The sequence below is a fragment of the Sphingomonas echinoides genome (assembly GCF_029623395.1).
Classification (GTDB): Bacteria; Pseudomonadota; Alphaproteobacteria; order Sphingomonadales; family Sphingomonadaceae; genus Sphingomonas; species Sphingomonas echinoides_A.
The window spans coordinates 1-112,108 of the sequence record NZ_JAPYKK010000008.1; the positions used below are offsets into that span (position 1 = coordinate 1).

104 protein-coding genes, 1 tRNA gene, 1 pseudogene and 1 riboswitch (1 of these 107 cut by a window edge) are annotated in these 112,108 nt (G+C 66.3%); of the genes and pseudogenes, 52 read left to right on the forward strand and 54 right to left on the reverse strand.

Features of this window, described 5'->3' with window-relative positions; genetic code table 11:
• The first annotated feature begins 73 nt into the window (after nucleotides 1–73).
• On the forward strand, nucleotides 74–1,378 hold the full coding sequence (gene pncB, locus QBJ92_RS06665) for a nicotinate phosphoribosyltransferase (RefSeq protein ID WP_277968911.1): 1,305 nt from the start codon (nucleotides 74–76) through the stop codon (nucleotides 1,376–1,378).
• A 28-nt stretch (nucleotides 1,379–1,406) separates the two neighbouring features.
• On the opposite strand, the gene hisC is transcribed toward pncB, so the two are convergent.
• From hisC to QBJ92_RS06685, 4 genes are all read right to left on the reverse strand, one after another.
• Complete coding sequence (gene hisC, locus QBJ92_RS06670; protein WP_277968912.1) at nucleotides 1,407–2,501, reverse strand: histidinol-phosphate transaminase; 1,095 nt, start codon at nucleotides 2,499–2,501, stop codon at nucleotides 1,407–1,409.
• Nucleotides 2,502–2,528: 27 nt separating this feature from the next.
• Nucleotides 2,529–3,311, reverse strand: a complete 783-nt coding sequence (gene map, locus QBJ92_RS06675; protein ID WP_277968913.1) for a type I methionyl aminopeptidase — start codon at nucleotides 3,309–3,311, stop codon at nucleotides 2,529–2,531.
• A gap of 1 nt (nucleotide 3,312) precedes the next feature.
• Complete coding sequence (locus QBJ92_RS06680; RefSeq protein WP_277968914.1) at nucleotides 3,313–3,519, reverse strand: ParD-like family protein; 207 nt, start codon at nucleotides 3,517–3,519, stop codon at nucleotides 3,313–3,315.
• A 66-nt stretch (nucleotides 3,520–3,585) separates the two neighbouring features.
• Nucleotides 3,586–3,996: a flagellar assembly protein FliX gene (locus tag QBJ92_RS06685; protein WP_277968915.1), complete on the reverse strand. Its 411-nt coding sequence runs from the start codon at nucleotides 3,994–3,996 to the stop codon at nucleotides 3,586–3,588.
• A gap of 91 nt (nucleotides 3,997–4,087) precedes the next feature.
• Between QBJ92_RS06685 and QBJ92_RS06690 the strand changes: the two genes are divergently transcribed.
• Genes QBJ92_RS06690 through QBJ92_RS06700 form a run of 3 tightly spaced genes read left to right on the forward strand, consistent with a single transcriptional unit; the run spans nucleotide 4,088 to nucleotide 5,905 of the window.
• Nucleotides 4,088–5,206 (forward strand): flagellar basal body P-ring protein FlgI, encoded by a 1,119-nt coding sequence (locus tag QBJ92_RS06690; RefSeq protein ID WP_277968916.1) that lies wholly within the window; start codon nucleotides 4,088–4,090, stop codon nucleotides 5,204–5,206.
• Nucleotides 5,203–5,493 (forward strand): rod-binding protein, encoded by a 291-nt coding sequence (locus QBJ92_RS06695; RefSeq protein WP_277968917.1) that lies wholly within the window; start codon nucleotides 5,203–5,205, stop codon nucleotides 5,491–5,493. The genes QBJ92_RS06690 and QBJ92_RS06695 overlap by 4 nt, the downstream gene beginning before the upstream one ends.
• Nucleotides 5,483–5,905: a hypothetical protein gene (locus QBJ92_RS06700; protein ID WP_277968918.1), complete on the forward strand. Its 423-nt coding sequence runs from the start codon at nucleotides 5,483–5,485 to the stop codon at nucleotides 5,903–5,905. The genes QBJ92_RS06695 and QBJ92_RS06700 overlap by 11 nt, the downstream gene beginning before the upstream one ends.
• A 100-nt stretch (nucleotides 5,906–6,005) precedes the next feature.
• On the opposite strand, the gene QBJ92_RS06705 is transcribed toward QBJ92_RS06700, so the two are convergent.
• Nucleotides 6,006–6,416 (reverse strand): flagellar basal body protein, encoded by a 411-nt coding sequence (locus QBJ92_RS06705; protein WP_277968919.1) that lies wholly within the window; start codon nucleotides 6,414–6,416, stop codon nucleotides 6,006–6,008.
• Between the two features lie 126 nt (nucleotides 6,417–6,542).
• Here QBJ92_RS06705 and QBJ92_RS06710 point away from each other — a divergent pair, with 126 nt between their 5' ends.
• The 10 genes from QBJ92_RS06710 (at nucleotide 6,543) to QBJ92_RS06755 (ending at nucleotide 19,161) form a co-directional block, all read left to right on the forward strand.
• Entirely contained in the window at nucleotides 6,543–7,574 is a 1,032-nt protein-coding gene (locus QBJ92_RS06710; protein WP_277968920.1) for a flagellar motor switch protein FliG, read from the forward strand.
• A 15-nt stretch (nucleotides 7,575–7,589) separates the two neighbouring features.
• Entirely contained in the window at nucleotides 7,590–8,273 is a 684-nt protein-coding gene (locus tag QBJ92_RS06715; protein ID WP_277968921.1) for a FliH/SctL family protein, read from the forward strand.
• A gap of 14 nt (nucleotides 8,274–8,287) precedes the next feature.
• Nucleotides 8,288–8,827, forward strand: a complete 540-nt coding sequence (locus tag QBJ92_RS06720) for a heme NO-binding domain-containing protein (protein WP_277968922.1) — start codon at nucleotides 8,288–8,290, stop codon at nucleotides 8,825–8,827.
• Nucleotides 8,824–10,827: a putative bifunctional diguanylate cyclase/phosphodiesterase gene (locus tag QBJ92_RS06725; RefSeq protein WP_277969033.1), complete on the forward strand. Its 2,004-nt coding sequence runs from the start codon at nucleotides 8,824–8,826 to the stop codon at nucleotides 10,825–10,827. Before QBJ92_RS06720 ends, QBJ92_RS06725 begins: the two co-directional genes overlap by 4 nt.
• Nucleotides 10,828–10,972: 145 nt before the next feature.
• Complete coding sequence (gene fliF / locus QBJ92_RS06730; protein ID WP_277968923.1) at nucleotides 10,973–12,571, forward strand: flagellar basal-body MS-ring/collar protein FliF; 1,599 nt, start codon at nucleotides 10,973–10,975, stop codon at nucleotides 12,569–12,571.
• Complete coding sequence (gene fliN, locus QBJ92_RS06735; protein ID WP_277969034.1) at nucleotides 12,571–12,960, forward strand: flagellar motor switch protein FliN; 390 nt, start codon at nucleotides 12,571–12,573, stop codon at nucleotides 12,958–12,960. Before fliF ends, fliN begins: the two co-directional genes overlap by 1 nt.
• Before the next feature lie 4 nt (nucleotides 12,961–12,964).
• Nucleotides 12,965–14,266, forward strand: a complete 1,302-nt coding sequence (locus QBJ92_RS06740) for a sigma-54-dependent transcriptional regulator (protein WP_277968924.1) — start codon at nucleotides 12,965–12,967, stop codon at nucleotides 14,264–14,266.
• Between the two features lie 4 nt (nucleotides 14,267–14,270).
• Nucleotides 14,271–16,352, forward strand: coding sequence for a flagellar biosynthesis protein FlhA (flhA, locus tag QBJ92_RS06745; RefSeq protein WP_277968925.1), 2,082 nt, complete (start codon nucleotides 14,271–14,273; stop codon nucleotides 16,350–16,352).
• 80 nt (nucleotides 16,353–16,432) lie between these two features.
• Complete coding sequence (locus QBJ92_RS06750; RefSeq protein ID WP_277968926.1) at nucleotides 16,433–17,761, forward strand: MFS family transporter; 1,329 nt, start codon at nucleotides 16,433–16,435, stop codon at nucleotides 17,759–17,761.
• Nucleotides 17,762–18,351: 590 nt separating this feature from the next.
• Nucleotides 18,352–19,161, forward strand: a complete 810-nt coding sequence (locus QBJ92_RS06755; protein WP_277968927.1) for an N-acyl amino acid synthase FeeM domain-containing protein — start codon at nucleotides 18,352–18,354, stop codon at nucleotides 19,159–19,161.
• A 54-nt stretch (nucleotides 19,162–19,215) separates the two neighbouring features.
• On the opposite strand, the gene QBJ92_RS06760 is transcribed toward QBJ92_RS06755, so the two are convergent.
• Together QBJ92_RS06760 and QBJ92_RS06765 are read right to left on the reverse strand one after the other, a co-directional pair.
• The gene (locus QBJ92_RS06760) at nucleotides 19,216–19,800 is read right to left on the reverse strand and encodes an FxDxF family PEP-CTERM protein (protein ID WP_277968928.1); all 585 of its coding nucleotides are present in this window, start codon (nucleotides 19,798–19,800) and stop codon (nucleotides 19,216–19,218) included.
• 187 nt (nucleotides 19,801–19,987) lie between these two features.
• On the reverse strand, nucleotides 19,988–22,312 hold the full coding sequence (locus QBJ92_RS06765) for a GH92 family glycosyl hydrolase (RefSeq protein WP_277968929.1): 2,325 nt from the start codon (nucleotides 22,310–22,312) through the stop codon (nucleotides 19,988–19,990).
• Nucleotides 22,313–22,397: 85 nt separating this feature from the next.
• Here QBJ92_RS06765 and QBJ92_RS06770 point away from each other — a divergent pair, with 85 nt between their 5' ends.
• The gene (locus tag QBJ92_RS06770) at nucleotides 22,398–22,982 is read left to right on the forward strand and encodes a hemerythrin domain-containing protein (protein WP_277968930.1); all 585 of its coding nucleotides are present in this window, start codon (nucleotides 22,398–22,400) and stop codon (nucleotides 22,980–22,982) included.
• A gap of 28 nt (nucleotides 22,983–23,010) precedes the next feature.
• On the opposite strand, the gene QBJ92_RS06775 is transcribed toward QBJ92_RS06770, so the two are convergent.
• On the reverse strand, nucleotides 23,011–24,327 hold the full coding sequence (locus QBJ92_RS06775) for a sigma-54-dependent transcriptional regulator (protein ID WP_277968931.1): 1,317 nt from the start codon (nucleotides 24,325–24,327) through the stop codon (nucleotides 23,011–23,013).
• Complete coding sequence (locus QBJ92_RS06780) at nucleotides 24,324–26,039, reverse strand: sensor histidine kinase (protein WP_431358377.1); 1,716 nt, start codon at nucleotides 26,037–26,039, stop codon at nucleotides 24,324–24,326. Before QBJ92_RS06780 ends, QBJ92_RS06775 begins: the two co-directional genes overlap by 4 nt.
• Nucleotides 26,040–26,272: 233 nt before the next feature.
• Here QBJ92_RS06780 and QBJ92_RS06785 point away from each other — a divergent pair, with 233 nt between their 5' ends.
• The 8 genes from QBJ92_RS06785 to QBJ92_RS06820 all read left to right on the forward strand — a co-directional run bounded on the left by QBJ92_RS06785 (nucleotide 26,273) and on the right by QBJ92_RS06820 (nucleotide 36,422).
• Complete coding sequence (locus QBJ92_RS06785) at nucleotides 26,273–27,628, forward strand: dicarboxylate/amino acid:cation symporter (protein WP_277968933.1); 1,356 nt, start codon at nucleotides 26,273–26,275, stop codon at nucleotides 27,626–27,628.
• Between the two features lie 19 nt (nucleotides 27,629–27,647).
• Nucleotides 27,648–29,135 (forward strand): alginate export family protein, encoded by a 1,488-nt coding sequence (locus QBJ92_RS06790; RefSeq protein ID WP_277968934.1) that lies wholly within the window; start codon nucleotides 27,648–27,650, stop codon nucleotides 29,133–29,135.
• Nucleotides 29,110–30,762 carry an NAD-dependent malic enzyme gene (locus QBJ92_RS06795; protein ID WP_277969035.1) on the forward strand — a complete coding sequence of 551 codons (1,653 nt, stop codon included), beginning with the start codon at nucleotides 29,110–29,112 and terminating at the stop codon, nucleotides 30,760–30,762. The genes QBJ92_RS06790 and QBJ92_RS06795 overlap by 26 nt, the downstream gene beginning before the upstream one ends.
• 50 nt (nucleotides 30,763–30,812) lie before the next feature.
• Nucleotides 30,813–31,541 carry an extensin family protein gene (locus QBJ92_RS06800; RefSeq protein ID WP_277968935.1) on the forward strand — a complete coding sequence of 243 codons (729 nt, stop codon included), beginning with the start codon at nucleotides 30,813–30,815 and terminating at the stop codon, nucleotides 31,539–31,541.
• Nucleotides 31,542–31,679: 138 nt separating this feature from the next.
• Nucleotides 31,680–34,112, forward strand: a complete 2,433-nt coding sequence (locus QBJ92_RS06805) for a hypothetical protein (RefSeq protein ID WP_277968936.1) — start codon at nucleotides 31,680–31,682, stop codon at nucleotides 34,110–34,112.
• Nucleotides 34,113–34,178: 66 nt separating this feature from the next.
• Nucleotides 34,179–34,379, forward strand: coding sequence for a hypothetical protein (locus QBJ92_RS06810; RefSeq protein WP_010214848.1), 201 nt, complete (start codon nucleotides 34,179–34,181; stop codon nucleotides 34,377–34,379).
• A gap of 69 nt (nucleotides 34,380–34,448) precedes the next feature.
• Entirely contained in the window at nucleotides 34,449–36,089 is a 1,641-nt protein-coding gene (locus QBJ92_RS06815; protein ID WP_277968937.1) for an NAD(P)/FAD-dependent oxidoreductase, read from the forward strand.
• 51 nt (nucleotides 36,090–36,140) lie between these two features.
• On the forward strand, nucleotides 36,141–36,422 hold the full coding sequence (locus QBJ92_RS06820; protein ID WP_347342785.1) for a SemiSWEET family transporter: 282 nt from the start codon (nucleotides 36,141–36,143) through the stop codon (nucleotides 36,420–36,422).
• Between the two features lie 122 nt (nucleotides 36,423–36,544).
• Here the strand turns inward: QBJ92_RS06820 and putA are convergent, their stop codons facing one another.
• Nucleotides 36,545–40,201: a trifunctional transcriptional regulator/proline dehydrogenase/L-glutamate gamma-semialdehyde dehydrogenase gene (putA, locus tag QBJ92_RS06825; protein ID WP_431358375.1), complete on the reverse strand. Its 3,657-nt coding sequence runs from the start codon at nucleotides 40,199–40,201 to the stop codon at nucleotides 36,545–36,547.
• 101 nt (nucleotides 40,202–40,302) lie between these two features.
• Here putA and QBJ92_RS06830 point away from each other — a divergent pair, with 101 nt between their 5' ends.
• A complete protein-coding gene (locus tag QBJ92_RS06830; protein WP_277968939.1) occupies nucleotides 40,303–40,788 on the forward strand; it encodes an Lrp/AsnC family transcriptional regulator in 486 nt (161 codons plus the stop codon).
• A gap of 21 nt (nucleotides 40,789–40,809) precedes the next feature.
• Here QBJ92_RS06830 and QBJ92_RS06835 read toward each other — a convergent pair whose 3' ends face one another.
• The 8 genes from QBJ92_RS06835 to QBJ92_RS06870 all read right to left on the reverse strand — a co-directional run bounded on the left by QBJ92_RS06835 (nucleotide 40,810) and on the right by QBJ92_RS06870 (nucleotide 47,083).
• Nucleotides 40,810–41,811 carry a glycoside hydrolase family 43 protein gene (locus QBJ92_RS06835; protein ID WP_277968940.1) on the reverse strand — a complete coding sequence of 334 codons (1,002 nt, stop codon included), beginning with the start codon at nucleotides 41,809–41,811 and terminating at the stop codon, nucleotides 40,810–40,812.
• Between the two features lie 127 nt (nucleotides 41,812–41,938).
• Nucleotides 41,939–42,014 (reverse strand) — tRNA-Val (locus QBJ92_RS06840).
• A 509-nt stretch (nucleotides 42,015–42,523) separates the two neighbouring features.
• Nucleotides 42,524–43,480, reverse strand: coding sequence for a hypothetical protein (locus QBJ92_RS06845; protein ID WP_277968941.1), 957 nt, complete (start codon nucleotides 43,478–43,480; stop codon nucleotides 42,524–42,526).
• A 232-nt stretch (nucleotides 43,481–43,712) separates the two neighbouring features.
• Nucleotides 43,713–45,125, reverse strand: coding sequence for an NAD(P)(+) transhydrogenase (Re/Si-specific) subunit beta (locus tag QBJ92_RS06850; protein ID WP_277968942.1), 1,413 nt, complete (start codon nucleotides 45,123–45,125; stop codon nucleotides 43,713–43,715).
• Nucleotides 45,126–45,166: 41 nt separating this feature from the next.
• A complete protein-coding gene (locus tag QBJ92_RS06855) occupies nucleotides 45,167–45,460 on the reverse strand; it encodes an NAD(P) transhydrogenase subunit alpha (RefSeq protein WP_010218984.1) in 294 nt (97 codons plus the stop codon).
• An 11-nt stretch (nucleotides 45,461–45,471) separates the two neighbouring features.
• Nucleotides 45,472–45,831, reverse strand: a complete 360-nt coding sequence (locus QBJ92_RS06860) for a PH domain-containing protein (RefSeq protein WP_277969037.1) — start codon at nucleotides 45,829–45,831, stop codon at nucleotides 45,472–45,474.
• A complete protein-coding gene (locus tag QBJ92_RS06865) occupies nucleotides 45,831–46,952 on the reverse strand; it encodes an NAD(P) transhydrogenase subunit alpha (RefSeq protein ID WP_277968943.1) in 1,122 nt (373 codons plus the stop codon). The genes QBJ92_RS06860 and QBJ92_RS06865 overlap by 1 nt, the downstream gene beginning before the upstream one ends.
• A 2-nt stretch (nucleotides 46,953–46,954) precedes the next feature.
• The gene (locus tag QBJ92_RS06870; protein ID WP_277968944.1) at nucleotides 46,955–47,083 is read right to left on the reverse strand and encodes an aa3-type cytochrome c oxidase subunit IV; all 129 of its coding nucleotides are present in this window, start codon (nucleotides 47,081–47,083) and stop codon (nucleotides 46,955–46,957) included.
• 176 nt (nucleotides 47,084–47,259) lie between these two features.
• Here QBJ92_RS06870 and QBJ92_RS06875 point away from each other — a divergent pair, with 176 nt between their 5' ends.
• Nucleotides 47,260–48,684, forward strand: a complete 1,425-nt coding sequence (locus QBJ92_RS06875) for a sigma-54-dependent transcriptional regulator (protein WP_277968945.1) — start codon at nucleotides 47,260–47,262, stop codon at nucleotides 48,682–48,684.
• 7 nt (nucleotides 48,685–48,691) lie between these two features.
• On the opposite strand, the gene QBJ92_RS06880 is transcribed toward QBJ92_RS06875, so the two are convergent.
• The 6 genes from QBJ92_RS06880 to QBJ92_RS06905 form a co-directional block, all read right to left on the reverse strand.
• Nucleotides 48,692–49,576: a bestrophin family protein gene (locus tag QBJ92_RS06880; protein ID WP_277968946.1), complete on the reverse strand. Its 885-nt coding sequence runs from the start codon at nucleotides 49,574–49,576 to the stop codon at nucleotides 48,692–48,694.
• Nucleotides 49,577–49,777: 201 nt separating this feature from the next.
• Complete coding sequence (gene folP, locus QBJ92_RS06885) at nucleotides 49,778–50,842, reverse strand: dihydropteroate synthase (RefSeq protein WP_277968947.1); 1,065 nt, start codon at nucleotides 50,840–50,842, stop codon at nucleotides 49,778–49,780.
• Nucleotides 50,843–50,902: 60 nt separating this feature from the next.
• On the reverse strand, nucleotides 50,903–54,304 hold the full coding sequence (smc, locus tag QBJ92_RS06890) for a chromosome segregation protein SMC (protein ID WP_277968948.1): 3,402 nt from the start codon (nucleotides 54,302–54,304) through the stop codon (nucleotides 50,903–50,905).
• 19 nt (nucleotides 54,305–54,323) lie between these two features.
• On the reverse strand, nucleotides 54,324–55,076 hold the full coding sequence (locus QBJ92_RS06895; protein ID WP_277968949.1) for a thioredoxin domain-containing protein: 753 nt from the start codon (nucleotides 55,074–55,076) through the stop codon (nucleotides 54,324–54,326).
• A gap of 27 nt (nucleotides 55,077–55,103) precedes the next feature.
• Nucleotides 55,104–55,832: a thioredoxin domain-containing protein gene (locus tag QBJ92_RS06900; RefSeq protein ID WP_277968950.1), complete on the reverse strand. Its 729-nt coding sequence runs from the start codon at nucleotides 55,830–55,832 to the stop codon at nucleotides 55,104–55,106.
• Nucleotides 55,829–56,392: a DUF721 domain-containing protein gene (locus QBJ92_RS06905; RefSeq protein ID WP_277968951.1), complete on the reverse strand. Its 564-nt coding sequence runs from the start codon at nucleotides 56,390–56,392 to the stop codon at nucleotides 55,829–55,831. The genes QBJ92_RS06900 and QBJ92_RS06905 overlap by 4 nt, the downstream gene beginning before the upstream one ends.
• 50 nt (nucleotides 56,393–56,442) lie before the next feature.
• On the opposite strand from QBJ92_RS06905, the gene QBJ92_RS06910 reads away from it, so the two are divergent.
• The 4 genes from QBJ92_RS06910 to QBJ92_RS06925 all read left to right on the forward strand — a co-directional run bounded on the left by QBJ92_RS06910 (nucleotide 56,443) and on the right by QBJ92_RS06925 (nucleotide 61,465).
• Entirely contained in the window at nucleotides 56,443–57,453 is a 1,011-nt protein-coding gene (locus QBJ92_RS06910; protein WP_277969038.1) for an A/G-specific adenine glycosylase, read from the forward strand.
• On the forward strand, nucleotides 57,453–58,787 hold the full coding sequence (locus QBJ92_RS06915) for a serine hydrolase domain-containing protein (RefSeq protein ID WP_277968952.1): 1,335 nt from the start codon (nucleotides 57,453–57,455) through the stop codon (nucleotides 58,785–58,787). The genes QBJ92_RS06910 and QBJ92_RS06915 overlap by 1 nt, the downstream gene beginning before the upstream one ends.
• Nucleotides 58,784–59,653, forward strand: a complete 870-nt coding sequence (nudC, locus tag QBJ92_RS06920; RefSeq protein WP_277968953.1) for an NAD(+) diphosphatase — start codon at nucleotides 58,784–58,786, stop codon at nucleotides 59,651–59,653. The genes QBJ92_RS06915 and nudC overlap by 4 nt, the downstream gene beginning before the upstream one ends.
• A gap of 273 nt (nucleotides 59,654–59,926) precedes the next feature.
• Nucleotides 59,927–61,465 (forward strand): hypothetical protein, encoded by a 1,539-nt coding sequence (locus QBJ92_RS06925; RefSeq protein ID WP_277968954.1) that lies wholly within the window; start codon nucleotides 59,927–59,929, stop codon nucleotides 61,463–61,465.
• Nucleotides 61,466–61,470: 5 nt separating this feature from the next.
• On the opposite strand, the gene QBJ92_RS06930 is transcribed toward QBJ92_RS06925, so the two are convergent.
• Nucleotides 61,471–62,361, reverse strand: a complete 891-nt coding sequence (locus QBJ92_RS06930; protein ID WP_277968955.1) for a prephenate dehydratase — start codon at nucleotides 62,359–62,361, stop codon at nucleotides 61,471–61,473.
• Between the two features lie 146 nt (nucleotides 62,362–62,507).
• On the opposite strand from QBJ92_RS06930, the gene QBJ92_RS06935 reads away from it, so the two are divergent.
• The gene (locus tag QBJ92_RS06935; RefSeq protein ID WP_277968956.1) at nucleotides 62,508–63,173 is read left to right on the forward strand and encodes a c-type cytochrome; all 666 of its coding nucleotides are present in this window, start codon (nucleotides 62,508–62,510) and stop codon (nucleotides 63,171–63,173) included.
• A gap of 60 nt (nucleotides 63,174–63,233) precedes the next feature.
• On the opposite strand, the gene QBJ92_RS06940 is transcribed toward QBJ92_RS06935, so the two are convergent.
• The 4 genes from QBJ92_RS06940 to QBJ92_RS06955 all read right to left on the reverse strand — a co-directional run bounded on the left by QBJ92_RS06940 (nucleotide 63,234) and on the right by QBJ92_RS06955 (nucleotide 67,621).
• A complete protein-coding gene (locus tag QBJ92_RS06940) occupies nucleotides 63,234–64,340 on the reverse strand; it encodes an ATP phosphoribosyltransferase regulatory subunit (protein ID WP_277968957.1) in 1,107 nt (368 codons plus the stop codon).
• Nucleotides 64,337–64,729 carry an endonuclease domain-containing protein gene (locus tag QBJ92_RS06945; RefSeq protein WP_277968958.1) on the reverse strand — a complete coding sequence of 131 codons (393 nt, stop codon included), beginning with the start codon at nucleotides 64,727–64,729 and terminating at the stop codon, nucleotides 64,337–64,339. The genes QBJ92_RS06940 and QBJ92_RS06945 overlap by 4 nt, the downstream gene beginning before the upstream one ends.
• Nucleotides 64,730–64,780: 51 nt before the next feature.
• Entirely contained in the window at nucleotides 64,781–66,358 is a 1,578-nt protein-coding gene (serA, locus tag QBJ92_RS06950; protein ID WP_277968959.1) for a phosphoglycerate dehydrogenase, read from the reverse strand.
• 132 nt (nucleotides 66,359–66,490) lie between these two features.
• A complete protein-coding gene (locus QBJ92_RS06955; RefSeq protein WP_277968960.1) occupies nucleotides 66,491–67,621 on the reverse strand; it encodes a phosphoserine transaminase in 1,131 nt (376 codons plus the stop codon).
• A gap of 147 nt (nucleotides 67,622–67,768) precedes the next feature.
• Between QBJ92_RS06955 and QBJ92_RS06960 the strand changes: the two genes are divergently transcribed.
• Nucleotides 67,769–68,401 carry a DUF4328 domain-containing protein gene (locus tag QBJ92_RS06960; RefSeq protein ID WP_277968961.1) on the forward strand — a complete coding sequence of 211 codons (633 nt, stop codon included), beginning with the start codon at nucleotides 67,769–67,771 and terminating at the stop codon, nucleotides 68,399–68,401.
• Between the two features lie 34 nt (nucleotides 68,402–68,435).
• Nucleotides 68,436–69,110: an extensin family protein gene (locus QBJ92_RS06965; RefSeq protein ID WP_277968962.1), complete on the forward strand. Its 675-nt coding sequence runs from the start codon at nucleotides 68,436–68,438 to the stop codon at nucleotides 69,108–69,110.
• Nucleotides 69,111–69,114: 4 nt separating this feature from the next.
• Here the strand turns inward: QBJ92_RS06965 and QBJ92_RS06970 are convergent, their stop codons facing one another.
• Together QBJ92_RS06970 and QBJ92_RS06975 are read right to left on the reverse strand one after the other, a co-directional pair.
• Complete coding sequence (locus tag QBJ92_RS06970; protein WP_277968963.1) at nucleotides 69,115–70,509, reverse strand: UdgX family uracil-DNA binding protein; 1,395 nt, start codon at nucleotides 70,507–70,509, stop codon at nucleotides 69,115–69,117.
• Between the two features lie 33 nt (nucleotides 70,510–70,542).
• Nucleotides 70,543–71,790, reverse strand: a complete 1,248-nt coding sequence (locus QBJ92_RS06975) for a putative DNA modification/repair radical SAM protein (protein WP_277968964.1) — start codon at nucleotides 71,788–71,790, stop codon at nucleotides 70,543–70,545.
• An 82-nt stretch (nucleotides 71,791–71,872) separates the two neighbouring features.
• Between QBJ92_RS06975 and QBJ92_RS06980 the strand changes: the two genes are divergently transcribed.
• A complete protein-coding gene (locus QBJ92_RS06980) occupies nucleotides 71,873–73,105 on the forward strand; it encodes a hypothetical protein (protein WP_277968965.1) in 1,233 nt (410 codons plus the stop codon).
• A 46-nt stretch (nucleotides 73,106–73,151) separates the two neighbouring features.
• Nucleotides 73,152–73,451: a hypothetical protein gene (locus tag QBJ92_RS06985; RefSeq protein ID WP_277968966.1), complete on the forward strand. Its 300-nt coding sequence runs from the start codon at nucleotides 73,152–73,154 to the stop codon at nucleotides 73,449–73,451.
• 67 nt (nucleotides 73,452–73,518) lie between these two features.
• On the opposite strand, the gene pheT is transcribed toward QBJ92_RS06985, so the two are convergent.
• The 4 genes from pheT to rpmI all read right to left on the reverse strand — a co-directional run bounded on the left by pheT (nucleotide 73,519) and on the right by rpmI (nucleotide 77,883).
• Nucleotides 73,519–75,882, reverse strand: a complete 2,364-nt coding sequence (pheT, locus tag QBJ92_RS06990) for a phenylalanine--tRNA ligase subunit beta (RefSeq protein ID WP_277968967.1) — start codon at nucleotides 75,880–75,882, stop codon at nucleotides 73,519–73,521.
• Nucleotides 75,879–76,964: a phenylalanine--tRNA ligase subunit alpha gene (gene pheS / locus QBJ92_RS06995; RefSeq protein WP_277968968.1), complete on the reverse strand. Its 1,086-nt coding sequence runs from the start codon at nucleotides 76,962–76,964 to the stop codon at nucleotides 75,879–75,881. The genes pheT and pheS overlap by 4 nt, the downstream gene beginning before the upstream one ends.
• A gap of 332 nt (nucleotides 76,965–77,296) precedes the next feature.
• The gene (gene rplT, locus QBJ92_RS07000) at nucleotides 77,297–77,662 is read right to left on the reverse strand and encodes a 50S ribosomal protein L20 (protein ID WP_010161044.1); all 366 of its coding nucleotides are present in this window, start codon (nucleotides 77,660–77,662) and stop codon (nucleotides 77,297–77,299) included.
• 17 nt (nucleotides 77,663–77,679) lie between these two features.
• Entirely contained in the window at nucleotides 77,680–77,883 is a 204-nt protein-coding gene (rpmI, locus tag QBJ92_RS07005; protein ID WP_010406001.1) for a 50S ribosomal protein L35, read from the reverse strand.
• Nucleotides 77,884–78,049: 166 nt separating this feature from the next.
• On the opposite strand from rpmI, the gene QBJ92_RS07010 reads away from it, so the two are divergent.
• Both QBJ92_RS07010 and QBJ92_RS07015 read left to right on the forward strand, forming a co-directional pair.
• Nucleotides 78,050–80,185 (forward strand): AsmA family protein, encoded by a 2,136-nt coding sequence (locus tag QBJ92_RS07010; RefSeq protein ID WP_277969039.1) that lies wholly within the window; start codon nucleotides 78,050–78,052, stop codon nucleotides 80,183–80,185.
• 134 nt (nucleotides 80,186–80,319) lie between these two features.
• Nucleotides 80,320–81,210: a glycosyltransferase family 32 protein gene (locus QBJ92_RS07015; protein ID WP_277968969.1), complete on the forward strand. Its 891-nt coding sequence runs from the start codon at nucleotides 80,320–80,322 to the stop codon at nucleotides 81,208–81,210.
• 19 nt (nucleotides 81,211–81,229) lie between these two features.
• On the opposite strand, the gene hisN is transcribed toward QBJ92_RS07015, so the two are convergent.
• Nucleotides 81,230–82,015 carry a histidinol-phosphatase gene (hisN, locus tag QBJ92_RS07020; protein ID WP_277968970.1) on the reverse strand — a complete coding sequence of 262 codons (786 nt, stop codon included), beginning with the start codon at nucleotides 82,013–82,015 and terminating at the stop codon, nucleotides 81,230–81,232.
• Between the two features lie 96 nt (nucleotides 82,016–82,111).
• On the opposite strand from hisN, the gene QBJ92_RS07025 reads away from it, so the two are divergent.
• The 3 genes from QBJ92_RS07025 (at nucleotide 82,112) to QBJ92_RS07035 (ending at nucleotide 86,196) form a co-directional block, all read left to right on the forward strand.
• Nucleotides 82,112–83,227: a phospholipase A gene (locus QBJ92_RS07025; protein ID WP_277968971.1), complete on the forward strand. Its 1,116-nt coding sequence runs from the start codon at nucleotides 82,112–82,114 to the stop codon at nucleotides 83,225–83,227.
• A 125-nt stretch (nucleotides 83,228–83,352) separates the two neighbouring features.
• Nucleotides 83,353–84,372: a GGDEF domain-containing protein gene (locus QBJ92_RS07030; protein ID WP_277968972.1), complete on the forward strand. Its 1,020-nt coding sequence runs from the start codon at nucleotides 83,353–83,355 to the stop codon at nucleotides 84,370–84,372.
• Between the two features lie 519 nt (nucleotides 84,373–84,891).
• Complete coding sequence (locus tag QBJ92_RS07035; RefSeq protein WP_277968973.1) at nucleotides 84,892–86,196, forward strand: S41 family peptidase; 1,305 nt, start codon at nucleotides 84,892–84,894, stop codon at nucleotides 86,194–86,196.
• Nucleotides 86,197–86,206: 10 nt separating this feature from the next.
• Here the strand turns inward: QBJ92_RS07035 and QBJ92_RS07040 are convergent, their stop codons facing one another.
• Nucleotides 86,207–86,719: a ferritin-like domain-containing protein gene (locus tag QBJ92_RS07040; RefSeq protein ID WP_277968974.1), complete on the reverse strand. Its 513-nt coding sequence runs from the start codon at nucleotides 86,717–86,719 to the stop codon at nucleotides 86,207–86,209.
• Between the two features lie 231 nt (nucleotides 86,720–86,950).
• Here QBJ92_RS07040 and QBJ92_RS07045 point away from each other — a divergent pair, with 231 nt between their 5' ends.
• Together QBJ92_RS07045 and QBJ92_RS07050 are read left to right on the forward strand one after the other, a co-directional pair.
• The gene (locus QBJ92_RS07045; protein WP_269724634.1) at nucleotides 86,951–87,079 is read left to right on the forward strand and encodes a hypothetical protein; all 129 of its coding nucleotides are present in this window, start codon (nucleotides 86,951–86,953) and stop codon (nucleotides 87,077–87,079) included.
• 2 nt (nucleotides 87,080–87,081) lie between these two features.
• Nucleotides 87,082–87,405 carry an alkylphosphonate utilization protein gene (locus QBJ92_RS07050; RefSeq protein ID WP_277968975.1) on the forward strand — a complete coding sequence of 108 codons (324 nt, stop codon included), beginning with the start codon at nucleotides 87,082–87,084 and terminating at the stop codon, nucleotides 87,403–87,405.
• Nucleotides 87,406–87,432: 27 nt separating this feature from the next.
• Here QBJ92_RS07050 and QBJ92_RS07055 read toward each other — a convergent pair whose 3' ends face one another.
• Nucleotides 87,433–88,863 carry a GH1 family beta-glucosidase gene (locus QBJ92_RS07055; protein ID WP_277968976.1) on the reverse strand — a complete coding sequence of 477 codons (1,431 nt, stop codon included), beginning with the start codon at nucleotides 88,861–88,863 and terminating at the stop codon, nucleotides 87,433–87,435.
• Between the two features lie 160 nt (nucleotides 88,864–89,023).
• A complete protein-coding gene (locus tag QBJ92_RS07060) occupies nucleotides 89,024–92,227 on the reverse strand; it encodes a TonB-dependent receptor (RefSeq protein ID WP_277968977.1) in 3,204 nt (1,067 codons plus the stop codon).
• Nucleotides 92,228–92,491: 264 nt separating this feature from the next.
• Here QBJ92_RS07060 and QBJ92_RS07065 point away from each other — a divergent pair, with 264 nt between their 5' ends.
• Complete coding sequence (locus QBJ92_RS07065) at nucleotides 92,492–93,547, forward strand: LacI family DNA-binding transcriptional regulator (RefSeq protein ID WP_277968978.1); 1,056 nt, start codon at nucleotides 92,492–92,494, stop codon at nucleotides 93,545–93,547.
• A gap of 304 nt (nucleotides 93,548–93,851) precedes the next feature.
• Nucleotides 93,852–96,491, forward strand: coding sequence for a TonB-dependent receptor (locus tag QBJ92_RS07070; protein WP_277968979.1), 2,640 nt, complete (start codon nucleotides 93,852–93,854; stop codon nucleotides 96,489–96,491).
• 60 nt (nucleotides 96,492–96,551) lie between these two features.
• Here the strand turns inward: QBJ92_RS07070 and QBJ92_RS07075 are convergent, their stop codons facing one another.
• The 8 genes and pseudogenes from QBJ92_RS07075 to QBJ92_RS07110 all read right to left on the reverse strand — a co-directional run bounded on the left by QBJ92_RS07075 (nucleotide 96,552) and on the right by QBJ92_RS07110 (nucleotide 102,516).
• Nucleotides 96,552–97,898 (reverse strand): HAMP domain-containing sensor histidine kinase, encoded by a 1,347-nt coding sequence (locus QBJ92_RS07075; RefSeq protein WP_277968980.1) that lies wholly within the window; start codon nucleotides 97,896–97,898, stop codon nucleotides 96,552–96,554.
• Nucleotides 97,895–98,572, reverse strand: a complete 678-nt coding sequence (locus tag QBJ92_RS07080; RefSeq protein WP_277968981.1) for a response regulator transcription factor — start codon at nucleotides 98,570–98,572, stop codon at nucleotides 97,895–97,897. The genes QBJ92_RS07075 and QBJ92_RS07080 overlap by 4 nt, the downstream gene beginning before the upstream one ends.
• Before the next feature lie 92 nt (nucleotides 98,573–98,664).
• The gene (locus QBJ92_RS07085) at nucleotides 98,665–99,045 is read right to left on the reverse strand and encodes a hypothetical protein (protein WP_277968982.1); all 381 of its coding nucleotides are present in this window, start codon (nucleotides 99,043–99,045) and stop codon (nucleotides 98,665–98,667) included.
• A 99-nt stretch (nucleotides 99,046–99,144) separates the two neighbouring features.
• The gene (locus QBJ92_RS07090) at nucleotides 99,145–99,564 is read right to left on the reverse strand and encodes a hypothetical protein (RefSeq protein ID WP_277968983.1); all 420 of its coding nucleotides are present in this window, start codon (nucleotides 99,562–99,564) and stop codon (nucleotides 99,145–99,147) included.
• A gap of 128 nt (nucleotides 99,565–99,692) precedes the next feature.
• Nucleotides 99,693–100,457 carry a flagellar basal body L-ring protein FlgH gene (flgH, locus tag QBJ92_RS07095; RefSeq protein WP_277968984.1) on the reverse strand — a complete coding sequence of 255 codons (765 nt, stop codon included), beginning with the start codon at nucleotides 100,455–100,457 and terminating at the stop codon, nucleotides 99,693–99,695.
• 49 nt (nucleotides 100,458–100,506) lie between these two features.
• The gene (gene flgA, locus QBJ92_RS07100; protein WP_277968985.1) at nucleotides 100,507–100,971 is read right to left on the reverse strand and encodes a flagellar basal body P-ring formation chaperone FlgA; all 465 of its coding nucleotides are present in this window, start codon (nucleotides 100,969–100,971) and stop codon (nucleotides 100,507–100,509) included.
• Nucleotides 100,968–101,751, reverse strand: a pseudogene (gene flgG, locus QBJ92_RS07105) (flagellar basal-body rod protein FlgG). The gene flgA and the pseudogene flgG overlap by 4 nt, the downstream one beginning before the upstream one ends.
• A 24-nt stretch (nucleotides 101,752–101,775) precedes the next feature.
• A complete protein-coding gene (locus tag QBJ92_RS07110; RefSeq protein WP_277968986.1) occupies nucleotides 101,776–102,516 on the reverse strand; it encodes a flagellar hook-basal body protein in 741 nt (246 codons plus the stop codon).
• A gap of 122 nt (nucleotides 102,517–102,638) precedes the next feature.
• Between QBJ92_RS07110 and QBJ92_RS07115 the strand changes: the two genes are divergently transcribed.
• The 4 genes from QBJ92_RS07115 to QBJ92_RS07130 are packed head-to-tail and all read left to right on the forward strand — an operon-like array spanning nucleotide 102,639 to nucleotide 105,107.
• Nucleotides 102,639–103,250 (forward strand): flagellar basal body-associated FliL family protein, encoded by a 612-nt coding sequence (locus tag QBJ92_RS07115; RefSeq protein WP_277968987.1) that lies wholly within the window; start codon nucleotides 102,639–102,641, stop codon nucleotides 103,248–103,250.
• Entirely contained in the window at nucleotides 103,247–104,263 is a 1,017-nt protein-coding gene (gene fliM, locus QBJ92_RS07120) for a flagellar motor switch protein FliM (RefSeq protein WP_277968988.1), read from the forward strand. Before QBJ92_RS07115 ends, fliM begins: the two co-directional genes overlap by 4 nt.
• Nucleotides 104,260–104,601, forward strand: coding sequence for a hypothetical protein (locus QBJ92_RS07125; protein ID WP_277968989.1), 342 nt, complete (start codon nucleotides 104,260–104,262; stop codon nucleotides 104,599–104,601). Before fliM ends, QBJ92_RS07125 begins: the two co-directional genes overlap by 4 nt.
• A complete protein-coding gene (locus QBJ92_RS07130) occupies nucleotides 104,598–105,107 on the forward strand; it encodes a MotE family protein (protein WP_277968990.1) in 510 nt (169 codons plus the stop codon). The genes QBJ92_RS07125 and QBJ92_RS07130 overlap by 4 nt, the downstream gene beginning before the upstream one ends.
• Here QBJ92_RS07130 and QBJ92_RS07135 read toward each other — a convergent pair.
• Entirely contained in the window at nucleotides 105,091–105,504 is a 414-nt protein-coding gene (locus QBJ92_RS07135; RefSeq protein WP_277968991.1) for a hypothetical protein, read from the reverse strand. The genes QBJ92_RS07130 and QBJ92_RS07135 overlap by 17 nt on opposite strands.
• A gap of 82 nt (nucleotides 105,505–105,586) precedes the next feature.
• On the opposite strand from QBJ92_RS07135, the gene QBJ92_RS07140 reads away from it, so the two are divergent.
• Nucleotides 105,587–105,826 carry a hypothetical protein gene (locus QBJ92_RS07140; protein ID WP_277968992.1) on the forward strand — a complete coding sequence of 80 codons (240 nt, stop codon included), beginning with the start codon at nucleotides 105,587–105,589 and terminating at the stop codon, nucleotides 105,824–105,826.
• Nucleotides 105,823–107,574 (forward strand): endoglucanase, encoded by a 1,752-nt coding sequence (locus QBJ92_RS07145; RefSeq protein ID WP_277968993.1) that lies wholly within the window; start codon nucleotides 105,823–105,825, stop codon nucleotides 107,572–107,574. The genes QBJ92_RS07140 and QBJ92_RS07145 overlap by 4 nt, the downstream gene beginning before the upstream one ends.
• Here QBJ92_RS07145 and QBJ92_RS07150 read toward each other — a convergent pair.
• From QBJ92_RS07150 to flgC, 6 genes are all read right to left on the reverse strand, one after another.
• Nucleotides 107,564–108,133 (reverse strand): manganese efflux pump MntP, encoded by a 570-nt coding sequence (locus QBJ92_RS07150; RefSeq protein ID WP_277968994.1) that lies wholly within the window; start codon nucleotides 108,131–108,133, stop codon nucleotides 107,564–107,566. The two genes, QBJ92_RS07145 and QBJ92_RS07150, sit on opposite strands and share 11 nt — an antisense overlap.
• A gap of 80 nt (nucleotides 108,134–108,213) precedes the next feature.
• A riboswitch (yybP-ykoY riboswitch) is annotated at nucleotides 108,214–108,306 on the reverse strand.
• A gap of 55 nt (nucleotides 108,307–108,361) precedes the next feature.
• The gene (flhB, locus tag QBJ92_RS07155) at nucleotides 108,362–109,426 is read right to left on the reverse strand and encodes a flagellar biosynthesis protein FlhB (protein ID WP_277968995.1); all 1,065 of its coding nucleotides are present in this window, start codon (nucleotides 109,424–109,426) and stop codon (nucleotides 108,362–108,364) included.
• A gap of 4 nt (nucleotides 109,427–109,430) precedes the next feature.
• Entirely contained in the window at nucleotides 109,431–110,189 is a 759-nt protein-coding gene (locus QBJ92_RS07160; RefSeq protein ID WP_277968996.1) for a flagellar biosynthetic protein FliR, read from the reverse strand.
• 4 nt (nucleotides 110,190–110,193) lie between these two features.
• Nucleotides 110,194–110,457, reverse strand: coding sequence for a flagellar biosynthesis protein FliQ (fliQ, locus tag QBJ92_RS07165; RefSeq protein WP_277968997.1), 264 nt, complete (start codon nucleotides 110,455–110,457; stop codon nucleotides 110,194–110,196).
• Nucleotides 110,457–110,783 carry a flagellar hook-basal body complex protein FliE gene (locus QBJ92_RS07170; RefSeq protein ID WP_277968998.1) on the reverse strand — a complete coding sequence of 109 codons (327 nt, stop codon included), beginning with the start codon at nucleotides 110,781–110,783 and terminating at the stop codon, nucleotides 110,457–110,459. Before QBJ92_RS07170 ends, fliQ begins: the two co-directional genes overlap by 1 nt.
• A 170-nt stretch (nucleotides 110,784–110,953) precedes the next feature.
• Nucleotides 110,954–111,361, reverse strand: coding sequence for a flagellar basal body rod protein FlgC (gene flgC / locus QBJ92_RS07175; RefSeq protein WP_277968999.1), 408 nt, complete (start codon nucleotides 111,359–111,361; stop codon nucleotides 110,954–110,956).
• Between the two features lie 136 nt (nucleotides 111,362–111,497).
• Between flgC and QBJ92_RS07180 the strand changes: the two genes are divergently transcribed.
• The 3 genes in view from QBJ92_RS07180 to fliP are tightly spaced (each overlapping or abutting the next) and all read left to right on the forward strand, a layout consistent with a single transcriptional unit that may run on beyond the window.
• Entirely contained in the window at nucleotides 111,498–111,737 is a 240-nt protein-coding gene (locus tag QBJ92_RS07180) for a FliM/FliN family flagellar motor switch protein (RefSeq protein WP_277969000.1), read from the forward strand.
• A complete protein-coding gene (locus tag QBJ92_RS07185) occupies nucleotides 111,734–112,042 on the forward strand; it encodes a FliO/MopB family protein (protein WP_277969001.1) in 309 nt (102 codons plus the stop codon). Before QBJ92_RS07180 ends, QBJ92_RS07185 begins: the two co-directional genes overlap by 4 nt.
• Nucleotides 112,035–112,108 carry the start of a flagellar type III secretion system pore protein FliP gene (gene fliP / locus QBJ92_RS07190; RefSeq protein ID WP_277969002.1) on the forward strand. Its footprint extends 655 nt past the window's final position, so the window shows 74 of its 729 coding nt (coding positions 1–74); it begins with the start codon at nucleotides 112,035–112,037; its stop codon lies off the right edge, out of view. Before QBJ92_RS07185 ends, fliP begins: the two co-directional genes overlap by 8 nt.

The following is a 112,108-nucleotide window of genomic DNA, read 5'->3' on the forward strand; positions in this document are numbered from 1 at the left end:
TAAAGGGGAGGGGCTTTTGTCCATCGCTTGCCCACGGTAGACATTCCCCCGCAATGCCGGAACAAGCGCGCGCATGATCCTCACCGATATCGCGACGCGTACCTACAACCACGGCTGGCGGCTCGATCCGATCGTGCGCAGCCTGCTCGATACCGATTTCTACAAACTGCTGATGCTCCAGATGATCCGCCACCTCCACCCCGAGGTGAGCGCAACTTTTTCGGTCATCAACCGCACGAAGTCGGTCCGGCTCGCCGAAGTGATAGACGAGGCCGAACTCCGCGCACAGCTCGATCACGCGTGTGCGGTGCGGTTCGGGAAGAAGGAGCTGATCTGGCTCGCGGGCAACAGCTTCTACGGCAAGGAACGGATGTTCGCGTCGGATTTCATCGGCTGGCTCGCCGATTTCCAGCTTCCGGCGTACGATCTGCGCGTGGTCGACGGGCAATATGAGCTGCATTTCGACGGTCCGTGGACGCACACCACCATGTGGGAAGTCCCCGCGCTCGCAATCCTCAACGAACTGCGCTCACGCGCGGCACTACGCGGACACGGGCGGTTCGAACTCGACATCACCTATTCGCGCGCCAAGGCGCGACTGTGGGACAAGGTTGAAAGACTCAAGCAATTGCCCGGCCTGGTCCTGTCGGATTTCGGGACGCGACGGCGGCACGGATTCCTGTGGCAACGCTGGTGCGTCGAAGCGCTCAAGGAAGGGCTCGGCGACCGGTTCATCGGCACGTCGAACGTGCTGCTCGCGATGGACACCGATCTCGAGGCGATCGGCACGAACGCGCATGAACTGCCGATGGTCGCCGCGGCGCTCGCGCGGGACGATGCCGAGCTTGCTGCTGCGCCCTATCAGGTGCTCGAGGACTGGCGCCGGCATTATGCAGGTAATCTGCTGATCGCGCTGCCCGATGCGTTCGGCACCACCGCCTTCCTGGCGAACGCGCCGCACTGGCTATCGGAATGGAGCGGCTTCCGCCCCGACAGCGCGCCACCGATTCCGGCGGGCGAGCAGATCATCGCCTGGTGGCAACAGCACGGTGTCGACCCGCGCGAGAAGCTGCTGATCTTCTCGGACGGGATGGACGTCGACTCGATCGAGCAGGTCTATCGCCATTTCCACGGGCGGGTGCGGATGAGCTTCGGCTGGGGGACCAACCTCACCAACGACTTCCGTGGCTGCGACTCGCGCGGGGGTGCGACGCTCGAACCGATCTCGCTGGTGTGCAAGGTGACGGAGGCCAACGGTCGTCCGGCGGTCAAGCTGTCGGACAACCCCGCCAAGGCGACGGGGGATCCGGCGGAAATCGACCGCTACCTCCGCGTATTCGGCGCGGAGGGGCGGATCGCGAGCAAGGTCGTCGTCTGAGCCTTTCCACCGCCGACCGGCCTTGCGCTTACCCGTTGACGATTTCGCGCAGCGCCTCCGCCAGGCCGCGTGTTTCGGCTTCGGTGCCGATCGTCATCCGCAATCCGTTCGCCAGCCCCTGCCCCGGCAACCAGCGGACGATATAGCCGCGCTCGAGCAGCGCCTTATACGCGGTCTCCGCGGTAACCGCGCCTTCGAACAGGACGAGCACGAAGTTCGCCTCGCTCGGCACGGGACGCAGGCCCGCATTGCCGAGACTGGCCATTTCGGTGGCGAACCAGGCGCGCCATACGCGATTATGCTCGCGCGACTGGGTGATGAAATCCGCCGCGCCGAGTGCCGCAACCGCCGCCTCTTGTCCGGCGGTGGTGCAGCAGAACGGCGCGCGAATGCGGTGCATCGCCGAGACCGCCTCTTCCGAGCCATAGCCCCAGCCGATCCGCTCCGCGGCAAGCCCGTGGATCTTGGAGAAAGTCCGCGTGACGATCACGTTGGGCTGGGTGCGCGCGAGTTCGAGCCCGCCGTCGTCATCCTCGGGCGCGAGATATTCGGCATAGGCCTGATCGAGCACGAGCATCACGTGCGCCGGCAGCGCCGCATGAAGCCGCGCGATCTCGTCCTTGCGCGCGAAGGTGCCGGTCGGGTTGTTGGGGTTGGCGACGAACACGATCCGGGTGCGATTGGTGACGCAGGCGAGGATCGCGTCGACGTCGGTCGCATAGTCGGTGTCCGGTGCGGTCACCAGCGTCGCGCCGACGCGGCGGGTGGCGATTTCATAGACCGCGAAACCGTAGCGGACCTGGATCACCTCGTCGCCGGGCCCGGCATAGGCGCCCGCGATCAGGTGGAGCACTTCGTCCGACCCGGTGCCGTAGATGACGCGTGCAGGGTCGAGATCGTGATGCGCGGCGATCGCCTCGCGCAGCGCGATCGCGCCCGCATCGGGGTAGCGTGCGAGGTCACCCGCATGGCGCGAGAAAGCGGAGACCGCCTGCGCGCTGGTGCCGAGCGGATTCTCGTTCGACGACAGCTTGATCACGGGGGCATCGCCATCCGTGGTCGAGCGACCCGGAACATAAGGAGCGATGGCCATGACCCAGGCCTTGGGAAGCGGTGCGTTCATGCCGAGCCCGTTAGCGCTTGCCGCACGTTATGGGAAGCGTTTGGGCCCGCCCGCGGTCTCGTCGCGCCGCAGCGTGAGAACCTCGACCCCGGTGGCGGTCACCGCGACGGTATGTTCGAACTGCGCGGACAATTTGCCGTCGTCGGTCACCACTGTCCAGCCGTCTTCCTCGGTCGAGACCTTGCGCGTGCCCTGGTTGAGCATCGGCTCGATCGTGAAGGTCATCCCCTCGCGCAACACCATGCCGGTGCCCGCGCGCCCGAAGTGGAGGACGGTCGGCGCCTCATGCATCTCGCGGCCGATCCCGTGGCCCGCATAATCGCGCACCACCGCATAGCCGTTCTTCTTGGCATGCCGTTCGATCGCAAAGCCGATGTCGCCGAGCCGCGCGCCGGGGCGGACCGCGCCGATCCCCTTCCACATCGCTTCCTGCGTCACGCGCACCAGCCGCCGGGCGGCGGGGGATGCGGTGCCGACGATGTAGGTCTTGCTCGAATCCGCGATGAACCCGTTCTTCTCGAGCGTGATGTCGAGATTGATGATGTCGCCGTCCGCGATGATGTCGTCTTCGCTCGGCACGCCGTGGCAGACGACCTGATTGATCGAACAGTTGAGCACATACTTGAAGCCGTATTGCCCTTTGCTGGCGGGGCGCGCGGCGAGGTCCACGGTGATGAACCGCTCGACCAGATCGTTGATCTGCAACGTCGACCGGCCCGCGAGCTCCTGCGTGTCGAGCATCTCGAACACCGCCGCGAGCAATGTGCCCGACTGGCGCATCAAAGCGAGCTCGTCGGTGGTCTTGACCATCTCAGGCGGACGCGTCGGCGGGAAGATGCACCTTGGCGGACGCGAGCTGCGCGGCGACGATGTCGTTGAACGACAGCGTCGGATGCGCCTCGGCGAGCATGCCGACCTTCATCCAGAATTCGGCCTGTGCGTTGATCGAGCGGCACATCACCGTGCTGGCGCGGCGCGCTTCCTCGTGCAGCACGTCGTCGATCTTCACGATACCCATCGGTGCGCTTCCGTACCTATTACCATATGGTTCGTATATGTTTCGTATCGTGGATCGTCAATGCGATCACGCCAGCCGCTCGTGCCGCGCGAGTTCGACGCGGACGCGCAGTTCGACATCGTGCGCGATTTCAGCGGCTTGTGGATCGTCGGGCGGCACGAACTGCTCCACCCAGTCGCTGAGCTCGGCGAGCATCGCAGGGGCCACCGGCCCGGTCGCGGACACCGCGTGCAGTCGCTCAAGCAAGCCCAGCCCGCGATCGACCGCCGCCACCATCCGGCGACGTCGCTCGCGCGGGGGTTCGGTCGCGGCGAGCGCGACGAGCATCTGGACCGACGTCGCCGCCTGCAACGGACGCGGCGTCGGGGGCAGCTCGGTCGCGGGCGCGGCGACGTCGCTCGCACGGAACGCCCCGGTCGCGCGCGGCAGCGCCGCGAGCAACGCCTGTACCGGCAGGGATACGCCTTCGACCCGCAAAACCTAGCCTCCGCGGCGAACCGACCTCGCCTTCCCTTTCTATAAGAGAGGCGAACGGCCTTCGGTGGCCGGGGGGAAGGGAAATATGCGCATGGCCGCGATACTCCGCACCGCGCTGGTGCTGCCGCTTGGCGGCGCGCTCGCGCTCCTGCTGGCGAGCCCGGCGATGGCGAGCGGGCGAATCAAGGACGTGGTCGACGTCGAGAACGTCCGGTCGAACCAGCTCGTCGGCTACGGCATCGTCGTCGGGCTCGCCGGCACCGGCGACCGCACCCGCAACGCGCCGTTCACCGAGGAATCGCTCCAGGCGATGCTCGAGCGGATGGGGGTCAACGTCCGCGGCTCGCCGCTCAAGACGCAGAACGTCGCCGCGGTCTCGATCACCGCGACGATGCCGCCGTTCGCGCGCGCTGGCTCGCGGATCGACGTTACCGTCTCGGCGATCGGCGACGCGACCAGCCTGCAGGGGGGCACGCTGATCGTCTCCTCGCTGCGCGCACTCGACGGCGAGATCTACGCGGTCGCGCAAGGCCCGCTCGCGGTCTCCGGCTTCAAGGCGCAGGGGGCCGGCGCGAGCGTCAGCCGCGGCGTCGCCACCTCCGCGCGGATCGCCGACGGCGCGATCATCGAGCGCGAAGTGCCCTATGCGCTGCGCTCCGCGACGACGCTCAAGCTCGCACTCAAGAACCCCGATTTCACCACCGCCAACACGATCGCGGCGGCGGTCAACGGCCGGTTCGCGGGGACCGCCACGGTGCTCGACCCCGCCACGGTCGAGCTCCATTCGGGGAGCGGTTTCGGCGGATCGATGGTCGATCTGGTCGGCGCAATCGAGAATCTACCGGTCAAGGTCGACCAGCCCGCCCGCGTCGTCATCAACGAGGCCTCGGGCACGGTGGTGATGGGCGCGGACGTGCGGATCAGCCCGGTCGCGATCGCGCAAGGCGGACTGACGATCAGCGTCACCGAGAGCCCGGTGGTGTCGCAACCCGCGCCGCTGTCCAACGGCCAGACGACGACCGTCCCGCGCACCGCGATCACGGTCAACGACGGCAACAACGCCTCGCTCGGGCTGGTCGGCGGCGAGCCGACGCTCGCCGCATTGGTCAGCGGGCTCAACACGCTCGGGGTCAGCCCGCGCGACCTGATCACGATCCTCCAGGCGGTGAAGAGCGCAGGCGCGCTTCAGGCCGATATCCAGGTGCAATGATGGACCCGATCACGCCCGCCCGCGCTACGCCCCTGCTGACGATCACCCCGAAGGACCGCGCCACCGCGCAGTCGTTCGAGGCGGTGTTCCTCGGCCAGATGACGCAGTTGATGATGGAAAGCGTCGACACCGGCACCTTTTCCGGCGGCCACGGCGAGGAAGTCTTCCGCGGCGTGCTCGCGGAAAAGCTCGGCACCGCGATGGCGGCACGCGGCGGACTGGGCCTCGCGCCCGCGGTGCTCGATCAGATCCTCCGGCTCAAGCAAGGAACCTCCGATGCGCAATGACCTGCTCGACCTCGTCCAGTCGCTGCTGTCCCTGATCGAGGAGGAAAGCGCGCTGCTCGGCCAGCCCGGCGGCTATCGTCGGATCGGCGAACTGGCGACCGCCAAGGCGCGCGTCGTTGCGCAATTGGAGACGCGGCTGGCGCAATCCGAGCGCGAGACGCCGGGCTGGCAGGACCGGCTCGAGCCCGAAGACCGCGTCGCCTTGGCGACGGCCTCCGAAACGTTGATGGACGCGGCGCGCGCGAATGCCGCGGTGCTCGCGCGGCAGATTTCGCTGTCGGACGAACTGCTCGCGGTGATCGCACAGGAAGCACAACGCAAGACCGGCGCGACCGCCACCGCTTATGGCGCGGGGGGTGTATTGTGGAGCACCGAACAGGCTGCCCCGATTGCGATCAACGCGAGTTTGTAGGGGCACTTGCCGTGCTCCTGCGAAGGCAGGAGCCCAGAATTACGAACGCTTCGCCCGTTACCCTGGACTCCCGCCTTCGCGGGAGAACAACCTCAAGTCTTCACCCGCCGTGCTTGCCCAGCGCCGTCTGGAGCAACGCCTGCTGCTTGCGGTAGATGTTGGTGACCGCGGCGAAATCGGCCTGGATCTGGCCCATCTTGAGCAACTGGTCCTCCAGCGTGACATTGTTGCCGTCGGCCTTGGTCTCGAACGTGTCCGGATCCGCGACGACGCCGCCCCCGACCCCGGTGCGCGCGCCGAGCGCAACCATCGCCGCCGTCGCCGCCACGCGCGGCGCGGCAACCCGCGTACTGCTCCCCCCCGCACCGACCAGATCCGAAAAGTCGGGCGCGGTCACGTCCTGCGCCTTGAAGCCCGGCGTTTCGCTGTTGGCGATGTTCTGCGCCACAACACGCTGACGTGCCGCGAGAAAGTGCATCTGTTGCGCGGCGCCCGCCATCAGGTCTGTCATCGTCGTTGCGTCCCTCCGTTGACCGTATTGCGCGATGCCGAGCCCGAATACCCGTGGCGCGCCTCTATAATAGACGCGCCGCGCAGCGTTTGGCCGCGGTAACGATGTCGCTGGAGCAGTCCTGCCATGCTGATGGCCCCCGTCGCCGAACCCGTCGAACTGAAGCGTTTCACCCAGCGCGAGCGTGCCGCCGCGCTGATGCTCGCGCTTGGGCAGGATTATGGCGCACCGATCTGGGAACAGCTGTCGGTTGAGGAAATGAAGGAGCTTTCCGCGGCGATGTCCCAGCTCGGGCGCGTTCCCGCGGCGGTGGTCGAGCATCTGCTGCTGCAATTCACCACCGAAATCTCGACGCTCGCGTCCTGTCACGGTTCGTTCGAAACGACCGAGCGGTTGCTGGCGGGAATGATGCCGCCGGAAAAGGTCCGCGACATCATGGAAGACATTCGCGGGCCTTCGGGCCGGACGATGTGGGACAAATTGTCGAACGTCAGCGAAGGCGTGCTCGCGGGGTATCTCAAGAACGAATATCCGCAGACGATCGCGGTGATCCTGTCCAAGCTCAAGTCGGACCATGCCGCACGCGTGCTCGCCGCGCTGCCGCGCGATCTTGCGGTCGACGTCGTCCAGCGGATGCTGCGGATGGACACGGTGCAGAAGGAAGTGCTCGCGCAAGTCGAGGCGACGCTCAAGAACGAATTCATGGCCAATTTCGCGCGCTCGCAACGACGCGACCCGCATGAGGCGATGGCCGAGCTGTTCAACGCAATGGATCGCTCGACCGAGGAAGCGATGCTCGAGGCGCTCGACGCCAAGGCGCCCGAATCGGCGGAGCGGATCCGCGCGCTGATGTTCACCTTCGAGGATCTCGCCAATCTGCTCCCTGCCGCGATCGGGGTGATCGTCCGCCAGGCCGACAAGCGGCAGATGGCGCTGGCGCTGAAGGGGGCGCCCGAGGTCATTCGGCAGCTGTTCTTCTCCACCATGACCGAACGGTCGGCCAAGCTGCTGCGCGAGGACATGGGCAGCATGGGCCCGATCCGCGCGCGCGATTGCGAGGAAGCCCAGAACACGCTCGTCCGCCTGGCGAAGTCGCTCGCCGAACGGGGAGAGATCGTGCTGGTCGACCCCAAGAGCGACGACACGATGATCCTGTGATGCAGAGGTAAGACGATGGACCTGTCGTTCCAGGCGCGCCCGTTCGCGTTCGATCGGATCTTCACCGCCGCGCCGTCGGCGCCGCCGGGCCGCGCGCCCGACCGCGATGCCGTGTCGCTCGCGATCGAGCTCGAACTGCTCCAGGCCGACATCGCGCGGCGCGATGCGGACCACCACGCGGAACTGACGCGCGCACGCGCCGACGGGTTCGAGGCGGGGCTGGTCCATGCGCGCGCTGACCGCGAGACTGCGCTGCTGGCGGCGATCGATGCGCTCCACGTCGGGGTCGAGTCGCTTACCGAGACGGTCGAGGAAACCCGCGCCCAGCTGATCGACGACGCGGCCGACCTCGCCCGCGCCGCCGCAACGCATCTGGCCGCGCATACGCTTGCGCTCGACCCCGCCGCGCCGATCGACGCGGCGATCGGGCGCGCGCTGGTGCAAGTCGCACGGGGGACCGAACTCGTCGTCCGGGTCCATCCCGACCTGCTGCCCGAAATCGAAGCGCGGATCGCGGTGCGGCAGGGCAACGACCGCCGCCGGTTGCGGCTGCATGTCGAGGCCGACGAAACGCTTGCCATCGGCGATGCCCGGATCGATTGGGATGAAGGCGGGTCGTGCCTGGATCGTGCCGCGCGCGAGGCCGCTATCCGCAACGAATTCGAAACCTTATTGGATCATAATTCGCTTCGCTCATAAGGGTTTGTGCGTCCATGAAAGGTGTCATCTTCAATCTCCTGGAAGAGGCCGTGGTGCTCGAACACGGTCCCGACACCTGGACCGACCTGATCGATGCGACGGGAGTCGACGGAGCGTTCACGTCGCTTGGCAGCTATCCCGACGAAACGCTGCTGGCGCTCGTCGATACGGCGGCGGCGGCCACCGGCAAGACCCCGAGCGACGTGCTCCGCTGGTTCGGCGCGGCGGCCATGCCGCTGCTTGCCGAACGCTACGGCGTGTTCTTCACGGGCCATTCCGGCGCGCGGAGCTTCATCCTCAGCGTCAACGAAATCATCCACCCCGAAGTCCGCAAGCTCTATTCGGGCGCAGGTTGCCCGCATTTCCAGTTCAGCACCGATGCCGAAGGCGCCATGATCATCGGGTATCAGTCCCCGCGGCGGCTGTGCGCGCTGGCGGAGGGGTTCATCCTCGGTGCAGCCGCCCATTATGGCGAGCAGGTGACGATTACGCACCTCGCGTGCATGCTGGACGGCAGCCCGTTATGCCGGATCCGAGTCCGGTGGGTCGAATGATCCACGCCGGGGTGGCGGAACCGCCTTCACTCGAGGCGCGGCTTGCTCGCGCCGAGCGCGCGACGATCCGCGAACGCACCGCGCGGCTCGAAGCCGAGCGGATCGCCGAGCACGGCCTGCGCACGCTGTACGAAAGCAAGCAGCGACTGCAATTGCTCCAGCACATCACGGGTGTCGCCAATCGCGCGCGGACCATCGCCGAAGCGCTGGGGACCGCGCTCGAGGCGATCTGCGAGCGGATGAACTGGACGATCGGCAATGTCCTGATGGTGTCGGCGGACCGCACCTACGTTGAGGGATGCAACATCTGGCGCGCCAACGACGCAAGCGGCGTGATGGCGTTCGTCGAGGCATCGCGTCGGATGCGGTTCCCGATCGGCGAAGGCCTTCCGGGCCGCGTGTTTGCGACCGGGCGGTCGGAATGGATCGCCAACCCCGGTCATTCGGCGATGTTCGTCCGCGCGCCGGAAGCGATTCGCTGCGATCTTGGTACGGGTTGCGCGTTTCCGGTGCTGGCCGGGGACGAAGTGGTCGCGGTGCTCGAATTCTACATGCGCCAGGCGGTCCCCGAAGATCCCGAGATCGTCGAGATCCTCGAACAGGCGAGCATCCAGCTTGGCCGTGTGTTCGAACGGGACCGCGCGCAGCGCGCGCTGATCCATGATGCGCTGCACGACCCGCTGACCGGCCTGCCCAACCGCGCGCTGTTCAACGACCGGTTGCAGGAAAGCTTCGAGCGCCTCACCCCCGCGCGCCGCCATGCGCTCGCGGTGCTGGTACTGGATCTCGACGGGTTCAAGCAAGTCAACGACACGCTCGGCCACCATGCCGGCGACCGGGTGCTGATCCGAGTCGGCCGCGCCTTGTCCGATGCGCTGACGCTGCTGGAGCAACGGCCGGGTACGGACCTCGACGGCATACGCTTCTCCCCCGCGCGGATGGGGGGCGACGAGTTCACCGTCCTGGTCGAGGATCTTGCGGGTGAGGATCTTGCACAGCACGGCGCGATCGACGCGATTGCCACCGCGCTTCACCGCGCGCTCGATGAGAATCTCGGTTCGGTGAGCGAGCCCGCACAGGTCGGCGCCTCGATCGGCTATGCGATCGGCAGCGCGGTCCACGCGAGCGTCGACCAGCTGCTGCGCGACGCGGACCTCGCGATGTACGAGGCGAAGGCGGGCGGGCGCGGACGGACGGTCGGGTTCACCGACGCCCTGGGCGACACGCTGCGCGACCGCGCGCGGCTGACGAACGAATTGCGCGAGGGGATCGAGCGCTGCGAATTCGAGCTCGACTATCAGCCGATCGTCACGCTCGATTCGGCGAAGTCGGTCTGCGGATTCGAAGCGCTGGTCCGCTGGAACCATCCGGTGCGGGGGCGGCTGTTGCCGGCCGAGTTCATCGCCGTCGCCGAAAGCAGCGGGCTGATCCTGTACCTGGGGGATTGGGTGCTGCGCGAGGCGTGCCGCACCGCCGCAAGCTGGCCGGCGCCCGGCGGGCAAGCCCCGTTCATCAGCATCAACATCGCCGCGCGTCAATTCGCGCAACCGGGCTTTGCCGCGCGAGTCCGCCAGATCGTGCTCGAAACGGGCGTCGAGCCGACCCGGATCCGGCTGGAACTGACCGAAAGCACTGCGATCGTCGACATCGATCATACCTGCGCGGTCATCCAGGAAATCCGCAAATGGGGCGTGCAGACCAGTCTCGATGATTTCGGCACAGGCTTCTCGTCGCTGTCGTCGTTGCACCGACTGCCGTTCGACGTGCTCAAGATCGACCGCAGTTTCGTGATGGCGATGGACGGGAACGGCAAGGGCGACGGGATCGTCCGCGCGATCGTCGCGCTTGCCCGGACGATCGGCATGACGATCGTCGCGGAAGGGATCGAGACCCCGGCGCAAGCCGAATTGCTGATCGGACTGGGGTGTGAACTCGGCCAGGGCTATCATTTCGGCCGCCCCGCGCTCGCCAGCCAGACCGCCGCGCTGCTCGAGCGCTGACCGGCGCGCGGCGAAAGCCGTCACGACCCGGCAAAAATTTCCCCCCGGCAAGACCTGCCGATCCGCATCCTCCCTATAAATTGCCAAAGCGGGGCCGCTGCCTCGCACAGCGACGGGGTCTGGGTTGGAGCAGGTTCGCACTCTGATGGCCCAATTGGGGCCGAAACGCCTGATCATCATGGGCGTGGTCGCCGCGGCGCTGCTCGCGGTGCTGGGCGCGGTCGCGTTGCGCGGCGAGGATCGCACGATGGCGTTCCTCTACACCGACCTCGACCCCTCCGCCGCCGCCGCGATCGGCGAGAAGCTGCGCGCGCAGAACATCCCGTTCCAATTGTCCGCCGATGGCAGCGCAGTGATGGCGCCGCAGGACAAGGTCGCGGCACTGCGCATGACGCTCGCCGGGGATCGGCTGGGCGGCAAGATCGGCTATGACGTGCTCGACGCCCAGCAGCCGTTCGGTGTGTCCGCATCGCGCGCGAAGATGGACGAGACTCGCGCGATCGAAGGCGAACTCGCCCGGTCGATCCAGAGTATCGATGCCGTCACGCACGCCCGCGTCCATCTCGTCATGCCCGAGCGCCAGATGTTCGCCGCCGAAGCGCGGCACGCGTCCGCGTCGGTCTCGGTCAAGACGCGCGGTCGCTTGCCCGGCGAGACGATCCAGTCGATCCGGTACCTCGTTGCGTCCGCGGTGCCCGAGCTCTCCCCCGAAGCGGTGTCGATCGTCGACCAGACCGGCGCGCTGCTAGCGCGGGCGGGGGAAGCAAACGCGGGCGGCGGCGCGGATGCCGACACGCGTCAGACGCAGGTCGAGGCAAAACTGCGCGATCAGGTCATCACCTTGCTCGAGCCGATCGTCGGCCAGGGCAAGGTCCGCGCCGAAGTCTCCGCGCAGATCGACCGCGACCAGACGCGCGAGGATTCGACCGTGTTCGATCCCGACAAGCAAGTCATCGCGCATCAGGTGACCGTCGACAGCGACGACCAGAACCGTGAACTCCAGGGCACCGGCGCGGCCAGCGTCGCGACGCAATTGCCCGAAGCGCAGGGGCAGCCCCCCGCGACCGGCGGCAGCGACACGCGCCAGACCGCGAAGAAGGAAACCTCCGAGGACACGACCTATTCGAACAGCGCGACGCACAGCGTGGTCGTTCGGGCGCCGGGCAAGATCAATCGGCTGACGGTCGCGGTGATGGTCGACGGTGGGACCAAGGGGCTCCCCGCGCCGCAGATCCAGCGGCTGACCCGGCTGGTCGAGAACACGGTTGGGCTGGACGCGCAACGCGGCGACAGCGTCGTCATCGAAAGCATGGCGTTTGCCACGGACGATGCGCTGGCGGACAGCAAGAGCGCATGGTGGTCGGTGCTGACGTCGGACCAGGTCGTCGGGCTGGTCAAGCTGCTGATGATCGCCGTCGTCGGCCTGATCGCGCTGCGGATGATCCGCGCCCGCCGGGACCCGGCGCCGGCGACCGACCCCGAGGCAGCGCAAGCCGCGCTGGCTGATCAGCAGGCCGAGATGCTCGCGATCGCCGAACAGGCGGCAGGCGGCGACCCCGAGGCGCTGCGACGGCTCGAGGCGCTGCAGGCGTCGCAAACCGACCAGCCGTTGCTCGACCATGAGATCACCGTCGCGCAGGTCGACGGCCGCGTGAAGGCGTCGGTGCTCAAGAAGATCGGGGACAGCGTGGCGGCCAGCCCGCCCGAAGCCGCCGCGGTGCTGCGGCAATGGATGAACGCATGATGGAGCAGACCATGTCCGACGACGCCTTTCCCGCTGGCGATCCGATGTCGCACGATCTCGCGACCCTGAGTGGCGCCGGCGACGATGGGATAGCCCCCGTCTACCAGGAATTCGACGACCACCCCACGGAACAGCATCGCGCCAGACCGACCGGGCTCGAGGCGGTGCACGAGGTTCCGGTCAAGGTGCAGGCGGTACTGGGGCGGGCGCAAATGCCCGTCGGCGATTTGCTCGATCTGTCCACGGGCATGGTGTTCGAGCTTGACCGTCGCGTAGGCGAACCAGTCGACGTGTTCGTCAACGACCGGCTGGTTGCGCGCGGTGAAGTCGTGCTGGTCGATCATGCGCTGGGCGTGACGCTCACCGAAATCGTTCGGGCGGGACGCTGAGCCGGTGGCGGGTTCGATCGTTCGGATGCTGCTCGTCGGCCCTGCCGATGGTGCGTTTCACGTCGCCGCGGGAATGGCGCGCGACGCAGGCGCCGAAGTCGCGACCGCGACCACGGTCGAGGCGGCGCTGGCATGCCTGCGCGAACAGGGCGCTGCGCTGGTGATGATCGACGTCGCGACCGACGTCTGCGGGTTCCTCGCGGATCTTGCCGCCGAGCGGTTCGCGGTTCCCGTCATCGCGTGCGGGATCGATGCGTCGGCGGCGCGCGCGGTCGCGGCGATCCGCGCGGGCGCGCGCGACTATGTGCCGTTGCCGCCGGACCGCGAACTGATCGCCGCGGCGATCCGCGAGATCGCCGCCCTTCCGGCCGGGCCGTTGATCGGCGCGCATCCCGCCTTCCTGCGCGCGCTCGACTTTGCCCGCGCGATGGGCGCGAGCCATGCCCCGATCCTGCTGACCGGCGAACGCGGCACCGGCAAGGAACGCGTCGCACAGGCGATTCATCAGGCCGGGCGCGGCGGCGGGACGTTCGTGACGATCGAATGCGCCGGGGTCGCCCCCGACATTCTGGAATATGAACTGTTCGGCCATGACGGCACCGCCTTCCCGATGGCGCGCGCGCAGCGGCGGGGTGCGATGACGACCGCGCGTGGCGGTACGGTGTTCCTGCGCGACATTGAAGTCCTACCCGCGGCGTTGCAGGCGCGGTTGCTCGGCGCGATCGACGAGGCGGGTGCGCCCCGCATGATCGCAAGCGCGCGCCGCGCGCTTGAGGCACTGGTCGACGCGGGGCGGTTCCGCGCGGATCTGCTCGCGCGCTTCGCGCTGGCGACGATCATCCTGCCGCCGCTGCGCGCGCGCGGCGGGGACATCCCCTTGCTCGCGCGGAGTTTCGCCACAAGCTTTGCGGCATCGGAAGGGCGCCCTGCTCCGACGCTGTCGGATCAGACGTGCCGTCTGCTTGCCGGCTATGGCTGGCCGGGCAACATCGCCGAACTCCAGGACGTCATGCACCGCGCGGTGCTGCTCAGCGCTGGGCCGGACCTCTCGCCGGACGCGCTGGTTCTGGCGGACGGGTCACGCATCGCGGCGACTGCGACGCGCGGGAATGGCCCCGCCGAAATGGACGCGCTGGTCGGGCGCACGGTCGAGGACGTCGAGCGCGACCTGATCCTGCTGACACTGGAACGGTGTCGCGGCAACCGCACCTCCGCCTCGCAGATCCTCGGCATTTCGGTGCGGACGATGCGCAACAAGCTCAAGACCTTCGTCGAGGCGGGAATCGCCGTGACACCGGCGGTCTGAGGCGATGCCCGTGCTCAACCAGATGTTCGCGCGGATCGGCGCGAACCGTGACATGGCGCTGGCGATCGGCGTGGTCGCAATCATTGCGATGCTCATCCTGCCCTTGCCCGCATGGATGCTCGACCTCGGGCTCGCATTGTCGATCACGCTGTCGGTGATGATCCTGATGACCGCGCTTTTCATCGAAAAGCCGCTGCAGTTGTCCGCTTTCCCGACGATCCTGTTGATCGCAACGATGCTTCGCCTCGGTCTCAACCTCGCTTCTACCCGATTAATCCTCGCGCATGGGCACGAAGGCGCACAGGCGGCGGGCGGGGTGATCGGCGCGTTTGGCGAATTCCTGATCGGCGGGGAGACCGTGATCGGGCTCACCATCTTCGCGATCCTCGTCGTCATCAACTTCGTCGTCATCACCAAGGGTGCGGGCCGCATCGCCGAAGTCGCGGCGCGGTTCAGCCTGGATGCGATGCCCGGCAAGCAGATGGCGATCGACGCGGATCTGTCGGCGGGCATGATCACCGAGCAACAGGCGCGAGATCGCCGCGGCGAGGTCGAGGCCGAAAGCGGCTTCTATGGCGCGATGGACGGTGCGTCCAAGTTCGTGAAGGGCGATGCGATCGCTGCGTTGCTGATCACCGCAATCAACGTGGTGGTCGGGCTGATCATCGGCGTTGCGATCCACGGCGTACCGTTCGGGGAAGCGTTCCACACCTATACGTTGCTGACGATCGGCGACGGGCTGGTCAGCCAGATCCCCGCGCTGATCGTGTCGATGGCGGCGGGGCTGCTCGTGTCGAAGGGCGGGGTCGCGGGCAAGACCGGTGCCGCGCTCGGCGAACAGCTCGGGCGTTATCCCAAGGCGTTCGGGATGGTATCCGCGCTGATGGGCGCGCTGGCGTTGCTGCCGGGGTTGCCGTTCGTGCCGTTCGCGTTGTTCTCGGGGCTGGCGGGCTATGCCGCCTGGTCGCTGTCGCGCGCCGCGACCGTCACTGCCGCGCGCGCCGCCGCCGCCAGCGCGGCCGCCGAAGCGGAAGCGTCCGCAGTGGCCGAGGAACCGATCTCGCGCACGCTCGCGATCGATGCGGTGCGGATCGAGATTGGCTACGGCCTGCTCCCGATCATCAACGATACGGCGCGCGAGCCGAGGCTCGACGATCAGGTCCGCGCCCTTCGGCGGCAGATGGCGACCGAATTCGGTTTCGTGCTGCCCGCGGTACGGATCATCGACAATCTCGCGCTCAAGCCCAACGAATATCTCGTCACGATCAAGGAAACCGAGGCGGCGCGCGGTGAGATTAGGCTCGACCGGCTGCTCGTCATCAACCCCGGTGGCGGCCCGACCGGTATTCCCGGCGACGCGACGCGCGAACCCGTCTTCAACCTGCCCGCCTTGTGGATCGACCGGGACTTGCGCGAGGAAGCCGGGTTTCGCGGGCTGACCGTGGTCGATGCGGGCACGATCATCACCACGCACCTGACCGAGCTGGTCAAAGGCAGCATCGCCGACCTGCTGAGCTATACCGAGGTGCAGAAGCTGCTCGGCGAAATCCACCCGGATTCGGCCAAGCTGGTCGCCGAGATCGTGCCCAGCCGCATCTCGGTGTCGGGGGTCCAGCGGATCCTGCAGAACCTGCTGTCCGAGGGCGTGTCGATCCGCGACATTCCGACGATCCTCGAAGGGATTGCCGAGGCGGCGCCGATTACCGCCAACCTCACGCAGATGACCGAGCATGTCCGCGCGCGCCTCGCGCGACAGATTTCGGCGCAACAGGCGATGGACGGCGCGATACCGATCGTCACCCTGTCGCCCGACTGGGACGCCGCCTTTGCCGAAAGCATCATCGGTCACGGCGACGAGCGCCAGCTCGCGATGGCGCCGTCCGCGTTGCAAGGCTTCATCGCAGCGGTGCGCGAGACGTTCGACCGGCTGGCGGGCGATGGCGAAATTCCGTGTCTGCTGACGAACCCGACGATCCGCCCGTTCGTGCGCTCGGTGATCGAACGCGTCCGCCCCGCGACCGTCGTGCTGTCGCAGAACGAAATCCACGCGAGAGCCCGCGTCCGGGCGTTGGGAAGCATTGGTTAGGCGGCGGCCATCCTGTCCGTTTGCAACGTAATGTTACCGCGACGTTGCGACCCGGATCATGACGGTTCACAAGCATGGTCATGACCTTAGCCCAGCCAGACCGAGCCCCCGCCGCGCCCGCCTCGAGCGGATCGACCGCGGAACTGAGCACCGCCGCGCGCGCACGCGCGATCGTCGCGGGGTCGATGGGCAATCTGATCGAATGGTACGACTTCTACGTCTACGCCTTCACCGCGCTGTACTTTTCCGCCGAGTTCTTCCCCACCGGCGACCGTACCGCGCAGTTGCTCGGCACGTCGGGGATCTTCGCTGTCGGCTTCCTGTTGCGGCCGCTCGGCGGATGGTATTTCGGGCGGTTCGCGGACCAGCACGGGCGGCGACGCGCGATGGTGGTGTCGATCATCCTGATGGGGATCGGCTCCGCGCTGATCGCGTCGCTGCCGACCTACGCAACGATCGGCGCGTTCGCCCCCGCGCTGCTACTGCTCGGGCGGATGATCCAGGGGTTCTCGACCGGCGGGCAATATGGCACCGCCGCGACCTATCTCAGCGAAATCGCTTTCACCGGGCGGCGCGGCTTCTTCGCCTCGTTTCAATATGTTACGCTGATCGGCGGGCAGTTGCTCGCGCTCGCGGTGATCCTGATCCTGCAGCAAGTCCTCTCTACCGAGGAAATGCGCGCGTTCGGCTGGCGTATCCCGTTCGCGATCGGCGCGGTGGCGGCGTTGACGATCCTTCTCTTCCGGCATGTCCTGCACGAGACGACCAATACCGGTGCCAAGCATCCCGATGCCGGCACGCTGCGCGGCCTGATCCCGCATTGGCGCGCGTTCCTGACCGTGCTGGGGCTGACCGCCGGCGGATCGCTGATGTTCTACGTCTTCTCGACGTACATGCAGAAGTATCTGGTCAATACCGCGCACATGGACGCCAAGTCCGCGAATTGGGTGATGACGGCGGTGCTGATCCCGTTCGCCTTGCTGCAACCGGTGTTCGGCCTGCTGTCGGACCGGATTGGGCGGCGAACCAACATGCTGCTGTTCGGCGCACTTGCAACGCTGGCGACGGTGCCGCTGCTGTCGCTGCTCGCCAACGTGCAGAGTGCGGGTGCCGCCTTCGCGCTCGTGCTGGCGGGCCTGGCGATCAACAGCCTGTACACGTCGATCAGCGGTCTGTTCAAAGCCGAGCTGTTCCCGGTGCATGTCCGCGCGCTGGGCGTGAGCCTTGCGTACGGGATCGGCAACGCGCTGTTCGGTGGCTCCGCTGAATATGTTGCCTTGTCGTTCAAGGCCGCCGGCAATGAATCCGGCTTCTATTGGTACGTGACCGCAATTTGTGCGGTGGCGTTTGTCACCGCAGTGCTGATGCGTACAAACCACGACCAGGACCCGCTCGATGATGCCCGGTGACCCTCTTGGCCTGTCCGCGCCTGCCCGATTTTGCGAGACCGTCCTAATATGGTAGGTACTGGAAAATGCTTAACCAGTCGGAACCCTCGGGGGAACACAAGGTTTAACACTTATGCTGCGCGATACTTGCCTAGACAGTTTGATCGACGCCTTCGAGGCGGGGTTCACGGATGCGGGCAACCGGTCGGGAACGACGATGTCGTGTCCATACGATGCGGCGGACGAGATCCGTCGACTCGCTTGGCAGGATGGGGTGTTCTATAACACCGCCGCGCGGCGTTCCGCCCCCCCTTTCCGCGAATCGATCGCGCCGATTGCGGCATATGGCGTGTTCTTACCCCCCTCCCGGACAGATCATCCTTTTGTACGAACGTCTGTTTCATTTGGGGCGCACCGCAAGTAGCCGTCGCGCGTTAACCTTACAAACGGCACGACTGACCGAGCAGCCTGTTCAAAAGGCTGGCGTTTATTAACCCTATTCGGCAACTCCGCACTGTCCGGTAAGGCATTCCGTAAAGACAAATTTATGGAGACTGCCTTCAAGACGTGGTCGCGAGATCAGTATGTGTTGCTGAAATTGGGGGTTTGCGATGGGTATGCAGCCGGGGGTGTTCGTTCCGCACGGTGGGTTCGCCTCGCCAGCTTCGCGGTCGGTCGATGGGGACACAACCCTACAACGCGCCTCGCTTTCGCCGGGCGTTTTCGGACGACCGGTGCAGATCGAGCTGGCCGACACGAGCGATCGTCGGGAAAATGCCTGTTCTCTGATCAACCGCCGCTATGCCTGGCGTGGCTATGGCAGCAATCATGCGCTTCCCGCCCATCGGGCGTGCGCAACCTTTACCGCAACGGCCGACGCCCAGGTGCTCGGGACCGTCACGCTGGTGGTGGACTCCGAGGCCGGGCTGGCCGCTGACGCAATCTTCGCCGACGAGCTTAACCCATTCCGCGAAACGACGGGTCGCAAGATCTGCGAACTCAGCCGGCTTGCGTTCGAAACCGGCCTGCCCTCCAAGCCGCTGCTCGCCGCGCTGTTCCATATCGTCTTCATCTACGGCTATCATCACCACCGCTGCACCGACCTGTTTATCGAGGTCAATCCGCGGCACCGGCGGTTCTACGAAGCGATGCTGGGGTTCAAGTCGATCGGCACACCCCGCACCAACACCAGCGTCGGCGCGCCGTCGCAGCTGATGTGGCTGGAGATTTCGAGCATCCGGCGGCGGATCGAAGCCGCTGCGGGCGATCTGTCGACGGGCGCCGTGGCGCGCTCGCTCTATGCCCTGTTCTTCTCGCGCGACGATGCGCTCGAGCTCGCGGACGAGCTTACGTCTGACGAAGCGATCCACCGCACGCAGTCAGGGAATGCGCTGGTGAAAGTTTTCCTGCCCGATCTTTGACGGACAAAAAAATGCCGCCGGTTTTCACCGGCGGCATTTCCTGACTTACCGCGATTAAGCGAAAGCGACGGTCGAGCTGCGACGACGATAGCGCAGGCCTGCACCCATCATGCCGAAGCCGGCGAGCATCATCATCCACGTTGCGGTTTCCGGAACAGCGCCTGCAGTCGGCGTGAACGACAGGCTGCCGCCGATCGATGCGCCGCCGAACGAGAAGCCGTTCACGGTCAGCGTGTTGAGCTGGCCAGCCGTGATCGGAACGAGCTCGAGCGAAGCGAACTCAAAACGACCGTTCGGTGCGATTTGAGCAGCCTGACCGTTGAAGAACACCGACGTGAAGTTGGCGTCGGTGAGCGCCGACAGCATGCCCGATGCGATCGAGGTTACCGAACCGCTGCCCAGACCGTCGGTCGGCAGGGTGAACGTGAAGATTTCCGAGAAATTGCCCTGGGCAATGTTCCGAACGCCGAACGAGCCGTTGAACGTGCCAGCGCCGCCTGCAGCGGCGGTGAAGAAGCCGTTGTTCGCAGCGTTCTGTGCAGTTGCGTTGACGGGGAAAACAGCAGCCGAAGCGGGCGCAACGCCTGCAACAGCTGCGATGGCGACGGCAGCAGCGGCGGAAAGAAGCTTGGTACGCATTTACAACACTCCATTAATTGACGAAACCTTACTAGCAAGCTCCGTGCCAACCCACGTTTTGTGGGAAACGCCGCTAAACCGTTCGCTAGATGTGTAAAATCCACTGACAGTGGGGTTTGTTAACCAATTTACAGCGATTAACGTGGCACGCTCGACCCGCGTTTTTGATCCATCCCCAAGCAAATTTTTATCGCTGCCTGCTCGAAGAGAACGGGCGGTCCGTGGGCGTGCTCGCCCATGCCATGTTCGGCGATGCCTGCATGCGGAAGCGCAATGCGCCGCCTGCAAGGATCTGGTCATGCCGAAGATACGCCTTCGTGACGGGTCTGCCGTTCAGCGTCACACTGCCGACATAGGGGTGCGTCGGATCAAGTCCGTCCGCGACAATCGTCAACCGCTTGCCATTGGGCAGCGCCAGCACCGCCCGATCGACGAACGGACGACCGATGACATATTCGAGGCTGCCCGGCGTCACAGGATAGAAGCCGAGCGCCGTGAAGACGAGCCATGCCGACATCTGCCCTAAGTCATCGTTCCCTGCCAACCCATCCGCTGTCGGATGGTACTGGCTGGCAACGATTTGCTGTAGCCGCGCTTGGGTCCGCCACGGCGCACCTGCGTAGCTGTAAAGATAGGCGACATGATGGCTCGGTTCGTTGCCGTGGATGTACTGGCCGATCAGGCCCGCGATATCCTCGGCGTGGCTGTAGTCGAGTTTCGAATTGTCGTAATCGAACATCGCATCGAGCTTGGCGACGGTCGGCCGGTCGCCCCCCAGCGCGGTGACCAGCGCGGCCTGGTCCTGGGGTACGAACCAGCTGTATTGCCAGGCGTTGCCCTCGGTATAATCCGACCCGTAGTTGATCGCGGTCGGGTCGAACGGCACGCGAAACGCGCCGTCGCTCTTGCGCGCACGGACGAAACCCGTCTTGGGATCGAAGCTGTTGCGCCAATAGCCTGCGCGTTTGGCGAAGGTTGCCGCAAGGTCCTTGCGCCCCATCGCGGCGGCCATCCGGGATATGGTCCAGTCGTCATAGGCATATTCGACTGTCTTGGAGGCCGCTTCGGGCTCCCGGTCGATCGGGACGAAGCCGAGCTTCATATAGTCGTTCAGGCCACCGTACGGACCGTAGGTCGCGCTCGCGACCATCGCATCGAGCGCGGCGTTGGCATCGAACCCGCGAATCCCCTTCAGATAAGCATCGGCGATGACCGGCACCGCGTGATAGCCGATCATCGTCCACGTCTCGCGACCCTGGAACTGCCAGACCGGAAGGATACCGTCAGGACTGTGCACCCGGCTGTCGATCAGCGACTGGACGATTTCGCGCGTCGTCTCCGCCGGCTGGACCAGGGTGAGCAACGGATGTTCGGCGCGGAACGTATCCCAGAGCGAGAAGGTCGAGCGGAACGTGTAGCCCTTTGCCTGGTGGACCCGATTATCCGGCCCGCGATAGCGTCCGTCCGAATCCCCCGCGACCGATGGCGCGAGCAAGCTGTGATATAGCGCAGTCGCGACGTTGCGTTGCATCGGCGCGGGTGCCTGCAGCGTCAGCACATCCAGCGCCGTGTGCCATGCCGCCACCGTCTTCGCGCGGACCGCGTCGAACGAGGTCGGCTCACTCGCAAGGTTGGCGATCGCCCCCGCCTCGTCGACCGACGAAATCGCCACCCGTACTTCGAGCGGCTGCGTCAATTGTCCGAAATCGAGCCGCGCGACCAGCGCCCGCCCGGATCGCTCCGCAACGGCATCGCTTCCGCGCCCCGGCCCCTGAAAGCCCTTGTACGGGACGTCGCGCTCGGTGCTGACGAAGGCATGGTCGGTCAGCGGTGCCGAGAAGCGCATCGCGAAGAACAGCTGCCGGTCGGGGGCCCACCCCCGCGTCTGCCGCGCGCCGACGATGGTGCCGTCGGGCAGCAGCCGGAGCGAGGACCACAGGATCTTGCCCGGATAGGTATAGAGTGAGCTGCGCAGATCGAGCACGAGATGCGCCGCCTTACCCGTCGGGAAGGTATAGCGATGCACGCCGACACGCGTACCCGCGGTCATTTCCGCGCGGACGCCCGCATCACGCAGCGTCACCGCATAATAGCCGGGCACTGCGATCTCGCTGCCGTGATCGAACCGCGAGCGATAGCCCGAGCCGGGTTGCGCCGCGTCGCCGGGTTCTAGCGACACCGTATTCCCGGCCACCGGCATCACGAGGAAATCGCCGAGGTCGGAATGCCCGGCACCCGAGAAATGCGTGTGCGAGAAGCCCTGGATCGTCGGATCGCTATACCGATAGCCCGCCGCCCATTTGTAACTGTCCCGCACGAGATGCCCGGTGTCGGTGTCCGGGCTGAGCTGAACCATGCCGAACGGCGCGACCGCGCCCGGAAACGTATGCCCTTCCCCCCCGGTGCCGATCATCGGATCGACCTGATCGTACGTCGATTGGGCCGTGAGCGGCGTGGCAATGGCGATCGCCGACGATAGCGAAAGGGCGATGAGGCTGCGGGAAAGGGTCATGGCACGAAGTAGAGCAAACCCTTGCGTCCGTGAAAAGGGCGGTTGGCGGTTGCGGCGTCACCCCGCTACCGCTTAAGCCGTTCGCATGTCCGATGATTCCACCGCCTGGCCACTGGAAAGCCGATCGGGATTGCCCGGCACGATCGCCTATCTGCGCGACACGTATCCGGCGCCGACGTGGCGGGCGCACCGCAATTTCGGCGAACTGGCCGCGTTTTGGCTGCAGGTCCACGCCAGTTTGCGCGATCAGGGCAACCAATTGCAGCAGATTACGCAGGCTTTCCGCGAAGGCACGCTCGAGGCGAACGCGTTCCAGCAAGCGTTCGTGCCACGGTTCAACCAGTTCCTGCAGCATCTGGAGGGGCATCACCAGATCGAGGACTCCGCCTATTTCCCCAAGTTCCGCGCGCTCGATCCCCGGATGCAGCACGGCTTCGACTTGCTAGAAAGCGATCACCACCTGATCCACGGCGCAGTGCTGACATCCCTCGACGCCGCCCGCCAGCTCGTGACCGCGCTACCGCGCGGGGGGAGTGCCGTGGAAGCTGCCCGCGAGGGCTATTCCGACGCGACCGAGCGGTTGATCCAATTGCTGGCGCGGCATCTGGCGGACGAGGAGGATCTCGTGATCCCCGCGCTCCTCCAACATGGCGAACGCAGCGTCGGGTGACGCCGACGTTGGACCACACGGCCCGCCACTACCCGCTGCGCTTCAACGGTCCCAACGCGATTCCGAGCCGTTTGACGCGGTAATAGAAGGTTTTGCGCGGAATCCCGAGATGCTCGATCGCCACGCCGACTTCCCCGCCCGCCGCGCCCATCGCGGCGATGATCGCGGCGCGCTCGAACGCATCGAGCCGCTCGGGCAGGCTCGCCGGCTGCGATTCGGTGGTGTCCGCGGTCGCGTCGAGCCCAAGGACGAACCGCTCGGCAAAATGCGCGAGTTCGCGGACGTTGCCGGGCCAGTCGTGCGTGGCGAGATGATGTTGCGCCGCCGCGGTCATCGCGGGCACCGGTCCTTCGATGCGCTGCGCCGCTTCGGCGACGAAATGCGCGAACAACGGCACCACGTCCTCGCGCCGTTCGCGCAAGGGCGGCATCCGCAATCGCACCGCCGCGATCCGGTATAACAAGGCGGGCGCAATCGCATCCTCCGCGCGCGCGCCGGGTTCGGCGGCGGTCGCGATGACGCGCAGATCGATCGGAACCGCATCGCGCACGCCGGGCGTGACCAGCGCGCGCGCCTCGACCAGCGCGGTCAGCCGTGCCTGAAGCGCACGCGATGCCTGGTCGAGATCATCAAGCAGGACGGTGCCGCGGCTCGCTGCGACCACGCTCCCGCTGCCGACCCGGGCGAACAGGTCGCTGTCGAGCAACGCGTCCGGATACGCACCACAGGCGACGCCGAGCAAGCGATGCCGTCGCCGCTTGCCCGCCGCATGGATGCGCCGCGCGAGCAGCGCCTTGCCGGTCCCGGTCTCGCCCTCGATCAGCAAGTCGATGTCCGCGTCGGCCAACACCGGGATCATCGACCGCAGTCGCTCGATCGCGGGGGAGTAACCGATCAGGCCGTTGCTGGCATCGTCCTCCGGCGCGCCCGTCGCCTGCGCCGCGGCGCGGAGACGCCGGTTGTCCAGCTCGAGCATCCGCGCGGTCGCCGCGCGTGTGACCGCGGCCAGCAATACGTCGGGATCGAACGGCTTGGTCAGGAAATCCCACGCGCCCGCCTTCAGCGCGGAAACCGCCATCTCGACATCGCCGTGCCCCGTGATCAGGATGACGGGCAGGCTCGGATCGCGCGCGCGCAACTGCTCGAACACTTCGGTTCCCGAGAGATGCGGCAAGCGCACGTCGGTGACGACGACGCCCGGAAAATCGGCCTGGATCGCGGCCAGCGCCGGGGTCGCCGCCGGATAGGCATCGACCGTGAACCCGGCGAGCGACAGCAACTGCGTCGTCGAGACGCGCAGGTCCTCGTCATCCTCGATCAGCGCGACGCGCAAACCTGCGGTCATCGCGCTCTCCGCAATACGAGTTCGAAACAGGCGCCATGCGGCTCCGGGGCGAGGCGCAGCGACCCGCCCAGATCTTCCATGATATCCTTTGCGATCACCAATCCCAGGCCCAGTCCCGCCGCCCGGCTGGTCGCGAACGGCGTGAACAGCCGCTCGGCGATCTCGGGCGCGATACCCGGACCGTTGTCGTGGATCCGGACGACGACGTTGTCGTCCCGGGGATCGACCGTCACGACGATCGCCCCGTCCGACTGCGCCTGAAGCGCTTCGGTCGCGTTCTGTAACACGTTAACGAACACCTGCTCGAGCCGGATCCGCCCCGCGATCACGCAGAGGTCGGCCGCGACCGCAGGCCACGCGACCCGGATGTGCGACAAGGGCTCGCGTAAGATCAACTGCGCGCCCTCGATCACTTCGGTGAGCGGCACCGGGCCGATTTCCCCGCTCGCCTTGCGCGAGAACCCGCGCAACTGCGCGGTGACCGCGCCAATCCGTTCGGTCAGGCGGGCGATCGCGCGGAGGTTGGTGCGGACGTCCTCGGTCGCGCCGCGGTCGAGCAGCGTCTCCCCAGTCGCGGCATAGGTGCGGATCGCGGCCACCGGCTGTGCTGTTTCATGCGCGACGCTCGCGGTGATCTGCCCAAGCGTTGCCAACCGGTTCGCCTGGCGCAACGCCTCGCGCAGGATCGCCGCGCGCGTTTCCAGCTCTGTCCGTTCCTCGATTTCGTGGCGGAGCGCGGCGGTCCGGTCGGCGACCGCCTGTTCGAGCTGGCTCGTCCGGTCCGCCCGGCGCCGCGCCGCGGACCATCCCGCCCCGGTAAGCCACAACAGCACTAGCGTGACCATCCCCGCGACGATCGCCCCCGCCCGGGCGACATCGTCCACCGCGACGCGCGTCGGTTGCGCGAGCGTTACGCGCCACCCCGCGCCGTCCGGCGCAGTCTGCACGACGAGCAAGGTGCCTTTCTCCCCCGGAACCGCGATCCGTCCGCCCCGTGCCGCCCGGAACGGGACCGGCAGCAAGGCAGCGGCGCCGCTTGTTCGCAAAGCGGTCGCGCGTTCGGCGGCTGACAGCGGTCGTGTCATCGCGAAGCGCCACGCCGGGCGGCTCGCAATCAGGATCAGCCCGGCTGGATCGGTAACGAAGGTGACGCCGCCCGCCGCGGCCCATTGCCGCTCGATCGACCCGAAATCGAGCTTTACGACGACGACGCCGCCCGCCGAAGTGCGTCGCGCAAGATAGAGGCCGGGGCGGTTGCTGACCGTGCCGAGCGCGAACTGCCGTCCCTCACCGCCGCCGCGCGCCTGCTGGAAATACGGGCGGAAGCGATAATCGTTGCCGACGAAACTCTTCCTACTGCGCCAATTGCTCGCTGCGATCGCTCGACCATCGGGCGCGATTACGTACATTGCCTCCGCGCCGGTTTCGACGGCCAGGCGTTCGAGCTTGCGATCGAGGATCGCTCGCGCATTCGTCCGCCCCTCCAACGCTGCGACGACATCCTGATCATCGGCCAGCGCAAGCGGCAGGAGGCGGAACCGCGCGACTTCGCTGGCGAGCAGCGCCGCGCGCAGCCGTGCATCCGCCGTCAACGATGCCACGAGCCGGATACGGGCCTGGTGTTCGACCACCCCGCCAACGGCCCACGCGACCGCAAGCGCGAGGAGGATCGCAACGACGGCAACGCCGACTCGTCGTCCAGAAAAGACCATCCGCATGCGAAACCCTAGCATCGTGGCGACGATGTGCAACTTTCGGCACAAGCGCCGGATCGTGACGGCCATTTTCGACACTTGGCTTCATGAGAAACTTCCTCAAACCACCGAAAAGCGGGGGTTTTTGGTGAATTACGAATATGTGCCAAGCCGCGCGGCAATGGACGCGATACTTCGGGCAGCAGGTATCGCCGCAGAGCCGAACCGCGTGTTCAGAGGATGAAGGCCCCATGTCCATTTCGATCCCCGCTGCCGGCGAACAGCCGCCTGCCGCTCCAAAGCGGTGGTACGCGCAACTCTATTTCCAGGTTCTGCTCGCGATCGTCGCGGGCGTGCTGCTCGGCCATTTCGCGCCTCAGACGGGCGAAGCGATGAAGCCGATCGGCGATGCCTTCATCAAGCTGGTAAAGATGGTAATCGCGCCGGTCATCTTCCTGACGATCGTCACCGGCATTGCCGGGATGCGGGATCTCGGGTCGGTCGGACGCGTGGCGGGCAAGGCGTTCGCCTATTTCCTGTTCTTCTCGACGCTCGCGCTGATCGTCGGGATGGTCGTCGCCAACGTCGTCCGGCCAGGCGCGGGACTCAACATCGATCCCGCCTCGCTCGATGCATCGAAGGTCAGCGAATATGCCGCAAAGGCGCATGAGACGACGCTGACCGGCTTCCTGACGAGCATCATTCCCGACACGTTCCTGTCGGCGATGACGCAGGGCAACATCCTGCAAGTGCTGTTCATCTCGATCCTGTTCGGGATCGCGCTCGCGCTGATTGGCGAACGCGGGGCGAAGGTGCTCGACCTGCTCAACGATGTGTCGATCACCTTCTTCAAGCTGGTGGGCATCGTGATGCGCGCGGCACCGATCGGTGCGTTCGGCGCGATGGCGTTCACGATCGGCAAATACGGCGTCGGCACGCTCGCCAATCTGGCGACGCTGGTCGGCACCTTCTATGCGACCTCGCTGATCTTCGTGCTGGTCGTGCTCGGGCTGGTCGCACGGCTGACCGGCTTCTCAATCATCAAGCTGATCCTCTACCTCAAGGCCGAGCTGCTGCTGGTGCTCGGCACCTCGTCGTCGGAAAGTGCACTGCCCTCGCTGATCGAGAAGATGGAGCGCGCCGGCTGCCCCAAGTCGATCGTCGGTCTGGTCGTCCCGACCGGCTACAGCTTCAACCTCGACGGAACCAACATCTACATGACGCTGGCCGCGCTGTTCATCGCGCAGGCGTGCAACGTCGACCTGACGCTGGGGCAGCAGTTGCTGCTGCTGAGCGTCGCGATGCTGTCGTCCAAGGGCGCGGCGGGCGTTACCGGCGCGGGGTTCATCACCCTCGCCGCAACGCTGTCGATCGTGCCGTCGGTGCCGGTCGCGGGGATGGCGCTGATCCTCGGGGTCGACCGCTTCATGTCCGAATGCCGCAGCCTGACCAACTTCATCGGCAATGCGGTCGCGACGGTCGTCGTGTCGAAGTGGGAGGGCAAGCTCGACCTGGAGCAGCTCAATGCCGCGCTCTCTGGCAAGACGACGGTCGCCTCGCCTGCGCCTGCCAGCCCGGCTGCCGTGACGCTCGGCGTCGCGAACTGACCCGGAAAGGACGTTTGTCATGATGATTGCTTCGCGACTGCGTGTCGCCACGGCGTTCCTCGCGCCCTACGCCGCCCTCGCCGCATCGGGCGCGTATGCCCAGAAGAGTGCGGGAGAAAAGGCCCCGGCGACCGAGATCGCCACCAGCTATCCCGCCGCAGGCGGGGGCGAAGGCGCCAATACCAACGGCTACAACCTCTCCCGCTGGGCCGAGGACTGGAGCAATCTCCGCGATCCGGCGAAGCGCGACGATCCGCTCGACCGGCTCAAGTTCCTGTCGCTCGATTCGAACGGTGACGTCTACCTGACGCTGTCGGGCGAATTGCGGCTGCGGATGAACCACACCACCAACCCGAACCTGCGCGACAGCAAAGCGCAGCGGCAGGACATCACCCGCATCGTTGGCGGCGCCGACCTTCACGTCGGGCCGCATCTGCGCGGCTACATCGAGCTGGCGCACGGCGGCATCGGCGGGGTCGAACTGGGCCAGCCCGCCGCCAACCTGCGCAACGATTTATCGGTCCAGCAGGCGTTCGTCGAAGGCGACGTCGATGTCGGTTCGGTGCAGTTCGGCGCGCGCTACGGTCGCCAGGAATTCACCGACGGCCCAAATTTGCTTGTCTCACAGCGCGACAACAACACGATCCGCTACACGCTCAACGGCATCCGGCTGTGGGCGAAGGGCAAGACCATGCGTGCCGACCTGTTCGACCTCAAGCCGACCGCCTACGGCGATCTCGGGACCGACGATGACGTGAGCGACCCCGCGCGCCGCTTCTCGGGCGTGTCGCTCGGGTTCGTCGTGCCCAAGACCACGTTCGGCGGGTCGAACCTGTTCGTCGATCCGTTCTTCTGGCGGCGCAAGAATTCGGTCGGAGCCTGGGGCGGCAGGATCGGCCCAGCGGAACGCTTCTATGCGGGCGTTCACGCATATGGCGATGCTGGCCCGGTGACGATCGACTGGACCGTCAACCACCAGTTCGGGACCTATATCGATCAGCGGATCGACGCGTGGCAGTTTTTCGTCGCGCAGACGTACCGCGTGAGCAAGGCCAAGACCGCGCCACGCGTCGGCGTGCATTTCGACTATTCGAGCGGTGGCGGCGGGTATGGCGGGCAGACGTTGCGCAACGCCTATGCGCCGTTCGGGAACAACATCTATTACAGCTATCAATTGTTCCTGACGCCGTCGAACCTCGTCACGCTTGCCCCCAACGTGACAGTATCCCCGACCAAGGCGCTGCGCGTGACGGCGGAATATGCGTTGAATTGGCGCGCAAACGTCACCGATGCCGTGTACCGTGCCAGCGGCGCACCGTTCGCGGGAACGCAGAACTTCCGCGCCGCGCGAATCGCCAACGTGTCGCGGTTGCAGGCCGTGTGGGCGCTGTCGCCGCGGGTCTCGCTGACCGGGCGGTACGAACATCTCGACGCTGGCCCGGGGCTTCGCGACGCCGGGTACAAAAGCTCGGACTTCCTCGCTGGCTGGATCAGCCTGCGCTTCTGAAAGGACCCTTCTCATCGCTCCCGCCTACTACGCCGCCGCGCGCGCACTGCTCGCCGACCCGCTGACCAACAAGGGGACGGCGTTTACCGAGACCGAGCGCGACACGTTCGGGCTGCATGGCTTGCTCCCGCCGCACATCGGCACGCTCGACAGCCAGATCGAGCGGCGGATGCGCGCGCTCGACGGGATGGCGGACGACTTCCATCGCTACGCCTTTCTGCGTGAATTGCAGGATTCGAACGAGATCCTGTTCCACGCGCTCGTCCAGCGCGACCTGCCGCGGATGCTGCCGCTGATCTACACCCCGACCGTCGGCGAAGGATGCGAGCGGTTCAGCGAGATCTGGCACCGCCCGCGCGGGCTGTTCCTGAGCTATCCCAACCAGGACCGGATCGCGGACATTCTGGCGGACCCGGCGTTCGACCGGGTCAAGGTGATCGTCGTCAGCGATGGCGAGCGCATCCTCGGGCTTGGCGACCAGGGCGCGGGCGGGATGGGGATCCCGATCGGCAAACTCGCGCTCTATACGGCATGCGCAGGGCTGCACCCGGCCGAAGTGTTGCCGATCCTGCTCGATGTGGGCACCGACAATGCCGCCAGGCGCGATGATCCCCTGTACGTCGGCTGGCGGCATGCCCGCGTTCGGGGTGAAGAGTATGACGGCTTCCTCGAAAGCTTCGTCACCGCCGTCGCCGAACGCTGGCCCGGCGTGTTGCTCCAGTGGGAGGATTTCGCGGGCCACAATGCGCATCGCCTGCTCGATCGCTATCGTGACCGGCTGCTGAGCTTCAACGACGACATCCAGGGGACCGCGGCGACCGCGCTCGGCACGTTGCTGTCCGCGATCCGGCGCACCGGCGGCGCGCTTGCGGACCAGCGGATCGTGCTGTTCGGGGCGGGCGCCGCGGGCTGCGGGATCGGCGAGCTGCTCGTCCGCGCGATGGTCGCCGATGGGTTGAGCGACGCCGAGGCGCGCACGCGGATCTGGGCGGTCGACCGAAACGGACTGATCGTCGACGACATGCCGGGGCTGACCGAATCGCAGCTGGCGTTTGCCCGTCACGACACCCCGCGCGATCTGTTCAATCCGAACGGGTACGATTTGCTCGCCACCATCGAGCTAGTTGCGCCGACGGTGCTGGTCGGCACGTCGGGGCAAAGCGGCGGCTTCAGCGAGGCGGCAATCCGCGCGATGGCCGCGAGCGTCGAGCATCCGATCATCTTCCCGCTGTCCAACCCGATTTCGCGTGCGGAAGCGCATCCGGCCGACCTGTTCGACTGGACCGGGGGCCGCGCAATCGTCGGCACCGGCAGCCCGTTCGGGGTCGCGGGCGTGACCCAGGTCAACAACGTCTTCATCTTCCCCGGCGTCGGGCTTGGCGCGCTGGCAGTAGGCGCCCGGTGCGTGAGCGAGGGCATGTTCATGGCCGCTGCGCGTGAGTTGGCGGCGATGGATGGTGAAGGCGGCACGCTCCTCCCGCCGATCACGCATCTGCGCGATATCGCGCTGCGCATCGCCACCGCGGTCGCGCGGCAGGCGATCGTGGAGGGAGTCGCCCGGCCCGATTGCGCCGTCGTCGACGAAAGCGACATCGCATCGGGGATGTGGGCAGCGCGCTACGACTGATCGCGCGCACGGGGCGCAGCCAAAGCGGCCCTCGCCGCGTTGGCTGCGCGATGGCTTACCCGATCGCTCTCCGCTGGCTGCGCCGGATCATCGTGCTCGTGCTGTGCGCGGCGGTCGCGCTGGTGGTGTTTGCGCTGTTCCGCCCCGCCCCGCAGGACTTGCCGTGGACCCCGTTGCGGCTGGACCAGCCGCCCGGGCTGTTCACCGGGCGCAAGATCGTCGCGCTTGGCCGCGATCCCGCCGCCTGCCGTGCGCTGCTGGAAACGGCGGGTCTCAAATTCACTGCCGTTCCGCCACGTGGCCCGGACCAGTGCCGGGCGCCCGACAGCGTTCGCGCGGCCCCACGCCAGGACATGCTGACGCTCAGCCCCGTAGTGACGACCGCCTGCCCGATCACGGTTGGGTTGCTTGCGTGGCAGGCCAACGTCGTTCAACCCGCAGCGCAACGCCTGTTCGGCACGACGGTGACGCGGATCGAGCATTTCGGCAGCTACTCCTGCCGCCGCATGTACGGTCGCCAGGAAGGCAGCTGGAGCGAGCATTCGACCGGAAACGCGATCGACGTCAGCGCCTTCGTGCTGACCGACGGCCGTCGCATCGCGGTGCTCCGCGACTGGTCGCGCGACGATGGGCGTGGACGCTTCCTGCACGCGGTGCGCGACGGGGGATGCACGCTGTTCGCGACGGTCCTGTCGCCGGATTACAATGCCGCGCACCGCGATCACCTGCATCTCGATCAGGCGAATCGCGGCGACACGGGGTGGCGTGCCTGCCGCTGATACGGCGCGGCGGACCGAGCCGTATCGCGGGCGGCGAACCCGCGCCCCCTTGCGCCATGTGGCACAGAGGTTAAGTCCACCGCCGTTGAACACCGCCGCGGGCCTTATTGTGAACACAGGTCGGAAGCAGGAGATCTGATGCTTTTCAGAGCGATGCCGAAATCCGTACTGCGCCGCGCGCGATCGTTATCGCTTGTTCTGGGCGTATCCCTGACGGGCCTGTGCGCTGCATCGCCTTCCCTCGGCGCATCGTCTTCGTTCGATCTGGTCGGTCCGAACGTCATCGTGACGGTCAAGCACGGGGCGGTCACGCTGCCGCTCGAATCGGTCCCCAATCTCGTCGAGGGCGACGTCGTTTCGGTCAAGCTCGACTTGCCGGAGAACCAGACCGAGGGGTTCCGGATCGTCGCGGGGTTCCTGCGTGGCGTGATCGACCGTCCGTCCAAGGACTGGTTTCACGAGGCGCGCAGCTGGAAGGGCAAGGGCGCGGACTTTTCGCTGACCGTCCCCAAGGGCGCGCAGCAAATGGCGCTGCTCGTCATCCCCGAGAGCGGTGGTGGCGCGAATGCGGTAATCAGCACGGTGCGCAAACGCCCCGGCGCGTTCGTCCGCGCAATTCAAGAGCTCAACCAAGCAACGCTCGATCGCGCGCGGCTCGATGCGTTCCTGCGCGAAACACTCAAGGTCGAGCGCGAGAATCCCGACAGCGTCTCGGCGGCGTCGCAGAGCCTGACGCGTAGCCTGTCGATCAAGCTGAAGGCGGAATGCCTTCAGCAACCGGCCGAACTGCAGGCGGCGTGCCTCACCGGCGACCGTGAGACGCTGCTGCTGGCGGATACGCACAGCTCGCAACTGGCCTCGACGCTGGCGGGGGCGCCGACCGACCTCGCGTTCCAGCTGAGCGCGACTCCGCAGGGCGGATATGGATCGTACAGTTCCTACATCGGCGTGGTCCGCGACTTGTTCCGGCTGATGGGGGCGTTCCAGTCGACCCAGTTGCAATTCATCCCGGCGCTGGCGCAAATCGGCAACGGTCGCGCGACGCTGCTGCTCAACACGCCGCTGTCCTTTTCCAAACCGACCTCGGTGATGGTCGTCGCGATGCCCGCGGTGGAAGCGGCCAAGCCGCCCCCGCTCCGCGCCACCACGCCCGACATCGCCTTGTGCGCCAACGCGGGCATGACCTTGCCGGTCGAGGGTGCGCCGCTAATCTACGCCACGCAATATGCGCGCGAGATGGCGCTGCGGTTGAAGCGCCCGGACGGAACGCTGGTCGACGTGCCGATCCATGCCGATCCGCGTCGCGGCGGCTATGTCCTCGACAAGCCGATTCCGGACGGCCCGTTCGGCGGCGCGATCCCGGCGCAAATCCACGGGTTCTGGGGCTTTGCCCCGTTCGAGGGACCGAGCTTCGCGCTGTCCAACCCGCTGCTCAACAATTGGAAGACCGCCGACGGCACGTCGCTCGTCGTCGGGCGCGCGAACGATGTCGAGGTGCTGGGCGGTGGTTCGGGATGCGTAACGCAAGTGTCGCTGCGCCGCGGTGACGGCGCGGCCCGGCCCGTGACGTGGAAACAGGCGGGCACCCGTGGAATTGTCGCGACGCTCCCGCTCGAGAAGATGGCGCCCGGACCAGTGTCGATCGTGATCGAGGGTGCAGCGGGCACAACGCCCGCGGTGGTGACCCTGTCCGCGTTGCAGGAAGCGGGCAGCGTCGACGACCTGACCTTCCACGCCGGCGATGCCGAGGCGATCCTGACCGGTGCGCGGCTCGATCAGGTGCGCGGGATGACGCTGGGCCAGCTGTCGTTCCACCCTGGTGGGCTGACGCGAGTCGACAATCAGGATCGACTGACCTTGCTCGCGGACGACCCCACCAAGGCGCAGACGATCGGCGCGGGGACGAGCCTGAGTGCGGAAGTCACCTTTGCCGCTGGTCGCAAGAAGACCGTCCCGGTAACGATCGCGGCACGGCGCACGGGCGCGACACTGGTCCACATCGCAGGCCAGGTGCCGGCACACGAAGGTACGGTACCCCTCGTGATGCGCACCGACGCCGTTTTCGCACAGGATGCGCGAATCAGCTTTGCCTTCCACAAGGATGCGATGGAAACGCTCGACGGGCAGGAATCGGTCGAGATCGCGACCGCGGACGGGCGCGCCTCCGGGATCATCAAGGCCGGCAAGGGCTATGACCTGCAGGATGCGACCACCGGGATCGTCGCCTTCTCGCCGGTCGAAGCGCTTGGCGCGCTCGCTTATGGTCCGGTGCGGTTCCGTATCCTGGAAGGCGATGTCGCCTCCAACTGGACTTCGCTCGCGACGATCGTTCGGCTGCCCGACATACGATCGGTCAGTTGCCCCGCGCGCGAGAAATGCCAGATCGCGGGGGATCGTCTGTTCCTCATCAAGGCGGCGGGCGCGAGCGAGCAGCCGGATGCGCTGCAGGAGATCCCGGACGGGTTCGTCGCACCCAAGATCACCACGACCGGCAGCCGTGACGGAAAGGTCTACCTGCAATTGCGCGATGCCCCACAGGCGTTTGCGACGGTCACCGCCTCTTCGAAATAGACGGACGGGGGGAATGCGCGTTCCGGTCTGGACAGCCGGGGCGCGCCGCCGGTATCGCCCCCGCCCATGAGCATTACCGCAACGATCATGAACACGGCCACCGGCCAGCCCATCCAGAAAATGGTATTCGGCCGGATGCCCAAGCCGTGGGTATCCTTCAATCTCGAGACGGGCGAGCTCGTCACCGCCGACCGCGTCGAAGTCGGCAAGCCCGCGCCGGGCAAGTTCGCGGTGCCGGTGGCGGTGTGGGTCACGCCCAAGGGCTGATTCGCCACCACCTCTCAAACGACAACGCCGGTCATGGCATCAGGACGCATCTCGCGGTAAGGGCCGGCGATGTTGCGCATTACCGAACTGGCCCTTCCGCTCCATCATCCCGATGAGGCGCTCCCCGCTGCGATCTGCAAGCGGCTCAAGATCAGCCCACGCGACCTGATCCGCTTCAAGATCGCGCGCCGTGCGCACGATGCGCGCGACAAGATGGCGATCCTTTTGGTCTATTCGCTCGACGTCGCGGTGAAGAACGAAGCGACCGTGCTCGCCAAGTTCCGCAAGGACCGCAACGTCGGCACCACCCCCGACACGCGCTACAAATTCACCGCGCAGGCCCCCGCCGTTCAGAGCGAGATCCGCCCGGTCGTAATCGGCGCGGGGCCGTGCGGGCTGTTCGCCGGGCTGATTCTCGCACAAATGGGGTTCCGCCCGATCATCCTCGATCGCGGCAAGGTCGTGCGCGAGCGGACCAAGGACACCTGGGGGCTGTGGCGCAAGAGCGTGCTCAACCCCGAATCGAACGTCCAGTTCGGCGAGGGCGGCGCGGGCACCTTCTCCGACGGCAAGCTCTACAGCCGGATCAAGGACCCGCGCCACCTCGACCGCAAGGTGCTGACCGAGTTCGTCAAGGCGGGCGCGCCCGAGGAGATCCTGACCGAAGCGCATCCGCACATCGGCACCTTCCGGCTGGTGACGATGGTCGAGAGCATGCGCGAAAGCGTCGAGGCGCTCGGCGGCGAATATCGCTTCCAGCAGCGCGTCGAGGGAATCGACATCGAGACGCGCGGCGACGGCAGCCGCCACGTGCGCGGGCTCCACATTCACGACGGCAGCTATCTGCGCGCGGATCATGTCGTCCTCGCGATCGGGCATAGCGCGCGCGATACCTTCGCGATGCTTCACGAGGCGGGGGTCTATGTCGAGGCCAAGCCGTTCTCGCTCGGGGTGCGGATCGAGCATCCGCAATCGTGGATCGACACCGCGCGCTTCGGGCCGAGTGCTGGCAACCCGATCCTCGGCGCGGCGGATTACAGCCTGTCGCATCACTGCAAGAACGGACGGACGGTCTACAGCTTCTGCATGTGCCCGGGTGGCACCGTCGTCGCCGCCACCTCGGAAGAAGGCCGTGTCGCCACCAACGGCATGAGCCAATATTCGCGCAACGAGCGCAACGCCAATTCGGGGCTGGTCGTGGGCATCGACCCCGAGCGCGACTATCCGGGCGATCCGCTGGCGGGGATCGCGTTCCAGCGGCACTGGGAATCGCTCGCTTATGTCGCGGGCGGGTCGAGCTACAAAGCCCCCGCGCAACGGCTGGGCGATCTGCTCGAGGGCAAGCCGTCGTCCGCGCTCGGGCAAGTCGTGCCGTCCTATCGCCCCGGCGTGACGATGGGCGACCTGTCCGAATGCCTCCCCGAATTCGCGATCACCGCGATGCGCGAGGCGCTTCCGGTGTTCGGGCGGCAGATCCCGGGGTACGACCATCCCGACGTGCTGCTCACCGGGGTCGAGACGCGCACCTCCTCGCCGGTCCGCTTCAAGCGCGGCGACGATCTGCAGAGCCTCAACACGCGTGGATTGTATCCGGCGGGCGAAGGGGCTGGCTATGCGGGGGGCATTCTCTCGGCGGCGGTCGACGGGATCAAGATTGCCGAAGCGGTTGCCGCGAGCCTCACGCAGACGGCGATGCCGCTGCCGGAGTGAACCGAACGGTCCAACCTTTGTTGTGCACTGCAACACAAAGGGAGATTGATGATGGCCAACACGGCCAAACCCCTCACCGCCGAGCGCGCAATCCTGATCCTCGGCTGGGTCGCGACCGCGACGGCGGTGATGATGTATGTTTCGTACATCTCGCAGATCCAGCTCAACCTTGCGGGGCATAAGGGATCGGTGATCCAGCCGCTGGCGACGGCGGTGAACTGTACCTTGTGGGTGGCGTACGGGCTGCTCAAGCCGCAGCGCGACTGGCCGGTGGCACTGGCGAATGCGCCGGGGGTGGTGCTCGGCGCGATCACGTTCGCGACGGCGTTGTAACCGCTTAGCCCCTCCCCTTCAGGGGAGGGGTTGGGGTGGGGAAGTCCAGCAAAGCGCGCTCTCTGCGAGACACAGCCCCACCCCCAACCCCTCCCCTAAAGGGGAGGGGCGAAGAGAGACCGCTACGCCAGCGTCATCAAACTCGCATTCCCACCCGCCGCGGTCGTGTTGATCGAAACCGACACCTCCTCGCACAGCAGATCGAGCGGATACGCGTCCGCCCGCGCCACCACGTCCGCGCTCGAAGCGCCATGCAGCGACACGATCGCCCCATCCCGCGCCGCCAGCGCCCGCGACGCGGCAGCAACGTCCGCGGCATCCCCCTCGACCAGCGCCCCCGCGAGCGCGCCGACCTCGGCCAGCCCGTGCGTCGGCCAGTCGATCCGCGCCGCAACCACAGCGGGCAACCCCGCCGGTGCCACCGCCAGCGGACCACCCGGGATCACCACGGCGTGGTTCCCCGTCGCCAGCACCGCGCCGATCTGCCGCCACAGCCCATGCGCGGTCCGCGCGATCACTGCGATCCGTCCGCGCGGATGGAGCGCGTAGCGGTTGATCTCGCCGACCGGACCCGCCAGCTCGACTTCATAGCCAAGCCGCGACCGGTCCGCGATCGCGCCGACCGCCGCCGCCATCTCGGGCTCGCCCTGCGTCCCGAGCCACGTCGCCAGCGTCCGCGCGACCGGATCGCCGCCCGTCGTCGGCACCGCCGCCGTCTGCGCGGCATGGACCAGCCGAGTCAGATACATCGGGCCGCCCGCCTTCGGGCCAGTTCCGGAAAGCCCGCGCCCGCCGAACGGCTGGACCCCGACGACCGCGCCGATCGTGTTGCGATTGACGTAGACATTCCCCGCCCCAATCGCGCGCGTGACGCGATCGATCGTCGCGTCGAGCCGCGTGTGGAGGCCGAAGGTGAGCCCATAGCCGGTCGCGTTGATCGACTCGACCAGCGCCTCCATCGCCCCGCTGCGGAAGCGGAGCACGTGCAGCACCGGGCCGAACACCTCACGTTCGATCTGCGCGATGTCGTCGATCTCGATGATCGTGGGGGGCACGAACGTGCCGTACCCCGTCGCGGCGGGCAAAGCGGCCTGCTCGACGCGGTGCCCCGCCGCCTTCATCCGCGCGATGTGCGCGTCGATCCCGTCGCGCGCTTGCGCGGTGATGACCGGGCCGACGTCGATCGCGAGCCGATCGGTGCGGCCGATCGTCAGTTCCGCCACCGCGCCGCGCAGCATCGCGAGCGTGCGGTCCGCAACCTCTTCCTGCAGGCACAGCACGCGGAGCGCCGAACACCGTTGCCCGGCGCTGTCAAACGCGGACGCGAGGACGTCGCCCACGACCTGCTCCGCCAACGCGGAGGAGTCGACGATCATCGCATTCTGCCCGCCGGTCTCGGCGATCAGCGGGATCGGCTTGCCCTCTGCGGTCAGACGCCCGGCGAGCTGGCGCTGGATCGTCCGCGCGACCCCGGTCGATCCGGTGAAGATCACCCCCGCGGTCGCAGACGCGCCGACCAGCGCCGCGCCGACCGCCCCGTCACCCAGCACCAGTTGCACGACATCCTCGGGCACCCCCGCGCGGTGCAGGATCCGTACCGCTTCCGCCGCGATCAGCGGAGTCGGTTGCGCGGGCTTGGCGACGACCGGGTTGCCCGCGACCAACGCAGCGGCGATCTGCCCGGTGAAGATCGCGAGCGGAAAATTCCACGGGCTGATGCACACCACCGGTCCGAGCGGCGTCGCACCGTCCAACGTCGCGCGTGCCTGCGCCGCATAATAGCGCAGGAAATCGACTGCTTCGCGCACTTCGGCGATGGCGTTGGCGGCGGATTTGCCCGCTTCGCGCATGATCAGTCCGAGCAGCGTCGGCATCGCCGCTTCGAGCATGTCCCCCGCGCGATCGAGACAGTCCGCACGCTCCGCGACGGGCGTGGCCGCCCACTGCGCCGCCGCCCCGACCGCGCGATCGACCGCCGCTTGCGCCGCGGCTTCGTCCGCTTCGAAGACATGGCCGACGATGTCGCGGTGGTCCGCCGGGTTACGGATCACGACCGCGGGCCGTGCACCCGTGTCCACGCCACCGGTCCATTCGGACGCGGCACTCGCCACCAGCGTCTGCGACAGCATGGCGAGCGTCGCTTCGTCGCTGAGATCGAGCCCCTGCGAATTGCGCCGCGCGCCATAGATCGCCGCGGGCAGCGCGATCTCGTCATGCGGCGCGCCGGGGACCGGCATCGCGCGGACGATCTCGACCGGGTCGGCGATGAGGTCCTCGATCGGCACCGCAGGATCGCCGATCCGGTTGACGAACGACGAATTCGCCCCGTTCTCGAGCAAGCGGCGGACGAGATACGCCAGCAGCGTCTCGTGCGTACCGACCGGGGCATAAACCCGGCACGGCCGCGCGAGGCCGTTCGCGCCGACGACTTGGTCGTACAACGGCTCGCCCATGCCGTGGAGGCACTGGAACTCGTAATCGCCGACGACGAAGTCCTCGCCCGCCAGCTGGTAGATCGTCGACAGCGTCTGCGCGTTGTGCGTCGCGAATTGCGGGAACACCGCGTCGCGCGCCGCCAGCAGTTTGCGCGCGCACGCGATGTACGCGACGTCGGTGTAGATCTTGCGCGTATAGACTGGGTATCCGGAAAGGCCGTCGACCTGCGCACGCTTGATCTCGGCATCCCAATAGGCGCCCTTGACCAGTCGGATCATGATCCGCCGCCCGGTCCGCCGCGCCAGCGCGATGACGAAATCGATCACCAGCGGGCACCGCTTGCCATAGGCCTGGATAACGAAACCAAGCCCCTTCCAGCCGTCGAGCTCGGGATCCTCGGCGAGCGACTGGAGGAGGTCGAGCGACAGTTCGAGCCGGTCAGCTTCCTCGGCATCGATGTTGAAGCCGATGTCATAGCCCTTGGCGAGCAGCGCGAGGCCACGCACGACCGGCAGGAGCTCGGCCATCACCCGCCCCGCTTGCGTGCGGCTGTAGCGCGGGTGGAGCGCGGACAGCTTGATCGAGATACCCGGCCCGCCATACACGCCGCGCCCGTCCGATGCCTTGCCAATCGCGTGGATCGCCTGCTCGTAATCCTTGAGATAGCGCGCCGCATCCGCCGCGGTCGTCGCGGCCTCGCCGAGCATGTCGTACGAAAAGCCATAGCCTCGCGCCTCGCGGTCCTTTGCGTGGCGCAGCGCCTCGTCGATCGTCTGGCCGGTGACGAACTGTTCGCCCATCATCCGCATCGCCAGATCGACCCCGCGGCGGATCACCGGCTCGCCCACCCGCGCGACCAGCCGCGTCAGCGCGGTCGCGAGACCGCGGTCGTCCGCACTCGCCGCCAGCTTGCCGGTGACGACCAGCCCCCAGGTCGCGGCGTTGACGAACAGCGAGCGCCCGTCCCCGATATGCGCCGCCCAGTCGCCGCCCGCGATCTTGTCGCGGATCAGCGCGTCGCGCGTCGCGGTGTCGGGAATGCGCAGCAATGCTTCGGCGAGGCACATCAACGCGACGCCTTCCTGGCTCGACAGCGCATATTCCTGGACCAGCGCCTGTACCCCGCCCCGCGCCTTGGACCCGCGCAACCCTTCGATCAGCGCGCGCGCGGTGCCGGCGGCGGCGCGGCGAACGGTGTCGGGAACGGTTGCCGCCTCGACCAATGGCGGCACGCAGATCGGCTCGGGCGTCCGCATCGCCGCGGTGATCGCCGCCCGCATCGGATCGGGCGTACGCACCGTCGGAGCAAAGCACGCAAATGGCATGGACGATTCGGTGGTCATGGCGATCCTCTGAGTAAGATCTTCGCCATACGCTTCTACCCCGGAGGGAATCTTCCCTTTCAAACTTGACGGACGCACAGTCCCGACTGCATTTCAGGGCCATGAAGGATAAGTCGCCTACGCAACCATCGTCAGACAGTGAATTGGACCGGTTCGACCGTGCGATCATCGATCTGTTGGCGCAGGATGGGCGGATGACCGTCACCGACCTTGCCGCGCAGATCGGGCTGTCCAAGACGCCGACGCAGGTTCGGCTCAAGCGGCTGGTCGACCAGGGCTATATCCTCGGCTTCCGCGCGGTGACCAATCTCGCCAAGCTGGGGCTCGACCATGTCGCCTTCACCGAGGTGAAACTGTCCGACACGCGCGAGAATGCGCTGCGCGATTTCAACGCCGCGGTGCGCCGTATTCCCGAAGTCGAGGAATGCCATCTGATCGCGAGCAGCTTCGACTATCTGCTCAAGGTGCGCACCACCGACATCCGCCGCTACCGCTATGTGCTGGGGGAGAAGATCTCCAGCCTGCCGCATGTCGCGAGCACGTCGACCTTTGTCGCGATGGAGACGATCCTCGACCACGATCGCTGACCGGGTCGAGCACCACCGCGCTTACTTGGGCGGCGCCATCGTCACCGCATTCGGCGTCTGCACGACCGGGCGCATCGTCCCGTCCTTGTTATACGTCAGCGGATAGACCGTCACCGCCCGCCGTCCGATTGCCCCGCGCTGGTCGTCGATCGCGAGATCGGCATTGTGGAGGAACAGATACGATTGCCCCCGAAATTCCGCGATCCCGGGATGGATGGTGAAGCTGTACTTGCCCGAACCGGTCAGCAGCCCGTGTGGCGTCCACGGCCCGCGCGGCGACGATGCGGTCGCGTAGGAGACATGCTCGTCGCGCTGCGTCTTCCGGTCGAGCGAGGCGTAGGTCAGGTAATAGATCTTGCCACGCTTGTGCAGCCACGGGCCTTCCTCGAAATGCGGCGGCGTGATCTCGGTGATCGGGCCGTCGAGCTCGATCATGTTGGGCTTGAGCTTGGCGATATAGCATTGCCGATTGCCCCACGCGATCCAGGTGGTGCCGTCGTCGTCGGTCATCACGGTGGGATCGATGTCTTCCCAGCTGTGCGTGCCCTTGGGCGTCATTTCGTTGGTAATCAGCGCGGAGCCCTTGGCATCGCGGAACGGCCCGGTCGGCGTGTCGGCGACGGCCACCGCGATCGCCTTGCCGGGGTGCGTGGCATCGTGCTCGACCGCGGCATAGAACCAGACCTTGCCGTTTTTCTGGATCGCCTGCGAGGCCCAGGCGTCTTGCTTGGCCCATTTGAAGTCGGCGACGTTCATGATTGGCCCGTGATCGGTCCAGCGCTTCATGTCCTTGGTCGAATAGACCATCCATTCGCGCATGTTGAACATCTCGTCGCGCTGCGCAACGTCATGACCGACGTAGAGGTACAACGTGTCGCCGACGACCATCGGCGCCGGATCGGCGGTGAACTTGTCCCGGACGATCGGGTTCGAGAGCTTCGGGGCGGGCGTTGCCGCAGTGATCGACACCGCCGTCGCCGCAAGCGCCATTCCCCCAGCCACAAGGGCGCCAACAATCCGCATTCCACTCTCTCCTGTTGTCTCACGCAACGCTCGAGTGGGGATACGGCCCTATGCTAACGCTAACAAGGCTCAATCGGAGTGATCGCGGACCTGGGCTCGATTAGCCGGTACCGGCTACGAAGGGGGGTGGTGGGCGATGACGGGCTCGAACCGCCGACATTCTCGGTGTAAACGAGACGCTCTACCAACTGAGCTAATCGCCCCCGTAACGGGGAGTCGCGTAATAGCGCGGTTTTGGCCGCGAGCAAGCGCACGATTGCAGATAATTCGGGGATCAAACGGGAAACGGGAGGGCATCCGGAACGCGAAATCCCGAAGGATTTCCGAAGCGATTCTGCGCGGCGCGGGAAGTCCGCTAAATGTTACCTTCCCGAAACCGATCTGTTGATCTCCGAACCTTATCAACGAGACGCATGATCCCAACAGCGGCGGTGACGCGATGTCGATCCTTAAGCGGGCCATGACACTCGGCTGTGCGGCGATCAGCTATCGATGGATTAAGCGACCAATGAACAATTGGTCTCGCAAGTGGGTTGCATCCCGCTCTCATCGCAGCGTTGGATTATTGCCCGAGCCAATGGCCCGAACTGTTTAAGGTCGGGCCAAACCCAAGGAGTCGTTACGGCTTCCGCATGTGTTTGAAGATTGTCGGTACCCGGGGGGGGCGCTCGGAGCGCCTCCCCCGCTACCGGCGGGAGCGAAACGAGCCTCGTCAGGGCAACGCCGACCCCGTCCGGCGGACCGCCGACAGATAGGTTCGCATCCCCAGACTGGTTTGCGACGACAAGGCCATGAAGGCGCGACGGCGGTCGAACGGGTCGGGGCGGCGTTCGAACAACCCCGCATCGGTCATCCGCGAAATCCAGCGCAGCGCCGTGGTCGGCGCGACGGCGGCGGCGATGCACAGGCTGGACACCGAAACCTGGACGCGCTCGAGTTCGGCGGCGAACAGATCCAGCAACATGTCCCAAGCCGGATCCTCGAACAGCCCCGCCCCGAAGAACTGGTCGCGAAGGCGGCGCGCGCGGATCGCGTCGCGTACGTCCCGGACGCGGATGTCGGGCCGTTCCAGCAGGGGCGCCGAGCGATAGGTCAGACCCGGGTCGGAGACCGCAGGCGGACGCGATAGTTCATCCTCGCCACGGGTAAGCCGCGTCAACGTCTCGGCGATTCGAGCGATTTCCTCGTTGAGGCGCATTAACCGAACCGAATCGGGTGTTCCGCCAATATCCTGTAATCGCCGCGAGTCAGGGCTCAGCGCCACGCATAGACTGGCGACTCGCTCGGTCGTCGTCGGGGAACACAGCAGGTCGATCGGCGCGGTCCCGATTGTCCCCGTAACACAATCGATCTGGGACGGATCGAGCACGATCACCGCGCGGGTCGCCCCGGTGACGGCCAGATCGGCAAGCACGGACAGCACGCGTTCTAATACCGCATCGGGAACGCTCGAGGCTTCCGCCAGAATCGCATGGCACAATCCCTGGCGTTCGAGCCTGCCGGCTGCTTCTTCCCACGGCACCGGGCCGAGAAGCCGCGCATCACAGGCTTGGATTGCCTCCGCCCCCGCCGAACAATCATTCGCGATCAGCAGGACGGATCGTTGGTCTATACGTGCCGGGTCGCGTCCGTATCGACCGAAATCGTCGAAGGCCATCGGTTCGGTCATGGTTGCGCTCCCCCACGCTGCGAGGCTCCCCAGCCCTCGCTTTCGTAAAGTACGCATTCTGCCAAAAGGGAACAGCTCAATTCGCGCCACTTCGGCGATCATTATGCAAGATCCAGAGCATCCCACTCCGGATTGCACCAGAACGGACCCAATTGCCTAAGTACACTCAAATCGCCGGGTCAGTCTGCGCCCATAGGAGAAACAGGCCGATTCGAAATGGGGAATTGCGCTATCAGTCCAGAGACTTCACGATTTCCTCGACCATTTTTTTGGCGTCGCCCAGCAACATCATCGTATTGTCCATATAGAAGACATCGTTGTCGACGCCGGCATAGCCGACCCCGCCCATCGACCGCTTGATGAACAGCACGGTCTTCGCTTTTCCGACGTCGAGCACCGGCATGCCATAGATCGGCGAGGTCTTGTCGGTCTTTGCCGCCGGATTGGTGACGTCGTTCGCGCCGATCACGAAAGCAACGTCGGTCTGTGCGAACTCGCTGTTGATGTCCTCCAGCTCGAACACGTCGTCATACGGCACGTTCGCTTCCGCGAGCAGCACGTTCATGTGCCCGGGCATGCGGCCGGCGACCGGATGGATCGCATATTTCACGCGGACGCCGTGCTCCTTCAGCTTGTCGCCCATTTCGCGCAGCGCGTGCTGCGCCTGGCTGACCGCCATGCCGTAGCCGGGGACGATGATGACCTGCTCCGCCTGGCCGAGCAGGAACGCCGCGTCGTCGGCGGACCCACGCTTCCACGGACGCTGCTCCTTCGCTTCGCCGCCCGCAGCCGCCGCATCGCCGCCGAAGCCGCCTGCGATGACGCTGACGAAGCTGCGGTTCATCGCCTTGCACATGATGTAGCTGAGAATCGCACCCGAAGATCCGACCAGCGCGCCAGTGATGATCATCGCGCTGTTGTGGAGCGTGAACCCCATCGCGGCTGCCGCCCAGCCCGAATAGGAGTTGAGCATCGACACGACGACCGGCATGTCCGCACCGCCGATCGGCACGATCAGCAAGAAGCCGATGACGAAGCTGAGGCCGGTGATCGTCCAGAACACCCAGGCGCTCTGATCCTGGGTGAAATAGCCGACGAGACCGACGATCGCCACCAGCACCGCGATGTTGATGACATGCCGTCCGGGCAGCAGGATCGGCTTGCCCGACATGTTGCCGTTGAGCTTGAGGAAGGCGATCACCGAGCCGGAGAAGGTGATCGCACCGATCGCGATGCCGAGCCCCATCTCGATCCGCGAGACGGTCAGGATCTGCCCGTCATCGCCCAGGATCCCGAACGCGCCGGGGTTGAGATACGCCGCCGCCGCAACCAGCACCGCCGCCATGCCGACCAGCGAGTGGAACGCCGCAACAAGCTGCGGCATGTCGGTCATCGCGATCCGTCGCGCGGTAACGATTCCGATCGCCGCACCGATCGCCATCGCAACCCCGATCTCGAACGGTGACGCGAGATGATGCGCGAACAGCGTGGTGCCGACCGCGAGCGCCATGCCGATCATGCCGAGCCGGTTGCCGCGTTGCGCAGTCGCGGGCGACGACAGGCCGCGTAGCGCGAGGATGAAGCACACCCCCGCGACGAGATACGCGAGCGCAACCCAGGGATTTACCGGTGCCGTATGTTCCATCGTTTAAACCCCTGCCCGCCCGTTCAGCCGCCCGTATCGCGTCACTTCGCGACCGGTCGTTCTTTCTTCTTGTACATCGCCAGCATCCGCTGCGTCACCGCGAAGCCGCCGAAGATGTTGACGCTCGCCAGCACCACCGCGAGCAGCCCGAGCCATTTCGACCAGACCGACCCTTCCGCCGCAGACGCGATCAGCGCGCCGACGATAATCACCGAGGAGATCGCGTTGGTCACCGCCATCAACGGCGTATGCAGCGCCGGAGTAACCGACCAGACGACGTAATAGCCGACGAAGCAGGCCATGACGAAGATCGACAGGATTGAGATAAAGTCCATGGATTGTGCCCCTATCGGTCGATCTTGGTTGCCATCCAACCCTGTAGCCCGCGGATGTCGGAATCGCGCCCGATCCGAAATTCAATCGGCGCCCGACCGGATAGATAGATCTTCAGTTCCGCATCGAGATCGAACGTGCCCGCCGTCTCGATCGAGAAGGCGGTAATCGACCGGTACGGCACAGTCAGATATTCCCGCTTTGCGCCAGTCAGACCCTGCACGTTGATGTACAGCACGCGCCAATTCGTGAACGCGATAAAATCGCGGACGGTCTTGAACACGAACCGCACATCTTCCTGATCGGTCAACGCATCCCCGTGCTTGTCGATCAGTTCGGCCGCCGAGGCCGCGGTTGCATTAAGCAGCCCCATCACCCCAACAACCGTGCGTTGACGATCTTGCCGCCCTGGGTCAGCCGGATCGCATCCCCGATCTCGGCGTCGAGCACGGGCTTGCCCTGCTCCTTGTCCCAGAATGCGCTCAGGAAATTGAACAGGTTGCGGGAGAACAGCGCCGAGGCATCCGCCGCAAGCCGCGACGGTACGTTGCGATGGCCGACGATCGACACACCGTTGACGACGACCACCTCACCGACGACAGAACCCTCGACATTCCCGCCGCTCTCGACCGCGAGGTCGACGATCACCGAACCAGGCCGCATGCTCGCGACTTGCGCCGCCGAGATCAGCCGCGGTGCCGGGCGTCCCGGGATCAGCGCGGTAGTGATGACGATGTCCTGCTTGGCGATATGGCCCGACACCAGTTCGGCCTGCGCCGCCTGATATTCCGGGCTCATCTCGCCCGCATAGCCGCCCGACCCTTCGCCTTCGATCCCGGCGACTTTCTCGACGAAGATCGGCTTGGCGCCAAGGCTCTGGATCTGCTCACGCGTCGCGGCACGGACGTCGGTCGCGGACACCTGCGCGCCGAGCCGTCGTGCGGTCGCGATCGCCTGCAACCCGGCGACACCGACCCCCATCACGAACACCCGCGCCGCCGAGATCGTCCCCGCCGCGGTCATCATCATCGGGAAAGCGCGGCCATACGCCGCCGCTGCATCCAGCACCGCCTTATAGCCCGCGAGGTTCGACTGAGACGACAGGATGTCCATCGACTGCGCACGCGTGATCCGCGGCATGAATTCCATCGCCAGCGCCTCGATCCCCGCGGTGGCATAGCCATCGATCCGCGCACGGTCGGCGAAGGGATTGAGCGCGGCGACCAGCCACGCGCCGGACGTCGTGCCTGCCAGTGAAGCCGCGTCCGGCCCCTGTACCCCCAATACGATATCGGCACCCGCAAGCGTCGAACCACGGTCCGCAACACTCGCGCCGGCCGCGGCATAGTCCGCGTCCGTGATCGATGCGGTGCTGCCGGCACCCGCCTCGACCGCGACGCTGGCCCCTAAGGCAACGAATTTCTTGACCGTTTCCGGGGTGGCGGCGACGCGGCGCTCGCCTTCGGCGGTTTCGCGGAGAACGGCGATCTTCACCGCTACTTACCCGAGATCAGCCACACCACCGCAAACGCGATGATGAAGCATGCAACTGCTCCGTATTTAAGGACTCCGATGACCTTGGTATAGGTCGCGCGGTGGACTTGCAGATCGCCCTCGTTCGCCATCGGATCGTTCCTCACCTTATCGTTCCGCCTGTGCTTAGCGGGCGTCTTGCAACCCCTCAACCCCTGCAATTACTTAGGGCCGCGTGTCTCTCGCGTCCCGCGCTGGGTCGTTTAAGGCGGCTTTTACACCTTGCCGTTAGAGAATCGCTCCAAACAGAGTGAATTCGGGGAAGAGCATGACGCGTAACGGCCAACGCCTGCTGATGCTGATCGACGACGAACCCGCGCAGCGCAGGCTGATCGCGGCAATCGCCGCGCGGCGCGGATGGCGTGCGATCTTCGCCAACGACGGCGATACCGCAATCGCCATGCTCGGCTCGGCGGAAGGGATGCAACTCGATGCGATCCTCCTCGACCATTGGGCGCCCGAAGCGGATCCCACCGCGCTGATCGCCGAAATCCGCGCGCGCCGCCCCGCGCTCCCCCTGCTGCTGCTGACCGCCAACGGCTCGGTAGCGCAGGCGGTGAACGCCATGCGATCCGGCGCGACTGATTTTCTGGTCAAGCCGCTAGCACCCGAACGTCTGCTTGCGGCGCTCGATGCCGCAGTCGCCGAAAAGACCGCGGGCGAATTACGCCCCCTGACCGAAAAAATTCCAGCCTTGCTGGCGTTCGACGAGATCGTCGGGTCCGCCCCCGATTTCCGTGCGGCCCTCGCGATCGCGGCCAAGGCCGCGCGGGCGCGCGTGCCTGTTCTGCTGGAAGGCGAGAGCGGTGTCGGCAAGGAAGTCGTCGCGGAGGCGATCCATGCAGCGTCGCCGCGCGGCAAGAAGCCGATGATCGCGGTCAATTGCGGTGCGATCCCCGCCAATCTTGTTGAAAGCGAACTGTTCGGCCATGAAAAAGGCGCCTTCACCGGCGCATTCGAACGCAAGACCGGTCGCTTCCAGGAAGCAGACGGCGGGACGCTTTTCCTCGATGAAATCGGCGAAATGCCGATCGAGGCACAGGTCAAACTGTTGCGCGTCCTGCAATCGGGCGAGGTCCAGTCGATCGGCGCGCGACAAGTGCGCGAAGTCGATGTCCGCGTGATTGCCGCCACCAACAAGCGGCTGACCGACGAAGTCGAAGCCGGGCGCTTCCGCGAAGACCTCTATTATCGCCTCAACGTCGTCCAGGTGACGATTCCCCCCTTGCGCGAACGCACCGGCGACATCCCCGCACTCGCCCGCCACTTGATGGCGCGAATCGCGCAGCAACCCGGGCTCCGCCAACTCGGCATCACCGACGACGCGCTGGCTTTGCTGGGACGCTATGACTGGCCCGGGAACGTCCGCCAGTTGCAGAACGCGCTCTTCCGCGCCGCCGTACTGTGCGACGGCGACGCGCTGACCCAAGCCGATTTCCCGCAGATCGCGGCGCTCGGCGGCAAACGCCACGCCGCCCCTGCTTCCGCGCCGCTGGGGACATCGGGCGGAGTCACACTGTTTCACGCGGATGGTAATTTGCGCGCGCTGGACGAGATCGAAGCGGACGTCATCCGCCTCGCGATCGGCCATTATCGCGGGCGAATGACCGAGGTTGCGCGGCGGCTCGGGATTGGACGGTCGACGCTGTATCGCAAGCTCGGCGAACTCGGGATCGACAACGCCGCCGCCTGATCGGGCTTTACCAAAGGATTCCCTTCACTGGCTTGACCGGTTCGGGCGCCGGTTCGCCGAGTGCCTGGAGAAGATCGATTTCGATCGTCGTGCACATCGACGTCAGCGGTACGTCGTGCACGGTGTTGGCGAACGGATCGACCAGATCGTCGCCGATCTTGAGCACGGCGAGGAACATCAACCCTGCAACCGTCGACCCGATCGGCGTGGCGAACCCCAGCGTCTCGACCAGCCCGATCGGGAGCAGGATACAGAACAGCCGTGCGAAGAATTCGGGGAAGAAGCGATACTGGTTGGGCAAAGGCGTGTTCTTCAGCCGCTCCATCCCGCCCTGCGCGTTGGCGATATCGACCAGCACGCGCTCGATCGACGCCTGCTGGATCGTGTCGATCCAACCCTTCTGGCGCGCCTGGTCTACTCGGCGACCCGTACCGTCGAGAATCCCGTTGGCGACGTTGTTGCGCGACAGCGGGGGCTTGGCCTCGTCGGGAGACAGGAAGCGCAGCGCTTCCTCGCGTGTATCCTGCTTGCGCAACTGGCACCGTAGGACGTGGACGTAGGTGATCTGGCGCAGGATGATCGCGCGTTGCAGGTCGCGGCCCTCTTCGTCGGGCAGGTAGCTGCGCGCCGCACGCGACAGGCTGCGCGACGCGTTGATCATCCGACCCCACAGTTCGCGCCCTTCCCACCAGCGTTGGTACGCCGAAGTACTACGAAACCCGAGGAACAGCGCGAGCGCCGAACCGAACAGCGTCAGCGGCAGCGACGGTGCCTTGAACGGCAGGATGTAGTAGGTAACCGTAACGATCACGTCCCACACGAACAGCGCGAGCAGCGGCCGCCACACTTCGGCGACGATCTGCCGATATCGTGGGACTGCGTCGATGATCATCAATTTCCTCCAGGCGTTGCGATGTTGCAGTGCGATACGAACATGGCGCCATTAGGTTCAGCATGGAACCCATGGGACTGAGCGCGCCCTTACCACGCGCCGCCGGTACGCATCCCCGCGTGTCATACGTATAACCAGAGTGTTATTTTCCGCTACGGAGGCTTGACCGTGACGAACGGGGCGATTGAGCCGACCAGGCGTTCACCCCGCCACCAGCGCCTGATCGCGCAACCCGCGCCACACCCGCACCGCCTGAACCGTTTCGGCGACATCGTGAACGCGATGCAGCTGAACGCCAGCCTCGACACCCTTCAACGCAAGCGCAATCGACCCGCCGAGCCGTGCATCCGCCGCGGCTTCGTTCGACAGCGCGCCGATCATCCGCTTGCGGCTGGCGCCGAGCAGGATCGGGCAGCCGAGGCCGTGGAAGATCGCCAGACCGTTGAGCAAGGCGAGGTTCTCCGCGAGCGTCTTGCCGAAGCCAATTCCGGGATCGACGATGATCCGCGTACGATCGACCCCGCCCGCCACGACCGCGTCGATCCGCGCTTCCAGCCAGTCGAACACGTCGGTCAGCACATTGTCATAGCGGTGCGCACCGTGGCCGCCACCCGCCGGATCGGGTGAATGCATCAGCACGACCGGGCACCCCGCCCCCGCGACGACCTCCAGCGCGCGGTCGTCCCACAGCAGCGCGGCGACATCGTTGACGATCGCCGCCCCCGCCGCGAGCGCGGCTTCCATCACCCCAGCTTTGCGCGTGTCGATAGAAACCAGCGTTCCGCTCCGCGCGAGCCGTTCGACCACGGGCACGACGCGTGCGATCTCGTCGCCTTCCCACACCACCTGCGCACCGGGCCGGGTTGATTCGCCACCCACGTCGATGATCGCCGCGCCCGCCGCCGCCATCGCGACTCCGGCCGACGCCGCCGCCGCGGGATCTTGGCCATGCGTGCCGCCGTCCGAGAAGCTGTCGGGCGTGACGTTGAGGATCGCGGCGACCGACGGCTGATCGAACCGGAGCGTCCGCTCCCCCAGCGTCATGGCGGCGCGCGGCGCGGTGATCCGCGCGTGGAGCCGGGCAGCGCGTTCGTCCACAAGCAGGTCGGCCAATGCGGTGATCGGGACGGTGCGGCGGCGACCGCCCTCGATCACGTCATAGGCAGCGAACCACAGCATCCCGCCCGCGAGCCGAGCGACCGCGCCATCACGCCCGACGGGAGAATCGACGAACTGGACCGGGCGGAGATGAAGGGGATCGCGCATCAGCCTGTATGTCCTCGTTTGCGCGCCAGACGCCACCAGAAAAGCGCACGCCGCGATGCGTCACTCCGCCGCGAGCAACGTCTCTGCCGCGCCGAGATCGACCGAGACCAGCCGGCTGACTCCCTGCTCGATCATCGTCACGCCGAACAGGCGGTGCATCCGGCTCATCGTCACCGCATTGTGCGTGACGATCAAATAGCGCGTGTCGGTCTCGCGCGTCATCACGTCGAGAAGGTCGCAAAACCGCTCGATATTGGCGTCATCCAGCGGTGCATCGACTTCATCCAGTACGCAAATCGGCGCTGGATTGGTCAAAAACAGCCCGAAAATGAGCGCAACCGCGGTCAGTGCCTGCTCGCCACCCGACAGCAGGGTGAGCGATTGAAGCTTCTTCCCCGGCGGCTGCGCCATGATCTCAAGCCCCGCCTCAAGCGGATCGTCCGAGTCGACCAGCTCCAGATGCGCGGCGCCGCCATTGAACAACGTCGTGAAAAGCCGTCGAAAATGTCCATCGACCGCCTCGAACGCGGCGAGCAACCGCTGCCGCCCCTCGCGGTTGAGCGTCCCGATCGACCCGCGCAGCCGATTGACCGCCAGCCCCAGTTCCTCGCGCTCGGCGGCATTCCCCTGCGATGCCGATTCCAGCTCGGCAAGTTCGCGCTCGGCGACCAGATTGACCGGCCCGATCCGCTCCCGGTCGACGTTAAGTTTCTCATGTACGGCGGATTCTTCCGCAGGGGAGCGCACCGTCGCACCGTCGAAGCCGACACGTTCGGGGAGCAACACCGACGGGCATTGGAAACGTTCGCCCGCAAGCCGGTTCATCTCGACTCGGCGCAATTCCTGGTTCTCCGCCCGCGCAGCCGCGCCAGCCCGCGCCTCGCGCGCCTGCGCGAGCGTTTCGGCGGCGGCAGCGGCGGTCGCCTCGGCAGCCCGGAGCGCGACATCGGCGGCGCGTTCGGCGCTTTGCGCGGCATCCGCATCTGCACGTGCGCTGGCATGAGTCGCTTCCAGCGCAATCACTTCAGCGGCGAGCGCCTCGGGCCGACCCGCCAGCGCCTCCGCCTCCAGCGCGAGCGCGGCATCACGTTTATCCATATCCGCGATCCGCTTGGCCGCCTCGCCCGCGCGGGTGCGCCAGCCCTTCGCCTCCGCCGCTATCGCCGCGAGCCGGTCACGCGCGCTGCCAAGGTCACGGTCGACCCCGCCACGGTCGGCGCGCGCGGTGGCGATCTCGGCGCGACGATGCTCCGCCGCGCGCGACAGTTCGGCGACGCGCGCGCGGGTAGCACTGCCGTCGGGAAGTGCTGCGTGAAGTGCGGCGGCACGGGTCACCTCGCCGGCGGCTTCGGCATGATCCGCCTCGACCCGCTCCCGCCGCGAGGCAAGATCGCTCCGTTGTGCCTCGATCCGCTCAATCGCGGCGGTCGCGCGATCCTCCGCGCGCGCCGCATCGCGCGCGCGGGTCTCAGCACTTTCGAGCAAGCGCCGGGCTGCCACTGCTGCGCTCCGCGCGTCCGCGATGGCCGCGTCGATCCGCGCCAGTTCGGTGTCAGCGGACTCGACCGCGCGTACCGCGGCTGGGCGCTGATCCTCGATCGCGCGCAACCGGTTCATCCGCTCGAGCCGTTCAGCAGCAGCGGCCCCGCTGGATTTCGCGACATAGCCGTCCCATCGTCGCAGACTTCCCCGCAGCGTGACCAGCCGCTGCCCGACCGCGAGCGCAACGCCCTCGTCCTTATCGACGACGAACACCTGCGCGAGCCGCCGCGCGAGCGCGGGCGGTGCGACGACTCGGTGCGCAAGCGGCACCGTTCCCGATGGCGCAGTCGGATCGTCAGGACAGACATCGGCGCCCGCCCAGAAGCGCTCGCTTGTCGTATCCAGGCCTGCCTCGAGATCATCCCCCAAAGCCGCCGCGAGCGCGCGCTCATACCCCGGTTCCGGACGCATCCGATCGAGCACGCGATCGCGCCCGTCGCGCTTGGTCGCGCGCGTTAGCGCCGCCGCCTCACTGTCGAGCGCCGCCAGATCGGCATGCGCGCCCGATCGCGCGGCCTGTGCGCGATCGCGCTGATCCCGCGCACCGCGTTCGTCGGCGTCGGCACGCGCAAGCCCGGCGCGCGCATCCTCGCCGTGTTGCAACGCCTGTGCACGGGCTTCTTGCGCAGCGGTTCGATTTGTGAGGAGCGGTGCAGCGTCGCCCAACGCCGCTGCTTCCGCCGCCACACGCGCGAGATCGCGCGCGCTGCGGTCCGCCCGTGCGCGCGCCGCTGCGAGCGCCGCCTCGGCAACGCGCGCATCCGCCACTTCGGTGGCCTGTGCAGCCAGCCCCTGCGCGAGCGCGACCTCGGCATCGCGTCCGGCGCGTTCCGCCTCGGCCTGGCGCGCTTCAAGCGTAGGAACGCACGCGGTCATCTCCGCCAGCCGCGCCTCAGTGGTCCGGGTTTCGTCGGTCAGTCGCGCGATCGCCTCGGCGGCGTCGTGCGCGAGCGCGCCCTCGCGCAAGCGATCCTCCGACAACCGGGTGCGCGCCGAGGCCAGTTCGTCACGCCGCCGCACCGCTGCCGCTTGTTCGCCGCGCAAGGTTGCCAGCCGATGCGCCGCCTCGCTTGCCGCGTCACGCAGCGCTTGTGCGGCGGCGCGCGCGGTCGCCAGCGCCTCGGTTGCGGCGATTGCATAGGCCGCCGCCGCGCGCTGCGCTTCGGCCGCATCTGAGACCCGCGTCTCGCAGGTCGCTGCCTCGGCCTTGGCCGCATCCGCCGCCGCCTGCGCATCGCGCCAGCGCGCGTAGATCATCCGCGCCTCCGCCACCCGGATCTGGTCCGACAGCAGCCGATAGCGTTCGGCCTGCTTCGCCTGCCGCCGAAGCGATGCTGCCCGCGCATCCTGGTCGGAAATCAGTTCGTCGAGCCGCGCGAGGTTCGCCTCGGTCGCGCGCAATTTCTGCTCGGCATCGCGACGGCGGACGTGGAGGCCCGCAATCCCGGCGGCTTCCTCTAGCATCGCGCGGCGTTCGGCGGGCTTGGCCGCGATGATCGCGCCGATCCGCCCCTGGCTAACCAAAGCGGGAGAATGCGCGCCGGTCGCCGAATCCGCGAACAGCAACGCGACGTCTTTGGCGCGGACGTCGCGTCCGTCGATCCGATAGGCGGAACCCGTCCCGCGTTCGATCCGGCGGACGACTTCGCTTTCCTGCTCACCCGACTCGATCAGCATCGACACTTCGGCGAAGTCGCGCGCGGGCCGGGTCGAGGTGCCCGCGAAGATTACGTCGTCCATCCCGGCCCCGCGCAGCGACCGCGCGGACGTCTCCCCCATCGTCCAGCGCAGCGCTTCGAGCAAATTGGACTTGCCGCACCCATTGGGCCCGACGATTCCGGTCAGCCCGGGTTCGATCCGCAGATCGGCGGCGTCGACGAAGCTCTTGAACCCCGACAGCCTGAGCCGCTTGATCTGCATCCCCCCGGACCTGTTCGGGTCAGCCGCCGGCGCGCTTCAGCGCCTGTTCGAGCTGCGGCCAGGCACCACCGGTCGGGTTCAGTTCTACCGGCTCATTGTTGATCAGGAAGGTCGGCGTGCTCTGGACGTTGTGATCGGCGTTGGCCTTAGCGGTCGCCTTGGTCAGCGCATCGAGCTGAGTCGAGTCCGCCAGACACGCACGCGCCTTCGCATCGGGCACGCCGCGCTGCTTGACGAAATCGAGATACCCCAGATCCTGAGCGAAGGTCGTCGCGATCGTCTGCGGCGATGCGCCCTGCATTCCCTGGACCTTCTGCCCGACTTCCTGCTCCTTCGCGAGCAGCGTCTGCTGGTTCGCCATCATCGCTTCCAACAGCGGGAAGAACGCGCTGTCGTCGACGCAATGGCCGAGCAGGATCGGCGCGATGTCGAGCGCACCGTGGATCGGGTAATCACGGAACTCGTACGAGACCTTACCGCTCGCGATATATTGCGCCTTGAGTAGCGGGAAGCCTTCCGCCTCGAACTGCGCGCAGAACGGGCACGCGCGCGAACCATATTCGACCAGCTTGATCGGCGCATCGGGATTGCCCATGCGATAGCCATAGTCCGCGGTCTTGACGACCGTGTCGGTCCAGCTCTGGCCCGCGGGTGCGGCCTTGCCTGCGACGGGGGCACTGGCAGCGGTGGTGGTGCCGGTGCCCTTGCTGTTGTCGCCACAGCCGGCGACGAGGAGAGCGGGCAGCGCAAGCGCCAGGATACGGTTGGTCATCTCAAGCTAGCTCCTTGGTATCGGATATCATTTAGCGGCAAGCGCGGTCTTCAGCACAGGCTCGAGCGTGTCCCAGGCGAACACGTTCGGGATGACCTTGCCGTCAAGGATGAAGCTCGGCGTGCCGCTGATCTTGTAGGTCGACTGGCCGATGTTGGCGCGCGAGACGATCGTATCGATCGCCTTGGGGTCCGCAAGACACGCCGCAGCGCGCGGCCGCGGCAGGCCCATCTTCACGACCAGATCGGTATAGCCGTAGAAATCCGCCAAATAGGCGGCGACGACGTTGGGGGTGGCTTTCTCAAGCTCCTTGCCCTTCGCCTCGGGAACCTCGGCGGGCCGGCCGACCAGCGCCTTCTGCTGCGCCATCATCGCTTCCATCACGCGAAAGAAGTGCGGCAGCGGCACGCAATCGCCCAGCAGGATCGGCCCGAGGTCGAGCGCGCCGTGCACCGGGTAATCGCGATATTCGTAGCTGACCCGCCCGTTCGCGACATAGCCCGCGACGAGCTTGGGTTCCCCCTCGACCGCGAATTGCGCGCAGGTCGGGCAAGTGCGCGCGCCATATTCGATCAGTTTGACCTTGGCGTCGGGGTTGCCCATCCGCACGCCACCTTCGGGCGTGCGGACCAGCGTGCGGGTCCAATCGACCGCCGCGGGGCGTGGCGCAGGTTTGCGCTGTACCGGCGCAGCCCCCACCGGCGCGACCAGCGCCGCGCTCGCCACGAGCGCGACCAAGCCTAGGCTCCGCATCATGCTTTCCGTTCCCCGATCACCGGCACGCCGCGCGATGCGGCGACCCCTGCGGCAAGCGCCTCGAGCACTGCCTTCAATTCCGGATCCGCGATCGTCCGCAGGCTCTCACCCAACTCGGGCGGGGCGGGCGGGAGCACGGGCGGGGGCGTACGCTTGGCACGCGCGATGACATCGCCCTGCCGGATCTGTACCTTGGCGACCGCGGCATAGCCGAAGAAGCGATTGACCCGCTCGATGATCTCCGGCGCAATATGCTGCATCATCGTCGCATGCGCGCCGCGCACGACCAGGTTGAGCGTCCCGCCGGTGCGCTCACCGTGCGGGAACTTGATCGATTCGGGTGCCGATACATTGGCATAGCGCGGCCCGACGATCTCGCCCCAGCGCGTGACGACCGCGCTCTGGACGAAGCCGAAACGGCGGAATGCCGCGCGCCCGGCGTCGGGCAGCAGCTCGGCAACCGAACGCGCGCGACCACCGCGGCGATGCTCGGGCTGCGCGGGGGGTAACTTCGTCTTGGGGGGGGCTTTGGTGCCGCTGGTGCTCATCACGCCGTCCATGCCATAGCGATGCCGTGTCCGCCAAGCGTCCTTCCCAAATCGCCACCCATTTGCTCACCTTCTACGATGCGCACGCTCGCACGCTGCCGTGGCGCGCCGCACCCGGAAGTAATACGCCCGACCCGTATCGCGTGTGGCTGTCCGAGATCATGCTCCAGCAGACGACCGTCGCAGCGGTCACCCCGCGCTTCGCCGAATTCATCGCGCGCTGGCCGAGCGTAGAGGCGCTTGCCGCAGCGCCCGAGGCGGACCTGATGGCGGCATGGGCGGGGCTTGGCTACTATGCCCGTGCGCGCAATCTTCATGCCTGTGCGAAGGCGGTGGTCGGAGCGGGCGGGTTCCCCACGACCGAGGCGGGCCTCCTCGCGCTGCCCGGAGTTGGTGCTTATACCGCTGCCGCGATCGCCGCGATCGCGTTCGGGGAGCGCGCGGTGGTAGTCGACGCCAATGTCGCCCGCGTCGTCGCGCGACTGTTCGCGATCGAGAACCCACTCCCCGGCGGCATGGCCGAGGTCCGCGCAGCGACCGATACGATCACGCCGGACACGCGCTCGGGCGACTTCGCCCAGGCGATGATGGACCTCGGATCCAGCGTCTGTACCCCGCGCACCCCGCGCTGCCTTGCCTGCCCGCTGTCCGCCGACTGCATGGCCTACGCGCAAGGCAACCCCGAGGGTTTCCCGATCAAGCAGCCCAAGCCGGTCAAGCCGCAACGCTACGGCACGATCTTCTGGCTCGAACAGGACGACCGCGTACTGCTGGTCCGCCGTCCGCCGCGCGGGCTGCTCGGCGGGATGCGCGCGCTGCCGACGGGGGCGTGGGCGGATTCACCGCCGGGGCTCGCCGATCCGCCGGTGGCCGCCGAGTGGACCCCCCTCCCCCAGACGGTCGAGCACGTCTTCACGCACTTCCGGCTCGAACTGTCGCTTGCCGTGGCGCACGGCGGTGGGCATGGCGATTCGGGTGAATGGTGGCCCATCGCCGAGCTCGACTCGGCCGGGTTGCCCACGGTCTTCGCCAAGGCGGCGACGGCGGTTCGGGTGGCAAACAGGAGAAGATGATGAAACGGTATCTGGTTTTGGGAAGCGCCTTCGCCGCACTCTCCGCAGGCGCCGCGATCGCACAACAGCCGGCACCGCGGATGGTATCGCAGCCCGCTCCGCAAAACCAAGCCGGCACGCCTGCGCTACCCACGACGCAGAAGCTGTTCGCCGACTATATCGCCGCCAACAAGATGCCCGGGATCGTCGGCGTGATCGGCCAAGGTGATGCCCCCGCCGCAGTCATCGCCGACGGCAAGCTCGGCGACGAGCCCGGCGCGGCTGCGACCGACGCGAACAGCCTGTGGCGCGTCTATTCGATGACCAAGCCGATCACCGCGATGGCGGCGATGATCCTGATCGAGGAAGGCAAGATCAAGCTCGACCAGCCGATCAGCGACTTCATTCCCGCGTTCAAATATATGAAAGTCCAGGTCAGCCCGGATTCAATGACCGCGCTGCCCGCCACCCATGCGATCACGGTGCGCCAGTTGCTCACCCACACTGCGGGGCTCGGCTATACGATCATCACCAAGGGCCCGTTGCTCAAGGCGTATGAAGACGCCGGCATCACCCCCTTCACCGCCGACGTGAAAAGCGAAGCGCAGATGCGGCTCAAGCGCCCGGCGACGCTGGAGGCCTTCGCCAACAAGGTCGCGACGCTGCCGCTGATCGCGGAACCCGGCACGCGCTGGAGCTACTCGATCGGGCTCGACGTGATGGGTCGCGTGATCGAAGTCGCGAGCAAAATGCCGTTCGACCGCTTCCTCCAGACGCGGATCTTCAAGCCGCTCAAGATGAACTCGACCTATTTCACCGTGCCGCAATCGGAAGTTCGCCGTCTCGCGACCGGCTATGCGATCGTCGGCGACAACCGTGTCCCGCTCGATCCGGCCGCGACCTCGGTCTATCTCCAGAAGCCGAGCTTCCCTTACGGTGGCGCGGGTCTGGTGATGTCGGCGGCGGATTACGACCGCTTCCTCCACATGCTCCAGAACGGTGGCACGCTCGACGGCAAGCGCATCCTCAAGCCGGCGACGGTCCAGCTCGCCATGTCCAACCTGCTCCCGCTCGGCGTGGTCTATCCGGGGTCGGTCTCGGCGACGGGCGGCACGACCAATGCGCAAGGGTTCGGCGCGGGCGGCTCGGTCACGCTGTACGATACGCCGGGCGGTCCGGGTAAGGGCACCTACAGCTGGGGTGGCGCTGCGGGCACGATCGCTTGGGTCGATCCGGCCAACAAGGTCCGCGCGACGATCATGGTCAATTACCTGCCGAGCGACAAATATCCGGTCCGCGCGGAGGCGACCAAGACGGTCTATGCCGATCTCGCGCCGGTTTTGGTCAAGCGGTGATCGCACCAGGCTTTACCGGCGGGACGCTCGACCGGGCGGACGTGCTGCGCCACGACGAGGCGGGGCTTGCCGCGCTGACGTCGGACTGGCGCTCGCGGCTGCTCCGGCTCGACGGGTTCGATCCCGTGCTGATGGGCGACGGGACGCTCGGCTGGACCACGCTCGCCGACGTGCCGGACGAGGCCGAACTCGTGTTGCTCGGGCTTGACGAGAACGGACGCGGGCATTTCGCGGCCTATGTGCCGGGAATGCGCGCGCCGCCAGGCCGCTCACCGCGACTGTTCGGGCTGCTCGGGCAATTCGCGCCGGGCGAGGCGGCGACCTATGCCGCCGCGCGCAGCGTGCTCGACTGGCATAGCCGCCATCAGTTCTGCGCGAATTGCGGACACCAGACCGAGATGTTCCGTGCAGGCTGGGGGCGGCGGTGCCCGTCGTGCAAGGCCGAGCATTTCCCGCGAGTCGATCCGGTCGTCATCATGATCGCCGAACATGACGGGCGCGCGTTGCTCGGGCGGCAGCCGGCGTTTCCGCCCGGTCGCTATTCGGCGTTGGCGGGGTTCCTCGAACCCGGCGAATCGATCGAGGAAGCGGTCGCGCGCGAGATCATGGAAGAAGCGGGCGTACGTGTGCGCGACGTGCGCTACATCGCGAGCCAGCCATGGCCGTTCCCCTCGTCGCTGATGGTGGCGTGCGTCGGGATCGCGGAGAACGACACGATCACGCTCGACACCAACGAGCTGGAAGATGCGATCTGGGTCTCGCGCGAGGACGTGCGCGCGGTGCTGGCCGGGGGTGACGGACCGTTCCTGCCACCGCCGGCTTATGCGATTGCGTTTACGCTGCTGACGGCCTGGGCGGAGGGGTAACGGCGGCCTTTTTCCCCTCCCTGGAAACAATGGGTCAGGGATGGGGCGCTCTCCGGAACAGGCGGCGTCCGATCGATGCGCCAGCCCCTCCCTTTCCTGGAGGGGAGACCATAGCGCTAGCCGTTTTGCCATTTGGCTGTTGGACTGCAGCACCATGCTTTGCGAAGGGCATTCGAGCGACCGCCAACACACTGAAGACAAAGATCTTCCTAGCGGTCGCAAAGTACGGCACACGAAGCAGCTTTTAAATTCCGCAGTAAAGTCGTTCGTCCGATGCAGCCCGTTTCGCACCCTATTTCAGCGAACGACCTACCGAACGGTTGGTGGGAACGGCGCAGCGTCGTCTTTCTTCTGGTCCTGCTCGGTCTTGCACCACTGGCGTGGCCGGCCTTGCCACCACTGGTCGATCTTCCCGGACACATGGGTCGCTGGCACGTCCAGATGGCGATCGGCGCCTCCCCCGATCTGTCGCGCTATTACGCCTTCACCTGGGCGCCGGTCGGCAACCTCGGCATGGATGTGTTGGTCCCGTTGCTCGCCGTGCTGCTTCCCTTCGAGCTTGCCGCCAAGGTTGGCGTGATGCTGATTCCACTGCTGACGATGGTTGGTATGCTGTACGTCGCACGGACGGCGCATGGTCGGATTCCTCCCACGGCACTTGCCGCGCTGCCCTTCGCATACGCCTGGCCATTCCAGTTTGGCTTCGTCAATTTCGTGTTGGCGCAGGGGCTTGCGCTTTGCGCCTTTGGACTTTGGTTGCAGCTTGGACGCGATCGGCGGTTGGTGCTGCGGGCTTCGTTGTTCGCCCCGATCGCCTGCCTGCTGTGGTTTGCGCACAGCTTTGGCTGGGCGCTGTTCTGCGTAATGGCGGCAGGCGCGGAACTTGCCCGCATACATGGAGGGTGGCGGACATGGGGCTTGCAGCTTGGCAAGGCCGCGCTGCAGGGCATGCCGCTCGCGCTGCCGAGCCTGCTGATGATTGCGAGCCCAAGCGGTACCCGCGCTGCGCCGGACGACTGGTTTAACTGGATCGCGAAGGGCCAGTGGTTCCTGTCGATGCTGCGGGATCGCTGGCTCGCGGTCGACATCGCCTCGATCGTCATAGTCCTGCTGATATTGTACGTTGGGGTTCGGACACCGAAGTTTCGGTTCACGCGTACGCTCGGGATTCCGGCGGTGCTGTGCTTCCTCGCGTTCATCCTGCTCCCCCGGTTGGCGTTTGGTGGGGCTTATGTCGACATGCGGATCTTGCCGGCGACGATGATGCTAGCACTGCTCGCGATGCAGCCGCCGAACGACGGTTCGCGCCTGGCGTCCAGGCTCGCGGTCGCCTCCGTCGCCTTTTTCGTGGCTCATACTGCCGCAACGACGATGAGTTTTGCGCTCCGCTCAGACGAGCAACAGCGCGAACTGGTAGCGATCAATCATATCCCGCGTGGCGCCGCCGTGCTGTCATTGGTCGCGCGCCCGTGCGCCCAACGCTGGTCGGACATGCGGCGCGATCACCTGCCGGGGATCGCCATCGTCCGCCGCGACGCGTTCACTAACGAACAATGGGCGCTGGAGGGACAGCAGTTACTGCAGATCCGCCATTTGGCCGCGGCCCCGTATCTGACCAACCCCTCTCAATCGGTCTCTTCGGCGGCGTGTCCTGATCGGGGGGCGAACCTGACGGTCGCCCTCCGGACGTTCCCCCGCGTCGCATTCACGCATGTCTGGACGATTGGATTCGCGCCGGTCGTACACCGGATGCCCGATCTGGAGCTGATCTGGACCAACCGCACGTCCGCGCTGTACCAAGTGCGCCGCTAGCCTGTTTACCCGCGCGCGCGCGCCTGACGATACGTCCCCAGTACGCGCACCCATTTCGAATGGAATGCCAGTTCCGCCAACGCGCGGCCCAGACCCGGGTCGCTCGGCCGTCCATCGACGTCGGCGTAGAATTCGGTCGCCGCGAAGCTGCCGCCGCGTTGGTAACTCTCGAGCTTGGTCATGTTGACGCCGTTGGTCGCGAAGCCACCCATTGCCTTGTACAAAGCGGCGGGGACGTTGTTCACTTCGAAGATCAGCGTCGTCATCCACGGCCCGTCGCCAACCGGCTCGTGCCCTTCGCGCGCGAGCACGACGAACCGCGTGGTGTTGTGCTCGGCATCCGCAATGTCGGTTGCCAGCGTGTCGAGCCCGTAGAGCGCCGCAGCCCCCGGTGGCGCGAGCGCCGCGAGCGTTGGATCGGCACGCTCCGCTACCACCGCCGCCGCGCCCGCGGTATCGGGATAGGCGACTGGCAAGATACCGCGGTCGCGCAGCCACAGCCGGCATTGTCCAAGCGCCTGCGGATGGCTCATCGCCTCGCGCACTTCCGACAGTGGCCCGATGCCCATCAGCGCGTAGCGGATGGCGAGGAAATGCTCGCCGGTGATGACCAGCCCCGATTCGGGAAGCAGGAAATGCATGTCCGCAACGCGCCCGTGGAGCGAATTCTCGATCGGGATGATCGCGCAGTCCGCGCGGAAATCCCGCACCGCGTCGATCGCGTCGGCGAAGTCGAAACACGGCAGCGGCAGGCAGTCGGGGAATGCCTGCAGCGCGGCAATGTGCGAATTGGCTCCAGGGGCGCCCTGGAACGCAACGGCACGCGACGGCTCGGCAATCGCCGCGTTTGTCATCTGCTCGACGAGCGCGCGGGCGGGGGCGGCAAAGTTTTCCATACGGCCCCGGCGCGTACCCGGCTCGTCCACGAACGGCAAGCGTCGGTACACGCGCGGCTTGCGATGCGCGTCCGGCGAATCTATGCACTTGTGAAATCATCGCGGCTCCACCGAGGGCCGGACATCGGCAGGGGCAGCGGCACGACATGGACAACCGGACCAATACGATCGCAGGCTGGGTGCTCGGCACGATGGGCCTGGCGCTCGCACTGACGATCGGCGGCAACATGCTCGTCAAGCCGATCGCTTCCGAAAAGGAAGGCTATCCGATCGAGGCCCCCGCCGAGGGTGGCGAAGGCGGTGCCGCCGTTGCCGACGAACCGATTGCCGCATTGCTCGCCAAGGCCGACGCCGCACACGGCGCCGAAGTGTTCAAGAAGTGCACCGCCTGCCACTCGGTCGCGCAGGGCGGCGCGAACGGCATCGGCCCGAACCTGTACGGCACGGTCGGCGAGGCAATCGCGCAGGGCAAGGGCGGCTACGCCTTCTCGGACGCGCTCAAGAAGGCGGGCGCGGGCAAGAAGTGGGACTTTGAGGAGCTCAACAAGTGGCTGACCTCGCCGCGCGGTTATGCCGCCGGTACGAAGATGACCTTCGCCGGTCTGACCGCGGGTAAGGATCGCGCCGACGTGATCCTGTATCTCAACCAGCAAGGCTCGAACGTTCCGCTGCCGCCGCCCCCGGCCGGCGCGCCTACCGCGACCGACGCCAAGGCGCCGCCCGCCGCGGGTGAGGCCGATCCGGGTGGCAAGGCGTCGCCGAGTGTCGAGGGGCTCGGCAACACCACGGTTCCGGCAGCCGCGGGCAAGTAACCCGAACTACCCCCTTCCCGTTCGCGCGAAACGAACGGGCGGAGGGGAAGGTTTAACCCGCTAGAGCGCGCGCGGTTCGCCCTCGGCCAGGAAGTGTGTGCAGAGCTGCGCCTCGGGCGTATCGCCCGCTTCGAGCGCGGCAACCGTGACCCAGCCCGCAACACGCATCTGCGCCGCCATTGCGGGATCGGTGCCGAGCGGCACAAACAGCCGCCGCCGGTCGACCTCGGCCAGCCCTGCCGCGACGATCGCATCGGCGTAGAGCGAGAAGCCGACTGCGGATTCCTCGGCACCGCCTTCGTGCATGATCGTATAGGTGCCGCCGCGCCCGATCTCGCCGCGGACGCCGCCCGCGAAGATCGAGAAACCGAGCCAGCTCTGATATTCGAACCCGTGGCGTTCGGTCGGGTCGAGCGTCAGCGCGACTCGGCTCTTCAATCCGTCCGCGATCTTCCACAGCGCATCGAGCCGCGAGGTCAGCGCGCCGCGCGCGTCGAACGCGCACAGCCGGTCGTGTGCGGTCTCGAACGGGCCGGCGGCTTCGATCAGCGGGAGATAGGCGGGCGCGATCGCCGCGACCCCGCCTGCGTCCTTGGCATCGAGCCGGTCGCGCAGAGCATCGATCTGCGCCGCGTCGATCGGGAACGGCCCGCCGGCGAGCACGTCGATCAGGTCGGGGAGCGTGAAGTCGATCGAAATATTGGTAACGCCAGCCGCCTCGAGTGCCGCGACCGCGACCTCGACGACTTCGCGCGCCGCCGCGACCGTGTCGAGCCCGATCAGCTCGCAGCCGATCTGGCGGAGTTCGCGCTCGGGCGCGAGCTGCGAGGCGCGCAGCTTGAGCACCGGGCCGGCGTAGGACAGCCGCACCGGGCGCGGGTGATGCGCCATGCGGGTGGCGGCGATCCGGCCGATCTGCGCGGTCATGTCGGGGCGAATCGCGAGCGTCGCCTGGCTGACCGGATCGACGAAGCGCACCGCATCCTGCGCGCGCGCGGACTTGAGGCGACCGGCGAGGCCAGCCTCGAACTCGGCGAGCGCGGGGTCGGCGCGTTCGTAGCCATACGCATAGGCCGCGGCGAGCGCTGCGGCCTCGAGCCGGGCGGCGGCATCGGCGAAGGGGGGGAGCCGGTCACGAAAGCCGGTCGGGAGGAGCGCGGTGGTCATGACGATAGCCCTCTCCCCCTCGGGGAGAGGGTTGGGAGAGGGGCAGACGCAAGCGCACCCTCTATGGTGAGCAGGACGCCCTCCAGATTTTGCATCACGTCACTGTTGTTGAACCTGATCACACGGTAGCCTTGCTCTTCCAGCCACGCCGTCCGGCGCGCGTCGCGCCGCTCGTCGCCTGCGTGGGTGTCGCCGTCAAGCTCGATCACGAGCTTGTGCGAACGCGCGACGAAATCAACAATGTAGGGAGCGACAACAACCTGACGCGAGACCTTGGTGTCGGCGAAACGTTTGGCGCGCAAGGCCGTCCAAAGTTCACGTTCCGGTTGGGTCATCTGCGTGCGCATGGCTTTGGCACGTGCAAGTAAAACTTCGTTCGCCTTTGGCACTGCCCCTCTCCCAAACCCTCTCCCCAAGGGGGAGAGGGCTTAAGTAGCAGATTAGAACGCCAGACCCATCGCGGTCACCACGCCCGGCAGCGCGCGCACCTGTGCGAGCAGTTCCGGGGTCAGCGCCTCGTCGATCGACAGCAGCAGCACCGCCTCGCCACCCGCCGAGCGGCGACCGAGATGGAAGGTCCCGATGTTGACCCCGCCCGTGCCAAGCAACGTGCCGAGCCGCCCGATGAACCCGGGCGCATCCTCGTTGACGACGTACAGCATGTGCCCGGCGAGATCGGCCTCGACCTTGATGCCGAACAGTTCGACCAGCCGTGGCGCGGCATCGCCGAACAGCGTGCCCGCGACCGAGCGCTCGCCCGCATCGGTCTTGACCGAGACGCGCAGCAGCGTGTGGTAATCGCCCTCGCGCTCGGTGCGGACTTCGCGGACTTCCATCCCGCGCTCCTTGGCGAGCAATGGCGCGTTGACCATGTTGACCGTGTCGGTCTGCGTCCGCAGGAACCCGGCGAGCACCGCCGACACCATCGGCTTCTGGTTGAGCTCGGCGGCAGCGCCCTCGCTGTGGATCGAGATGCGCCCGATCGAGCCGGTGGTGAGCTGGCCGACCAGCGAGCCGAGCTTCTCGGCCAGCGCCATGTACGGCTTGAGGCGCGGCGCTTCCTCGGCGGAGAGCGACGGCACGTTGAGCGCGTTGGTGATCCCGCCCGACATCAGATAATCCGACATCTGCTCGGCGACCTGGATCGCGACATTGACCTGCGCTTCGTCGGTCGATGCGCCGAGATGCGGCGTCGAGACGAAGTTGGGCGTGCCGAACAAGGGCGAGTCCTTGGCGGGCTCGGTCACGAACACGTCGAGCGCCGCGCCGCCGATATGCCCCGAATCGAGCCCGGCCTTGAGCGCCGCCTCGTCGATCAGGCCGCCGCGCGCGCAGTTGATGATGCGCACGCCCTTCTTCGTCTTGGCGAGATTCTCCGCCGACAGGATGTTGCGCGTCTGGTCGGTGAGCGGGGTGTGGAGCGTGATGAAGTCGGCGCGCGCGAGCAGCTCGTCGAGCTCGACCTTCTCGACGCCGAGTTCGACCGCGCGTTCGGGCGACAGGAACGGATCATAAGCGACGACCTTCATCCGCAGGCCGAGCGCACGGTCCGCGACGATCCCGCCGATGTTGCCCGCGCCGATCAGCCCGAGCGTTTTGGCGGTCAGCTCGACCCCCATGAAGCGGTTCTTCTCCCACTTACCGGCCTGCGTGCTGGCGTCCGCTTCGGGAAGCTGGCGCGCGAGCGCGAACATCAGCGCGATGGCGTGCTCGGCGGTGGTGATCGAGTTGCCGAACGGGGTGTTCATGACGACGACGCCCTGCGCCGACGCGGCGGGGATATCGACATTGTCGACGCCGATCCCGGCGCGGCCGATGACCTTGAGGTTGGTCGCCGCCGCAAGGATCGCCTTGGTCACCTTGGTCGAGCTGCGGATCGCAAGGCCGTCATATTGGCCGATGATCGCGATGACTTCTTCGGGGGTCTTGCCGGTGATCTCGTCGACCTCGACGCCGCGTTCACGGAAGATCTGCGCAGCTTTGGGGTCCATTTTGTCAGAAATGAGGACTTTTGGCATTTTTCTTCTCCCTCTCCCGCTTGCGGGAGAGGGCCGGGGAGAGGGCAGTCTCTCGCACCGGCCCTGTGCATGTGTGGATAGCGGACTGCCCCTCTCCCCGACCCTCTCCCCGCAAGCGGGGAGAGGGAGAAATCAGGCCTTCACGCTCGCATAGGCCCAGTCGAGCCACGGCCCGAGCGCGACGATATCCGCGGTGTCGACGGTCGCGCCGCACCAGATCCGCAGCCCCGGCGGCGCGTCGCGGTAGCCCGCGATGTCATAAGCCGCCTTTTCCTTCTCGAGCAGCCCGGCGAACGCTTTGATCATAGCCTCGTCCGCGCCCTCGACCGTCAGGCAGACGCTGGTCTTCGAGCGCGTCGCTTCGTCCACCGCGAGGTGCCCAAGCCACGGCCGGTCCGCGACGATCTGGTCGAGCGCTGCGGCATTGGCGTTGCTGCGGGCGATCAGCCCGTCTGCGCCACCCACCGTTTTCGCCCATTCGAGCGCAGCGATACAGTCCTCGACCGCGAGCATCGAGGGCGTGTTGATCGTCTCGCCCTTGAACACACCTTCGGTCAGCTTGCCCTTAGAGACCAAGCGGAACACCTTCGGCAGCGGCCAGGCCGGCGTATAGCTCTCGAGCCGCTCGACCGCGCGGGGCCCGAGGATCAGCACGCCGTGCCCGCCCTCGCCGCCGAGCACTTTCTGCCAGGAGAAGGTCGCGACGTCGATCTTGTCCCAGTCGATGTCATAGGCGAACACCGCGCTGGTCGCGTCGGCGAAGGACAGGCCTTCGCGGTCGGCGGGGATCCAGTCGGCATTGGGGACGCGGACGCCCGAGGTAGTGCCGTTCCAGGTGAACAGCACGTCGTTCGACCAGTCGACCGCGCCCAGATCGGGCAGCTGGCCATAATCGGCGCGCACGACGGTGGGGTCGATCTTGAGCTGTTTGACCGCGTCGGTCACCCAGCCTTCGCCGAAGCTTTCCCAGGCGAGCGCGGTGACGGGCTTGGCGCCCAGCATCGTCCACATCGCCATTTCATAGGCACCGGTGTCGGAGCCGGGGACGATCCCGATGCGATGCGTATCGGGAAGCTTCAACAGCTCGCGCATCAGGTCGATCGAATATTGCAGCCGCGTCTTGCCGATCTTCGAGCGGTGCGAGCGCCCCAGCGAGTCGGTCGCGAGAGTGGCGGCGGACCAGCCCGGGGGCTTGGCGCACGGGCCCGAGGAAAAATACGGGCGTGCAGGCAGTTGCGCGGGACGCGCAGGCAGTTCAGTCATGTAGTCTCTCCTCACAGAGAGCACGCGCGGCGTTGGGACCGCGTGGCCCGTCGCCGCTCCTAGAGCCATCGCGCGCAACGTCAAGTCGTAACGATGGACAGCCACGCAACGATCGGTCAGGATCGTCGCTTACCGGGGGGTGAATTCATGCAAAACAACGAGCGCCGCGAGCGCGCGGCGACTTATGCAATCATGCTTTGGCTGGCGACGAGCTTGTGCGTGGCCGTATCGGGCGCAATGCTTGTTGCCAGCTTGGGTGGTACCGGCGCGATCTGGTCGGAGGCTGCACTGGAGGGAGTGGATCGCTTTACGGCGATCGCGGCCGGGATCTATTTCGCCGCTTACATCCTGTGCGCGGTCTGCGTCGCGCGCTGGCTATACCGCGCGAGCGCCAATGCGCATGCGGTGTCGGATCAGATGACAATTTCGCCTGGCTGGGGCATCGGATTTTTCTTTGTGCCGGTCGTCAATCTTTGGAAACCGTTCCAGGCGTTGCGCGAAACATGGCAGGCAAGCCTGTCGCCCGAGGCCCCCGACAACGTACCCGTCCCGACCACCATGCGAATCTGGTGGGGGCTGTGGCTGCTCGCTAGCGTGCTGGGAAACATAAGCTTTCGTCTGAGCGCGGGGGCGAAGACGGTCGCAGACGTGACGACCGGTGGCTGGCTCGACATCGTTTCCTTCGTTGTCGATCTCCCGTTGGCGGTGTCGTTGATCGTGGTGATCCGGCAGCTTAGCGCAAATCAGCGCGCGCTCATCGATACGCGGATTTTTGAGTAGCGGTCCGGACGCGCAAAGGCGCTAACAGTCCGGCATGTTGCGTAGCCTTGCCGTTGTTCTGCTTATGCTTTCGCTTGCCGCCTGCGCATCAGGGGGAAGTCGGGACAAGCAGCCGCCACAGCGCCCCGCCGGATCGCGGCCTGTGATGCTCAATCTGCCAACCAGCCGCGAGACCAAGGCGTGCTACGCCGACCTGTCGCGCGCCGAGGTGCGCTACTCCCCCCTGCCCGACCGCGATTTCGGCGGCGGATGCCAGATCGTCGGGACGGTGCAACTGCTCGACATCGGGATTCCCGTCACCAATCTCCGCGCGATGCGCTGTGGCCTAGCCCGAAGTTTTTCGGGCTGGGTCGAGCATGCGGTCGTCCCAGCCGCGCACCAGATGCTGGGGAGCGATCTGGTGCGGATCGAGAGCATGGGCACCTATGCCTGCCGCGCGGTCGTCGGGACCAAAGCGGGCTATGCCGGGCGGCTGTCGGGGCATGCCACCGCCAATGCGGTCGATGTTTCGGGGTTCGTGTTGCAGGATGGTCGACGAATCACGATCCAGGGCGGGTGGAACAACCCCGATCCGAACATTCGCGCCTTCCTGCGGACGATCCGGGCGTCGGCGTGCCGACGGTTCGGGACGGTGCTGAGCCCGGATTACAATGCGGCGCATTACAACCATCTGCACATCGAGGACGACCGCGCCGGTTTCTGCCGGTGATTCGTCAGTTCTCGAACCCGGCTACCCCAGCCCCGGCAACCCGCAGATCCTCGACGAACCGTCCGAACTCGACTTCCGCCGCCGCCGGATCGGGTAAGCGCAGAAGATAGCTCGGATGCACCGTGATCCAGCACGTCCCGCCATCGGCGAGCGCAATCGCCCGCCCGCGTTCCTTGCCGATCGTCACCACCCGCCCGAGCAAGCTCCGCGCCGCGGTCGCGCCCAGCGCGACCGTCACCTGCGGCTTGATCAGCAACCGTTCCTGCTCGACCCACCAGCGGCATGCATCGATCTCGCCCGCGCCCGGCTTGGAATGGATGCGTCGCTTGCCGCGCTGCTCGAACTTGAAGTGCTTGACCGCATTGGTGACATAGGTCCGCGTCCGGTCGACCCCAGCCGCCGCCAGCGCGCGATCGAACAACTGCCCGGCAGGGCCCACGAACGGTCGCCCGGCAAGATCCTCCTGATCCCCCGGCTGCTCGCCTACGAACATCAGCGGCGCGTCGACCGGCCCTTCGCCGAATACCGTCTGCGTCGCGTTCGCGTGCAGCGGGCAGCGCGTGCAGGCGGACGCCTCGTCGCGCAGTGCGTCCCAGGCGATCGCGCTGTTCCCGCCGACCTCGTCCCGTGCGCGTGCGATCATTCCCGACTCCCGTGCCTGCGCGGATGCGATCAACCCCGGGACCAGCGCGGTCTCGGGCATGTTTTTCCAGTATTTCTTGGGCATTTCCTTGAGCATCGCGCCGATCTTGACACGCGCCGGGTTGAAGATGGAGGCGTAATAGGTCTTCCACACCTCCTCAATCGGGTCGCCCGCGGGCGCATCCCCCTTGGCCGCGCCCGGCCCCTCGGCGAGCGTCTCGCCATCCCAGTGGATCGACAAATCCGGCGTCAGGATCGACCAGTGCATGCTGGCGAAGCGGTCGAGGAAGAAGCCCGCATTGTAGCGCAGGATATGATGCTCGGGCTCGAACCAGGCGACGTAGCGCCCCTGCCCGTCCTCCTCGATCTCGCGGAAGCGCAGGAAGGCGCGCATCTTGTGGATGTCCTTGCGCACCTCGCGCGCAAAGCCTTCGAGCTTGCGCACGAGCGGATCGGCCTTGTCATCGACCGCGCCGGGCCGGTCGCGCAACCGCACCAGCAACGTGTAGAGCAAGGCGAAGCGTTCGGGGTCGCTGTGCAGCACCGCCTTGCGCGCGAGGTCCACGAAAGCGCGCGACACGGAAAAGGCGGGCGCATCGCTCTGCGGCACCGGCAGATCCTCGCCGAACAGATCGACCGCCGCCTCTCCGACCTGCCACGTCACGTCCGCCGGTGCGACACCGCCTACCGCCAGCCCGCGCGCCGCCTCGCGCCAGCCATTGAAATCATCGGGCTCGGCGAGCTTGACCCTGTGCATCGTCCTGTTCTCTCCCGTTCGGTCGATGGACCGTCAGGCGAACAACTCCAGCTGCTTGACCTTGGGTGCAACGACCGGACGCAATTCCGCCTTGTCGCTGAGCGCCACCGGACGCCAGTCCTCCGCGATCAGGAACGGGCGCAGCTTGGTGATCGACACCGTCAGCCGCGCGACGTCCGCCAGATGCAGCCGCCGCCAGCGCCGCGCGGCAAGGATCGAGGTAACCGCTTTCACCCCCAGCCCCGGAACCCGCAGCAACCGCTCGCGCGGCGCGCGGTTGACGTCGACCGGAAAGATTTCGCGATGCTTGAGCGCCCAGGCGAGCTTGGGGTCGATGTCGAGCGGGAGCATCCCCGTCGTCTCGTCCGCCGCCGCCACGACTTCCTTCGAGGTATAGCCATAGAAGCGCATCAGCCAGTCGGACTGGTACAGCCGATGCTCGCGCATCAGCGGCGGGCGCTGAAGCGGGAGGACGGTGCTCGCGTCAGGAATCGGGCTGAACGCCGAATAATAGACGCGGCGCAGATCGAAGCTGTCGTACAGCGTCGAGGCGCGCAGCACGATGTCGCCATCGGTCGCCGCATCCGCGCCGACGATCATCTGCGTCGATTGCCCCGCGGGCGCGAAGCGTGGGGCGGACTTGAACTTCTTGCGCGCATCGGTCGCGTCGATGATCGAGGTCTTCGTCTCCTTCATCGCATCCTCGATCCGCACCGCGGACTTTTCGGGGGCGAGCCGCTTCAATCCAGAGACGGTCGGCAGCTCGACGTTGATCGACAAGCGATCGGCGTAGAGACCCGCCTGTTCGACCAGCGCGGGGTCGGCATCGGGGATCGTCTTCAAATGGATATAGCCGCGGAAATCATGATCCTCGCGCAAGCTGCGCGCGACCTCGACCATCTGTTCCATCGTGTAGTTGGACGATCCGATGATCCCCGAGGACAGGAACAGCCCCTCGATGTAATTGCGCTTGTAGAAGGACAAGGTGAGGTGGACGACCTCCTGCGCAGTGAAGCGCGCGCGGCGGACGTTCGAGCTCTTGCGGTTGATGCAATAATGGCAGTCGAAGATGCAGCTGTTGGTCAGCAGAATCTTGAGCAGCGAAATACACCGGCCATCGGGCGCATAGGCGTGACAGATCCCCATCCCGCCATCGGTCGACCCAACGCCCTTGCTGTCGCGCGACGACCGTTTGACCGACCCCGAGGATGCACAGGACGCATCGTATTTCGCGGCGTCCGCGAGGATCGCCAATTTGCTCTGAACATCCAGTTGCGCCATGCTGTTCCTTATACGTTCTTTTCGCATGCTGTCGACGAAATAGCTGCGCCGGGATAAGACGTTGCCGGATTTGGGGGCGCTTATGACCGAACGGTGGACGCAGCGGATCGATCCGCGCTGGGTGCTTGCGCTCACCTGCGTGCTGGGCTGGGCATTCAAGGGGCATTGCGGCGCGTCGTGGGGCGGATCGATCCAATATGTCTCCGGCTGCTACAGCGACGCGGTGCCGTTCTGGGGCCTGCGCGGTGTGTCCGCGGGGCAGGTCCCGTACCTCGAGGCGCGGATGGAATATCCGGTGCTGACCGGGCTGCTGATCTGGATCGAGGGATTCGTCACCCGAAGTGTCTTTGGCGCGAGCGCCACCGCCGCGGCTTTCCTGTTCGTGGTGGCGGCGGTCAATGCCGCGCTCGCTTTCCTGGTGCTGCGGATGCTGCGGCGCGCGGGGGTCGATCGCGCGCGGCAATACGCCTGGGCGGCGGCACCCCCGCTGGTGCTGTATCTCGGGCATAATTGGGACATGCTGGCGGTGACTTTCGCCGTGGCGGCGCTGCTGTCCGCGCGATCCGGCGATACGCCACGCGCGGCGGCACTTGCCGCATTGGGAAGTGCCGCAAAGCTGTTCCCGGTCCTGTTGCTTCCGTTGCTCGGGCTGGGCGCCTTGTTCTGGCGTGGCGGCGGCGGGGTGGCGCGACGGGTCGTGATGGCGGGCGTGCTGGTCGTGGTTGCGGTCGGGAGTTGGGCGTTGGTCAACCTGCCCGTCGCCGTTTTGGCGTTCACGAACTGGTCCGAATTTTACGCTTTCTCGTCCGAGCGGGCGGGCACGGCCGGGTCGGTGTGGGAAATCCTGGCGCAATCGGGCAGGTGGGCGACGACGATCCCCGAGCGCAACCTGTGGTCCGCAGCGCTGTTCATCGGTGGCGCGGCGCTGATCGTCGCCGCAGGGTGGAGGCGGCACGGCACACGCCCCTGGATTCTGTTCGCCCCGGTGCTCGCGTGGTTCCTGCTGACCAACAAGGTCTATTCGCCGCAATTCGACCTGTGGCTATATCCGGTGCTGCTGCTGACGAGCTACCGCCTGTGGCCGGTCGCATGGTTCGCGGTGGCGGATGTCGCGGCCTATTTTGCGGAATTCTGGTATTTCGCCGGGCTCGACGGCCAGCATCCCGCGGCAACGCTGTCCGATATCGCGCTGGCGGCAGGGTTCCGCGCGGGCGCGATGCTGTGGATTATTGGTGCAGCACTGGTCCGCCCGGCACCGCTTTGGATCGAAACAGGTCCGTCATCGACCGACGACGTTCATTCTATTGCAACGTAACCGACCCTACGCCGTGACGGTCGACAATAAATCCAAGGGTATTCAGATGCGTAAACTCCTGCTCTCGCTCGCCGCCGCGTCGCTCGTCGTTCCGGCCACCATGGCCATGCCGACCACCAAGGCCGAAGCCAAGAAGCGCTATTACGGCCATTCGCGCCGCCACGTCCGCACCTGCCGCCATTCGAGCGGCACCACCGGCCTCGTCGCGGGCGGCGTCGGCGGTGCGTTGCTTGGCAACAAGGTGCTCGGTGGTGGTGCGCTCGGCACGATCGCGGGCGGCGTCGGTGGGGCGTTCGCGGGTCGTGCGATCGATCGCACGATCACTGCAAAGAACCGTTGCCGCTAAGCGCCGGATCGCCCTGATCTGAAGGAAAGGCCGATCGATCGCGACGCGATCGATCGGCCTTTTCGATTCACCCGCGCAGGCTCGCGCCGAGCTTCGCCGCCGCCGCGACGACCTTGTCCGCAACCGCCTTCAGTTCCGCCTCGGTGAAGCTCTTCTCGCCAGGCTGAAGCGTCACCTCGACCGCGATGCTCTTGTGCCCCGGCTCGACGCCTGTCCCGGTGAACACGTCGAACACCCGCGCCCCGACGATCGCTGCCTTGTCCGCACCGCGTGCTGCGCGCACCAGCGCCTCGCCCGAAACATTGTCGGGCACGAGGAACGCGAAGTCGCGCCGCACTGCCTGCAACGCCGGCGGCGCATAGGCCGCACGCGCGAAGCTCGACGCGCGCTTGGCGGGGATCGCATCGAGGTACAGCTCGACCGCCGCCACCGGGCCATCCACGTCGAACGCGCGCGTCGTCAGCGGGTGGACCATGCCAAACGCCGCGAGCACCGTCTTCGGCCCGAGCCGCAGCGTGCCCGACTGGCCGGGATGCCAGGCGTCGCCCGCCTCGCCCATCACCTGCAGGTTATCGACCGGCGCACCTGCCGCCGCCAACAGCGCGAGCGCCTCGGCCTTGGCGTCATAGGCGGTGAACTGCGTCGCCTTGCCGTCCTGCCAGCCACGTGGCCGCGCCTCGCCCGCCAGCACCACGCCGAGCGTCGGACGCTCGCCATCGGCGAGATAGCGCCGCCCGAGCTCGAACAGCCGAACGCCACCCGCGCCGCGCTTCATGTTGCGCTCCGCCGCCGCGAGCAGGCCGGGGAGCAGCGACGGGCGCATCACCTTGAGCTCCTCGCTGATCGGGTTGGCGAGCGTCCAGGACGCACCGCCGATCGCGGTCGCCTGTGCGTCCGACAGGAAGCTCCAAGTGATCGTCTCGTTGAGCCCACGCGCGGCAGCAGCCCGGCGGACACGACTCTCGATTTTCTGCGCCGGCGTCGCGGTCGGCTTCGCCACGCCCGCCGCGCGCGGCAGCGGGGTCGCGGGGACCGAATCGATCCCGACGATGCGGATCACTTCCTCGACCAGATCGGCCGGGCCATCCACGTCGCGCCGTGCAGGCGGCGGCAGGACGGTCCAGTCGTCCTCGACCGTGAAGCCGAGCGCGGTCAGGATCTCGCGCTGGCGTTCCGGCGCAACCGCGAGGCCACCGAGCGTTTCCGCACGGGCCGGATCGTAGGCGATGCGCTTGCGCGTCGTCGGCGGGGTGCCCGAATGCGTCGGCTCGCTCGCGCTGCCGCCGCACAGGTCGAGCACCAGCCGCGTCGCGATCGCAAGCCCTTCCTCGAGGAATGCCGGGTCGACGCCGCGCTCGAACCGCGAGCGCGCGTCCGAGGTCAGCATCAGCGCCTGCCCGGTGCGGGCGATCGAGTCCGGGTCGAAATAGGCGCATTCGATCACGACGTCGGTCGTCTCGGGGGTGACGCCCGAATCCTCGCCGCCCATGATTCCGCCGATGTCATGGACATGCGCGGCATCCGCGATCACCGTCATCGTCTCGGCAAGCGTATAAGTCTTGCCGTTGAGCGCGAGCACCTGCTCGCCCGCGCTCGCCTTGCGCGCAACGAGCCCGCCTGACAGCTTGGCGCGGTCATAGACGTGCAAGGGTCGCCCGAGATCGAACATCACGTAATTGGTGATGTCGACCAGCGTCGAGATCGAGCGCTGGCCGATCGCGGTCAGGCGGCGGCGCATCCATTCGGGCGCGGTGCCGTTGACGAGGCCGGTCACGCCCTGCGCGTAAAAAGCGGGGCAGCCGTCGGTGTCGTCGGTCCGCACGTCGGGGCCTGCGCCCTCGCCCGCTACGGCCGCATAAGCGAGCGGCTTGGCGGTGCCGAGCCCGGCGGCGACCAGATCGAGCGCGATCCCGCGCACGCCCATGCAATCCGGGCGGTTGGGGAGGACGTTGACCTCGATCACCGGGTCGTTGAGCCCGGCGTAATCGGGATAGGCCATGCCGATCGGCGCATCGGCGGGGAGCTCGATGATCCCGTCATGCTCCTCGCCAAGTTCGAGCTCGCGCGTCGAGCACATCATGCCGTTCGATTCGACCCCGCGGATCGCCGCGACCTTGAGCGCCATGCCGTTCGACGGCACCGTCGCGCCGGGCGCGCCGAACACGCCGACGAGGCCGGCGCGCGCATTGGGCGCACCGCACACGACCTGAAGCGGGCCGTCGCCGGCATCGACGCTGAGCACTTGCAGCTTGTCCGCCTGCGGATGCGGCGCGGCGCTCAGCACCTTGGCAACGCGGAACGCAGCCAGCGTCGCGCCGGGGTTCTCGACGCCTTCGACCTCGAGGCCGATCCGCGTCAGCGTCTCGACGATCGTATCGAGCGAGGCGTCGGTGTCGATATGCTGCTTGAGCCAGTCGAGCGTAACCTTCATGCGCCGACTCCCTGGCTCAGCGTGGGCACGTCGAGTGCCGAGAAACCGTAATGCTTGATCCAGCGCGCATCGCCTTCGAAGAACGGGCGCAGATCATCCATGCCGTATTTGAGCATCGCAAGCCGATCGACCCCGACCCCGAAGGCGAATCCCTGCCACTCGTTCGGATCGAGCCCGCACGCGGCGATCACCTTGGGGTGGACCATCCCGCTGCCGAGCAACTCCATCCAGCCCTCGGACCCGCCGAGCACGCGGCGGCCCTTTTCCATCGTCCAGCCGACATCGACCTCGGCCGAGGGTTCGGTGAACGGGAAGTAGCTCGGGCGCAGGCGGAGCACGATGTCGTCGCGCTCGAAGAACGCCTTGAGGAAGGTCTCGAGCGTCCATTTGAGATGGCCGAGCGTGATCCCCTTGTCGATCACCAGCCCCTCGATCTGGTGGAACATCGGCGTGTGCGTCGCGTCCCAGTCCGAGCGATAGACGCGGCCCGGCGCGATGATACGGATCGGCGGCTCCTGCCCCATCATCGTGCGGATCTGCACGGGGGAAGTGTGCGTGCGGAGCACCTTGGCCTCCTCGCCCTCCCTCGCCTTCAGGTAGAAGGTGTCGTGCATCGCGCGTGCGGGATGGCTCTCGGGCATGTTGAGCGCGGTGAAATTGTGCCACTGGTCCTCGATCTCGGGCCCGGTCGCGACCGCGAAGCCCAGATCGGCGAAGATCTCTGCCATCTCGTCGAGCACCTGGCTGACCGGATGCACCGACCCGTGCGGGGCGGCGTCGGCGGGGAGCGTCATGTCGAGCGTCTCGCGTGCGAGGCGTTCGTCGAGCTCGGTGCGGTCGAGTGCGGCCTTGCGCGCGGTGATCGCGGAGGTCACCGCCTCGCGCACGCGCTGGATGCGCGGGCCCTGCTCGAGCCGCTCGTCGGGCGACATCTTGCCGAGCGTCTTCAGGAGCGCGGTAATGCTGCCCTGTTTGCCGAGCAGCGCGACGCGGAGCGTTTCCAGCGTGGTCGCGTCGGCCTGGCCGATCGACGGCAACTGCGATTCTATCTCGGCAAGGTCAGCCACACATATCTCCGTCATTCCCGCAAAGGCGGGAAGCCATTATGGGTGACGCCGTAGCGGGAGGGGAAGCCCTTGATCAACCCTGCGCGGTGCTGATGCAGCCGGCCAGGGAGGGTCGAGGTAACACCGACGCACAGCTGTCCTTCAATCCTCCCGTCATCCTGAACGCGTTTCAGGATCCAGACCTTCACGAGTCCGGACTGGGCCTGTTGCGCGGTGGATGCTGAAACGAGTTCAGCATGACGGCAGCTTTGGGTGCGCGGGATTACCGCCAGAGCCCCCCAAGACAGAGAAAGGGCGCCGGTGCTGCCACCGACGCCCCAAATCTCAGTCTCGCAAACAGGTCGCCCTCAGGCAGCCTGGGGCAGAGCCGCCTTCGCCTGCGCGATGATGGCGCTAAATGCGGCACCTTCGTGCATCGCGAGATCCGCGAGGACCTTGCGGTCGAGTTCGACGCCGGCGAGCTTCAGGCCATGCATGAAGACGCCGTAGGTCAGACCCTCGACGCGGACCGCTGCGTTGATACGCTGGATCCACAGAGCCCGGAAGTTGCGCTTCTTAACCTTGCGGTCGCGATACGCATACTGCCCGGCCTTCTCGACCGCCTGACGGGCGATACGGATCGTGTTCTTGCGACGGCCATAATAGCCCTTCGCCAGATTGAGGATCCGCTTGTGCTTTGCGTGGGTGGTTACACCCCGTTTTACGCGTGCCATTCTCTAATCCCTCCGATTCAGCCGAGACCGTAAGGCGCCCACGCCTTAACGGTGGCCGTGTCGGCCTTGGACAGCACCTTGGTGCGGCGATTCTGGCGAATGTACTTGGCGTTGTGGCTCATCAACCGGTGACGCTTGCCAGCGACGCCGTGCTTCAGCAGGCCGGATGCGGTGAGCTTGAAGCGCTTTTTAACGCCGCTCTTCGTCTTGAGTTTGGGCATTTTCGTCCTTTCAGTTTTGCGACGATCTATGAACGGCCACGGCAGCCCATACCGGCCGGGCAGTTCCTCTTACTCGCAGGAAAGCGGGCGCATACCTGCCCCCCCCGGAAAACGCAACCGCAGATCTGTCGAGGAACGATTACGGCTGGCGAACGGTTTGACCGCGATGGACGCTGCACCCTCCCCGCCCGCTGCCGCGCCCCCGGCGCAACCGGTACAAACCGCACAGCCCAAACGCTGGTGGCGGATCGTTCGAAACGTCGTGATCGGCTTGGTCGTTGCGCTGTTTCTGGTGTGGCTGGTGCTCTACATCACCAAGGGCCGGTTCCTAAAGAGTCCATTCGAGCGAATCGTGTCGTCCGCGACGCATCGCCAAGTGAAGGTGGCCAACGACTTCCAGCTTTATTTCGACCCGATCACGATTCATTTCCGTGCCGAGGGAATGACGATCTCCAATCCATCCTATGCCTCCAGACCGGATCTGTTCGCGGCGAAGCAGATCGACGCACGAATCGCACCGCTGTCGATGCTGTTCGGAAAGCGCCATTTCTACACGCTCGACCTGACCGATGGCGCGGTCGATCTCGAATGGAACGCGCCGCATACCAGCAACAGCTGGACGTTCAGCGACAAGAAGGGTGGCAAGCCGCTCGATTTCCCGCGAATCGACGTTGCGACGGTGGCAGGCACGACGCTGCGCTATCTCGACCCGCGGATGCGGCTGCGGACCGATCTCGCCTTCCAGACGATCACCTCGACCGACGCACGAATCGGCAAATCAGTGCGTTTCACGGGCGATGGAAAGGTACGGGACACACCGTTCACGCTGAAAGGCGCGTTACTATCCCCCGACGCAACCGTCGCCCGCGGCAAGAACAAGCTTGAAGTTGCTGCCGATGCCGCCAACAATCATATTACCGTTGCCGGGACGTTGCCGAGCATCGCCGATATCGAGAACGTCCCGCTGTCGGTTACATCGCGCGGGCGTAATCTTGCTGAATTGCTAGATATCATTGGTGTCGCCATTCCGCGCACTCGTACTTATGCGGTCAAGGCAACTTTGATCAAGACCGACACGACCTACGCCTTCACGCGCCTGTCTGGTCGGTTCGGCGACAGCGATCTTGCCGGCAAGTTCACCGTGCGAAATATCGAGCCGCGACTGCACGTCGCCGCAGAGCTGACCACACGCAAACTTGACATCATCGATGCAGCCCCGTTCATTGGCTACAACCCCGATATCATCGCGACCAAGGGCGCGGTCGCCGCGGCGGCAAGCACCGGCGCCGCGCCGGCGCGATTGCTGCCGGACGCTGAAATCCCGGTCGAGACGCTCAAGAACTTCAACGCCGACGTACGCTACCGGGTCGGCGTGGTGCGTTCGAAGAACGTTCCGGTCTCCAACATCGACCTGACGCTGTCGCTAAAAGACAGCCTGCTAAAACTGTCCCCGCTGACGTTCGTCATGGCGCGCGGCGATGTCGCATCGGACATCACGATCGACGCGCGCCGTCGTCCTGCCCATGATACCTACGACATTCGCCTCGCCCCTACCCCAATGGCTCGCCTCCTTGCCGGCTATGGCGTCGCCGAAGCGGGCACCAACGGTGTCATCAAGGGGCGGATCCTTCTCGAGGGAGACGGAGATTCGTTGCATGATTCGTTGGCGACGTCGCATGGTCGGATCGCGTTCGTTATGCCGGGTGGCTCGTTCTGGACGCGCAACGTTCAATTGTCGGAACTCGACATTGGTACGTTCGCGCAGAAGCTGTTCCAGGGAAAGCTCAAGGAACCGGTGAAGATCAACTGCGGACTGATCGGCTTTACCGTTCGCAACGGCGTCGCTGCTGCGGACCCTATTTTGATCGACACAGAGAAGAATGTGATTGTCGGTCGCGGCGGGTTTAGCTTCAAGTCAGAAGCACTCGATCTGGCGGTGCGCGCGGACGGCAAGCGCTTCAGCTTCCTGTCGGCGCAGTCACCGATCGGTTTGAACGGCAGCTTCGCCAAGCCGGGCTATAGCGTGATCAGCCCGCAATTGATTGGACGCGCGGGCGCCGCGCTCGGCTTGAGTGTCGTTGGTACGCCGGTCGCCGGGCTGCTGGCGTTCGTCGACATCGGCGACGCCAAGGCGGCGCAATGCGGACCGGTTTTGGCTGCGGCCCCCGCTACCGCACAGCGTACGACGAAGGGGGAACGTCGCGACGACGTCGGGCATGGCACCACCGCCAAGGCCGAAGACGGAAAGAAGACCGCGGGGGAACGATCCGGGCAGCGCAAGAAGTTCCTCGGGATCTTCTAGGTGCAACGACCGCCGTCCTGCAGCGATCAGGCGCGCAACGGGATCCCTCCGTTAGCTGCTGCCATGAAATGCAGCGTACAAGAGCAAAACCCTGGTTGCATTGCTTTCGGCAGGGAGGTCTGCGATGAAAAATAATGCCTTTTGAAACCTTGCCGATCGTCGGTGCCCGCCACGCAGCACATCGCCGCCAGCGGGTGGACTATTGGTCTGAGCGCTTGCCGGTAACACCTATGGGAACCGCAATCCCCAAGGTCGTCCACCAAACGTATCCCACCCGGGATCTGCCCGAAGTTCTTCGGAACGGGCTAAATCGCTGGATGGCGGAAAACCCCAGCTGGGCGTTTCGCCTCTATTCCTCCGACGAGCGCGAAGCGTTCATAAGGGACGCTTATGGCGACGAGATCTTGCAAACGTATCGCAAGATACGACCGGAATATGGTGCTGCGCGTGCGGACTTGTTTCGGTACCTTTTGATCTACCGGCTTGGCGGGGTCTATCTCGATATCAAGAGCCGTTTTACGGTCCCGATCGACGACGTGATCCGTGGCGACGAGGGCTTCATCGTATCGCAATGGCGCAATGATCAAGGCAGCGAACATGCCGGGATCGGGCTTTTACCGGAGCTCGCGGATATCCCGGGCGGCGAATTTCAGCAGTGGCACGTGATCGCCTGCCCCGGTCATCCTTTCCTCCGTGCCGTCATCATTGCGGTATTGGCCAATATCGACAGTTATAGCCCATGGTTTACCAATGTCGGCCGCATTGGCGTGCTGCGGTTGACCGGACCGATTGTCTATACCCGCGCGATTGCACCCTTGCTCGAAGACTATCCCCATGTTCGGATCGTCGGGGAAGGCCACATTGCGATGCAGTATAGCGCCTATGAGCGCGCGCAGATTTTCACGACGAAACACTATTCGCAACTGACGGTTCCGGTCGTCCGTACCGGAACAGCGGGAGAACTGTCCGGCTGGCTATTCCGTCGCGCACTGGGTTTGAAGGCTCTTCTCAAACGCGGGGGATAAGCTTAGTCCACGCCAGCCTTCAATGCCCACCACGGCAGGCCAGCGCTTCAAGGATATCCTCGATCCGTGCAGGATCTCCGGCCGCGACGACTTCGCCGACGCTGTCGGCGGTCAGCGGGTCCCCCGCCCAGTCGCACATCCGCCCGCCGGCACCCTCGACGATCGGCACCAGGGCCGCGAAATCGTGCAGCTTGAGTTCGGCCTCGACCACGACGTCGAGCCAACCGCTCGCGACACAACCGTAATTGTAGCAATCCCCGCCCAGTACCGTGCTGCGCACCGCCGCATCGAGATGCTCGAAGGCATGCAGCTGCTCATCCTTGAACAGCGCGGGCGAGGTCGTTGCGAGCAGCGCCTGGCTTAGCTCGGGACAGCGGCGCGTGACGGCTGGCTTGCCGTTGAACAGCGTCGGCTTGCCCGTCGTGCCGACCCAGCGCTCCCCGATGATCGGCTGATCGATCACGCCGAGCATCGGCCACCCCTCGACCACCAGCGCAATCAACGTCCCGAAGATCGGTCGCCCGGAGATGAACGCGCGCGTGCCGTCGATCGGATCGAGCACCCAGGCGCGGCCTGACGTCCCTTCGCGCACGCCATATTCCTCGCCGATGACCGCGTCGTCGGGGAACGCACGCTCGATCAGCGTGCGCATCGCCGCTTCGGCTGCGCGATCGGCGAGCGTGACGGGCGACGCGTCGCCTTTCATCTCAAGCCCTTGTTCTGTCCGCCAATACGGACGGATGGCGGCCCCTGCGGCGTCGGCGAGCGCGGCGGCAAGGGAAAGATCGGATTCGGTAATTCGCATTCGCCCTGCGTAATCCGGCTGGCGCGAAATCGCCAGTCCGTGCAAGTCGCGAACGCCATGCGAACGGTGCCATCGGGGTGAACGGGGTCGGGAATCATGAAAGTTTTCAAACGATTTGCGGCGTCGGCGTGCCTCGTTCCCATCGCCCTCGCAGCAACACCGGCAACCGCCCAATTGCGCCCGCTGATCGACCCACCCGCTTCGGCGGAGGAAGCGCGCGCGGGGATCGATGTTTTCGTGATCAACGAAACACAGGCGGTGCAACCTGCCGTGGGTCCGAGCGAAATCGAAACCGTTGCCAAGGACGGAACGCATCTGCGGTTCGTCGCGGCTGCCGATAGCGCTGCGACGGTCGCGCCCGGTGGTTTTGCACGGCTTCGGTATCATCTGGCGGCATCCGACCCGGTTGTTGCGGTTGCGGGCAATTCCCCCACCGCGCAATCTGCCGAGCAGAAACCCCCGATCGTCGTGGCCTCGAGTGCCACCGGGGCAAAGGGCGAAACGGTGATCGCGACCTCGCGCGGTGGAACGGGCGGGTTTCTCGACCGCCTTCGCCCCTATGCACCAACCTATGCCGTGATGGGCGCCGGCAGCTCGGGCTCGAAAGTCACCGCCAGCTTCGATTTCCGGCTAATCGGGCGTGAGGATGGAGCGCGACTCGACTTTGCCTACACCCATACCTTCTTCCTTGCGACCGACCGGCCATCCGCTCCGCTCACCGCGCAAGGGTTCTCGCCCGAAGTGTTCATCGACGTGCCGATCCAGCGAACGCTGACGATCGGGGGCGGGTATCGCCATGATTCGAATGGCGGCGGCGTGACCAACTCGATCGACGTCAACCGGTTCTATTTGCGCGCGAATAAATCGATTCCGATCGGGAACGGCTGGGCGATCGGGATCACGCCGATGGTCTGGGGCTATTTTGGTGACCAGGGACTCGCCCCAGATCTGGACCGGTATTACGGCTACAGCTCGCTCGGCCTGTCGATCGGTCAGCGTGATGGCTTGAAAGTCGTTCTCACCGGACGTGGCAATCCGGGGACGGGCAAGGGCAGCACGGAGTCCTTCGTCTCCTATCCGCTTGCCCGGATCAGCCAGACCTTGCCGCATGTCTATCTTTTCGGGGAATTTTTCACGGGTTACGGTGAGACGCTGGTTGCGTACAATCGTATCGTCAACCACGCCCGCTTCGGGATCGCCATCACACGCTGACGGCGGAGCGACGGGAACCGGAGCGGTTTTCGGTCACGCTAAATTAGCAGTTTGCGGATAGGCCTTCCGTCGGGGAAGGCATCGTACCTGTACGATGCCGCGGGTTTAAGGGACGCTCGGGAACGATGGCTACGGCAAGGGAAGCACGACTGGAAACGGTCGAGTACCGGGCCGATCAGGTGTTCGGGCGAATTGGGAAATTCCTGACCGAGCATCGTCTTAGTCCGGACCCGCTGCATTATGCCTTTGCCTACCGCGTCATCAGTCAGCCCGATGGGGTCCTGGCGAAATCGGTTGCGGCCCTGACGGAGGGCGGCATCCGGCTTACCGCACGGGACATTGAAAAACTCGGCGGCCAGATCACGAATGGACAAGCATCGACGATACCGGAGGTTTGTGATCCGGTCGCGGGGCTGGTCGCCCAGACTCAGATGCAGGTCGAGGGTTTCACCGACATGATGCACGCGATCCGTGCGGAAACGCAAGGATTCGGACGCGATCTCGCGGCAAGCGCGGACGCGATGCGTACGGTCGATAGCACGGTCGATATGGTGCAACTGACTGAAGTCATGCTCGATCGCGTACAGTCCGCAGAAGCACGGCTGGCGGCCGCGACGCACGAAGCGGAGGAATTGCGGCTGAAGCTGGAGGAGGCGCAGAGCAATGCGCGGAGCGACCCACTCACCAACCTGCCCAACCGGCGCGCCTTCGAGGAATGCTTCGTCCAGCACAGCAGCGGGGGAGAAACCCTCTGTCTGGCGGTATGCGACGTGGATCGCTTCAAGCGCGTCAACGACCGCTTTGGCCATTCGGTCGGGGACCGAGTTCTCAAGGCGATCGCCGAGACGTTGCTCAAGAATTGTGCCGGCCACATGGTCGCGCGCTACGGCGGTGAAGAATTTACCGTGCTGTTCGTGGGGATTACCCTGGAAGAGGCCTATGCCACGCTCGAACGCGCCCGCGCGACGGTTGCGGAAAAGCGATACCGGCTGCGGGAATCCGACGAGCCGCTCGGTGCGGTGACCTTCTCGGCCGGGGTAACACAGGCACATCCCGACGAATTTCTGGGGTCCGCGTTCGGACGCGCGGACAAACTGCTGTACGCGGCTAAGGACGCCGGGCGGAACCAGATCCGACGCGTTTAGGGATCTGTGCCAACTCTTGGTGCAATGCACTGCGTCACTGCCCGCTCAATGAAACGATGCAAAACTTTTCTGTTGTTCCTCAATAGTGTACCAAACTGGCACGCTCCCTGCAGAGCATCTCCCGTCGGCAATCGGATGGTCCGGGACGCCGATCCACAGGGAGATCCTATCATGACCACTCGTTTCGAAGCCGTTCAGCGCGTTGCCTTCTCGCTTGTTGCCGCTCTGATCCTGACGACCGTACTTGCTTCGACGGCGGTCTCGTTCGTTCCGGTCGCATGACCGGGCGGACGGGGACGCCGTCCCCGAATACCCGTCATGCCGGCTGACACCTTACTCGATCCGCGCTAGCCTCATCGCAGAGGTGGCATCATGGTCCGAGCGCGCATACCCGTTACCTTTCTGACACTTGCGGCGCTGCTGTCCGCATGCGGCGGCGGGGGCGGAGGATCGACCGGAGCGACGACCGTTACCGCGACCCCGACGCCATCACCCACGCCCGCAACCGCGAGCTGTTCTTTGCGCGATCGGCAGGACTGGGCGGCGGCGCAGTTGCGCGAATGGTATCTGTTTCCGGAGACGCTGCTCGCGACGATCAGCCCGACCGCGTATGCGACGGTACCCGATTATATCGACGCGCTGACCGCCACTGCGCGGGCCCAGCGCAAGGACCGCTTCTTCACCTATCTCACGTCAATCGCGTCCGAAAATTCCTATTACGCGTCGGGAGCGAGTGCGGGTTTCGGGTTCCGACTGTCGTCCGACGCCGATGCCCGAAGGGTGTTCGTCGCGGAAAGCTTTGAGGGGACCGCGGCCGCCGCGGCAGGGATCGACCGGGGCACGGAAATCCTCGCGATCGGCACGAATACCAGTGACTTACGAACGGTCGATACGATCATCGCGGCGCAAGGGGCGGCAGGCGTTACCGAGGCGCTCGGGCCCAGTACGACCGGGACCACGCGCGTCCTGCGGATTACCGACGCGACCGGCACGCGAACCATATCGGTCACCAAGACCGACTATGCGCTGACCCCGGTATCGAGCCGCTATGGTGCTCAAATCCTGACAGATTCTGGCGAGCAAGTCGGGTATATCAATCTGCGCAGCTTCATCTCGACCGCCGATCCGGCACTTCGCGCGGCCTTCGAGCGGTTCAAGGCGGCGGGCGTGACCCGCGTCATCATCGACGTGCGCTACAATGGCGGGGGGCTGGTTTCGATCGCGGAGGTGTTGGCGAACCTGCTCGGCGGCGCGCGTGCGTCAACGGATGTCATTGATTATACGACGTTTCGCCCCGAGAAATCGTCCAACAACGAAACCGCCTTTTACGTCAAACAGCCGCAGTCGATCAGCCCGACGCGGATCGCCTTTATCGGGACGCAGGGCACCGCCTCCGCCAGCGAGCTTGTGATTGCCCAGGCGGTTCCCTATTTCCATACCAATGCGGCGCTGATCGGGACCAATACGTTCGGAAAGCCGGTCGGGCAGATCGCGCTGGACCGTCCAGAATGCGACGATCGGCTGCGGGTCATTGCCTTTTCACTGCAGAATGCTGCCCGTCAGGGTGCGTATTACGACGGTTTGACATCCATTATGGAAGCAAGTTGTCGTGCTGGCGACGATTTGACGCATCAAATGGGCGACCCGCAGGAATCGTCGACGCGCGCGGCGCTCGACTATCTGGCGGGGCGGACGTGCACGCCCATTTCGGGGACTGCGGGGTCGCAGGGGGCGCTGTCGCTGCGGACATCCGCACGCTCGCTCGAGCTGCTGACGCCCGAGCGCCCCGACACGACGCAACGCGAAGTGCCGGGGTCGTTCTGAAGCCGGTCGCTCAGGCGGCGGCTTCGGCCTTCGGGTTGGTCTTGCTGGTCGCCATCGCGGTCAGCTTGTCGTCGGTCGCATATTCCTCGTCGAGCGTTTCCTGGAGGATCGCTGCGATCTGGTCGCGGCCGAGCTGCTTGGACCAGGCGATCAACGTGCCGTAGCGCGTGATCTCATAATGCTCGACCGCTTGGGCCGAAGCGATCAGCGCCGCGTCCAGCACGGCCTTGTCGGCGATTTCGCTCGCGACTTCGTTGGCTTCCTTGATGATGCCTTCGATTGCCGGACACGTTGCGCCCTTGGGCTGTTCGCCGAGCAAGTCGAAGACTTGCTCGAGGCGACGGATCTGGCCTTCGGTTTCGAGCAGATGCGTCTGGAAGCCGGCCTTGAGCGCGCTGTCGGTCGCCTTGTCGATCATCTTGGGCAGCGCCTTGGTGATCTGGTTCTCGGCATAATAGACGTCCTGCAGCTGATGCAGGAACAGGTCTTCGAAGGTCACGATATCCTTGGTGAACAAGCCCATGTCGTCGATCCTCGAATATGATGTGGGGGGGTGGGGTAGCCGGACGCGAGGGGTGGCACGTCCGGCGTGTCATCTAAACGGTCGGGTCTCGTGGTGGTTGCGTCGCGCGTGATAAATAGCAGCGGTGCCGGACGTGCGGTGGCCGCACCGCGGCGAAACGAATTGATGCCGCGGAATCGGGCGTTCGGCGCTAGGAAGGCGGCGGGGCGTTCCGCTCCGAAAGGATGCCCGATGGCGAAGAGCCAAAAGAAATCGAACAAGGAAACGCGCAAGCCCAAGGCCGAGAAGGCCCCCAAGGCGAACGCATCCAACCCGACGACCAAGGGACAACCGGTCGCCATGGTCAACATCAAGGGGTGAGCATGGCAGATACCGACACGACCCAGGACGATGCCTTCGTTTATGACGAAGCCAGCGGCGAATGGATCAGCGCATCCGACGCGGCCACCAAGACGACCACCGACGACGGCGCGGTCGTGGTCCGCGATTCGGTCGGGAATATCCTGGCCGATGGCGATCAAGTCACGCTGATCAAGGACCTGACCGTCAAGGGCGCAGGGCAGACGCTCAAGCGCGGGACGCTGATCAAATCGATTCGGCTGACCGGCGACGCGCAGGAGATCGACTGTCGCTTCGACGGGATCAAGGGCCTCGTCCTGCGCGCGGAGTTCGTCAAGAAACGCTGATCCGCGCGGGCACGACCGTCGCGACGCTCAGACCAGAGCGTTGCGGCGGATCAGTTCGCGGTACCAGGCGGCGCTCAACTTGGGGGTGCGGACCTGTGTCGCGAAATCGACATGGTGGATGCCGAACCGCTTGGTGAAACCGTCCGCCCATTCGAAATTGTCCATCAAGCTCCACAGGAAATACCCTTTCAGCGGGTATCCCTCGACCGTCGCGCGGTGGAACTCGGCGAGATAGTTGCGCAAGTACATGATCCGGTCGCTGTCATCGATCCGGCCGTCGACGATCGGGTCGTCCGCCGACGTGCCATTCTCCGAGATGTAGAGTGCCTTGGGCGCCCACAATTCGCTGACCGTCCGCACGCCCCAATACGCGACTTCGGGGCCGACATAGAGCCAGGGTGACGCCATCCGCGGCGATGAGGGCAGATGCGGGAGGGTCTTGTATCCGGTCGGCCCCGTGTCGGCGCGGACGTAGGTGGGTGCGTAGATGTTGAGCGCGACGAAATCGAGCGGACTGCCGATGACCGCCATGTCGCCCGATGCGACGCGCGGCGCGTTGCGGCCTTCGCGCGCGAGATAGCCGTCGGTGTAGCGCCCCTCCATCACCGCGGTCAGGAACATCGCGTTTTCCTCGCGCACCGCGGTCTTTGCGGCGGCGATGTGCTCGGGTGTTTCGATGACGGGGACGTAGAAATTGGCATTGTCGGCAATCCCGACCTGGGTTCCGCTGCGGGCATGCGCCCGGATCGCCTGGACGCCGAGCCCGTGCGCGAGCACGCCGTGGTGACGGACCTGATTGGCTGCGGCCGGGGGCAGGTGCAGCCCGGGCGCGTGGCGGCCTTCGACATGGCCGAGGTCGGTGAAGCAGCGCAGTTCGTTCACCGTCATGAAGTGCCCGACCCGGTCGGACAATTTCCCCGCCACATGCCCCGCATAGTCCGCGAAGGCATAAGCGGTATCGCGCGATTGCCAGCCGCCCGGCAGCGCTTCGGGCAAATCCCAATGGAACAGCGTGACATAGGGTGTGATCCCGGCGGCGAGCAGCGCGTCGATCAGCCTGTCGTAATAGGCCATGCCCTTGGGGTTGGGAGTCCCGCGCCCCTGCGGGAAGATCCGCGACCAGGCGATCGAGAGCCGGTACGCCTTGACGCCGAGATTTTTGAGCAGCGCGATGTCTTCGCCATAGCGATGGTAGCTGTCACACGCCGTATCGCCGGTATCGCCGTTCGCGACCCGCCCGGCGGTGTGCGCGAACACATCCCAGTTGGTCTTGCCGCGACCGTCCTCGGCCACCGCCCCCTCGATCTGGTAGGATGCGGTCGCGCACCCCCACACGAAATGCTCCGGAAAGCCGAGATTGCCGGGTTTTGGCGGCACCGCGCCGATTGCTGCCCCGGTTGGCGTCGCGACTGCCGCCGCCGCCGTCAAACCCGATTTCATGAAATGCCGCCGATCCATCGCTGGTCCCCCATGTCGTATCGTTGCGTCGCTACCGCGCATGTCCTCGCTCGCGGACGGAGGTCGCTGCAGTCGTGTCGAAAAGAGGGGGAGCCACGGTATGCCGTGACTCCCCCGTGTCGTGCCCCGCGCGGCGCGCCACGGGGGGGTTAGCCAAGCGTCAGAAGCGGTAGCGCGCCCCGAACAGGAAGCGGCGTTGCCCTTCCTGGATCAACCAGATCTGGTTGGGCGACCGGGCGTAGGTCTTGACCCCTTCCTTGTTCAAATTGATCGCTTCGAACGACACCGCGATATGCGGGGTGATGTCATACGAGATGTTCATGTCGACCTGGCTGTACGGCGCGGTGAACTCGGGATTGTGATCCCCATCGCGGTTGACGGCGGACAGGAACTTGGCGCGATAGCTGTAGCTCAACCGCGCCGAGATGCCGTATTTGTCGTAGATCAACGTCGCGTTGGCGGTGTCGCTCAGCCCGAGCAAGGCGAACTGGTCGACCGCCGGCGGCGCCGCGACATCGATGCCGATGTCGCCGCGTACCAGCGTATAGGCTGCCGAGATGCCGATGCCGGTCTGGCCGAAGAAATACTGACCGGCGACTTCGAGGCCATAGACCTCGGCGTCCTTGTTGTTGATCGGCGTGTTGACGTTGAAGTTGAACAACGGGTCGTTGGCATCGGCGATGATGTCGACCGCCGCGAGCGTCGAGTCGACGAACGCCTGGTTGAGCGACCGTGCCCCGAGGTTGTAGTTCGCGAGGAACGCGGCGTTCGCCCCCGTCACGCTGCCACCGTTCTGCTGGAGCAGCGCGGTGTAGGTGAACAGATTGACGTCGGTGATGTCCGCGCCGATCCCCTGCAACTGCGTCTTGGCGGTCCCCGAGCGGCTTCCCGGCGCGCCCGAGCTCGGATCGCGCAGCCCGAACAGGTTGCGCTTGACGATCGTGTTGCCGATGAAGTTGTGCACGCGCTTGTCGAAGAAGCCGACCGAGATGTAGCTATCGGGCTTGAAGTACCATTCCAGCGACAGGTCGAGATTGTCCGAGATCAGCGGTTGCAGGTTGGCGTTGTTCGAATTGCCGCCCGCCTGACCACCGACCGCGGTCGCGTCGTTGGGATTTCCGGCGCTGACGGAGGCGAACAGATTGCCGAAGGTCGGGCGCGAGATGGTCCGGCCGACCGAGAAGCGCCCGATCAGGTTCTTGCGGATATCGATCTGGAAATCCATCCCGGGGAGCACGTTGTTGTAGCTGCCGTTGTCGGTGACGTTCTGGTACGTACTGGAGATGTTCTGACCGAAATCATTGTCGGACTGCCACACGATCGACAGTGGGACCGACTGCAACGAGTTGGAATGCACGGTCGTCTTCTCGAACCGCGCCCCCGCGACCAGCACCGCGCGGTGCCCGCCGAGTTCGCCTTTCCACGTCACCTGACCGTAAGCGGCGAAGATGTCTTCCTTGACGCGGTCGTCGCGGAAGCCGTCGATCGTGCTGAGGTTGCCCTTGGCGGTATAGGCCGCGGACAAGGTGTTGTAGAGCTTGGTGGCGTCCTGCGTGCGGTATGCGATCAGGCCGTCGCCGGTGGCTTGCGGGTCGTTGTCGTGGAAGCGGCAGACCAGGCAGAAGGTCGACACCTGCCCGGGGGCGAGCTTGTCCACGTCGCCCGGCGCGATGTTGCCCCAATCGCCGAGCGTCTGCGTATAGGTCGTCTGGGTCGAGCGCGTGTTGGTGGTGCGATAATCACCGCCGAAGTCGAACCGACTCCCCCCGCCCAAGTCCCAGCCGCCGTCGAGGCGGATTTCCTTGACCCGCTGCGTCAGCCCGGTCGCAACTTGCCGCGCCTTTTGGCTGCCGAGATCCCCGGTGTCGTGGATGCCGTTGCCATTGCCCTTGATCACCGGATGCGCCGCGGTCGGCGTCGCCGGGTCGACGAAGGTCACGGTCTGGAACGGGAAGCCGTTACTGTAATCGACCGAATGCGACTCCAGCGTCGGCGTGCTGATCGCGATCATCGTCGAGCTCATGCCGTTCGGATTGTCCGGCAGGCTGTTCGATTTGCCGATATGCCCGTCGAGCGCGAGCCGGAAGCGATCGGTCACGTCCCACTTGGCGTTGATGCCGACGTCGTACAGGTCGCTCTTCTGCGCACGATATTGCTGTTCGGCGCCCGAATCCTTGGTCCCGCCGGCGATGACCTCGTGCAGATACGTCGTCGTCGCGACGGAATGGTCGGTATCGAAATTGACGACGTCGAACGGCCGGTTGAACCAGTTCGACTGATCCGAACGCCGCTCCGACAGCTTGTTCTGCGCGTACAGCCCGTCAATCGCGATATCGAGCGTGTCGGTCGGCTTGAACTGGATCGTCGCCTGCCCGTTGATGCGCTCTCGCGAGCCTTCGCTGAAGTGATAGCCGAAGTCGTTCGGGCGCGCGGTCAGCGCGTCGGGGGACTTCGGCGCGTTGGTGATCTTGGTCGCGGCGTTGACGTTGCCGTTGGCGGGATCGAGGAATTCGGCGATCGTCTTGATGTTCCAGCCCTGCACCGTCGCGCTGACGTTGGTGAAGTTGCGCTTCTGGTAGCTGCCGAACAGCGAGATGCCGATCGTCTGGTCCGGATTGCTCCAGCTGCCGAGGCCCGACACTTCGGGCGTGACGTGCGACCCGCAACTGATGCAGTCGTCGGTGCTCATGTCGTACACGCCCTTGCCACCGATCGTGCCGGTGAAGCCGGATGTGCGGACGTCGAGCGGACGCCGCGTGACGACGTTGATGACCGCGCCGATCCCGCCTGACGGGACGGCGCCGCGGCTGGTCTTGTAGACTTCGAGCGTGCGCACGCCTTCCGACGCGAGGTTCGAAAAGTCGAACGAGCGCGACGTGTTGCGCGAATAATCGCCCGAACTGTCGCCGCCGACCGCGGTCTGCGAGGTCGCGGCGAGCTGGCGTCCGTTGAGCGTCACGAGATTATAGCCGGGCCCGAAGCCGCGCACCGTGACGTCCGCGCCTTCACCGTTGCGGCGGCTGATCGACACGCCGGTGATGCGCTGGAGCGATTCCGCGAGGTTGGTGTCGGGGAACTTGCCGATGTCTTCCGCGGAGATCGCGTCGACGATGCCGGTCGAGTCGCGCTTGATCGCGATCGAGCGTTCGAGCGAGGCGCGGATGCCGGTGATCACGATGTCGTCGGAGGCGGGCGGTTGCCCGCTGACCGGGTCCTGCACCGCAGGTTGCGCATTGGTGGCTTCCGCCCCGGCGCCGGCTGGTGCGGCTTGCGCGAGCGCGGATCCCGGCATGGCGAGACCGATGGCAAGTGCAATGGTAGATGTAGTGCGCGCGAGCGTGCTCGCCGGGCGAAACCCCGTCATGATAATCCTCCCCCTATCCGCGACCCCGAACTTCGCGTGACGGCTGTCGATCATCTTGATCGACTTACCGCTAATGACAGAACACCCGATTTGTCCTACGTTGTCAATTGCCGCTTCGTAAGGAAGCGGAAACGAATGAGAAATACGAAGCGATTTCCGTAAACTCGCTCGAAGCGACGGCGTCGCGTCACGAAATCTCTGATTGTCTCCCCAGGATCGACGCGTATGCCGCGTCACGACTCGGCTGTTTAGAGGATCGTTTCGTTGTCCAATCCCATCAAACGCACGACGATCGTCGACGTCGGACGCCATGCCGGGGTCTCGACCAAGACCGTGTCGCGCGTGTTCAACGACGAACCCCACGTCAGCGACGCGGTGAAGCAGCGCGTCCGCGCTTCGGCGGCAGCGCTCAACTATCATCCCAACGTATTCGCGCAGTCGCTGGTGCGGCGGCGGTCGCATCTGATCGGGCTGGTCTATGAAAAACCCAGCGCGAGCTATGTCGTCGATCTGCAGATGGGCGTGCTCGAACGGCTGAAGGGGGAACGCTACCGCCTGATCGTGATCCCGGTGCAATCGGTCCAGGAGAACGGCGCCGAGATCGTCGGCCTGTTGCGCGCCGCTGCGCTGGACGGCGTGGTGCTGGCCCCGCCCGCCTCGGACCACCTCCAGATCCTCGCGCAACTCGATGGGGCGGGGATTCGCTATGCGCGGATCGCGCCGTCGCGGCAGCTCGACCTCGGATCCTCGACGCTGCTCGACGATGTCGCGGGCGCGCAGGCGATCGCGGCGCATGTGCTCGCGCTCGGGCATCGCGACATTGCGATCGTGCGGGGCGATCCCGACCATGCCGCCACGCATGCGCGGATGAAAGGCTATGCGCAGGCCTTCGCCGAAGCGGGGTGCGGGGTGCGCGACGATCGGATCGAGACGGGGCTGTTCACCTTCGACGGCGGCTATGCGGCGGGGCACGCGCTGCTCGACCGCGCGGACCGACCTAGCGCGATCCTGGTCCAGAATGACGAAATGGCGGTCGGCGTGATGCTCGCCGCGCGCGAACGCGGGCTGTCGATCCCCGACGACCTGTCGATCGCGGGGTTCGACGATGCCGAAGTCTCGCGGATCGCGTGGCCGCGGTTGACGACGGTGCGACAGCCCGTGTTCGAAATGGCGATCGCCGCGACCGACATGCTGATCGCCGACCTCGAGGACCGCAAGCTCCAGGCGCATACGCATCACGACAATACGCTGCTCGTCCGCGATTCGACCGCCCCGCCGCGGGCCACCGCCTTGCGCGACGCCGAGACGAACGGCGGTTAACGTCGTGCGGACCGGAAGCACCCCGCACTAATTCCAGAAAGGATACACCCGAGCATTGAAGAAGACGGTCGACCTGATGCCAATATGTCACGATCGATGCGGACATTTATCATAAGGATTTAGATGTCCTTTCGACATATTCGGACAAGCGTGTTCCCCGTTACCTGGATATCCCCGATTATGACGCGAAAGTGATAGCGCCTAGTCTTGTATGTTACAGTGAGTGTAACATTGATGACCCAATCGCTCTGTAGCGGCGGCTGGACCGGGATGAGCAAAGGCTCAGGGTTCAGGGGAAATCATAATGACCGTTCGATCGCGCCTTCGTTTGCAGCTGCTGCTAGGCGGCACCTTGCTCGCCGTAGCCACTGCACCCGCGGTTGCGCAGACCGCGCCCGCCGCCGATCCGGCACCCGCAGCCACCACGGCTGATGCCGCGGCCCCGATCGCCGCCGACCAGCAGGGTCTCGGCGACATCGTCGTCACCGCGACTCGCCGCGAAACCAACCTGCAGAAGACGCCGATCTCGATCAGCGTGCTGAGCAGCCAGGGAATCACCGATCGCCACGTCCAGAGCCTGTTCAACCTCGCCGACGGATCAATCCCGTCGCTCCGCGTCGCGACCTTCGAGGCGCGCCAGTCGGCGCTGACGATCGGCATCCGCGGGATCGTCCCGTACGACCAGAACCAGACCGCGCGGGATGGCGGCGTCGGCGTCTATATCGACGGCGTCGCGCTCGGAAAGACGCAGGGCCTCAACGCCGCGCTGTTCGACATCGAGCGGATCGAAGTGCTGAAGGGCCCGCAGGGCACGCTGTTCGGCCGCAACACCGAGGGCGGCGCGCTGTCGCTCGTTTCCAAGGCGCCGACCGGCGTCCTCGGCGGTCGCGTGACCGCAGGCGTCGGCAATTACGGCAGCCACAATGCCGACCTGCATCTCGACCTGCCGAGCTTCTACAACATCTCGCTCAAGTTCGATGGTGTGTACCAGCATCAGGATCCGACCGTGAAGGATCCGCTCACGGGGTCGACCGGCTGGAACTATTACGACCGCAAGGGCGGCCGCGCCGCCGCGCGCTGGCAGCCGATCGACGGCTTCACCGCCGACTTCGCTTATGATTATGCGAAGGACGAGAATACCCCGCAGTACAGCCAGCTGATCAACTACAACCCGAACGGCTATGCGGTTGGCGCCTATAACGCGGCCGGCGCCTTGCAGCTCAACGGCGTGAATTGCGGCGGCACCATCCCCGCCGGCAGCACCAAGCCGATCTGTATCGCCCCGAAGGGTCCGCTCGTCGGGGTTCACCCCGAACGCCAGACCGTCGCCGACGTCGGCGTCCCGCAGCAGCCGAGCGTCGACACCACACACGGCTTCTCGGCCAATTTGAAGTACAAGCTCGCACCGTGGATCGAGCTGCGCTCGATCACCGCGTGGCGCGGCGTCGCGACCGACCAGTGGGACAACTCCGGCGGACCGGAGCGGAGCACCTTCGCGCCGTTCGTGCCCAACACCGCCAACCCGACCGCGCTGAACACGACCGGCACGTTCAGCCGCTACAGCCTGTCGTTCCTGCGCCAGCATCAGTTCAGCCAGGAAGTCCAGGCGGTCGGCAGCATTCCGCAGTTCGATTATGTCGTCGGTGGCTATTACTACACCGAGCAGGCGTCCGAATATGCCGCCACGCCGCTGAGCAACCAGTGGAACAGCGACGGCACCGCCTACACCGTCCGGTCACCGATCCCGGGCAATTCTGCGGCCATTTCCGGCGCGAACTCGGGCTATCAGCAGTTTGATCCGTCGTGCAACAACGGGCTGGCAAACACTGCGCCGCAGTTCAAGAACAGCTGCCAGTTCATCACCCGCGCCAGCGCGGCGACGGACCACAACTATTCGGTGTTCGGCAACGTGACCTTCACGCCGGAAGCGCTGAGCGACGTGGTGCACATCACGGCCGGCGGTCGCTGGACGAAGGACGATCGCCACGGCATGCTGTATGTCGTCAACAACCGGACCGACCTGAACCCCGTCACCACGGTCGCCAACAGCACCGCGACGCCGTTCACGTTCAAGAGCAACATCAGCCGCTTCGATCCGATGATCAACATCGCGTTCGATGCGACTCCGGACGTCCACCTCTACGCGAAATACGCAACGGGCTTCCGCGCTGGTGGCGCGAACGACCGCTCGCTCCAGTTCAACGCGTTCGGTCCTGAATCGGTCAAGTCCTACGAAGTCGGCGCGAAGATGGACTTCCTCCAGCATCGCGCACGCCTGAATCTTGCCGGCTACATCATGGATCGCAAGAACACGCAGTTCGACTTCGACTATTTCGATACGAACGGGTCTAGCGTCACCAACGGCAGCCACATCGAGCAGACGGTGAATGCCGGCAACAGCAAGATCCGCGGGATCGAAGCCGATCTGACCGTCAAGCCGTTCCCGGAACTGACGCTGACCGGGTCCTATGCCTACACCTACTGGAAGGCACCGTCGGCGATCAGCCCGCTGGGTGGCGGTCTGCAGCAGTTGTACATCGTCTACACGCCGAACAATGCGGCATCGGGCGCGATCGATTACGTGACCCCGATCCACATTGGCGATGCGAGCGTCCGCCTGCATCTCGACGGCAACTACGCGAGCAGCCAGTACAGCTTCCAGCTCGAGCCGACCAAGACCGACGCGAGCTTTGTGATGAACGGCCGCCTCGCGCTCGCCGACATCTCGATCAACGACCACAACAAGGTCACCGTCGCGGTGTGGGCGCGCAACCTGCTCGACACGACGTACATCTACCGTCGCTCGGCGGCGAACTCGACGCCGGTGCAGAACATCGGGGCCAACGGGCAGCTCGTTTCGACCAACTACGGCGGCATCCTTGGCGATTATGCCAACTTCAACCCGCCGCGCACGTGGGGCCTGGAGCTTTCCGCCAAGTTCTGATCCGACGTAGCGTACCGATCGTGAAGACCCGGCCCGAGCATCCCGCTCGGGCCGGGTTTTTCATGGCTCGATCGGGAGCGCGACGACCGCGCGGAGGCCAGGCGCCGCGTCCTCCAGCCGCAAGCTGCCCCCGTGCAACCGCGCGATCGCGTCGACCAGCGTCAGGCCAAGCCCCTGCCCCGGCCGATCGGACGCGATGTCGAGCCGCCCGAAGCGCAGGATCACGGTTTCGTGCGCTTCGGCGGGAATGCCGGGGCCGTCGTCCGTCACGGCGATCTCGAGCGTGGTCCCGACTCGCTGGACGGACAGCGCGATCCGCGTGCCGCCGGGCGTATGCCGGATCGCATTCTCGACGAGATTGACGACCATCTGCCGGAGCAGATGCACGTCGCCGGACAGCATCGCCGGCCCCGCGGTGGTGACGCTGAACGCGTCGCCCGCATCCTCCGCCACCGGCAGCAGCGTTTCCCCGACGGTGTGCGCGACCTGCGCGACGTCCACCGGGGCAAACCGGCTGCGGCGGTGCCCGCCTTCGATTTCCCACAGCCGCATCAGGCTTGCAAAGATTTCGAGCACCTGATCGGTCTCGGCCAGGATCGCAGCGCTTTCGGCGTGGAGCGGCGTGGCGGCGGCGTGCCGCTCGAGCGCGGCGACCCGCGTATGCAGGCGCGCGAGCGGGCTCTTCAATTCATGCGCCACGTCGCGCGCGGCATGGCGGACGTTCGCCATCAATGCGTCGATGCGGTCGAGCATCGCGTTGAAGGCAGATGCCTGGCGGTCGAATTCGTTGCGCGACCCATCCACCGGGACGCGGCTCGACAGATTGCCCGCCATTACCGCGTCGACCGTCGTCTGCATCGCCCGCAACCGGCGGCTGACTTCCCACACGATCGCCCCCGCGCCCCCGGCGAACAGCAGCACCGCGATGATCAAGCCAACGAGTTGCGCTTTGAACAACCGGGCATCGAACGCGGCGACGACATCATTGTCCGACGCGATGACCAGCGTCGCACCTTCCGCGACGCGCCGGACGAGCGCGCGCCCGTGCGTGACGCCGTCGACATCGGCGCTGTCGCCGAAATCCGAATAGCCCGCTGGCGGCAGGGTGCCGAGATCGAGGTTGCCCGCAACCCGCCGCCCGGTGCGATCCTGCAGCAGGAACAGCAGGTCGGCGCTTTCGTGCGCGTGGCGCTTCGCCGCGATCCGCGCCGCCATCGTCGCGACCGATCCCGCGCGAGGTTCGCCGATCACCTCCTGCGCTTCCTGCGCGAGCCGGCGATCGACCTCGCGGTTGAGCGCATCGTGGACGATGACGTAATTCGCGCCCCGAACCGCGAGCAGCACCACGACGATCACGCTCACATACAGCAGCATGATCGCGCGGAGCGACCGCGGCCGGAAGCTCATCCCTGGTCGACGATCATATAGCCGACCCCGCGGATCGTCGTGATCGGGTCGGCTTCGCCGTTCGCGCAGAGTTGCGCACGGACTCGGCGAATGTAGGATTCGACGATGTTGGTGGCGGGTTCGAAATCATAGTCCCACACCGTGCGGTAGAACATCTGCCGCGTGACGACGCTGTTCTTGTTCCGGATCAGTTCGCACAGCATCTGGAATTCGAGCTTGGGCAAGGTGAGCACCCGCCCGTTGCGCACCGCGCGATGCTTGACCTCGTTCACCTCGATGTCGCCCGCGCGCATCACGCCGCCATCGTTGGCGCGGGCGGTGCGGCGCTGGATCGCCTTGATCCGCGCCTCGATCTCGACCGGGGCGGCGGGTTTGACGAGATAATCGTCCGCGCCCGCGTCCAGCCCGACCAGCCGCTGATCGAGATCGCCGAGCGCGGTAAGCATCACGATCGGAACCGACACGCCGCGGTCGCGCAACGCGCGCGCGACACCGATGCCGTCGACATGCGGGAGCATCACGTCGAGCAGGACGGCGTCGAACTGATCCGCGGTCGCTTGCAGCAACGCCGCGCGCCCGTCCGGCGCAACGACGCTGTCGTGCCCCAGGTCGGCCAGGTCGCTGACCAGCAGCCGAGCCGTACGGGCATCGTCTTCGACGACCAGAAGGCGCATGTTCGATGGTTCCCTGACGCTACGTCGCTCGCGCGCCAGCCATCGGCGTTTCCGGTTCGACTTACAAACCGAATGTCACGGGAGAGGCGGATTTAGCGCAGCGCGCGCGGGCGTGGCTTTGCGTCGACGCCGCGCTCGATCGTCACGGTGTCGGGCAGACCGGGGATCAGGTCGATCCAGAAGTCGTCCGGCTCGCATCCCGGCACTGGAATCGTCCGCAGGAAGGCAGACGGATCGCACATAACGGCGAGACAGTCCGCGAGCGAAGGGGCGTCTGGGGGACCTATCGTCTCGTGGACCATCTCGTCGGTCGTCTCACCGCCCGCCAAGAGACGCGTCCGCGCCGCCGACCATAACGCCACTTCGTCGTGCAACACGAACGTCAGGGTAACGCGAAACTCAGGTTGGGGGCTTAGGCCGGCCTGGATTCCGTCGCGAACACCGGCGAACGTCTCTCGGTCAAAAACGTACATTGGTACATCCTCGCGGAACAGGCCGTTGAACGACGCAATCATTGTAATAAAATCGAGATGCCTTTGCCATATAGCAGAAATACAGGGATGAAGCGGCGGCTATTGTAGCGCGTAGCGCCGCAGATTTGCCGGATCCGCGCGCGCGTGCGCCAGGATCAGGCAAAGCTCGGCGAACAACCGGTCCCACACCGTACAGGGAATCGACAGGGGTGTTTCCGACCGATGCGTATCGATGACGATCCGGCTCACCGGATCGACTTCGAGCCGCAGGGTCGCACTCCACGTGCCGAGGATCCGTTCATCCGGCAGCACCCCCGGCACCGCGAGCCGCGCCGACATCAGGAAGCCCCACAGAACTTCGGTGCCGTACAGGTCGAGCGTGGCATAGGGCTGTCCGGCAAGATCGGGGCGCTGCACGACGACCCGCGCGCCCGCCGCATGGCGTTCGGCGCACAACCGCAACCGCAGCCCTAGCGCATCGATGATTTCGCGGACTCGGGGAAGGCCATCGTGGTGCATGCCCTCATCTTAAGCCGCCGCCGCCGGGTTCGGGCGCAGGTCGGCAGGTAAATGCCGCAAAACGGGCAACGGGCACGCGCAGATCTGCGCGTGCCCGCCGAAAATGCCGATCGCCAAAGGGACCGTCGTCAGAACGGGAAAAGCGCATCGTAAATCTGCTGCCCCCAGCGCGCCTGCTGCGCATCGGACAATTGGCCGCGCCCGCCGTAGCTGATCCGCGCCTCGGCGATTTGCGAATGGAGCACCGAATTGTCACGCGCAATGTCCTGCGGGCGGACGAAACCGGTGACGATCAGCTCGCGCAGCTCGTTGTTGACGCGCACTTCCTGTCGGCCGCGAACACTGAGATTGCCGTTGGGCAGGACATCTGTGACGATCGCGGACATCGTCATGTTGATCGTCTCGGACCGGCTGATGTTGCCGCCGCCCGCGGATTGCGACTTGCTGTTGGTGCTGGCGAGGTTGGTCGGATCGATGCTCTTGGGCAGCAGCTTCTGCAGGCCGAGCAGGCTGCCGACGCTGGCGTTCTCGGATCCGGTGCGGTTGCGCGTGGTGTTGTTGCCGACCTCGGCCTTGTCCGCGATGTTGATACGGATCGTCAGGATGTCACCGGTCCGCGTCGCGCGCTGATCGGCCAGGAACGCGGCGGCGCCTGCGCGGAACAGCGAGGCAGTAACTGGCCCGGCGGGGGTGGCGGCGTACGCCATTCCGGGCGTCCGCGCTTCACGCCGGAGCGTCGCGCCCGCCTGGCCGAGCGAGCGCTCGGTCGCGACGGTTTCCGTGACGTGCGTCGGCGACAGCTTTGGCGCCTTGCCGATCGTCTGCAGCCGCCCGACCGCGCCGCAGCCCGACAGCAGCAACGCGCCGCCTGTCACTATAAGGATCGTCTTCATTGCGTATGTCCCCTGTGGATTGGATTTCGAGGCAGCGCCCCCACGCGACTTACGGACCGACCAGCACCAGCCCGCTCGCCGCCGCGACGCCGTCCAGCGTTCGCGCGGTGGAGGCGGCGACGACGCGAACCGGCTCGCCCGAGCCCGCGCTGGCGAGCGCGCGGCCGCTGGTGGTGATCAGCAGCCCGCGGCTGCGATAGGCGATCAGGACGGGCTCGCCGCGCCGGACGAGACGCGGCGTCACCACGTCGGTGATCCGCACGACGCTGCCGGGTGCGAGCCCGCGGCTTGTTTCCTTGCCGATCGCGTCGGTGGGCTGGAGCGCGCCGCGCGCCTGACCCAGCGCACGATCTTCGTAGATAAAGTCCTCTGCGGAGAGGATCGTCCCCTGCGAGACCGGATGCGCCAGCACCGCGACCTGGACCATCGCGGGCCGCATCGTGGGCGTCACGCCCTGCCCCGCGACCGGACTTGCGACCGCACCCAGCAGCAGGAACGCGATCCGCGCGCTCATCGCAGCTGGCTCGTCGTCGCGAGCATCTCGTCCGCGGTCTTCACGACGCGGCTGTTCATCTCATAGGCGCGCTGCGCGGTGATCAACGCGGTGATCTCGGACACCGGATTGACGTTCGACGCCTCGATGAAGCCCTGCTGGATCGTCCCGAACCCCGGCTCGCCCGGATTGGCGAGCGTCGCCTGCCCGGACGAGGCGGTTTCGAGGAACATGTTCCCGCCCTGCGCCTCGAGCCCGCCTTCGTTGACGAAGGTCGCGAGCTGCAACTGTCCCACGGTCTGCAGATCAGGCTGGCCTGCGAGTTTCACCTGCACCAGCCCGGTCTTGGACACGCTGACGTCGACCGCCTCGGGCGGCACGGTGATCCCCGGCTCGACCGGCAAGCCGTCCGCGGTCACGAGCTGCCCCTGGTCGGAGACCTGGAACGAGCCGTCGCGGGTGTAGCCGGTCTCGCCCGAGGGCAAGGTGACGGGGGAAATAGCCGCGCCCCTGCACCGCCACGTCATAACGATTGTCGGTCTGCGTCAGCGCGCCTTGCGTCGCGATGCGGTACACGCCGCCCGTTTTGACGCCCGCGCCGATCTGGATCCCGGTCGGCACGCGATTGTCGCCGCCCGCCGCCGCGCCGGGGCGCGACACCTGCTCGTACAGCAGGTCCTGGAATTCGGCACGCTGCCGCTTGAACGCCGTCGTGTTCATGTTGGCGATGTTGTTCGAGATGACATCGACGTTGGTCTGCTGCGCGAGCATTCCGGTGCCGGCAATCGATAGGGAACGCATACAGGTCTCCTGGGTGGAAAGGGGTCAGCCGAAGCGGCCGAGCTTGTCGATCGCGGCCTTGCGCATGTCGCCGATCGCCTCGCTCATCTTCATGCTGGTCTGATAGGCGCGCAGGATCTCGACCATGTTGGTCGTCTCGACGATCGGCTGGACGTTCGACCCTTCGATCCCGCCGCTGCGCAGCTTCGTCTCGGCGGCGGACAGCGCGCGCCCGCCGGTCGCGGTGAACAGCCCGTCGCCGCGCGGATCGACGCCGGCCTCATTATCGAACACGGTCACCTCGATCCGCCCGAGCGCCCCGGCCGCTCCGCTGACCGTCCCGTCCGGCCCGATGCTGAGCTTGCCGAGCTGATCGGGCGGGATCGCGATCGGTCGCCCGCCCTCGCCGCGCACCGGCAGTCCGCCCGCGGTCACCAGCGATCCGTCGTCGCCGACCTTGAGATAGCCCGCGCGGGTATAAGCGGTGGTGCCGTCGGACGCGTCGACCGCGAGATAGCCGGGGCCGTCGATCATCACGTCGATCGGGTTGCCGGTCGGCTGGAACCCGCCCTGCGCGGTGTCGTGGACCGCGCCCAGGTCGAGCACGAGCGAAGTCGTGCGGACCGGGTCCTGCGGCTCGCCGGTCTTCTCGACATATTCGCGGAACACCGGGTCCTCACGCTTGAACCCGGCGGTCGAGACGTTGGCGAGGTTGTTCGCCGCGACGTCCATCCGGCGGCGCAGCGCCTGTTCGTGGCTCAGCAATACGGTCGAGGATATGTCCACCCGGTCGTCCTTCGGGAAAGTCGCTTTTTTCCGCGCTAGGCAAAAACTGCCCGGCGGCGCTCCTATAATAGGCGGGAATTGCCGGGGGCGGTCGCCGCCACGACACCACAGGGGACGCATTCATGAGCAAACCGGAGCCAGCGACCAAGGCCGGGGACGACGCGGCAAGTGCCATCGTCGAAGGGGGACCCGACGCCCCCGCACCCGCCGCGGGGAAGCGCAAGAAGCTGATCCTGTTCGGCGCGATCGGCGCGGTGCTGCTGCTCGGCGGCGGGGGCGGCGCGTGGATGGTCTTGGGCAGCAGCGCCAAACCCGCGACCGAGGCAAATGCCGAAGGCGGTCACGAAGCTCCGGCCAAAGCCGAGCATGGTGGCGGCGCGGAAGGCGGCGCGGAAGGCGGCGGGGACCATGGTGGCGGCGAGAAAGAGGGCGAGGCGTTCGTCGACGTGCCCGCGATGGTCGTCAACCTGCGCAGCGCCGACGGATCGGCGCGCTTCCTCAAGGTGCATTTTGCATTGGTCCCCGGGGAGGGCATGACTGCCGAACAGATCACCGCCAAACTGCCGCTGCTGCTCGATGCCTATCAGCCGTTCCTGCGCGAGCTGCGCCCCGACGATCTCGCCGGGTCGGCGGCGGTGTTCCGCGTGAAGGAGGAGATGGTCGTACGCGCGCACCAGACGCTGGGCGATGGCGCGGTCAAGGACGTGTTGCTTCAGGACCTGATCCAGCAATGAGCATCGAACTCGAAGATTTCGACCTGCCCGAGCCGCCCGTCGCGCTGTTCGACGGCGACGCGACGCTGGGGCAGGCGGACATCGATGCGCTGTTCGGCGACATGGGGACGCCGATCGACCCCAAGCAGGGCCTGCGCGCGGTCATCGAGTCCGACGTCATCAGCCACGAACGGCTGCCGATGCTGGAGGTGGTGTTCGACCGGATGGTGCGGATCTTCGCGACGTCGATGCGCAACCTTACCTCAGACGCGATCGACGTCAGCCTGGAAGAGGTCAATTCGATCCGCTTCGGCGACTTCCTCAACCATGTCGCGCTGCCCGCGATGATCGGCGTGTTCCGGATCGAGGAATGGGAGAATTACGGGCTGGTCACGGTGGATTCGGGGCTGATCTATTCGGTGGTCGATGCGCTGCTCGGCGGGCGGCGTGGCGGGGCGACGGTGCTGATCGACGGGCGCGGCTTCACCACGATCGAAACCGACCTGGTCGCGCGGATGCTGCGCACGGTGCTGGCGGACATGAGCAGCGCGCTCGCGCCGATCACCGCCAACACGATGGCGCTGGAGCGGATCGAGACCAGCCCACGCTTCGCGACGATCGCGGGATCGACCAACATCTGCGCGGTCGCGACCTTCCGCGTCGACATGGACGACCGCGGCGGACGGTTCAGCATCCTGCTCCCCTACGCCACGATCGAGCCGGTCAAGCATCTGCTCGGCCAGCGCTTCATGGGCGAAAAGCTCGGCCGTGACGGGATCTGGGAGCCGCATATGGCGGACGAGGTCCGCAAGACCAAGGTGAGCGTCGACGTCGTGCTGGGCGAGCGGATGCTCCCACTCGAGACCGTCCGCGATTTCGCGGTCGGCCAGACGATCCCGCTCCACCGCGGGCCGGATGATCCGCTCGACGTGCAATGCGGCGGCGTCACGCTCGGCCGCGCGCAAATCGGGCAGCGCTCCAACAACATCGCGGTCCGGATGATGACCGACATAGCCAGGGGACCACGACCATGAGCTTCGCAACGATCGCCAACCTGCTGACGATGGCGCTGTGCATCGCGGTGCTGGTGCAGAGCCAGCGCGTCAAGCGCGCGCTCGATACGATCCGGCACGGGGACCTGGGGCAAGTCGTCACCGCGCTCGACCAGTCGACGGTCCAGGCGCGGATCGTCCTGTCGGAGCTGAAGGGCACGCTCGCGGTTGGCAGCGGGCAAGCCGCCGCCGCCGCCGAGGCGCGCGGGGTGCTCGACGAATTGCGCGTGATGATCGACATCGCCGACGCCAGCGCCGAGCGGCTGGTCGCCGCCGCCTCCGCCAACCGCGCGGTCGACCTGTCGGAGGACGCGCTGTGACGATCCGGATTCCGTTGCTGTCGCTTACCACCGCGATGGCGGGGATCGCCGCGATTGGCAATGCGGTCGCCGCCGCGACGCCGGCGCCCTCGACCCCCGACAGTCGCCTCGGCCTGTCGGTCCAGCAGGATCTGGCGACGCGCGACCGGCAGGCCGCGAGCCGCCAGCAGGCGCTCGACCTGCGCGAACAGGCGGTGCGTGCGAGCGCCGCGCGGATCAAGGCGGAGCTTGAGGCGAGCCGCGCTGCCACCACCATGGCGGGGCCGGCGACCGCGCAGGACGCTGCCCCGGACAGTTATACCGATCTCGCGAGCATCTATCAGGCGATGAAACCCGCCAAGGCGGCGGTGGTGTTCGAACAGCTCGATCTCGACGTGCAATTGAAGGTCGCGCGCAAGATGCGCGAGCGCTCGACGGGGATGATGCTCGCGGCGATGACCCCCAAGGGCGCGGCGCGGCTGACGATGGCGCTCGCGCGGGCGCCGCGCGCTACTGGCGCGCGCTGACGTCGAGGATCAGGACCTTGCGGACGTGCGGGTCGACCGTCCGCGCCGCATCGGTAAGCGTGCGCGACAGTAACGCCGCATCGATCGGCGCGAACGCGGACACATGCAGCCGCGCGAATTCCAGCCCCGCCGACAATACCGCATCGCGAAACACCGGCGCGCGCGCCGCCGCCCCCGCGCCGTGCGCCGGATCGGCATAATCGAGCGCGGCCTGGACGCGCAGCGTTCCCGCGAAGCGCCCGCCATCGAGGATGGGCACGCGCAGATCCGCGACCGGGACGACCGACGCCGCCCCGCCGCCTTCGTTGGCGGAGGCGGGGGCGGACGCGAGGCCCGACACGGACGCCAGCGCCAGCAACGGTGCCGCCACTGCGAGGATAAGACGATGTCGGCGCATGGCGGAGTCTCCCCGGGCGCGCCAACCGCGGCGGGGCCCTTGCGTCTATAGTAGAGGCTCCGGACACCAGACGGATTTCGCAATGAGCCACGACCAGAAACCGGCGCGCGTTCGCGTCGTCACCGACCCTCGGGCACGCGCTGCCAGCGCAGACGGCGACGACGGTGCCGCGTCTGCGGTTGCTGCCGTAAGCGCGGGGTCGGAGGGGACAGGTAGCGCACCTGCCGCAACCGGAGGCGCACGCGGGATGCTTGTGCTTGGTGGGCTGTTCGTCGTTGCTGCCGGGGTCGGCGGCGCGTGTGCGGCGGTGTTTCTGCCATGACGCGCGCGCGCTTTTCGATGCTCGCGGCGGCGCTCGCGTTGACGGGGGCCGCACCGCTCCCCGCGCCCGATCCGGCGACGCCGACTGCCGTGCCGCAGCGGACACTGGCGTTTGCCGCGATCCTTGCGGAAAGCCCGCTCCCGGCGCGCGACGGGCGGTGGCCGAGCCTTTCCGATTCCGCCGCCTGGCACGCGATCGCGCAGGCGACGCCGCAGACGCGCCAAGACGCGCGCTGGGCGCTGGCGCAAAGTCTGATCGCGCGCGCGCGGATGGCGGACGCGACGGGCGTGCTCGACACGATGCGCGCGGACGACCCTGCGCTGGCGCTGACCGCGGCGTGGCAGCTTGCCAACGGCGTCACGCTCACCGCACTGGATCGCCCGGCCGAGGCGCTGCGCGCGCTCGACACGCCGCTGCTCGATACGCATCCCGAAGCGTGTGCGTGGCGCGTGCGCGCCGCGGTTGCGATTCATGACGTCGCGGGTGCCACGCGCGCGATGCAGTGCGCGCTCCCCGCGATTACCGGGCGACCGCGCGCGGCGCAGCGCCCGTTCCTGCTCGCCTGCGCGGACGTCGCGCTGGCGAGCGGGCACCCGGGTGACGTCGCGCGAATGCTCGCCGCGCTCGGCGATCCCGACCCCGCCGCCAACCTGCGCCGGGCGCACGCCGCGCGCGCGCTCGGCGACGGGGCAGGCGCGCGGCTGCTACTCCAACGCGTCGAGATCGGCGGGACGCCCGCCGAGCGCGCCGAAGCCACGGTCGCGCTGATCGAGGATCGCTTTGCGACGGGCGACCTCGATCCGACGGCGGCGGACCACGCGCTCGCCAAGGTTGCGTTCTGGCGCGGCGGTGCGGTCGAGCGGCAAGCGCTGTCGCTCCGCTGGCGGATCGCGGACGCGCGCCACGATCCGCGCGCCGCGCTCGCGGCGGGGGCGACGCTGTTCCGCTATTTCGATCTTGGCGACCAGACCGCCCCGACCCTGCTACGCCTGCAAAAAACCTTGAGCGAAACCATCGACACCGCGGCGGAGGACCGGATCGGGGTCGCGGCGGGGGTGTTCTGGGATTACCGTGATCTCCTGCCCGGTGGCGGCGAGGGCGAGACGATCGCCGCGCGGCTCGCCGACCGGCTGGCGCACGCGGGGCTCTATGCGCGCGCGGCGGATCTGTTGCGGTTCCTGCTCGATCGCAGACCCGCCGATGCGGCGACCGGCCCGCTGTCGATTCGGGTCGCCGAACTCGACCTGCTTGCCGACGCGCCCGAACGGTCGTTGCGGACGCTCCGCGCGGGGCAGGCGATCGCCTTCCCGGACGACATCCGCGCGCGTCGCCGCACGATCGAAGCCGCCGCGCTGTACCGGCTGGGCAAGGTGCCCGAGGCGTTGGCGCTGCTCGACGGGGCGCCGGGGAGCGCCGCGTTGCGCAACGACATCCTGTGGCAGAAGCGCGACTGGGCGGGGTTCGCCGCCGGCAACGCCGCCGCGCTGCCCGCGTCGCGCCCGCTCAACGCGGCGGACCAGACGGCGGTGTTGCGGCAGGCGGTTGCGTTGTCGCGAACCGGGAATCGCGCCGCGCTGGCCGGGCTGCGCGCGCGCTACGGGGCGGGTTTCGCCGGGTTGCCGTCGCACGATGCGTTCGACTTCCTGACCGCACCCGCCGCGACGCTCGATCCCGCCAAGGCGGATAAGGCGTTCGCCAAGCTCGCTTCGCTCGATGCACCGCTGCCCCTGGCCGAGCTCATACGCTGAGGTGCTGGTACAGGATCGACCCGCCGATCACGACCAGCACGACCCCGCCGAGAATCCCCGCGTAGCGCCCGAGATACGGGCCGACGTGCCGCCCGAGCAGCATGCCCGTGGTGGCGAGCACGGTCGTGATCCCGCCGATGACGAGACATGCGACCCACAGGTTGACGTCCATCAGCGCGAGCGAAATCCCAACCGCGGCGGCATCGATGCTCGTCGCGATCGCGGTGACCGCGAGCCGCCAGAAGCCGAGGGCACCCGTCGTCTCGAGCGCGGGGGCATCGTCCTGGCCGAGCGCCTCGCGGATCATGTACGCGCCGACCGCGAGCAACAGGCCGAACGCGACCCAGTGATCGTAATCCGCGATCCAGTCGTTGAGGAGGAACCCTAGAAAATAGCCGATCGCGGGGGTCAGCGCTTCGAAGAAGCCGAACACCGCGCCAACGCGCATCGCGTCCCACCAGCGGCTCTTCTGTTCGGACGCGCCCTTGCCGAGCGCCGCTGCGAACGCATCGACCGACAGGCTCGCTCCAAGCGCGCCGAGCGTCAGAATTCCAGGCATCGATGATCCTTCGGGCCAGATACCAGATGACTCGCGGACCCCGGGCCACGGAACGGGGGAGCGCGGTCATTGGTCTTGCCGGGCAAACGCGCGGTTTGCTGCCATCGCCATGCCCCGGACGGAGCAAGCATGTTGACGATGGCCCCGCGATCGCGCGGGTGGCTACTCCCCAAGAGCGAGGCTGCGGAATAGTCGATCACTGTGATCGGATCAAGCCGTCGCCGCGCTTCAGCCGCGTTCGCGCGCGAGCCGCAGGACGTAGCCGATCACTTCGGCGACGGCGGCATAATGTTCGAGCGGGATCGGGCGGTCGATCTCGGCGCTGGCGTGCAGCGCGCGCGCGAGCGGGCGGTTTTCGACCAGCGGCACGCCCGCCGCAGTCGCGACTTCGCGGATCCTGAGCGCTACCGCATCGGTGCCCTTGGCGACGACGATCGGCGCGGAGCCCTTGCCGTGATCGTAGCGCAACGCGACCGCGAAATGCGTCGGGTTGGTGATGACGACGCTCGCGGTCGGCACCGCCGCCATCATCCGCCGCCGCGCGCGCTGCATCCCGATCGCGCGGATCTTCGCCTTGATCTTGGGGTCGCCTTCCTGCTGCTTGTGCTCGTCCTTGATCTCCTGGAGCGACATCCGCATCTTCGCCATCCAGCTGCGCCGCTGCCAGACGAAGTCGAATAGCGCGATCGCGCCGACGAGGATCGCGACCGAGCGGATCAGTTGCGCGACGATCCCACCCGCGAGCGTCCCGATCGCCATCGGATCGAGACCGACCATCACCGCGAACCCTGGTACGAACGGCCGCAGTGCGACGAACGCGATCGTGCCGACCCCGATCAGCTTGGCGAGCGTCTTGGCGAATTCGACCAGCGCGCGCGGACCGAGCAGCCGCTTCGCCCCCGCGATCGGCGACAGCTTCGACCATTTGGGCGCAATCCGCGACCACACCAGCATCGGCCGCGCCTGCACCACCCCGCCGATCAGCGCACAGCCGATCAAGCACGCGAACAGCGGCAGCAGCGCGGCAAAGGTCGCGCCGAACAAGGCGGTCAGCAGCGCGTGCGCGCCGTCGGGCGCGAGCGGGACCGCCTCGGCATTGCCCCACAGATGCGCGAGACCCGTGCCGAGCCGCGCGAAGGCGATCGTGCCGACGCTGCCGGTCGCGATCAGCATCGCGACGAAGCCGAAGGCGTGACGCAGCTCGGGCGCCTGCGCGACGTCGCCCTTCTTGCGCGCGTCCTCGAGCCGTTTCTCGGTCGGGTCGTGGGTCTTCTGGTCCTTGTCACCGGCCATGCGATCAGCCCCAGACGCGCTGCATCGACTGCGCCATCGCGGCGGCAAAAGCGGTCAGCGTCGCCCCCGCGGTGCTCGCGGCGATGCCGAGCCCGAGCAGCAGGTTGAGCGGCTGCGCGATGAAGAACAATTGGATGCTCGGCGCGACCCGCACCGCGAGCCCGAGCGCCACGTTGAACACGATCCCGTAGACGATCAGCGGCGCCGCGAGCGACACCCCGAGCATCATCGTATCGACCGCGACCCGCACTGCAAGCTGCGCGAGGTCGGCGGCGGGGAGCACGGTGCCGACGGGAAACGCGGTGTAGGATCGGATCAACCCGCCGATCCACAGATGATGTACCCCGCTCGCCATACACACCACCGCCGCCGCGACCGCGAGGAAGCGCGACAGTTCGGGCGCGCTGCTGCTTTGCGCAGGGTCGAAGATGACCGCAGAGGACAGCCCGACTTGCAGGCTGATGATCGACCCCGCGATCGAGATCGCGAGGAACATCAGCCGGATCATCAACCCGAGCGCGAGACCGGTGCCGAGTTCCGCGGCGATCGTGCCCGCGAGCGCGGCATCGCTGCGCCCGGCCAGCGGCAGCACGGCGGGCGACAACAGCCCCCACAGGCCGAGCGTCATCCCGCCCGCCGCGAGCAACCGCACGCGCGGCGGGATCGCGTCTTCTGAAAACACCGGGAGCAGCATCAGCACCGCGCCGACCCGCGCGAACAGGATCAGGAAGGCGGTCGCCTGGAGCGGGAACTGGTCGAGCATGCGCTCAGCCGTGCGCGACGTGGTCGGCGATGATGCGCATGAAATCGCTGAGCGCCGCGCCGATCATCGGTAGCGACAGGAGCAACATCGCCCCCATCGCGATGAGCTTTGGCACGAACGTCAGCGTCTGTTCCTGGATCTGCGTCAACGCCTGCAACAGCCCGATCGCGAGGCCCACGACGAGCGCCGCGCCAAGCATCGGACCGGCGACGGTGAGGATCAGCACCAGCGCGGCGCGCGTTATCTCGATCGCGGCAGCGGCGTCCATCAGATCTGCATCCGCATGATGTCGCTATACGCGCCGACGACACGGTCGCGCACCGCGACCATCGTGTCGAGCGCGCTTTCGGCCGCGCCGATCGCGGTGACGACGTCGATCAGGTCGCCCTTCCCCGCGATCTGCTTGGCGGACGCGGTTTCGGCGGCGCGCAAGCCCTGCCCGGCATCGCCGACGAGGTGCGAGACCAATGCGCCAAACCCGCCGCCCGCGTCAGGTTGCTCGACGCCCGCGAACGGCGGCGCGGCGTTGCCGAACGGTGTTACACCGGCAGCGCGGCCGTAGGCATTGGTGGCATCGAGAGCCCCGATCGACATCGATGGTATTCCTTGTTTGAGCGTTAGTGTTGCGTGATTTCAAGTGCTCACCCCACCCCGCCGTCATGCCGAACTTGTTTCGGCATCCACCGGGCAGCGCGTCCAACGTCCCGTCGGGCAAGACCACAGTGGATGCTGAAACGAGTTCAGCATGACGCTTGGGTGGGCCATTACTTGAGCAGATCGATCGTGCGCATGGTCATGCCGCGCGCCGCCTCGATCGCGTTGAGATTGGCTTCGTAGGAGCGTTGCGCCGCCTTCATGTCGGCCATTTCGACCAGACCGTTGACGTTGGGCGTCAGCACATAGCCGCGCGCGTCCGCCGCCGGGTTGCCCGGCTGATAGACGCGCTGGAATTCGGACTTGTCGGTCGCCACGCTACCGACCTTGACGGTCGTCGCGCCGCTCGCGCGGTCGACCTCCGCCTTGAAGGTCGGAACCCGGCGGCGATAGGGCGCGCCGCCCGGCGTGGTCGCCACCGAGCTCTGGTTGGCGAGGTTCTCGGCGATGATCCGCATCCGCAGCGATTGCGCGCGCAGACCCGAGGCCGAAACCGATACCGTGCTGTCCTGCCCCATGTGCGTTCCCGATCCAGACCGCGGGGGGCAGGCAAGGATTGCCGCCCCCGAGACCCTTATAGGCAAGATTTTCCGGGTCGGGTCCGGGTCGGCCCGATTTCGCTTCTATAAGTCTGGGCGAAAGGGGGACTGCTGCATGTCCATTCTCGAATCCGTGCCGGTCGAGGTCTCGATCGTCCTTGGCTCGGTCCGTTTGCCGATCCGCCAGGTGCTCAAGATGAGCCGCGGCGCGACGATCGCCTTCGACTGCGGGCATGACGATCCCTCGCGCATTTACGCAAATGGCACGCTGGTCGCCAAGGGGCGGATCCAGGTGACCGGCGAGCGGATGGCGATCGAAGTCACCGAAGTCGTCGCGCGCGGGGTTCAGGCATGACGCTGCTCCCGCTGCTCCGGATGATGGGCGCGCTCGCCCTGGTGCTGGGCGGGCTGGCGGGGGCGCTGTGGGCGGTGCGGCGGTTCGACCTGCGCTTGCCGGGACGGATCGGTGCGGCCCCGCGCCGCGAGCGCCGGCTCGAACTGGTCGAGCGGATCACCGTCGATCCACGGCGGAGCCTGGTGCTGGTCCGCCGCGACGGGCGCGAGCATCTGCTGCTGATCGCGCCCGAGGGGCATCTTGCGATCGAGGCGTTCGACGCGGTGCATTTCGGCGCGCTGGTGACGGAGGCGACGCATGCGTAAGCGCGCGTTGCTCGCCATGGTCGTGCCGCTGGTGCTGCTGCCGACCGATGCGCTCGCGCAGGCGAC

Excerpts from the sequence above, each read along its gene's own strand:
- QBJ92_RS06770 (WP_277968930.1), top strand. The coding sequence starts at position 22,398 with ATGTCCGATGATTCCACCGCCTGGCCACTGGAAAGCCGATCGGGATTG.
- QBJ92_RS07160 (WP_277968996.1), bottom strand. The coding sequence starts at position 110,189 with ATGCTCGACCAGTTCCCGCTCCAGGCGACCGCCTTCCTGATCCTGTTC.
- QBJ92_RS06720 (WP_277968922.1), top strand. The coding sequence starts at position 8,288 with ATGAAAGGTGTCATCTTCAATCTCCTGGAAGAGGCCGTGGTGCTCGAA.
- QBJ92_RS07140 (WP_277968992.1), top strand. The coding sequence starts at position 105,587 with ATGAGCCACGACCAGAAACCGGCGCGCGTTCGCGTCGTCACCGACCCT.
- QBJ92_RS06940 (WP_277968957.1), bottom strand. The coding sequence starts at position 64,340 with ATGACCACCGCGCTCCTCCCGACCGGCTTTCGTGACCGGCTCCCCCCC.
- QBJ92_RS06810 (WP_010214848.1), top strand. The coding sequence starts at position 34,179 with ATGAGCATTACCGCAACGATCATGAACACGGCCACCGGCCAGCCCATC.
- QBJ92_RS07055 (WP_277968976.1), bottom strand. The coding sequence starts at position 88,863 with ATGGATCGGCGGCATTTCATGAAATCGGGTTTGACGGCGGCGGCGGCA.
- QBJ92_RS06930 (WP_277968955.1), bottom strand. The coding sequence starts at position 62,361 with ATGGAAAACTTTGCCGCCCCCGCCCGCGCGCTCGTCGAGCAGATGACA.
- fliF (WP_277968923.1), top strand. The coding sequence starts at position 10,973 with ATGGCCCAATTGGGGCCGAAACGCCTGATCATCATGGGCGTGGTCGCC.
- QBJ92_RS06805 (WP_277968936.1), top strand. The coding sequence starts at position 31,680 with ATGCTTTTCAGAGCGATGCCGAAATCCGTACTGCGCCGCGCGCGATCG.
- QBJ92_RS06870 (WP_277968944.1), bottom strand. The coding sequence starts at position 47,083 with ATGGCGAACGAGGGCGATCTGCAAGTCCACCGCGCGACCTATACCAAG.
- QBJ92_RS06915 (WP_277968952.1), top strand. The coding sequence starts at position 57,453 with ATGAAACGGTATCTGGTTTTGGGAAGCGCCTTCGCCGCACTCTCCGCA.
- fliN (WP_277969034.1), top strand. The coding sequence starts at position 12,571 with ATGGAGCAGACCATGTCCGACGACGCCTTTCCCGCTGGCGATCCGATG.
- map (WP_277968913.1), bottom strand. The coding sequence starts at position 3,311 with ATGGTCAAGACCACCGACGAGCTCGCTTTGATGCGCCAGTCGGGCACA.
- hisN (WP_277968970.1), bottom strand. The coding sequence starts at position 82,015 with ATGCGAATTACCGAATCCGATCTTTCCCTTGCCGCCGCGCTCGCCGAC.
- QBJ92_RS07150 (WP_277968994.1), bottom strand. The coding sequence starts at position 108,133 with ATGCCTGGAATTCTGACGCTCGGCGCGCTTGGAGCGAGCCTGTCGGTC.
- QBJ92_RS07185 (WP_277969001.1), top strand. The coding sequence starts at position 111,734 with ATGACGCTGCTCCCGCTGCTCCGGATGATGGGCGCGCTCGCCCTGGTG.
- QBJ92_RS07180 (WP_277969000.1), top strand. The coding sequence starts at position 111,498 with ATGTCCATTCTCGAATCCGTGCCGGTCGAGGTCTCGATCGTCCTTGGC.
- QBJ92_RS06975 (WP_277968964.1), bottom strand. The coding sequence starts at position 71,790 with ATGGCGCAACTGGATGTTCAGAGCAAATTGGCGATCCTCGCGGACGCC.
- QBJ92_RS07170 (WP_277968998.1), bottom strand. The coding sequence starts at position 110,783 with ATGTCGATCGGGGCTCTCGATGCCACCAATGCCTACGGCCGCGCTGCC.
- QBJ92_RS06705 (WP_277968919.1), bottom strand. The coding sequence starts at position 6,416 with ATGACAGACCTGATGGCGGGCGCCGCGCAACAGATGCACTTTCTCGCG.
- QBJ92_RS06820 (WP_347342785.1), top strand. The coding sequence starts at position 36,141 with ATGGCCAACACGGCCAAACCCCTCACCGCCGAGCGCGCAATCCTGATC.
- QBJ92_RS06715 (WP_277968921.1), top strand. The coding sequence starts at position 7,590 with ATGGACCTGTCGTTCCAGGCGCGCCCGTTCGCGTTCGATCGGATCTTC.
- QBJ92_RS06800 (WP_277968935.1), top strand. The coding sequence starts at position 30,813 with ATGGCTTACCCGATCGCTCTCCGCTGGCTGCGCCGGATCATCGTGCTC.
- fliM (WP_277968988.1), top strand. The coding sequence starts at position 103,247 with ATGAGCATCGAACTCGAAGATTTCGACCTGCCCGAGCCGCCCGTCGCG.
- QBJ92_RS07060 (WP_277968977.1), bottom strand. The coding sequence starts at position 92,227 with ATGACGGGGTTTCGCCCGGCGAGCACGCTCGCGCGCACTACATCTACC.
- smc (WP_277968948.1), bottom strand. The coding sequence starts at position 54,304 with ATGCAGATCAAGCGGCTCAGGCTGTCGGGGTTCAAGAGCTTCGTCGAC.
- QBJ92_RS07040 (WP_277968974.1), bottom strand. The coding sequence starts at position 86,719 with ATGGGCTTGTTCACCAAGGATATCGTGACCTTCGAAGACCTGTTCCTG.
- QBJ92_RS06750 (WP_277968926.1), top strand. The coding sequence starts at position 16,433 with ATGACCTTAGCCCAGCCAGACCGAGCCCCCGCCGCGCCCGCCTCGAGC.
- flgH (WP_277968984.1), bottom strand. The coding sequence starts at position 100,457 with ATGAAGACGATCCTTATAGTGACAGGCGGCGCGTTGCTGCTGTCGGGC.
- QBJ92_RS07145 (WP_277968993.1), top strand. The coding sequence starts at position 105,823 with ATGACGCGCGCGCGCTTTTCGATGCTCGCGGCGGCGCTCGCGTTGACG.
- QBJ92_RS06955 (WP_277968960.1), bottom strand. The coding sequence starts at position 67,621 with ATGACTGAACTGCCTGCGCGTCCCGCGCAACTGCCTGCACGCCCGTAT.
- QBJ92_RS07085 (WP_277968982.1), bottom strand. The coding sequence starts at position 99,045 with ATGTACGTTTTTGACCGAGAGACGTTCGCCGGTGTTCGCGACGGAATC.
- QBJ92_RS06785 (WP_277968933.1), top strand. The coding sequence starts at position 26,273 with ATGTCCATTTCGATCCCCGCTGCCGGCGAACAGCCGCCTGCCGCTCCA.
- QBJ92_RS07015 (WP_277968969.1), top strand. The coding sequence starts at position 80,320 with ATGCCTTTTGAAACCTTGCCGATCGTCGGTGCCCGCCACGCAGCACAT.
- QBJ92_RS06790 (WP_277968934.1), top strand. The coding sequence starts at position 27,648 with ATGATGATTGCTTCGCGACTGCGTGTCGCCACGGCGTTCCTCGCGCCC.
- QBJ92_RS06845 (WP_277968941.1), bottom strand. The coding sequence starts at position 43,480 with ATGACCGAACCGATGGCCTTCGACGATTTCGGTCGATACGGACGCGAC.
- QBJ92_RS07115 (WP_277968987.1), top strand. The coding sequence starts at position 102,639 with ATGAGCAAACCGGAGCCAGCGACCAAGGCCGGGGACGACGCGGCAAGT.
- QBJ92_RS07080 (WP_277968981.1), bottom strand. The coding sequence starts at position 98,572 with ATGCGCCTTCTGGTCGTCGAAGACGATGCCCGTACGGCTCGGCTGCTG.
- QBJ92_RS06895 (WP_277968949.1), bottom strand. The coding sequence starts at position 55,076 with ATGACCAACCGTATCCTGGCGCTTGCGCTGCCCGCTCTCCTCGTCGCC.
- pheS (WP_277968968.1), bottom strand. The coding sequence starts at position 76,964 with ATGACGGAGATATGTGTGGCTGACCTTGCCGAGATAGAATCGCAGTTG.
- QBJ92_RS06710 (WP_277968920.1), top strand. The coding sequence starts at position 6,543 with ATGCTGATGGCCCCCGTCGCCGAACCCGTCGAACTGAAGCGTTTCACC.
- flhB (WP_277968995.1), bottom strand. The coding sequence starts at position 109,426 with ATGGCCGGTGACAAGGACCAGAAGACCCACGACCCGACCGAGAAACGG.
- flgC (WP_277968999.1), bottom strand. The coding sequence starts at position 111,361 with ATGGGGCAGGACAGCACGGTATCGGTTTCGGCCTCGGGTCTGCGCGCG.
- QBJ92_RS06775 (WP_277968931.1), bottom strand. The coding sequence starts at position 24,327 with ATGACCGCAGGTTTGCGCGTCGCGCTGATCGAGGATGACGAGGACCTG.
- QBJ92_RS06700 (WP_277968918.1), top strand. The coding sequence starts at position 5,483 with ATGCGCAATGACCTGCTCGACCTCGTCCAGTCGCTGCTGTCCCTGATC.
- QBJ92_RS06765 (WP_277968929.1), bottom strand. The coding sequence starts at position 22,312 with ATGACCCTTTCCCGCAGCCTCATCGCCCTTTCGCTATCGTCGGCGATC.
- QBJ92_RS06985 (WP_277968966.1), top strand. The coding sequence starts at position 73,152 with ATGCGTAAACTCCTGCTCTCGCTCGCCGCCGCGTCGCTCGTCGTTCCG.
- QBJ92_RS06935 (WP_277968956.1), top strand. The coding sequence starts at position 62,508 with ATGGACAACCGGACCAATACGATCGCAGGCTGGGTGCTCGGCACGATG.
- putA (WP_431358375.1), bottom strand. The coding sequence starts at position 40,201 with ATGACCACCGAATCGTCCATGCCATTTGCGTGCTTTGCTCCGACGGTG.
- QBJ92_RS06970 (WP_277968963.1), bottom strand. The coding sequence starts at position 70,509 with ATGCACAGGGTCAAGCTCGCCGAGCCCGATGATTTCAATGGCTGGCGC.
- flgA (WP_277968985.1), bottom strand. The coding sequence starts at position 100,971 with ATGAGCGCGCGGATCGCGTTCCTGCTGCTGGGTGCGGTCGCAAGTCCG.
- QBJ92_RS06860 (WP_277969037.1), bottom strand. The coding sequence starts at position 45,831 with ATGGGGCTGCTTAATGCAACCGCGGCCTCGGCGGCCGAACTGATCGAC.
- QBJ92_RS06980 (WP_277968965.1), top strand. The coding sequence starts at position 71,873 with ATGACCGAACGGTGGACGCAGCGGATCGATCCGCGCTGGGTGCTTGCG.
- QBJ92_RS06760 (WP_277968928.1), bottom strand. The coding sequence starts at position 19,800 with ATGCGTACCAAGCTTCTTTCCGCCGCTGCTGCCGTCGCCATCGCAGCT.
- QBJ92_RS07030 (WP_277968972.1), top strand. The coding sequence starts at position 83,353 with ATGGCTACGGCAAGGGAAGCACGACTGGAAACGGTCGAGTACCGGGCC.
- QBJ92_RS07125 (WP_277968989.1), top strand. The coding sequence starts at position 104,260 with ATGAGCTTCGCAACGATCGCCAACCTGCTGACGATGGCGCTGTGCATC.
- QBJ92_RS06905 (WP_277968951.1), bottom strand. The coding sequence starts at position 56,392 with ATGGACGGCGTGATGAGCACCAGCGGCACCAAAGCCCCCCCCAAGACG.
- QBJ92_RS07135 (WP_277968991.1), bottom strand. The coding sequence starts at position 105,504 with ATGCGCCGACATCGTCTTATCCTCGCAGTGGCGGCACCGTTGCTGGCG.
- QBJ92_RS06965 (WP_277968962.1), top strand. The coding sequence starts at position 68,436 with ATGTTGCGTAGCCTTGCCGTTGTTCTGCTTATGCTTTCGCTTGCCGCC.
- pncB (WP_277968911.1), top strand. The coding sequence starts at position 74 with ATGATCCTCACCGATATCGCGACGCGTACCTACAACCACGGCTGGCGG.
- folP (WP_277968947.1), bottom strand. The coding sequence starts at position 50,842 with ATGCGCGATCCCCTTCATCTCCGCCCGGTCCAGTTCGTCGATTCTCCC.
- QBJ92_RS06755 (WP_277968927.1), top strand. The coding sequence starts at position 18,352 with ATGGGTATGCAGCCGGGGGTGTTCGTTCCGCACGGTGGGTTCGCCTCG.
- flhA (WP_277968925.1), top strand. The coding sequence starts at position 14,271 with ATGCCCGTGCTCAACCAGATGTTCGCGCGGATCGGCGCGAACCGTGAC.
- QBJ92_RS06900 (WP_277968950.1), bottom strand. The coding sequence starts at position 55,832 with ATGATGCGGAGCCTAGGCTTGGTCGCGCTCGTGGCGAGCGCGGCGCTG.
- QBJ92_RS06830 (WP_277968939.1), top strand. The coding sequence starts at position 40,303 with ATGAAGGATAAGTCGCCTACGCAACCATCGTCAGACAGTGAATTGGAC.
- serA (WP_277968959.1), bottom strand. The coding sequence starts at position 66,358 with ATGCCAAAAGTCCTCATTTCTGACAAAATGGACCCCAAAGCTGCGCAG.
- QBJ92_RS06690 (WP_277968916.1), top strand. The coding sequence starts at position 4,088 with ATGGCCGCGATACTCCGCACCGCGCTGGTGCTGCCGCTTGGCGGCGCG.
- QBJ92_RS07075 (WP_277968980.1), bottom strand. The coding sequence starts at position 97,898 with ATGAGCTTCCGGCCGCGGTCGCTCCGCGCGATCATGCTGCTGTATGTG.
- rplT (WP_010161044.1), bottom strand. The coding sequence starts at position 77,662 with ATGGCACGCGTAAAACGGGGTGTAACCACCCACGCAAAGCACAAGCGG.
- QBJ92_RS06725 (WP_277969033.1), top strand. The coding sequence starts at position 8,824 with ATGATCCACGCCGGGGTGGCGGAACCGCCTTCACTCGAGGCGCGGCTT.
- QBJ92_RS06855 (WP_010218984.1), bottom strand. The coding sequence starts at position 45,460 with ATGGACTTTATCTCAATCCTGTCGATCTTCGTCATGGCCTGCTTCGTC.
- QBJ92_RS06815 (WP_277968937.1), top strand. The coding sequence starts at position 34,449 with ATGTTGCGCATTACCGAACTGGCCCTTCCGCTCCATCATCCCGATGAG.
- QBJ92_RS06960 (WP_277968961.1), top strand. The coding sequence starts at position 67,769 with ATGCAAAACAACGAGCGCCGCGAGCGCGCGGCGACTTATGCAATCATG.
- QBJ92_RS06680 (WP_277968914.1), bottom strand. The coding sequence starts at position 3,519 with ATGGGTATCGTGAAGATCGACGACGTGCTGCACGAGGAAGCGCGCCGC.
- pheT (WP_277968967.1), bottom strand. The coding sequence starts at position 75,882 with ATGAAGGTTACGCTCGACTGGCTCAAGCAGCATATCGACACCGACGCC.
- QBJ92_RS06695 (WP_277968917.1), top strand. The coding sequence starts at position 5,203 with ATGATGGACCCGATCACGCCCGCCCGCGCTACGCCCCTGCTGACGATC.
- QBJ92_RS06850 (WP_277968942.1), bottom strand. The coding sequence starts at position 45,125 with ATGGAACATACGGCACCGGTAAATCCCTGGGTTGCGCTCGCGTATCTC.
- QBJ92_RS07025 (WP_277968971.1), top strand. The coding sequence starts at position 82,112 with ATGAAAGTTTTCAAACGATTTGCGGCGTCGGCGTGCCTCGTTCCCATC.
- QBJ92_RS07010 (WP_277969039.1), top strand. The coding sequence starts at position 78,050 with ATGGACGCTGCACCCTCCCCGCCCGCTGCCGCGCCCCCGGCGCAACCG.
- QBJ92_RS06875 (WP_277968945.1), top strand. The coding sequence starts at position 47,260 with ATGACGCGTAACGGCCAACGCCTGCTGATGCTGATCGACGACGAACCC.
- hisC (WP_277968912.1), bottom strand. The coding sequence starts at position 2,501 with ATGAACGCACCGCTTCCCAAGGCCTGGGTCATGGCCATCGCTCCTTAT.
- QBJ92_RS07070 (WP_277968979.1), top strand. The coding sequence starts at position 93,852 with ATGACCGTTCGATCGCGCCTTCGTTTGCAGCTGCTGCTAGGCGGCACC.
- QBJ92_RS07045 (WP_269724634.1), top strand. The coding sequence starts at position 86,951 with ATGGCGAAGAGCCAAAAGAAATCGAACAAGGAAACGCGCAAGCCCAAG.
- QBJ92_RS06780 (WP_431358377.1), bottom strand. The coding sequence starts at position 26,039 with ATGGTCTTTTCTGGACGACGAGTCGGCGTTGCCGTCGTTGCGATCCTC.
- QBJ92_RS07050 (WP_277968975.1), top strand. The coding sequence starts at position 87,082 with ATGGCAGATACCGACACGACCCAGGACGATGCCTTCGTTTATGACGAA.
- QBJ92_RS06880 (WP_277968946.1), bottom strand. The coding sequence starts at position 49,576 with ATGATCATCGACGCAGTCCCACGATATCGGCAGATCGTCGCCGAAGTG.
- fliQ (WP_277968997.1), bottom strand. The coding sequence starts at position 110,457 with ATGGACGCCGCTGCCGCGATCGAGATAACGCGCGCCGCGCTGGTGCTG.
- rpmI (WP_010406001.1), bottom strand. The coding sequence starts at position 77,883 with ATGCCCAAACTCAAGACGAAGAGCGGCGTTAAAAAGCGCTTCAAGCTC.
- QBJ92_RS06835 (WP_277968940.1), bottom strand. The coding sequence starts at position 41,811 with ATGCGGATTGTTGGCGCCCTTGTGGCTGGGGGAATGGCGCTTGCGGCG.
- QBJ92_RS07090 (WP_277968983.1), bottom strand. The coding sequence starts at position 99,564 with ATGCACCACGATGGCCTTCCCCGAGTCCGCGAAATCATCGATGCGCTA.
- QBJ92_RS06925 (WP_277968954.1), top strand. The coding sequence starts at position 59,927 with ATGCAGCCCGTTTCGCACCCTATTTCAGCGAACGACCTACCGAACGGT.